Source organism: Burkholderia lata (assembly GCF_902499335.1).
In the GTDB taxonomy this organism is placed as follows: Bacteria; Pseudomonadota; Gammaproteobacteria; order Burkholderiales; family Burkholderiaceae; genus Burkholderia; species Burkholderia lata_B.
The window spans coordinates 286728-399622 of sequence record NZ_CABVQK010000003.1 but is presented as its reverse complement, the minus strand read 5'-3'; the positions used below and the strand labels follow the sequence as shown (position 1 = coordinate 399622).

Here is a 112895-nt window from a genome sequence, read left to right as displayed (position 1 = left end):
CGATCGAATGCAATGTGGCGCTCGATGTGACGTGCGTCGAACTGGACGCGGCGTTGCGCGCGCCCTGACGCGGTTGCCGAGTCTGGCGTCGCAGTAGCCGGGGGGCGGCGCGTATTTTGCATCGTCATTGCAGACGAGCACTGGAGGCCATCGTGCAGAATCAACAGGATGCACAGGTTCGCGACCCGTATCGTGGCCACGAGATCTGCGTGTGGGCGCGGCGCAATGATAGCGGCGCGTGGCGCGACGAGGTGCAGGTGTATGTCGGCGGCGAGCGCGTCGAGCTGGGCACGCCAGCCGCCGCCGGCCCGGACTGGCTGACCGAGAGCGAAGCGCTGCTCGCGGGCGTCGAGCGTGGCCGCTATCTGATCGACAAGCGTATCGACGACGATTGAGCCGCGCGGCGGCCGCGTATCGTTACCGCGGTGGCGGGCCGGTGATCGTTCACAGTCTGGCGAAGCCGACGGCGATCCGGCGAAGGTGCCGTCGGCGAAGCAGGCGTTTCAGGGCCGCGCCGCAATCTCGTCGAGATGCCACAGCAGGTCGGCCGGATCGTCGTACACGCGCAGCGCGCCCGCGCGTTCGAGTTCGTCGCTGCCGTATCCGCCCGACAGCAGCCCGACGCCGAGCGAGCGGCAGCGGGCAGCGGCCAGCATGTCCCAGATGCTGTCGCCGACCACGACCGTGTGTTCGATCGGCACGTTCAGTTGTGCGGCAGCCGTCAGGAACAGGTCCGGGTCCGGCTTCGCGTACTTGACCTGGTCGCGCGTGACCACGACGCTCTTCGCCGGATCGACGCCGAGCGCCTCGAGATTGATGGCGGCCGTTTCCATCCGCCCGCTGGTCGCGATCGCCCAGCGGATGCCGGCTGACGACAGCGCGGCCAGCAGTTCGCGCGCGCCCGGCAGCGGCCGGACCTGCGCGCGCAGCCGCTGGTACGCGGCCGCATGGAGGCGCGCAAGCCGCTCGACGCGCTCGGCGTCGAGGTCGCCCGACGTCTCGCGCAGCAGCTGATTCAGGAACAGGCCGCCGCTCATGCCGATCTTGCGGTGGATGCGCCACACCGACAGTTCGATGCCCTCGGCATCGAGCGCTTCCTTCCACGCGAGCACGTGCTGATAGACGCTGTCGACGAGCGTGCCGTCGAGATCGAACAGAAAAGACGTTTCAATGCGCATGTGAATCTCCTGGCTCGGTAAGGTTCGAGCGAACGGGTCGTGAAAAGCCGGTCCGCACATTATCGGCGCACGGCCATGTCATGGCGATGTCCCGCGACCAACCGACGCCCCCCGCGCCGCGCCGTGTCATGCGCCGCTGGTACAATCGCGGCGATCGCCGGGCCGGGTTCTCCGTGCCGCGCGCCCCCAACCCTCGTCTCGTCGATTCCAGGCATGGCCACACCGGACGCCGTCAGTTCCAAGCACTCGTGGTGGGGCGTACTGGCCCTGGCACTCACCGCCTTCATCTTCAATACCACCGAATTCGTGCCCGTCGCGCTGCTCAGCGCGATCGGCGACAGCCTGCACATGCAGCCGACCGACGTCGGCCTGATGCTGACGATCTACGCGTGGGCCGTGGCCGTCGTGTCGCTGCCGCTGACGCTGGCCACGCGCCATGTCGAGCGCCGCAAGCTGCTGACGGGGGCGTTGCTGGTGTTCATCGGCAGTCACGTGGTGACCGGCGTCGCGTGGAATTTCGCGGTGCTGATGGTCGGCCGGCTGGGCATCGCTTGCGCGCATGCGGTGTTCTGGTCGATTTCCGTGCCGCTGGCCGTGCGGCTCGCGCCGAGCGACCGGAAAAGCCGCGCGCTCAGCCTGCTGGCGATGGGCACGGCAATCGCGATGGTGGCCGGCATTCCGCTCGGGCGCGTGGTCGGCGAGACCTTCGGCTGGCGGGTCACGTTCCTGATCATCGCCGGCGCGGCGGGCGTCGCGTTGCTGCTGCTGCGCGCGACGTTGCCGGTATCGCCGAGCCAGGGCGCCGGGTCGCTCAGCAGCATCGGCGTGTTCCTGCGCAAGCCCGCGCTGGTGGCGCTGTACGCGATCACCGTGCTCGTCGTGTCCGCGCACTTCACGTCGTACACGTACATCGAGCCGTTCGTCCAGAGCGTCAATCATGCGAGCAGCAGCCGGATTACCTACGTGCTGATCTTGTTCGGCGTCGCCGGCATACCGGCCGCGATCTGCTTCAACCGCGTCTATCCGCACCGGCCGGACGACTTCCTGCTCGGGTCGATCGTCGCGCTGGCAGGATGCCTCCTGATCCTGTTCCCGTGCGCGCTGAACATCGTCACGCTGTCCGTGCATACGCTGGTCTGGGGCGGCGCGATCGTCTGCTTCGGCCTGGCCATGCAGGCATGGGTGCTGAAGCTGGCGCCGGAGGGAACCGACCTGGCGGTGTCGATCTTCTCCGGGCTGTACAACGTCGGTATCGGCGCCGGCGCGCTGATCGGCAACCATATCGCCAGCGACTTCGGGCTGCCGTGGGTCGGCACGTTCGGCGGCGTGGTCGGCGCGGTTGCGGTCGGGATCGCGTGGCTTGCGTTGCGGCTGCATGCGAGGCAGGCGGTGGCGTAGCCGGCGCCGGGTTGCGGCGCGCGGCGCAGGCGGCCACCGCCCGGCCTCGCTTTTCGCCTGTCATGCCACCGAGTACCCGCCGTCGGCCACGAGCGCATGCCCCGACACATAGCTGGAGTCGTCCGACGCGAGGAACGCGACGATCGTCGCCATCTCCTCGGCGGAGCCCCAGCGTCCTGCCGGTGTCGATGCGGCAAACGCCTGTTGCGCATCGTCCGACGGCCAGATGCCGCGATGATGGAACGGCGTTTCGATCAGCCCCGGGCACAGTGCGTTCACGCGCACGCCACGCTTGAACCATTCGATCGAAGCGGTCTTCGTCATCCCGATCACCGCGTGCTTGCTCGCGATATAGACCGACGCATTCTCGAAGCCGATCAGCCCGCCCATCGACGCGTTGTTGATGATGCTGCCCGAACCCTGCCGCAGCATGATTTCAGCGGCGTATTTCATCGAATTGAATACGCCGCGCACGTTCGGTTCGAACACCCTGTCGAACCGCTCGGCATCCTGCTCGAGCAGCGGCGCGAACACGCCTTCCGTACCGGCATTGTTGAACGCGATGTCGAGGCGTCCGTAGGTCTTTACCGTGAAATCGAACAGCTTGCGCAGATCATCTTCGTTCGCGACGTCCGCGACGAAGGCCTTCGCTTCGCCGCCGGCGGTCACGATCTCGTCGACCAGTCGATCGAGCTCGGCCTTGCGCCGGGCAGAGACGACGACCTTTGCGCCGCGACGCGCGAGTTCGATCGAGGATGCGCGGCCAATGCCGGAACTGGCGCCCGTCACCAGTGCGATGCGGCCGTCGAGTTGGGCGGGTTTCGTGCTTGCGTTCATGATGAAGTTCTCCAGAGTGGTGTTTGAAAGCGACGCATGTGGCTGAGTTGAATCGGTTGCGATGCACGCTTGATGTGCATTGTGGTCGCTCGCCCGGCGTAAAAAAATGGAACAATGGCGCATTCAGAATTCCTGTTTCGGGAATTAAAATCGTTACCTCAAGCGCGTCAGAAGGGTTCTCCATGCTCAACCGGCTCGACATCCTGAAGATCTTTGCCACGGCCGCCGCGGCGCCCACGTTCCGCGAGGCGGCAGCGCGTCTGGGCGTATCGCCGCAGGTCGTGACGCGCGCGGTGCGCGAACTGGAAGAGATGCTCGGCGAAACGCTGTTTCACCGGACGACCCGGAGCATCCGGATCACCGCGTTCGGGCAGGCATTTGCGCGTGACGCGCAGGTAGCGCTTTCCGCCGTCGACGGGCTGTTCGGGCCCGCGACCGGCCAGGCCGACGAGCCGGTGGGCGTCGTGCGGATCACGGCGCCGTCGGGCATGGGGCGTCGTTACGTCCAGCCGATCCTGAGCGATCTCATGCAGCGGTATCCGGGGCTCGTGCCCGACCTGAGGCTGTCGGACGTGCCGTCGCCGGTGGTCGACGAACAGATCGACATCGGCGTGCGCGTCGGGGCGATCGGCGACAACCGCTTCGTCGCGCGCATGGTCGGGCCGTTACCGATGTGGATCGTCGGCGCGCCGTCGCTGATCAGGCGGCTGGGTGAGCCCAAAAACCGCAAGGAACTCGAATCGATGCCGGTCACGTGCCTGATCGATCGCGCGAGCGGCCGTGCGTGGCCGTGGATGTTTCGGGGGGAACATCAGTTCGTCCCGTCGTCGCCGGCGTATCTGACGGACGATACCGAGGTGGAGATCGAGGCCATATGCGCGGGGGTGGGGCTGGGCCAGTGCTCCGAGTATCTCGTTCGGCCGTACATCGACAAGGGGCGCCTCGTGCGGCTGCTGCCCGGCCTCGAACCCGAACCGTGGAAGCTGCACGTCTATCGTCCGCGGCGCGGGCCGATGCCCAGGCGCATTCGGGTGGTGTATGACGAGCTGGTGGCGAAGCTTGCGGACGCGACGTGGCGGGGGTAGCCGGCGCGACCGGGGTGCGCGGCCGCTGATCGCATCGGCGCGAAGCGGCATCAATCACCGCTCGACGGCATCGGCGCACCGGCGAAGTAGTAATGTGCGCACGGCACGGCCACGGGCGGTCGCGTCATTCGTCGCAAGACACGCGGCAAGCCGACATATTGCGGCATCATCATGGTGCCGACGCACCCGCATTCGGTGCCCGATTTTCGACTGGAGACTCTGCATGCCGATACCCCGGATTGAAACCCGCGACGCGATGGGCGACCCCGATGTGGTCTATCTGAACCCGGATCACGTGCTGTGGATGTCGCAGCCGACCGCTGCGCAGCGGCGGCCGGGCGGCACGGCCATTCGTGTGGACGATCGCGTGAAGGGCGGCTCGTTGCTGATGGCTGACAATCCGCCGGTCGCTCAACTGCTGCAGGATCTCGGGCCGTTCGTGACGGTGACGCTGGCGAACCCGTCGTCCGACTATCCGGACGGTCTCGTGCATGTGCGTGCGCATGCAATCGTCAAGATCGCGACGGACGACCACGACAAGCCGCTCGCCGAGCGCACGCTCGGCTGGGTCCACGTTCAGGACGGCTCCGCCTTCAAGGTCAGGGATTACGCCGGCGTGGCCGCGCAATGGCAGGCGTCGGTGGCGGCCGCCGGCCGCTGAGCGGGTCTGCACGTTTGCGCAATGACGTGGCGGCCCGCCGTGCCGCGGTTGGCCGGTCGTGGTTGGGGCATGAACAAGGTAAGCGTAAATTCCTATCATAAGCCTTGAAGTTATAGAGATTGCGCTGATCAATACGATCCGGGGCAGTAGCGTCCGATTTTCTTGCATTAATCTGAGCGGCCCTCTGCGATCCGGACGATCCGCATGGCTACCCTCGAACGCACCGCGTACCCGCGCTTCCCCGAGGTTCTGGCACCCCGGGAACTGCAAACCGGCTCACGTCACTGCCCGATGAACTCGAATGGCCACGCCGGTCAACGCGCGGTGAGCGACCTCGCCTAGGCCTGCTGGTGCTACTGAAGGTCTTTCAGCAACTGCACTATTTCCCGCCGCTCGACACCATTCCGACCGCCATCGTTGGTCACGTTCGGGCAGCCGCCGATATCGGCGACATCGTGCAATTTGGCTACGACACCGCGTCGTCTCCAACGCTCTTTCGGCATTACACCGCGGTACGCACGTGGCTCGACGTGAAGCCGTATTACGGCACCGACGCGAACGCAATCGCGACACGAGCAGCACACACGGCGTCGCTGACGATGGACCAGCAGGTGGACATCATCAACGCAACGATCGACGAGTGGCTCGCGCGCGATATCGAGCTACCGGCGTTCTCGACGCTCGACCGGCTGACCGAACAAATCCACGCCCGGGCGCAGTCCCGACTCTTCAAGCGCGTCACGCGATGCCTGACCGATGAACAGAAACTCGCGCTCGACCGGCTGCTCGCGCGCGATCTGTCGAGCCGGCAGACTGCCTGCAACCGGATCAAGCGTCATGCGAAACGCCCATCGCGCCAGCACCTGAGCCTGCTGATCGACCAGATTGCCTGGCTCGACGATCTCGGCGATTTTTCACTGGCCAGCGCCGGGATTCCCGCCTCGAAGCTGCGCTCGCTGGCAAATCAGGCGATGGCGCTCGACGCGGCGGCGCTCAGGAACGACACTCTGCCCGAGAAGCGCTACACATTGATCGTCGCGCTGCTCAACCGCATGCGCGTGCGCGCTCGCGACGATCTCGCCGACATGTTTGTACGGCGCATGGGCGCCATCCACAAGCGCGCGAGCGGCGAGTTGGACGCAATTCAACGCAAGCAGCATGATCAAGTTAGCGGTGTTTATCCGGCCGCAGACGTCCGGATACGAGACGGTCACGCGCAGCGGCTCCGTTGCGCGTATTTTGAGCACGCCAGTCGCCGCGGCCCCATCCATCGAACCTTTATGGCGGTGCTGGTCGGGGCCGCTAAAGCAGGTCTTGCCGCTGGAAAAAACGATCGTGCCACCGGACGTCGTAGCGGTATGCAGACTTCATCTGTCGCCAACGCCGGGGCCGCTGGCGCTGCGGCGCGCTTAAGGCTCGAACCCGGGAAGTGCGCCACCGCTAATAATCCGCGAATCAGCACCAATCTCACAGTGCACTTTCCGCCGACGAAAGTCATGGCAGTCCGATTGGGTTCATGGGCGATCAAGCGGACACATTCTAGTTTCATCACGAGGCGTGGTCAGACTCGAAGGTTGGGCCCCGACTCCGATGCTTCCGAGACGCTTGCGTTCTCATGCGTCAAGCCTACGCCGGAAACAGCGCATATTAACGTCCATTTGCGCTGGGGAGAATCGCCGACGGCGTACATAATAAATGGCTATAGCCCGCCAACGAACCTCAACAAACGGGGAGAGCCATGATGTGCGTGGGTCGAATGCTCGGACGTATCATTCTGGCCAGCGCGATGCTGATTTGCGTGATTCGCGGCGCGGTAGCCGCGGACGGTGCAACGCTTGCCCAAGCGAGGGCGCGCGGCGTACTGCACTGCGGCGTCAGCGAAGGCATCATGGGATTTTCGTCACGCGACGCGTTTGGCACCTGGACGGGCATCGACGTCGACTTCTGCCGGGCGGTCGCGGCTGCCGCGCTGGGCAGTCCGGACAAGGTGACCTTCGTGCCGCTTCGCGCGTCGGAGCGCTTTCCCGCGTTGCGTGAAGGCGTGATCGACCTGCTGGCCCGCAACACGACCTGGACCCTGCTCCGCGAGGGTGCGCTCGGCGTGCAATTCGCGGGCGTCCTGTACTACGACGGCCAGGCATTCATGGTCAGGATGCAGGGCGCGCCGCGCACGCCCGCGGGCCTCGAAGGCGCAACCGTGTGCGTGAAGAAAGATACGACGAGCCTGGATCATCTGGCCGCGTATTCGGCAGCACACGGCCTCGATCTGCGGCCGGTCATCGTCGCCTCGGCAGGCGAAGCGAGTGCGGCATTGTTCTCCAGACGATGCCGCGCGTGGACGAGCGATGCGTCGCAGCTCGGCGCCGCGCGCCTGACCGCCCCCGGCGGTCCACAAGCCTGGCTCATCATGCCGGAACGCATTTCGCAGGAGCCGCTGGGGCCCGTCGTACGCGACGACGACCCGAAGTGGTTCGTCCTCGTGCGCTGGGTGCTGATCGCACTGGTGCGCGCCGAGCAGCTCGGCCTCACGCGGGCAAACGTGGCGCTGCGGTCGCACGAAGCTGTCGTGCAGGCCGCGATGGTCGCCGACGATGAGGTCGACCGTAGCCTCGGCGTCACATCCGGCTGGATGCTGCGCGCGGTACAGGCCGCCGGCAACTATGGCGAAATGTTCGATCGCAATCTCGGGCAGCACAGCCAGCTCGGTCTCGAGCGGGGGCTCAACAGGCTCTCGACCGAGGGTGGCCTGATGGTTGCGCAGCCGGTGCGATAGACGAGGAGAACCGGCCCATGAGTGAAGTGCAGATCGTTATCGTGCTGGCCGTCTTCTCGACGGTCATTCTCGCCATTGCCTTCAATCTGGTCGACATGGCGGTCGCCGCGCTGGTCGGTACGTGCCTGCTCGTCATGCTCGGCATCCTGACTGCGCGGGATATTGCCGACGCTTTCGGCAGTTCGACCGGCCCGCTGAGCCTGCTGTTCGGCGGCATGGTTGTCGCACGCATCCTCGGCACGACGGGCGTGTTCGATCTGCTCGGCGATTACTACCTGCACGCGACGGGCGGGAGCGGCCGCCGGTTCCTGCTGCTGCTGGTCGCAATCGTGGCACCGTTGTGTGCCGTCCTCCCGAATGCGACCACGGTCGTGCTGCTCGCGCCCGTCATCATCCGCGTCGCGACGGCGCTCGAACTGGACATCGCCGAGCCGATGATCCTGACTGCGATCGTCAGCAATTCCGCCGGCCTGCTGACGCTCGTCGGCGACCCGGCGACCTACCTCGTCGGCAGCTCGGTCGGCATGACGTTCGCGTCGTATCTGCGCTACGTGAGCCTCGGCGGCGTGATGGCGATCGCGATCGTCGTGCCGCTGCTGCCGCGCCTGATGACGCGCGTGTGGAACCTGCGGCGCGCGTTGCCGCCGCGTGAGACCTCGACGCGCATCGCGCGGCCGATCTACGCGGGCATCACGCTCGCCGTGCTGGCCGCGATGGTGATGCTGTTCATTTTTGGCGAGCATTTGCCCGCGCCGATCGTCCCCCCGGCCGCGGCGCTGATTGCCAGCGCGCTTGCGCTGCTCGTCGGGTTCGCGGCGCGTATCGAGCCGACCGACAACGTGTTGCGCGACGTCGACTGGAAGACGCTCGTCTTTCTGGCGAGCATCTTCTGTCTCGTGCAGGCGACGGTCAAGACCGGCATGCTCCAGTTGATGGCGCTCAGGCTGTATGACGTATTCGGTGCGCAACTCACGCTCGTCGCGCTGGCAGTCATCGCGGGAATCGGCTTCCTGTCGAGCCTGCTCGCCAACGTTCCAGTGGCCGCCGCGTCGATCGTGATGATCAAGGGCTATCTGGTGGCGGCCGCGGTCGTGCCCGAAACCGCGCTGTCCGCGCAGTTCACGCATTGGCCTTCCGCGGCGATCCCGGTGTTCATCGCGATGATGTTCGGCGCGACGCTCGGCGGCAACGCCACGCTGATCGGTGCGTCTGCAAACATCGTCGCGGCGGGCATCAGTGCGCGCAACGGCACGCCGGTCACGTTCGCGCGATTCTTGCGTTTCGGGCTGCCCGTCACGCTTTGCCAACTGGCGGCATCGGCGCTGTACGTGACGGTGCTGGCGTGGTTGATGCGATAGCCATCATCCTGACGAACCGATTACATCGATCAACCCTGCTCGCATGGCGCGCGCGCCGACGGCAAAAAATTCCGGTGCGTCTGGCATGCAATGCACGCGTATACCTAAAATTGATTCCGGGTGCGCGGTGAATCGCGGCCCGTGACGCCGACGTCCAGGCGGCATGTCGTGCGAGACCCAACCAGATGCATCGATCCGGAACCGGACGCGCCAGGACCTTCACGGCCGCCCGTTCGCAGGTCTGGTGACCCGCGCAACCATCGCCCTTGCGCACCGTGGAATGCTCGACTGGTGCTGGATTTCCCGCGCGTCGCCACGGAGCAAAATGGCCATGTCTCTCTCCATGCTGGGAATCGAGGTTGTCCTGGCGGCGACGCTCTCGCCATTCGTTTGGCAGTTACATAACTGGCGCCTGCCATGGCGATCGCGGCGTGGCTCGGCTGCCGGTCCGGCGGCGCGGTCTGCGCCGCCATGCAATGCATTCATCCACCCGTCCTCCGTCATCGGCACGATCGTCGTGCTGCCATGTGCCGCACCGCGCCGGGAATGGCGCGGCGACGGGATCCTGCCGGCTTCAGGACGGCACATCGTGCCGGCGCTGCGTCGCGCGACGCACGCGACGGGACGCATTCCATGGCTCGGCAAACGTTTCAAGCCCGCCGGAGGCGGCCGGGAGACGGCGGCCCCCATGCGCGATGCGCTCGAACTCGTGCCGGTGGCCATCGTCGGTTTCAGCATGCAGGCAGAAATCGTCTTCGCGAATGCGAAGGCGAGGACGCTGTTCGGTTACCGCGTCGACGAATTGATCGGCATGTCCGAGCGCGGCCTGTTTGCCGGATGCCTCGTCGACACTGCGCGCGATGCGCGGGAGCAGGCCGTGTCGTTAGCGCCGGCGCCACTCGGGCAGACGATGCAGACGGTCGTCGCGAAACGCCGCGACGGCGTCGAATTCCCGGCGGACGTGACGACGAGTGAGTGCAGCGTCGATGGCATGCCGACGCGGCTCGCGGTGATCGTCGATCGCAGCGAGCGGCTCGAATTACACCGCAATCGGCAGGAACTCGCCCATCTCACGCGCGTCTCGGCGCTTGGCGAACTGGCGGGATCGCTCGCCCACGAACTGAACCAGCCGCTGACCGCGATCCTGAGCAATGCGCAGGCCGCGCAGCGCTTCATCGACGCGGACCCGATCGACCTGTCCGAGGTGCGCGAGACCTTGAACGACATTGTGGCGGACAATTGCCGGGCCGGAGAAATCATCGGCAGGATCCGCGCGCTGGTCCGGAAGGGCGACGTGGACCTGCAGCTGCTCGATATCGGCGGCGTCGTTCGCGATGTCGTCGTGCTCGTCCACAGCGACGCCGTCCTGCGCGGGATCCGGACGGCGCTCGACATCGACGACGCGCTGCCCGTGGTACGCGGAGACAAGGTGCAGTTGCAACAGGTCGTGCTCAATCTCCTGCTCAACGCGTTCGACGCGGTGCACGACGGGTACGCGTCGGACCGCATCGTCGCGGTGCGCGTATGGGCGGAGCCGGATGCAACGGTGCGCATTGCCGTGCGGGATCGTGGGCACGGGCTGACGGTCGACCAGCTCGACAAGATCTTCAAGCCGTTCTTCACGTCGAAGCCGCACGGGCTCGGTCTTGGCCTGTCGATCAGCCGCACGATCGTCGCCGCGCACGGCGGCCGTCTCTGGGCGGAGAACAACGCGGACCGCGGCGCGTCGTTCCATGTCGCATTGCCTTCGGCGGGCGCGGCGGCCCCGAACCGCGCGTGCAGCCAGCCATGAACGATGCCGCGCCTGTCGTGTTCATCGTGGACGACGACGCGTCGGTGTGCCGCGCGCTGACGCGGCTCGCGCGTGCAGCCGGTCATCGTGCGGAATCCTTCGAATCGGCGCGCGCGTTTCTCGCCGGCGCCGACCTGACCTGCTGCCCGGCGTGCCTGCTGCTGGATCTCGAGCTGCCGGACGTGAACGGGCTCGAACTGCAGCGCGAGCTGAACGCGGCGCTGCCGATCGTCTTCATCACCGGGCATGGCGACATCGGCACGACCGTGAACGCGATGAAGGCCGGCGCGACCGATTTCCTGCCGAAGCCGGTCGGCGATGCGGTGCTGCTCGAGGCGATCGCGCACGCGCTCGAACGTTCGATGCAGATGTCCGCGTGTCGCCGTGAACTCGAGAGCATACGGGAGCGCCTGGACCGCCTGACGCCGCGCGAGCGGGAAGTGCTCGCGCTCGTGGTGACCGGCCGCCTCAACAAGCAGGTCGCGGACGATCTCGGCATTGCCGAGAAGACGGTCAGGATCCATCGCGCGCGCGTGATGGAAAAAATGGAGGCGGCCACGCTGGCCGACCTCGTGCGTCTTGCCGACAAGATCGGCGTCGGCGCGACGCACAGCGCCCGCACGCTTCGCTGAGCGCACGCGCTGCGCACGGTCCATCGCGGCGGTGGACCAAAGTCCTATACCGGTTTTGCTTCGCGGCTGATAGCCTCAATCTGCGGGATCGCTTTAACGCGGTCAATTGCCGAATCCGGAAAGATCACAATGGGTAACGTCAAGCCATTCGTTGCGGTGGTCGACGACGATGAATCGGTTGGCCGGGCGATCAAGCGCTTGTTGCGTTCCGTCGGCATCGGCTCGGACACGTTCTCGAGCGGCGACGATTTTCTCGACGCGCTGGCGGCCATGCCCGCGTACCGCCCGGCCTGCGTGATTCTCGATATCCAGATGCCCGGCCTCAACGGCCTCGAGGTGCAGCGGCGCCTTGCCGGGAGCGGCATGCCCGTCATCCTGATCACCGCCTACGACGACGTCGCCGTGCGCGAGGAGGGGCTTGCATCCGGTGCGGCCGGATATCTGCGCAAACCGTTCAACGACGCGCTGCTGATCAAGACCGTGCAGACGGCGCTGGGCATCCCGTCGACGCCCTGATTCCACTCCTGCGCGGTGACGCGATATGGGACCAAGGTCCGATTGTCTTCTCAAGATATGGCAACCACACTGAAATGCGACAACGCGCGGACCATCCGCGAATGTGTCGCACGCGCTCGCTCGACGGCCGGAAATCAACGGGAGTACGCATCATGTTCGATTGTGTTCGCAAGCTGGCAATGGTCTCCCTGTTCGCCCTGACGGCCGCCTGCTCGACCGGGCAATCGCCGTCAGGTTCGTCTTCGGAGGATGCCGTGCTCGACCAGGACGTGCAGGCCGCGCTGGCGAATCTCTATGCCGGTACGCCGCAGGCCAAGGACGTGGCGCAGAAGGCCAAGGGCATCCTGGTGTTTCCGAGCGTGGTGCGTGCCGGGTTCATCGCGGGCGCGTCGCATGGCACCGGGGAGCTGATCGAGAACGGCAAGGTCACGGGCTACTACGCAACGACCTCGGTGACCTATGGTCTCCAGGCCGGTGTGCAAACCTATGGCTACGTGATGATGTTCATGTCGGACAAGGCGCTCGACAACCTGAAGACGAGCTCCGGATTCGAGGTCGGCATGGCGCCGACGGTGGTGATCGGGGATGCGGGCGCCGCGAAGAACCTGACGACGGCGACGCTTCAATCCGACATTTATGCGTTCATCTTCGATCAGAAAGGGCTGATGGCCGGGATCGGCCTCAGGGGATCGAAGATTACCCGCCTCAATCGGCGATGACGGCATGTCATTCGTCGTGATGGCGCGATGCACGCGCGCGCGACGAAGGGCAGGTCGACGGAATGATCGGACGGAAGCGAGGCCGGAGATGGCATCCGCACGACAGCGAGCGAAAGGGACACCGCAGGGCGCGCATGCACGTGCCGTCCGCGCCTGGCGGTTCACGTGCGCGACAGCCGGCGTTGTCGCATTGACGATCGCCGGCACGGTATCCGCGCAGCCGCAGCCGATCTACTACCCAGCCAAGGGCCAGAGCCCGCAGAAGCAGCAGACCGACACGGCGGAATGCCAGGTGTGGGCGAAGCAGACCACGGGCGTCGACCCGGTCGCGCTCGCGCAGCGCAACGCGTACGCGCCGGCTCCGCCGCCGCAGGGCGGCATGCTCCGAGGGGCGGCGGGCGGCGCCGCGGCGGGTGCCGCGATTGGCGCGATCGCCGGCGACGCGGGCAAGGGCGCGGCGATCGGCGCGATCACCGGCACGGCGGGCGGCATGATGCGCCGGCATCGTCGGGAAGAGGCGGCGGCCTATCAGCAGCAGAGCATGCAGGGCAGCACCGCGAGCCAGCTCTCGACGTTCACGCGCGCGGTAACGGCCTGCATGACCGGGCGCGGCTACACGAGCCAATAGCATCGGAGCCGAGTGGAGGATGCAGCCATGAAGAAGCTTCGGTTTGCGGCGCTGGCGGCGCTCTCCATGCTGGTTTGCGCGGGCGCCTCGGCAAGCGATTTCGACGGCAGCAAACCGTTGCTGTGCGCGACGATCGACGCGCACGCATGCGACCCGGGCCTCCCGTGCGCGCGTGCGTTGCCGGCAGATCTCGGCGCGCCGCGATTTCTGACGATCGACTTCGCGAAGAAGACGATTGCAGGGCCCGCGCGGAGCTCGCCGATCCAGTTCATGGAGAAGGCGCCCACCCAGATCGCCATGCAGGGCACCGAACTCGGCTACGCGTGGACGCTGGTGCTCGACACGCGCGACGGGACGATGACCGCGACGCTCGTCAATCGCGACGATGCCGTCGTGGTGTTCGGCAACTGCATGGCGAAGTAGCGATCGGGGATCAGCTCATGAAGCCCGTATCCGTTCTCTGTTCGATGCCGCTGATCGTGGCCCTCGTGGTGTGCGCGGGATGCAAGAAGCCGGCGGGCGCCCCGGCGCTCGGCGCGCCTCAGGTGACGGTCGTCACGGTCGCGCAGCGCGACACGCCGGTCGATTTCGAATTCACCGCGCAGACGCAGAGCTCGCACGAAGTCGAGATACGCGCGCGCGTGGACGGCTTTCTCGACAAGCGCACCTATGTGGAAGGCCAGATGGTGAAGGCCGGCGAGACGCTGTTCCTGATGGACCACAAGCCGTTCGAGGCGACGCTCCAGACGGCGAAGGGCCAGTTGGCGCAGCAGCAGGCGCGGCTCAACGTCGCGAAGGAGAACCTGGCCAGGGTGAGGCCGCTCGCCGCGCAGAACGCATTGAGCAAGAAGGATCTCGACGACGCGGTGGGCAACGCGCAGCAGGCGGAAGCCGCGGTGATCGCCGCACAGGGGCAGGTGCAGACCGCGCAGCTCAATCTCGGCTACACGACGATCAAGTCGCCGATCACCGGGCTGTCGAGCTTCGCCCGGCAGCAGGACGGCAGCTACGTGACGGCCACGGCCAACGGGCTGCTCACCTATGTGTATCAGCTCGATCCAATGTGGGTGAACTTCAGCATTTCGGAAAACGAGCTGCTCAAGTACCGCGACGAAATCTCGCGCGGGAAGCTGCGCTTTCCGCAGAGCGACGAGTTCGTCGTGACCCTCGTGCTCGCGGACGGCTCCGAGTTCCCGGAGCGCGGGCGAATCAACTTCGCGAACCCGGCGTTCAGCACCGAAACCGGTACGTTCCTCGTGCGCGCGGTGTTCGAAAACCCGAAGGGTACGTTGCGGCCCGGGCAGTTCGTGCGCGCGCGCGTGTCGGGCGCGACGCGTCCCGCGGCGGTGCTCGTGCCGCAGCGCGCGGTGCTGCAGGGTGCGAGGAGCCATTTCGTGTGGGTGGTCGACAATGCATCGAAGGCGCATCAGCGCGTCGTCGAAGTCGGCGAGTGGCACGGCGACGACTGGTTCATCACCGACGGGCTCAAGGCCGGCGAGCGTGTCGTCGTTGACGGCGCGATCCGCGTCGCGCCCGACACGCCGCTTTCGATCGTGTCGGCGCCGGCGGCACAGTCGTCATCGGCAAACGGATCGGGCAGCGCGGCGACGCAATGACGGAGCGGCCAGATGAGCATCTCCCACTACTGCATCGACCGACCGATCTTCGCGTCCGTTATCTCGATCGTCATCACGCTCGGCGGTGCGCTGACGATGCTCGCGCTGCCGGTTGCGCAGTACCCGGACGTCACGCCGCCTCAGATCACGATTGCCGCGTCCTATCCGGGCGCCAGCGCCGACGTCGTGGCCAACAACGTGGCCGCACCGATCGAGCAGCAGGTCAATGGCGCGGACAACATGATCTACATGGAGTCGTCGAGTTCATCGACCGGCAGCCTGACGATCAACGCATACTTCGAGATCGGCACCAACCCGGAGCTCGCGCAGGTCGACGTGCAGAACCGCGTGAACCTGGCGCTGCCGCAATTGCCGCAGTCGGTCCAGGCGCAGGGCGTGCAGATCCAGAAGAAGTCGTCCGCGTTCATGATGGTGATTGCGATCTACTCGCCACAGGACCGCTACGACGCGACCTACATCGCGAACTACGCAAACATCTACGTGCTCGATGCGATCAAGCGCATCGGCGGCGCCAACCAGGCGAGCATCTTCGGCACGCCCGATTACGCGATGCGGATCTGGCTGAAGCCGGATCGCATGGCACAGCTCGGCATCACGGCGGCCGACGTCCAGCGGGCGGTCGCCAACCAGAACCAGCAGTTCGCTGTCGGGCGGCTCGGCCAGGCGCCGACGGGCGGCCCGGTCGAACAATCGTTCGCGGTGACGACCCCGGGCCGCCTCGCCGAGCCGTCCGACTTCGACAACATCATCATCCGCGCCGCGAGCCAGGGTACGGCGATCGTCCGGCTCAAGGACATCGGGCGCGCGGAGCTCGGGCAGAAGGATTACTCGATCCGCAGCCGCTTCCAGGGCAAGCCAGCCACGATCATCGCGGTGTACCAGCAGCCGGGCGCGAATGCGCTCAATGTGTCGAAGGATGTCCGCGCGACGCTCGCCGAGATGAAGAAATCGTTCCCGGAAGGGCTCGACTACCGGATCGCGATGGACACGACGGAGTTCACGCGCGCGTCGATCAACGACGTCGTGCACACGTTCTTCGAAGCGCTGGTGCTGGTGGTGATCGTCGTATTCGTGTTCCTGCAAAGCCTGCGCGCGACCATCATTCCGGTGCTGGCCGTGCCGGTGTCGATTCTCGGCACGGCGATGGGGATGGCGGTGCTCGGCTTCTCGGTCAACATGCTGACGCTGTTCGGCATGGTGCTCGCGATCGGCATCGTGGTCGACGACGCGATCGTGGTGATCGAGAACGTCGAGCGCAACATGGCCGTGCACAAGCTCGATCCGAAGGCAGCCGCGAAGCGGGCGATGGACGAGGTTGCCGGGCCGGTCGTGGCGATCGTGCTGGTGCTGTGCGCGGTGTTCGTCCCGGTCGCGTTCCTCGGCGGCATCACGGGGCAGCTGTACAAGCAGTTCGCGATCACGATCGCGATTTCCGTGGTGATCTCCGGCATCGTCGCGCTGACCTTGTCGCCGGCGCTTGCCGCGCTGTTGCTCAAGAGCGGGCACCACGAGAAGAAGGGCTTCTTCCGATGGTTCGAGAGCGTGTTCGCGCGGATGACCGCGCATTACACGCGCGCGGTCCGGTTCGTCATCAAGCGCTTCGTCATCGCGCTCGTGCTGTTCGGCGGCATGATCGCGCTGACGGTGGTGATGTTCCGGGTGGTGCCCGGCGCGTTCCTGCCGCCGGAAGACCAGGGCTACCTTCTCGGCGCGGTCATCATGCCGGATGCGGCGAGCCTCGATCGGACCGGCGACGTGTCGCAGCAGGTCGCCGACTACTTCATGAAACAGCCGGCGGTGGACAGCGTAACGACCGTTGACGGCTTCAGCCTGCTCGACAGCCAGAACAAGAACAACGCCGGCACCTTCTTCGTCGGCCTGAAGGGCTTCGACGAGCGCTACAAGTTCGCGAACATCAAGACACAGAATGCGCGTGCGGTGCTGATCAACGCGTACGAGGCACTGTCGCGGGTCAGGGAGGGGATCATCATTCCGGTCAACCCGCCGTCCATTCCGGGGCTGGGCACGACGGGCGGCACCGAGGTCTGGGTGCAGAGCAAGGGAGATACATCGATCTCGCAGCTCGCCGGCGTCGTGGACGAGTTCGTGCGCAACGCGAAGGCGCAGCCCGAGCTGGCGGGCGTGACGTCGACCTTCAATGCATCGTCGCAGCAGTTGCTGGTCGACGTGGATCGCGACAAGTCCGAGACGCTCGGCGTGCCGGTGCAGGACGTGTACAGCGCGATGCAGACGATGTTCGGCTCGCTCTATGTGTCGCAGTTCAACCGCTCGAGCCGGCTCTGGCAGGTCATCCTGCAGGCCGAGCCGTCCTACCGGCTCAAGCCGCGAGACCTCGACCAGATCTTCGTGCGCAGCACGAAAGGAAACATGGTGCCGCTCAAGTCGGTGGTGAACTACCGGTACGTGACCGGCCCCGACCTGATCACGCGCTTCAACAATTTCCCCGCGGTCAAGATCACTGCCAACGCGGCGCCGGGCTACAGCTCGGGACAGGTGATCGCCGCGCTGGAGCAGGTTGCCGCACGGATGCCGCCCGGCTACGACGTTGCGTGGAGCGGCGAGGCGTACGAAGCGCGCAAGTCGGGCGGCACGTCCGGCAACGTGTTCGTCTTCGGCCTGATCATGGTGTTCCTGATCCTCGCGGCGCAATACGAGAAATGGTCGCTGCCGTTCGGCGTGCTGATGGCCGTACCGTTCGCGATATTCGGTGCGCTCGTCGCGATCATGCTGCGCGGGCTCAACAACGACGTCTACTTCCAGATCGGCTTGACCATGCTGGTGGCGCTGGCGGCGAAGAACGCGATCCTGATCTTCGAATTCGCGGTGATCAACCGCGACGCGGGCGCGTCGCCGTTCGACGCGGCGCTCACGGCGTCGGAGGAGCGCCTGCGGCCGATCATCATGACCTCGCTGGCGTTCATCCTCGGCGTCGTGCCGCTCGCGATCGCGCTCGGCGCGTCGGCGAACAGCCGCCACTCGATCGGCACCGGCGTGATCGGCGGAATGCTCGGCGCGACAGCGATCGCGGTGTTCTTCATCCCGATGTTCTACTATCTGCTCGAAGCGATGTCGTCGCGCTCGCGCGGCCAGGCCCTGCCGCCTTCCTCCGAGTCGGGGCCCGGCTCGCCGCACGCTGCGCCGTCCGAGCGGCGCAAGGACGACTGACATGCGCCGCGCTGCACTGTGGCGCCTCGGTGCGCCGGTCCTGCTGGCGGGGTTGAGCGGGTGCCTGCTCGGCCCCGACTACGTGCGGCCGAAAGTGGACGCGCCGGCGACATACCGCTTCCAATCCGCGGAGACGGCGGATGTCGCCAATACCGCGTGGTGGGAGCAGTTCCAGGATCCGGCGCTGAACGCGCTGATCGCGACCGCGCTCGCGGAAAACCGCGACGTCAAGATGGCGTCGGCGCGCGTCGACGAGTTCCTCGGCCAGTTCGTGTCGACCCGCTCGGCGCTGTTCCCGCAGGTCGGCGCGGGCTTCGACGCGTCGCGCCAGCGCTCGTCGCAAAGCGGTCCGATCCCGCTGCCGGGCGCGGTGCCGCCGGTCTCCAACCAGTTCCAGGCGAGCCTGTCCGCGTCGTGGGACATCGACCTGTTCGGCAAGGTCCGGCGGCAGACCGAGGCCGCACGTGCGAACCTGCACGCGAGCGAGGAGGCGCGCCGCGCGACCATCCTCACGCTGGTGGCGTCGGTCGCATCGTCCTACGTCACGCTGCGCAGCCTCGATCGCCAGCTGGAGATCGCGAAAGCGACGACGGTGAGCCGCGCCGATTCGGTCAGGGTGTTCACCGCGCGCTTCAACGGCGGTGAGGTGTCGCAGATGGAGCTCTCGCAGAGCCAGTCGGAGTACGAGGCGACAGTGGCGACCATCCCGCAGTTCGAAGCGCAGATCGCGCAGCAGGAGCATGCGCTGTCCGTGCTGCTCGGCCGCAATCCCGGCCCGATAATGCGCGGCCGCGAGCTAGACGCGCTCGAGACGCCGGCGGTGCCCGCGGGGCTGCCGTCCGACCTGCTGGAACGCCGGCCGGACCTGCGGCAGGCCGAGCAGAATCTGATTGCGCAGAATGCGCTGATCGGCGCGGCGCGCGCGCTGTACTTCCCGTCGATCTCGATGACCGGGCTGTTCGGCTCGGTCAGTTCGCGGTTCTCGAATCTCTTCACCGGGCCCGCGCGCGTGTGGTCGTTCGCCGGCTCGGTGACGCAGCCGATCTTCACGGGCGGCAACATCGCCGGGCAGGTCCGTCAGGCCGAGGCGCGGCAGCAGGAAGCGCTCTATACGTACCAGAAGGCGATCGAGGTTGCATTCCAGCAGGTCGAGGATGCACTGATCGCACTGCAGAAATCGCGCGAACAGCTGGAGACGCAGAGCCGGCAGCTCGATGCGCTGCGCACGTACGAGCATCTTGCGCGGATGCGCTACGAGGGCGGCTATACGAGCTACATCGAAGTGCTCGACGCGGAGCGCACGCTGTTCAACGCGGAACTGTCGTACACGCAGACGCGGAGCACGACGCTGACCACGCTCGTCAGCCTGTATCTCGCGATGGGCGGGGGCTGGGTCGTCACGGCCGAACGGATGACCGTGCCGCCGCCCGCCGCCGGCCAACCTGTCGCCGCCGAGCCGGGCGCCGGGGTACCGCAATGAGGCGCACCTGTCTCGTCGCCTGCCACGAGTGCGACCTGCTCCAGCGCGACGTGCCGGTGCCGCCCGGCGGCACGCTGCGCTGCAGGCGCTGCCACGCGCAGCTCTACCGGAACCGCACGGACAGCCTCGAACGTGCGCTGGCGTTCACCGTTGCGTCCATCGTGCTGTTCATTGTCTCCAACCTGTATCCGATCGTTGGCCTGTCGGTCAGCGGCACGCTCGTCGAGACGACGCTGGCGGGCGCCGTGCGCGTGCTGTACGAGGACGGGATGTGGCCGCTCGCCGGACTCGTGTTCGCCACCACGATCCTGATGCCGGTCGTGCAGATCGCCGGCATGCTCTGGCTGCTGTTGCCGCTGCGGACAAAGCGCGTGCCCGCGCGCGCGGCGCTCGTGTTTCGCATGTGTCACCTTGCCGAGCCGTGGGGGATGACGGAGGTGCTGATCCTCGGCCTGCTGGTGGCGCTGGTGAAGCTTGCCCATATCGCGAGCGTCGTGACTGGGGTCGCGCTGTATTCGTTCGGCGCGTTGATGCTGGTGCTGGCGGCCGCCCGCGCGGCCTTCGATGCGCGCGAACTGTGGGCGCGCATCGAAGCGGCGCAAGGCGCGGCAGGCGGCGGTGATGGCGAGAGCGAAGGTGAGGCCGAGGTCGAAGTCGAAGGCGAGATGCACGCGCAGCACCCAACGGGCATCGTCACGGCGGCCGAATGCGGCCTCGTGCTGTGCCACGATTGCGGGCTGCTCGCGAAGGTGCCGGGCGATGCGCACGATCTGGCCTGCCCGCGCTGCGGAGCCGCGCTGCATGTCCGCAAGCCGGCGAGCGTGTCGCGCACGTGGGCGCTCTTGATCGCCGCCATCGTGCTGTACGTCCCGGCGAACGTGCTGCCGGTGATGTATACGAGTTCGCTGTTCGGTGCGCAGACGGACACGATCATGAGCGGCGTCGTCTATTTGTGGGTCTCCGGATCGTGGCCGCTCGCGCTCGTGGTGTTCATCGCGAGCATCGCCGTACCGATGCTCAAGATTCTCGCGCTCGCGTATCTCGCGTTCGCGGCGCAACGGCATTCGCGCTGGCTGCCGGAGCAGCGTGCGCGCATCTACCGGATGGTCGAATTCGTCGGGCGCTGGTCGATGCTCGACATCTACGTGATCACGATGCTCGTCGCGCTGGTGCAGTTCCAGGCGCTGGCGACGATCAAGGCCGGTCCGGCGGCAATTGCGTTCGGCGCGGTGGTCGTCCTGACGATGTTTGCGGCGATGACGTTCGACCCGCGCCTGATCTGGGACACTGCGGAGCAGGATCATGGGCGGCCCCGAACAGAAGCCTGACATCCCCGAAGCCCTCGTCAGCACGCGTTCGCGCTGGCGCGTGCAGCTCGTGTGGCTCGTGCCGATCGTCGCCGTGCTGATCGGCGGGTGGCTGGCCGTGAAGGCGGTCATCGAGCAGGGCCCGACGATCACGATCAGCTTCAAGACCGGCGAAGGGCTCGAAGCGGGCAAGACGAAGATCAAGTTCAAGAACGTCGATATCGGCGTGGTCAGGTCGGTAGTGCTGTCCGGCGACCACAAGCGCGTGCTGGCGACGGCAGACATCACCAAGGACGCCACGTCGCTGCTGGTCGACAACACGCGTTTCTGGGTCGTGCGCCCGCGCATTTCAGGCGGGACGGTATCCGGCCTCGGCACGCTGTTGTCCGGCTCGTTCATCGGCACGGATGTCGGCGACGCGAAGGCGGCGCGCCGCGACTTCGCCGGCCTCGAGACGCCGCCGGTGTTCACGAGCGACGAGCCGGGCCGGACGTTCGTCCTGAAAGGCGCGGACATGGGTTCGATCGACGTCGGCACGCCGGTCTTTTTCCGGCGGCTGCAGGTCGGGCAGATCGTCTCGTACGCGCTCGATCCGGACGGCAAGGGCGTGACGGTGCACGCATTCGTCAATGCGCCCTATGACCGGTTCGTGAATACGGATTCGCGGTTCTGGCACGCGAGCGGCATCGACGTTGCGCTGGATCCCGCCGGCGTGCGCGTCGAAACGCAGTCGCTGGTGTCGATCATGATCGGCGGCATCGCGTTCGAGACGCCCGGCGAGCCGCTCGCGCAGGCGGCGGCGCCGACCGACATGCAGTTCGCGCTGTACCGCGACCGCGCGGAGGCGATGAAGCGTCACGACACCATCGTCGAGAAGTACCTGGTGAACTTCACCGATTCTGTGCGCGGCCTGACGGTCGGCGCGCCGGTCGATTTCCGCGGCGTGGCGGTCGGCGAGGTGACCGGCATCTATACGCGCTTCGATCGCGAAACCCGCAAATTCAGCATTCCCGTCGAAATCAACCTGTATCCGGAGCGCTTCACGTCGCGATACCGGACGGGCGCGAAGGGCGGGCGCCTGTCCCAGCATCCGGAACAACTGGCGAACACGCTCGTGGAGCACGGGCTGCGCGCACAACTGAGGACCGGCAACCTGCTGACCGGGCAACTCTATGTCGCGCTCGATTTCTTTCCCGATGCGCAGAAGGCGACCATCGACTGGGCGGTTAACCCGCCCGAAATACCGGCGATTCCCGGGACGTTGCAATCGTTGCAGGATTCGGTGACGCGTCTCGTGGCGAAGCTCAATGGTGTTCCGCTCGACGCGATCGGCAAGAACGCGCAGCAGACGCTCTCCAGCGCGAACCTGTTGCTCAAGCAGCTTGATTCCCAGGTGATGCCGCAGGCGCGCGATACGCTGGCATCCGCCCATTCCGCGCTGGATTCCGCGAACAGCGCGCTGCAGCCGGGCTCGGAACTGCAGCAGAACACCGGTGACGCGATGCGGGAGATCGCGCGCACGGCCGCGGCCTTCCGGACGCTCGCGGATTACCTGGAGCGGCATCCGGAAGCGATCGTGCGGGGCAAACCGGAGGGTACTCAGTGAGACGCGCATACGTGTTCATCGCCGCCGTTGTGGCCGTCGGATGGCTGGGGGGCTGCGGCAGTTCGCCGAAGGCGAGCTTCTACGCGCTGGGCCCCGATGCGACGCTCGCGCGCACCGGCGACACCGCCCCGGTCCATGTCGTGATCGGCCCGGTCACGGTCCCGGATCTGGTCGACCGTCCGCAGATCGTCACGCGTGCCGCCGGCAGCCGCGTGGACATCGACGAATTCGCGCGCTGGGCCGAGCCGCTGAAAACGGATATCGCGCGGGTCATTGCGGCCGATCTCGGCGCGCTGCTCGGTTCGGCGCAGGTGACCGTGTTCGATAGCGGAGCCGGCGCGGCGCCGGCCTGGCGCGTGCGCGTGGACGTGATGCGCTTCGATTCGATGCCGGGTGATTCGGTCACGATCGAAGCCCAGTGGGCGGTCCGGCCGCCCGGGAAGCGGGATGTGGTGATGGGGCGCTCCGTTGCACGCGAGCCCGTGCAGGGGCAGGGTTACGACGCGCTCGTCACGGCGCACGATCGTGCGCTTGCGTCGGTGAGCCGCGATATTGCGTCGGCCATCCGCACGAACTTGCCTCGATGAAGTCGAATTGCGCTAGATGGGGGGTGCCATGGAATCGACCAACGAATGCTGCTGTGCAAACCATCCGAAGGACAGCACGCGGCGTGCGTGGCTGAGAGGCGGGGCAGGCGTCTGCACGATGGGCGTGTTGACCGCGATCGGACTGCGTCCCGAGGCCGCCGCCGCCGCGTCCCTGACTCGGACGCAGCGTGACGCCCTGACACCCGACCAGGTCATCGACATGATGAAGAAAGGTAACGCGCGCTTTCGCTCCGGGAAAATGAAGGCGCACGATTTTCTGGCGCAGAAGCGCGCCAGCGCGTCCGGCCAGTACCCAGCCGCTATCGTCCTAGGGTGTATCGACTCGCGCGCACCCGCCGAGATCATTCTGGACATGGGCATCGGGGACACGTTCAACGCTCGCGTAGCAGGAAACATCGCGAATCCGGACATGCTTGGCAGCATGGAGTTCGCCTGCGTGGTGGCCGGCGCAAAAGTGATCCTCGTGATGGGACACACTGCATGTGGCGCGATCAAAGGCGCGATCGACAACGTCCATCTGGGCAATCTCACCGACCTGCTCGACGCGATCAAGCCGGCTGTCGAAGCCACGCAATACGACGGTGAGCGTACGAGCAAGAACGCCGAATTTGTCGACGCGGTGGCGCAATCGAATGTCCGGCACACCATCGACGTGATCCGGACCAGCAGTGTGATCCTGTCGGATCTGGAGCGGAAGGGAAGCATCAAGATCGTCGGGTCGATGTACAACCTGCGCAACGGGATGGTGACGTTCCTGGGTTGAATGCCCGGATGCTCGGGCCGTATGCGAGGAGTTTGCAATGACGCCATTCCAGGGCGTGTTTGCGGCAATTTCCGCGGTGATTCTATTCCTGTACGGACTTCAGGGCTTCAGCCGCGAACTCCAGACAGTCGGCGGCGAAACGCTGAAGGCATGGCTCGCGCGCGTGACGGCCAACCGTTGGCGTGGCTTTCTGGTCGGCGCGCTGGCGACGGCCGTCGTTCAGTCGAGCAGCGCAATTACCGCGCTTGCCGTGACGCTGGTCGGTGCGACCGTCATCTCCTTTCCTGCCAGCTTGGGCATCCTGCTCGGCGCTAACGTGGGAACCACGGCGACCGCGTGGTTGGTCTCCTTCAAGCTCACCGGCATCGGCCCCGTGTTCATCGTCGTCGGCGCGCTCATCTCGGTGCTGCCAACCCGGGCGAACGTTATCGGGAAGGCCGTCTTCTACTTCGGATTGATCTTCTTCGCGCTGGATCTCATTTCGACGGAACTCAAGCCGCTGCAGAACCGCGCGCAATTCAGGGAATGGCTGGCTCTCGCGGAGACGCCGTGGATGGGTGTCCTGGCTGGCCTCGTGTTCACCGCGCTGGTCCAATCCAGCAGCGTGACCACCGGGCTCGCCATTCTGCTGGTTCAGCAAGGCGTGCTGCCGCCGCAGGCAGCCATTCCGATCGTGATCGGCTCGAACGTCGGGTCCACGTCGACGGCGCTTGTCGCAGGCGTCGGGATGAGCTCGGTGGCCCGAGCGACCGCGATCAGCAACTTTCTCTTCAACGCGGCGGGTGCCCTGTGCTATTTGCCGTTTCTGAGGCCATTCTCACGGGCAGCAGTAAACCTGACAGCCAACCCGGGTATTGCCGTTGCATGGGCGCATCTCATCTTCAATCTGTCGATCGCGCTGATTTTCCTTCTGACGCTGAAGTGGGTGGAACCCTCTCTGCGCGGTTGGCTGCGCGCAGATGCGAAATCCCCACGGGCAGAATCCATGCGCTGATCAGACTTCAAGCTTCCTTTTCTCGCCAGGGACCCGGCGAAGTGAGTGGCGAGGCGATCATTTGGAAGCGCCTCGGGCGACCGCCTTCACCGACCGGATCGGACGACTTCCGTGTCCGGCGCAGAATCCCCTTGTCGTCGAAGCAGGACATGTACATCGATTGCCGACCCGCGCGCTGAAATACATGGGTGAAAAAGGGCGTGTGGCGGCAGTCGCCACGAGGACTTTCGCACGCGAAATGCGGGTGACGCCACGGGTCGTCTGCCGCCACCTGGCGGATGCGCCCCAAGGGTCGACCGGAGGCAAGACCGGGGCCGCAACGAGCACGTCGTACGGTGCGATAAACGGGAAAGGCTGACAACGTCGACCTATCTGCACAGCGACGAAGTGCAGCGAGCGCGGCAGTTCGACCAGGCGTTTGCCGCACGGGACTTCAAGCGGTAGGCCGTTTATACCGATCTCCGCATAAGCACGCGAATTTTCATGACTTCGCGGCTTATGATAGGAATTTACGTTTACCTTGTTCGCCCCCCTGGTTCTCCTCGGGAAAACGTGTGCCTTGCCTCGTGCGCCGGGGCAAACGGTTCAGGTGTCGTATCCGATACGCAATGCGTCGACCAGCCGGGTAACATGGCGGATCGCGACGCACCCGCGGCCGTTCGGGCCTTTGTCGCGAAAGCCCTCGTCGAAGCGCTCGATGCAGATGATCTCCACCGGCTTGCCGAGGAACCGTCCGTCATGAACCTTTCCGCGTCCGATATCACGCCAGAGGAACTCCGGCTGTTCGGCGACATCGTCGCCCGCCTGGAAGAGCTGGGGCCGGTCGTCGACGTCAGGACGGTCGTGCTGCCCGCGATCACGCAGCTGCTGCGTGCCGATTTCGCCGCGTCGTTCGACTGCGACGAACGAACCGGCCTGTGGCGCAACGGGTTCTCGTACAACGTCGATCCGTTGCAGATCGCCCGGTACGAAGCGTGGTTCCAGCATGTCGATCCGGTCACGTCACAGCTGTGCGCGCGCCGCGTGGCGACCTGCGTCGACGAGGTGGTGAGCCGGCGCGAGCTGGAGCAGACCGAGTTCTACAACGATTTCCTGTGCCGCGACGGCATGCACCACGGCATCAACGTCTACGCGTTCGACGGCGCGACGCACGTCGGCGACCTGCGCATCTGGCGGGCGCAGGGGCGGCCCGATTTCACCGAACGCGACAAGCTGCTGTTGAACGGCATCGAGCCGTTTTTCCGGCGCGCGCTGCTGCGGCGGCGCCATGCGTGCGCGGGGCTGACCGAGCGCGAGAGCGACGTCGCGCGGCTCGTCGCCGCCGGCTATACCGACAAGAACGTTGCGCGCACGCTCGGCATCGGGGTGCCGACGGTCCGCACGCACCTGCGGCGCGTGATGGCGAAGAAGGGCGTCGCCAACCGCGCGAGCCTGGCGGCCGCGCTGGCTTGACCGGCCGCGCGGCCGACGGCCGGGGTCATCCATTGTGATGATGGGCGTCAAAATCGGCGCGTCCTACCTTGTGACGATCCCCTGTGACGAGGAACGACGACGATGCCCACCCTGGGAACCCTGACGCTCACCGAAGCCCGGAACGCGATCCTGCGCCGGGAGTTTTCCTGTGTCGACTACGCGTACGCATTGATCGAGCGGCACGCACGCTGGCGCTACCTGAACGGCTTTACATGTGTCGACGACGCGCGGCTGCTCGCCGAAGCGGCCCGCTGCGACCGCGACCTCGCGACGTCGGCTACCCCGCACGCGCTGCTGGGCCTGCCGATCGCGATCAAGGACAACATCGATACCGCCTGCCTGCCGACCGGCAACGGCACGCTGGCGCTGCACAACCGCGTGCCGCCGCAGCACGCGCCGGTCGTCGCGCGGCTGCTGGCGCACGGGGCGCTGATCGCGGGCAAGGCGAACCTGCACGAGCTGGCATTCGGCGTATCGGGCAACAACCGAGTGACGGGCGCGGTACGCAACCCGTACGACTTCAACCGGATCCCGGGCGGCAGCAGCAGCGGCTCGGGCGCACTGGTCGGCGCGGGCGTGGTGCCTGCCGCACTCGGGACGGACACCGGCGGCTCGGTCCGGATTCCGGCGGCGCTGTGCGGCGCCGTCGGCCTCCGTCCGACCGTGGGGCGCTACCCGTCGGCTGGCGTGGCGCCGATTTCGCGCACGCGCGACACCGTCGGGCCGATCGCGCGGTCGGTCGAGGACATCGCGCTGCTCGACGCGATTCTGTCGGGCACCGGCACCGGCACCGGCGCGCCGACGTCGATGCCGACGCGCAGCGCGACGCGCCCGGTGCGCCTGGCGGTCCCGCGCACGACGTTCTGGCGTGGCCTCGCGCCGGATGTCGACGCGGTGGCGAATGCCGCGGTGGCAAAGCTGGAGCAGGCGGGATTCGAGTGCGTCGACCTCGACCTGAACGACTATCCGGGGTTCTTCGACGACGAGCCGGCCGTCATCGCGATGTATGAATTCCGTTCGTCGATGCACGCGTACCTGGTCGAGAACGGCTACGAGCTGTCGGTCGATGACATCGTCGCGAACGTGGGAAGCCCGGACGTCGCGAAGATCGCCCGCCATATCACCGGCCCGGACGGTATCGCCGAAGCGGCGTACCGCACCGCGCTCGACCGGCGTGCGCGGTCGCGTGCCGCGTATCGGCAGTGCCTCGCCGACAGCGGTGCCGATGCGCTGGTGTTTCCGACCACGATCGCCGCCGCGTGCCCGATTCCGTCGGGCGACGCGATGATCCTCAACGGCGAGACCGCTTCGGTGTTCTCGACCTACATCCGGAATACCGAGCCGGGCAGCAACGCCGGCGTACCGGGCATGACCGTCCCGGCCGGCCTGACGGCGGCCGGGCTGCCGGTCGGTCTCGCACTGGATGGGGCAGCCGGCACCGATCGCGAGCTCATCGCGGTCGCGCTGGAGGTCGAGCGGGTCCTCGGGCGGTTGCCGGCGCCGGATGACGGGTATGGGGTAGAGGGGCGGCTGGCCGGATATCCGGCCAGCGACGGCGCGTCGTGACGCGTAATCTGCCAGGACGCCCGGCGAGCCGATCGCGACGGGATGCGATCGGCTCGGCTGTCGCGTTCCTGGCAGCGCGCCGGTGCGGCTACCGGGACATCGACGGAATGGAGCTGGTGGTTGCCTTCGCATAGAAGCCGACCAGCGTGTCGTGCATCTGTTGACGGCTGGCGTCGTCTGCGTATGCCATATGGCCTCCCGGGTACAGCACCCGCGTGTAGTTGGACTGCATTTGCGATTGCGGGATCTGGCCGCCGTTCGGATCCGATACGTATTGCATGTCCCAGTCGATTGCGGCGGCCGGGACCACGCCGTCGTAGTACCCGGCCGCGGTCAGCACCTGCATTTTCGGATTGATCGCCATTTCGTCGGCAATGAAAATGGTCGCGTCCGGAAACGGGAGCCGAGAACCATCCGGATAGCTCGTGAGCTTGTTCCAGGCAGAACTGATCGCCGAATTCAGCCCTTGATATCCGGAAACCGCTTGATACTTGAGCGTGTTGTACGCATACGACGTGAAGATCGGCGTATAGGCGGACAGGTCGTCAAGGGATGGATCGTAAGTCAGGTAATTGCTGATCGATGCGGGGATCGTGGTTCCCGTTAACGCCTTGCGTAAATCATAAAGCCCGAGCGTCTTTCCGTTGACCATCGCATCAACGGACGCGACAAAGCCGAAATTCGTCACATAAAACGACTGCGCACCGACTTGACTCACCATCGCATTGGCCATGCGCAGCGTGATGCTTTGGTCTGCGGAACTGGACGGCGAACCTGTCGCGGCCTGATTGAAGAGGTAGCTATTGTTTGCCGACGCGTACACGCCGTTTCCGAGCAGTGCATTGAGCGGCTGAACCGACGCTTGCGACTGGGTCATCGCGGCAGCCGAGCTTTGCCAGGACGTGTCGATCGATCCGTCGCTACCGATCGGATTGGCGAGTTTCTTCAGGTCGCTGAATACGAAATCTTCAGACTTTTGAAAAAGATCGGTGAGACTCAGGTTGACCAGTGACGGGTCGCTAATTGCCCCCCAGTATTTCGCGGCCATTGTAATGGTGGGAATCGTGAATGCAGGAAGCGGATAGCGCCGTGCGGGGTGAACCGACCCGTCCGGGTAGCGGTTGGAACTGGCATTTTCGTAGAAATTCAACGCGGGTGCCTGCATCAGGAGGCCGCTCAGCTTGATCCCGTACGTATCGTGCAGCGTGTACGACATGATCCCGACACGCGGGCCGCCGTACGACTCGCCGTAGATCATCAACGGCGACTGTCCGCGGTTGTTGATGTTCAGGTAGCGGTAGATCAGCCCCGCATTGACCAGTTCATCCGCATCGACGCCCCAGAAATCCTTGTTCTGCTTCGGCGCGATCGCTTCCGAATAACCCGTTCCCGGCGGATCGACGAACACGATATCGGTCTTGTCGAGCAGCGTCTGCGGATTTTCTCCCAGGGTGACGTCATTGGGACCGGAGACGGTCGAGCCTTGTGCGGAAAATACCCGCATCGGCGCGTAAGAACCCATATGGAGAAAGTTCGACGATGAACCGGGCCCGCCGTTGAAGAAGAAGGTGACAGGGCGCTTGGTGACGTCCGCGCCGTCCAGCGTGTACGCCGTATAGAAGAGCGACGCCGTCGGCGCGTTGGTGTTGGGATCGCGCACGGTCAAGTGGCCCGCCGTCGCCGTATAGGTCAGGGGCTTGCCGTTGAGCGTAATGCGATGGTGCGTCACGGCCGCTGCTTCCGTCGCGGACGGTAGCGATCCGGTTGCGGTCGTGTCGTAGGCCGTGTTGTCGACGTAGGGCTGGTCGGCGGCCAGTTGCGGCAGCGACGGCGATGCCGGTGTGGTGGCGGACGTGGTTTGAGGCGGTAGCGGCGCCGGCGCCGCAGCGGAAGACGTTGTAGCGGCCGGGCCGTCATCGCCACCGCAGGCGGATACGAGACATGCGGCGAGGATGGCCGCTCCGAGATAGGCGGCCTTGATCGACGGTAGCCGACGGCCGAAATGATTCGCATCAGGTAAACGCGACATTTTTACCCCTTCTGTTCGAATTTGAAAAAGCGAGCAAGTTTTTATACGTCTCCTCTATTTGGCAACCTCCTGTTTGCCGTCTTTTAATGAATTTAATGGGCGTGAAAAATCCTGCGCGATTACGCGCCGCAGGTATTGTTTGGTGAATTAACCCCGATCAGGGCCGCTGTTATTTTTAATGAAGCGAGGGCTTAAGTGATGTCTCCATTAGTATGGCGTGCTGAATGTATGTCACAAAATTTTACGGCGCAAGAGGTTTGTGGAAGTTAAAAAATGTTTCTCATGTTTTTATAAACATCGATTAACTCAAGGGATTTTCCAATCAATAAAGATGCTTTTTGATTGTTGGGTGCCAGCGGATATTCGACTTGCGCGCGAGCGGGAAGGGGCCGGCGCCGACGTTGGCCGGATCGTCCGCCATGCGCCACCGTAAGGGAAGCGGCCGCCTGCCGGATGAGCCTGCTGCGGCGCACGTCCCCCGCGCTCGGGCGGAATCCCGATGCCGGACAGCCGCGTTCCCGTCGAGCGTGCCGGTGTACCGTTCCGGCGATGCGTCTCGTTCGTTGGTTCGGCGCGCCCGGCGTTGTGCTGCCACCGTTGCCGACGATCGGGCGCGCCGCCAATCCCGCCGGTCAACGCCGGCGACCCATCAGGAAAACCCTGATGCGGCCCGGCGAAGCGGCCTTTTTCATGCCCCGGCCGCCGCTGCAGCCGTTTCACCGCCAGCCCTTGGCGGCCCCCATCCCGGGTGGCCGCTCCCCTCGATCCAGCATGGCTTCCAGGTCGTATTGCCTGTCATATGAGGTATGGTGAGTCGCAGAATTTCGACGATATTTTCGCGTTTCAATACCTGTCAGGTATTGAAATGGCCGCCTAAAAGTATTGGACGCTCGATTCGGCCGAGACGTATAAATCGCCTCAAGAACTTCACCCACACGGCGTGCCCCATGTCCTCCGTCACCATCGAACGCATCGAAACCCGCCTCGTCGACCTGCCGACGATCCGCCCGCACAAGCTGTCGGTGGCCACGATGTATGGCCAGACGCTGATGCTCGTGAAGGTGTTCTGCAGCGACGGCGTGTCGGGCCTCGGCGAAGGCACGACGATCGCCGGGATGGCGTACGGCCCGGAAAGCCCCGAAGCGATGAAGCTGGCGATCGACACGTATCTCGCGCCGGCAATCGTCGGCAAGGACGCGACGCGCATCCAGACGCTGATGGCGTTCCTCGGCAAGCTCGCGAAGGTCAACCACTTCGCGAAGAGCGCGCTCGAAACCGCGCTGCTCGACGCGCACGGCAAGCGGCTCGGCGTGCCGGTGAGCGAACTGCTCGGCGGCCGCCGCCGTGACCGCCTGCCGGTTGCGTGGACGCTCGCATCGGGCGACACGGCCACCGACATCGCCGAGGCCGAGCGGATGCTCGACCAGCGCCGCCACAATGTGTTCAAGCTGAAGATCGGCGCGAAGGCGCCCGAGGCCGATATCCGCCACGTGGCCGAGATCAAGAAGGCCGTCGGCGATCGTGCATCGGTGCGTGTCGACGTGAACATGGCGTGGAGCGAAACGCAGGCTGCTCGCGCGATTCCGGCGCTGGCCGATGCGGGCTGCGAACTGGTCGAGCAGCCGGTGGCGTCGGCCGCGGCGCTGGCGCGCCTGATGCGCCGCTTCCCGGTCGCGCTGATGGCCGATGAAATCCTGCAGGGCCCCGACAGCGCATTCGACATCGCGAAGCATCACGGTGCCGACGTGTTCGCGATCAAGATCGAACAGAGCGGTGGCCTGTTCGCCGCGCAGCGCGTCGCCGCGATCGCGGATGCGGCCGGTATCGAGCTGTACGGCGGCACGATGCTCGAAGGCGCGTTCAGCACGGTGGCGTCCGCGCACCTGTTCGCGAGTTTCGCGAACCTGCAGTGGGGCACCGAACTGTTCGGCCCGCTGCTGATCACCGAAGAGATCCTGACGCAGCCGCTCGATTACAGCGACTTCGAACTGACCGTGCCGGACGGCCCTGGCCTCGGCATCGAACTCGACGAGGACAAGGTCAGGCGTTTCACTCGCGACGGGCTGACGAAGGTCGCGCGATAACCCGAGCCAGGCAAAGGCCGTCATTCCCCCCAATACACGTGGAGACACCATCATGAGCGTCAAAGTTTTCGATACCCGGGAAGTGCAGGAACTGCTGAAGGCCGCGTCGAACGCGGGCGCGGACAGCACGAAGGGCGGTAACGCGCGCACGCAGCAGGTCGTGCTGCGGCTGCTGGGCGACCTGTTCAAGGCGATCGACGATCTCGACATCACGCCCGACGAAGTGTGGGCCGGCGTCAACTACCTGAACAAGCTCGGCCAGGACGGCGAAGCGGCGCTGCTCGCGGCCGGCCTCGGCCTCGAGAAGTATCTCGACATCCGGATGGATGCCGCGGACAAGGCAGTCGGCCTCGACGGCGGCACGCCGCGCACGATCGAAGGGCCGCTGTATGTCGCGGGCGCACCGGTGCGCGACGGCGTGTCGAAGATCGACCTCGACGCGGACGACGGCGCGGGCCCGCTCGTGATCCACGGCACGGTCACGGGCATCGACGGCAAGCCGATCGCGGGCGCGCTGGTCGAATGCTGGCACGCGAACTCGCACGGCTTCTATTCGCACTTCGACCCGACCGGCAAGCAGAGCGATTTCAACCTGCGCGGTGCCGTGAAGACGGGCGCCGACGGCAAGTACGAATTCCGCACGCTGATGCCGGTCGGGTACGGCTGCCCGCCGCAGGGCGCGACCCAGCAGCTGCTGAACGGCCTCGGCCGCCACGGCAACCGCCCGGCGCACGTGCACTTCTTCGTCGACAGCAACGACCACCGCAAGTTGACGACGCAGTTCAACATCGACGGCGATCCGCTAATCTGGGATGACTTCGCGTATGCGACGCGCGAGGAGCTGATCCCGCCCGTGGTCGACAAGACCGGCGGCACGGCGCTCGGCATGAAGGCCGATGCGTACCAGGACATCGAGTTCAACTTCGTGCTGACGCCGCTGGTACAGGGCAAGGACAACCAGATCGTACACCGCCTGCGCGCAGCCGCGACGGCCTGACCGCCCGCCGGCGCGGCGCGGATGCGCCGCCGCCGGCCGGGTTCCCGCGAGATTCAACCGATTACCGATGCGAGCGTGCTTGCAGGACGCGGCACGCGCATGGGAGGAGCCAACATGTCCGCCACGATCGACCAAGCCACCGACCTGGATCACCTGCTCGCCACCGCCGTGCAGGACGACAAGGAGGCAGGCGTATTCCGCTGCCGCCGCGACATCTTCACGAACGCCGAGCTGTACGAGCTCGAGATGAAGCACATCTTCGAGAGCAACTGGGTGTACCTGGCGCACGAAAGCCAGATCCCGGCCAACAACGATTACTACACGACGTGGATCGGCCGCCAGCCGATCGTGATCACGCGCGACAAGACCGGCGAGCTGCACGCGGTGATCAATGCCTGCGCGCACAAGGGCGCGATGCTGTGCCGCCGCAAGCACGGCAACAAGGGCAGCTTCACGTGCCCGTTCCACGGCTGGACGTTCTCGAACACCGGCAAGCTGCTGAAGGTGAAGGACGAGAAGACGACCGAGTATCCGGTGCAGTTCAACACGCACGGCACGCACGACCTGAAGAAGGTCGCGCGCTTCGCGAACTATCGCGGCTTCCTGTTCGGCAGCCTCAGCGCCGACGTGCTGCCGCTCGAAGAGTATCTCGGCGAAGCGCGCGTGATCATCGACCAGATCGTCGACCAGGCGCCGAACGGGCTCGAAGTGCTGCGCGGCAACTCGTCCTACATCTACGAAGGCAACTGGAAGATGCAGATGGAGAACGGCTGCGACGGCTACCACGTCAGCACCGTGCACTGGAACTACGCGGCGACGATGGGCCGCCGCAAGGAAGACGGCACCAAGGCCGTCGATGCGAACAGCTGGAGCAAGTCGGTCGCAGGCGTGTACGGGTTCGACAACGGCCACATCCTGCTGTGGACGCAGACGATGAACCCGGAAGTGCGGCCGGTGTACCAGCACCGTGACGAGATCAAGGCGCGCGTCGGCGACGTGCAGGCCGACTTCATCGTCAACCAGACGCGCAACCTGTGCGTGTACCCGAACGTGTTCCTGATGGACCAGTTCAGCACGCAGATCCGCGTGGTGCGGCCGCTCGGCGTCGACAAGACCGAAGTCACGATCTTCTGCTTCGCGCCGAAGGGCGAGAGCGAGACCGACCGCACGGTGCGGATCCGCCAGTACGAGGATTTCTTCAACGTGACCGGCATGGGTACGGCCGACGACCTCGAGGAGTTCCGCGCATGCCAGGCCGGCTATGCGGGCATCACGGCGATGTGGAACGACCTGTCACGCGGCGCGCCGCTGTGGGTCGACGGGCCCGACGAGAACGCGAAGAAGATGGGGCTGAACCCGCGCATTTCCGGCGAGCGCAGCGAGGATGAAGGGCTGTTCGTGTGCCAGCACGAACACTGGGTGCATGTGATGCGCGATGCGCTGAAGAAGGAACGCGGGGAGGTGGCAGCATGAGCTTCGATTACCGGACCATTTGCGCGGCGCTGTATCGCGAAGCGCGCCTGCTCGACGATCGCCAGTGGGACGAGTGGCTGACCTGCTACACGGAGGACGTCACGTACTGGATGCCCGCGTGGGACGACGACGATCGGCCGACCGACGATCACCAGAGCCAGATCTCGCTGATGTACTACCCGGACCGCGGCGGCCTCGAGGATCGCGTGTTCCGGATCAAGACCGAGCGCAGCGGCGCATCGACGCCCGAGCCGCGCACCAGCCACAACGTGACGAATGTCGAGGTGCTGGCCGAACGCGACGGCGAGGTGGACGTACGCTACAACTTTCATACGCTGAACCACCGCTACCGCGTGACCGATCACTTCTTCGGCACGATGTTCGTCACGTTGCGCCGTGCGGGCGATGAGCTGCTGATCTCGTACAAGAAGATCGTGCTGAAGAACGACTACATCCGGCAGGTGCTCGACGTCTATCACGTCTGACACCCGTTGTTTTGTCATGAAAGGAAGTGGAGGTGACGCCATGTCCAGCTACAAGATTGCACTGAATTTCGAGGACGGGGTAACCCGCTTCATCGATTGCAAGGCCGGCGAGAAGGTTCTCGACGCGGCCTTCCGCGCGAAGATCAACCTGCCGATGGATTGTTCCGACGGCGTGTGCGGCACCTGCAAGTGCCGCGCCGAAAGCGGCAGCTACGACCTCGGCGACGACTACATCGACGACGCGCTCACCGAAGACGAAAAGGACGGCGGCCTCGTGCTGACCTGCCAGATGGTGCCGCAAAGCGATTGCGTGATCGCGGTGCCGACGTCGTCGGTCGCATGCAAGACGGGCCAGAGCGGGTTCGCCGCCACGGTCACGAAGGTCGAGCAGCACAACGATGCGGCCGTCGTGCTCGAACTCGACGTCGGCGCGGCCGCGCCGGTCTTCCTGCCGGGCCAGTACGTGAACATCGACGTGCCCGCGAGCGGCCAGCATCGTTCGTACTCGTTCTCGTCGGCGCCGGCCGACGCGAAGGTCAGCTTCCTGATCAAGAAGATTCCCGGCGGCGTGATGAGCACATGGCTCGAATCGGCGCAGCCCGGCGACACGCTGGAACTGCACGGGCCGCTCGGCAGCTTCTACCTGCGCGACGTGCAGCGGCCGCTGCTGTTCCTCGCAGGCGGCACCGGGCTCGCGCCGTTCCTGTCGATGCTCGAGGTGCTCGTGCGCACCGGGTCGCAGCACAAGGTGCATCTGATCTACGGCGTGACGCGCGATCTCGATCTCGTGCTGGTCGAAGCGATCGAAGCCTACGCGGCGAAACTGCCGAACTTCAGCTTCGCGACGGTCATCGCGGATGCCGCGTCGAGCCATCCACGCAAGGGCTGGGTCACGCAGCACATCCCGGCCGATGCGCTGAACGACGGCGACGTCGACGTGTATCTGTGCGGGCCGCCGCCGATGGTCGACGCGGTGCGCAAGTACTTCGACGACGAAGGCGTGAAGCCGAACAGCTTCCACTACGAGAAGTTCACCCCCAACGTCACGGCAAAGGCGGCGTGATCATGCAACGATTCTCTGGCAAGGTCATCGTCGTCACGGGCGCCGCGCAGGGCATCGGCCGCGGCGTCGCGCTGCGCGCGGCGGCCGAAGGCGGCAGGGTGCTGTTCGTCGATCGCGCGGATTTCGTCGCCGAGGTCGCGGCCGAAGCGGCCGGTTGCGAGACGGCCGGATTCGTCGCCGATCTCGAAACGTACGAAGGTGCGCATGCGGCGGTCGCACACGCGGTGCAGACGTTCGGCGGCATCGACATCCTGATCAACGGCGTCGGCGGCGCGATTCGCATGCGCCCGTTCGCCGAATTCGAGCCGGCGCAGATCGATGCGGAAATCCGCCGCTCGCTGATGCCGACGCTCTATACGTGCCACGCGGTGTTGCCGCACCTGCTCGCGCGCGGCGGCGGCACGATCGTCAACATCTCGTCGAACGCGACGCGCGGCATCCGCCGTGTGCCGTACTCGACGGCGAAAGGCGGCGTCAATGCGCTGACGGCGGCGCTCGCGATGGAATACGCGGAGCACAACATCCGGGTCGTGGCCACCGCGCCGGGCGGCACCAGCGCGCCGCCGCGCCGCGTGCCGCGCAACGCGGCCGGCGACAGCGAACAGGAACAGGCGTGGATGGGCGAAGCCGTGCGCCAGGTCACGGAATCGACGTTCTTCAAGCGCTACGGCAGCCTCGACGAACAGATCGCGCCGATCCTGTTCCTCGCGTCCGACGACGCGAGCTACATCACCGGCACGGTGCTGCCGGTCGCGGGCGGCGATACGGGTTGAGCGGCGCATCACAACGCCGCTTGCAGGTGTTCAACGTATTTCATCGACAACCAACCGGCCGGCGCGATGAAGCCGGCCACGGAGCCTCCCATGCGTGATCGCAAAGCCATCGTTCCGGCGGGAATGGAAGCGGTGTACGAGAAGATCGGCTACGCGCCCGGCCTGAAGGTCGGCGATACGCTGTACGTATCCGGCCAGATTGGCCGCGATGCGGCGATGCAACTCGTCGAAGGCCGTGAAGCCCAGATCGTGCAGGCATTCGAGAACCTGAAGCACGTGCTGGAAGCCGCCGGCGCAACGTTCAGCGACGTGGTCGACCTGACGACCTTCCATACCGACATGCGCGACCTGCCGCTGTTCATGCAGGTGCGCGACCGCTACCTCGATGCGCACCCGAAGCCGGCGTGGACGGCGGTCGGTGCGCACATGCTGGGCGGCGCGCCCGGCTATATCGTCGAGATCAAGGCGGTCGCCGTGTCGGCGGCGTGAATCGCGGTAACGAGGTGCTGGCGCGCGAGACTTCGCGACGCACGACGGAATCCTGACGAATGGCTTTCTCGCGACCTTCGGCGTCAATCGTCGCGCCGCGGTCAGCGACAAGTCGCACGAGTTCGTTTATGGTGCGAGGGAACGCAGCGTCGTCTCTTTCCTTCCGTCGAGAATCCGCGATGAAATGCCTGCCACGCGCCATCTTCGCCGCCCTCGCTTTCACCGTCGCGCAAACCGCGCTCGCCCAGGTGCCGGGAACGGTGCAGCTCGAAGACATGACCTGGACCGAACTGCGCGACAGCATCCGGGCCGGCAAGACCACCATCCTGATTCCGGTCGGCGCGACCGAGCAAAGCGGGCCGTACGTGGCGCTCGGCAAGCACAACGCGCGGGTCAGGGTGCTGTCCGAGCGGATCGCGGAAGGTCTCGGCAACGCGATCGTCGCGCCGGTCATCGCCTATGTGCCCGAGGGAGGCTATGCGCCGACGACGTCGCACATGCGCTTCCCGGGCACGATCACCGTGCCCGACGACGTCTTCGAAAAGACCCTCGAGTCCGCAGCCAACAGCTTCCGGGTCCATGGTTTCACGAACATCGTGTTTCTCGGCGACCACGGCGGCTACCAGAACGACATCAGACAGTCGGTCGCCCGGCTCAACAAGTCGTGGGGCGGCACGGGCGCGCGCGCGTTCGTGCCGGCCGCGTATTACGGCACCAGTTCCGACGGATATGACCAGATCCTGCGCGAGCACGGCGTGCCGGCCGCGGATATCGGCACGCACGCGGGGCTGGCCGATACGTCGCTGCTGCTGGCCGTCGAGCCGCGCATGGTCAGGGTCGACAAGCTGCGCAATGCCGCGAAGCCCGGCGCCGTCGACGGCGTCTACGGCGGCGATCCGCGTCATGCGAGCGTCGAACTCGGCCGGCTGGGCACCGACGCAATCGTGTCGCGTACCGTCGACGCGATCAGAAAGGAAATCGCCGGCCGCTGACGCAGCCTTGCCATCGCGCCGCCTTTGCCGTCGTTCCATTCAATCGAACAGGGACATCGTCATGCAACCGCGCTTTCGCCGTCACATCCGCTTCTTCTGTCCCGCGATCGTCATCGCGGCAGCGCTGGCCGGCTTCGGCGCTCACGGCGCGCTCGCGGCGTCCGCCGTTGCGGCCGTGCCCGGCATGCCGCCCGTCATCAACCCCGACAACCTGTACAGCGAGGCGCAGGCCGGCCGCATGAGCGCGGCGGTAGCGGGCGTATTGCCGCGCATCTACGTGCCGAACCTGAGATCGAACGACGTCTATGTGATCGACCCGGCCACGTACAAGGTCGTCGACCGGTTCGCGGTCGGCCGCAGTCCGCAGCACGTCGTGCCGGCATGGGATCTGCAGACACTGTGGGTCGCGAACAATGCGGAAGGGCGGACCGACGGCAGCCTGACGCCGATCGACCCGAAGACGGGCAAGCCCGGCCAGGCAGTGAGCGTCGACGATCCGTACAACATGTATTTCACGCCCGACGGCAAGGAGGCGATCGTGGTGGCCGAGGCGCATGCACGGCTCGACTTCCGCGATCCGAACACGATGGCGCTGAAATCGAGCCTCGATGTGCCGCAATGCAAGGGCATCAACCATGCCGACTTTTCGATCGACGGCCGGTATGCGCTCTTCACGTGCGAGTTCGGCGGCAAGCTCGCGAAGATCGACCTGGTGAACCGCAAGGTGATCGGCTACCTCGAACTCGACCGCAAGGGGATGCCGCAGGACATCCGCGTGTCCCCGGACGGCAAGGTGTTCTATGTCGCCGACATGATGGCAGACGGCGTATACGTCATCGATGGCGACGGCTTCACGAAAGCCGGATTCATCCGCACCGGCGTCGGCACGCACGGGCTGTATCCAAGCCGCGACGGCACGAAGCTCTATATCGCGAATCGCGGCTCCAATCATGTCCACGGGCCGCGCCACGGCAAGGGCAGCGTATCGGTGCTCGATTTCGCGACGCGCAAGGTGGTCGCGACCTGGCCGATCCCCGGCGGCGGCAGCCCCGACATGGGCAACGTCAGCGCGGACGGCAAGACGCTGTGGTTGTCGGGCCGCTTCGATGACGTCGTCTACGCGATCGACACCACGAGCGGCGCGGTCCGGTCGATTCCCGTCGGCATGGAGCCGCACGGCCTGACCGTGTGGCCGCAGCCGGGGCGCTATTCGCTCGGCCATACGGGAAACATGCGATAGCGCGGCGGCCACGTGGCGTCCCAACCGGAGAAAGCCGATGACCGAACCTCAGTCCCCCGACACGACGCCGCCGCACGCGGAGCCTGGCGCACACGATGCGCTCGAACACTTGCTCGGCAGCCTGCACCGGCATGGATTCCTGCACTTGGCGAGCGAGGTCGTCAGCGCGAACGCGCGGCTGGCCGACACGTTCGTCGATGCGCTCGACAAGCCGGGCATGCAGAGCGGCATGCAGAATCTCGCGGTGCTGCTGATGGCGCTGTCGCGCATTCCGCCCGAGCAATTCGGCAAGGCCGTGTTCGCGGCCGCCGACGCGCTGCACCACGTCGCCGCGTGGCAACCGGCGCAGCACGAGCATGTCGCCCCCGGCGTGCGCGGCGCCTACCGGCTCCTGCACGACGAAGCGCTGTGGGACGCGTTGACGCCGTTGCTCGAAGGCTTGAAGGTGTTCGCGCAAGGGCTTGCGCGCGATCCGGAGACGCCCGTTACCGCGCCCGGCGAGCAGACGAAGGGCACGTGACGGTGTGCGGTTGCATGTCGCGTCATTCCCACGCGTGCTTGCTGAACTGATAGCCCTTGCAGCGAATCGTCTTGATTCGCTTCGGCTCCGTGACGTCATCACACAGCTTGCGGCGCAGCTTCGAGATGCGGCCGTCGATCGAGCGGTCGAAGCCGTCGAACTCGATCCCGCGTAACAGCACCGTCAGGTCTTCCCGGCTGACCACCTCGCCGGCGCGGCAGGCAAGGGCCCACAGCAGGTCGAATTCGGTTGAGGTCAGGCGAGGCGCGCTACCGTCAGGAAGGCGAACCTTGCGATCGGCCCGGTCGATCGAAAACTTGCCGAACTCGAATCGATGGGGCGATGCCGGTGCGACGTCGGCCGAGCGGATGCGTATCCGTCGCAGGTGGGCCTTGATCCGCGCGAGCAGGATGCGCGGCTCGACCGGTTTGTGGAGAAAGTCGTCCGCGCCGAATTCCAGGCCGAGCAACTCGTCGAACTGTTCGTCACGGGCCGTCATCATGATGACGATGCCGTCGTACTGCATGCGTGCCTCGCGGCAAATCTCGAAGCCGTCCTTGCCCGGCAGATTGATGTCGAGCAGCACCAGGTCGGGGCGACGCGCGACGATCGTGGACACGGCGTCGGTGCCGTCAAGCAGCGTGTCCACGTCGTACTGATGCTTGCGCAGATAGTCTGCGATCAGCGCGGACAGTTGGACGTCGTCTTCGACGAGCAGGATTCGGATGGGCATCGCTAAACGAGGGGGCAAAACGGGAAAATGGCGAGCGGTTAGGCCCAGTCCGAACGCGTGGTAGCCGAGGCGACGCGGATGATACTGCGAAACATTCCGGCAGAATGTGATGAAATCTGCATCGTCCGTCGAACCCGTCCGCGCGGAAATCTTTGCCGTTCTGCAACAAACGTCGACGAACGACCCGATGAGCGGGCGAAATCCTTCAGCGCGATATCTGGCACGTGGCCGGCGGCGAACCCCGACCAGGCGTAGTTCGGGCAAATCCGTTTGCGGAAATCGGCTGGTGTGGACGCCGCGACGCCATTCGATTCAGGCCAGGTAAAGATTACTCGACAGATCATTACGAAATATTACACGATCTGCCGTAGATGGCTCCCTACAATTCTCACCACTGGCCGGGAACATGACGTGCCGCGTTTCCGTCCTGTCGTCGAAGTCTCTGCAGAGACGAAGGCAGTGATCGATTCACGCCGTTGCCCGCACTCGGCGCGCGACTGCCGCCTTCGTATGCGTGCGGATCCGTGTTGACGCGGCACTGGCTTTCGATGCGAAAGCTTGTTGGCGGTACGGCAGACAAATAGGAATGCGAAATGGATCAGTTGCAAGTCGTCCACAGTATCGAGGTGCTCACCAACGCAATCGAAGTCGCGGTTACCCGCGCCGACTGGAGCGAGGCCGTCCGCGCCGCGGAAGCGCGTTCAAGGTTCCTGACGACGCTTGTGCCCGATCAACCCGACGAGGTCCACGCGGCGATCGGGAGAATGCAGGAAACCGATTTGCGGATCTCTACCGCCGCACGGGAAACGCTGGAGGCACTCGTCGCAGAGGGCCGGAAGGCGTTGCATGAAACCCGTCTGGCGGCGAACGCGTTGGCCGCGCAGCCGCTGTGGCCCGGGGCGGACGCCGTGGCCTCCCGATCCTCCTCGTGGCTCTCGTGAGTTTCACGTCCCGTCGCGACGCACATGCTCAATACGCGGACAGGTCTTCGGAAGGGCCGGTCAGGTCTCAACGTTTCGGTGGCGGTATGCGATTTCGAAAACGCATCAGTTATGTCGATGCAACACGGTGGTTCGTCGATGGCGACCACGATCGGGTGGAAACCCGCGACGGCGGACGGGCGGTCGCCACGCCGGAAGGCTGGCGTTCGGTGCAGGCGGGCGACTGGATATTGCTGGATGAGCGTGGCAACTGTTGGCCGATGGACAACGGGCTCTTTACCAGTCTCTATGAGCCGGTCACGGAGTGAGCGGGGATGACGCACCGGCGCCGCATGCCGATGCGGCGCGCCCGTGATAGCCGGTGCAGCATCGCAGCCTACCGGCTCGCGCGCGAAAACAGCAATGTGTCGGCGTCGTTGAACCGGATCCGGATCGGTTCGCCATAACCGGCTTTCTCCGCCACGCGGATCGACGCAACGTTGGTCGGCGCGATCACGCACACGCTGCGCTCGAACCGCTGCTGCCCGTCGAGCCACGCGAGCGCGGCCGCGAGCGCTTCGGTCGCGTAGCCCTTGCCGTGCGCCCACGTCGCAAGTGCCCAGCCGGCTTCCGGCACGCCGCGAATCGACGGCTCGATGAGCCGGTGGAAATCGGCGAAGCCGAGATCGCCGACATAGCGGCCCGATGCTTTTTCCCGAATCGCCCAGTAGCCATAGCCCAGCAGCGGCCACAGTCCGCGATACGCGAGCATGCGCATCCACGAGTCGCGCGGTGCGGACGGCTCGCCGTTGAAGATGTGCTCGACGACCTTCGGCTCGGTCCACATCGTGGCGAGCGCTTCGAAGTCGCCGAGCGGATGGCCTTCGAGGACGAGGCGCGGTGTATCGAGAACGGGCGGGGAGGAGACGGGCGGCATCGTGGTGGGTCGAATAGGGAGAGGGCCGGGCGGCTAGACCGTCAGCACGTCGATGCCGCGCTGACGCAGGTCGTCGACCACGGCAGCGTCGGCGCCCGTATCGGTGATCAGCATGTCGAGCTGCTCAACGCTTGCGATGACGGAGAGGTTGCGCTTCATCAGCTTCGATGAATCCGCAACCGCGATGACCTGGCGTGAAATCTTCAGCATCTGCGCGTTCAGCTGCGCTTCGAGCAGGTGCGGCGTCATCAGGCCGATCTCGGGATCGAGGCTGTCGACGCCGAGAAACAGCCGGTCCGCGTACAGCCCCTGAAGCGCGACGACGGCCTGCGGCCCCGACAGCGAATAGGAGTTCGGCCGAAGCTGCCCGCCGGGCATGATCAGGTTGATATGCGGTGCGGCCGCGAGCAGCACGGCCACGTTCAGCGCATTCGTGATCACGTTCAGCGACTGCAGCTTCATCGTGACGATTTGCTTCGCGATTTCCTCGGTCGTGCTGCCCGAGTCGAGCAGTATCGTTTCGCCGTCGCCGATCAGTGCGGCGGCGGCCGTCGCGATCCGCACCTTTTCCGCGTGCCGGAGCTTCTGCTTGACCGCGATCGGTACCTCGTCGCTTTCGCGCAGCACGAGCGCACCGCCGTGCGTGCGCAGCACCGCACCGGCGGCCGCGAGCGCGTTCAGGTCGCTGCGCACCGTGACGAGCGAGATGCCGAACCGCTCGGCCAGCTCCTCGACGGTGACTTTCTCCCGTTCGCGCACCAACTCGCAGATCAGGCGGCGGCGTTCCTCGACGAGCAACGGTGCGTGATCGACGGCGGGCGGCGGAGGCACTCTGTGAGCGGGCATGTCCATTTCGGCAAGACAGGGAGCCGAAATGATATCAAAACCCCTGCCCGGGCTGGAGCGCGCGCAACGCCGTCGGATCGAGGGGCCGGCCCGCCAGCCGGGCCGCGTGGACGGCCGCGCCGACATGCGGGCCGAGCTGCGGCGCGGTGAGTACCGCGTGCGGCATGCAGCGGGCGAGCGCATCGCGCAGCGGATCGAGCACGAGCGCGTCCGCATTGAACACACCGCCCGAATACGACACGGGCAACGGCTGACCGGGCGGCCAGCCGAGCGCGCGCGCGACGCCGGCCGCGAGCCGCGCGAGTTCGTCCGTTGCGCGCAGGATCAGCGTATGCGCTTCGGTGTCGCCCGCGCGCGCCGCGTCGATCACGAGCCGCGACAACTGCGCGAAGCGGCTGCGCACGGCGCCCGAATTCACGGCCGCACACAGGTCGAGATCGTGGTCGAGCGAGAAGTGCGCGCGCACGATGTCGAACAGCGGCCCGCGCACGGTGCGGCCGTCCGCCATCCGTGAGAACGCGGCGAGCCCTTCGCGCGCGAGCCAGTAGGCCGAACCCTCGTCGCCGAAGATCTCGCCCCAACCACCGCAGCGCGCGGCGCGGCCTTCGCGTTGCCCGTACGCGATCGACCCGGTGCCGGCGACGATGCTGATGCCATCGCCGCCGGCCAGCGTGCCGGCCCAACTGCACACCATGTCGTTGCCGATCCGGTAGCGCTCGCGCGCCAACAGCGGTGCGAGCAGGCCGTCGAGCTCGGGCAGCAGGCGGCTGTCCTCGCCGTATGCGGGCAAGCCGGCGAACGCATACGCGATCTCGTCGCGCGCGACGTTCGCTGCGGCCAGCACCGCGAGCACGCCGTCGGCGAGCAGCGTGCGCAGCGCGTCCATGCCGATCTCGAGGTAGTAGCTCGTGGTCGTTTCATGGCGTGCACGCACGCGGCCTTGCTGGTCGATCACCATGAATGCGGTTTTCGTGCCGCCGCCGTCGATGCCGAGAAAGAGTGGGGTCATGTGGGCTGCCCTGCATACGGATGAATGGTGACGCCGGCGACGACCCGGTTGACCGTGCCGGACGCGCTGGGGTTGTCGGGCGTGAGCCCGAGCCGCAGCGACGCAAGCAGCGCGAAGCACTGTGCGAGGATCAGCGCGACGGGCGCGAGCGCGAGATCGGGCAGGCCGGGCGGCAGCGGCACTACGAGGTCGTCGTCGGACGGCGGCAGCGTCCCGGTGATGCTCGCGCCGTCGGATGGTGCGACGCCGATCGATAGTATGCCGGCCGCACGGTTTTCGCGCCGCAGTTCGCGTAGCAGGTCGAGATCGTAGCGGCGCGTATGCGGATCGCCGGACAGCAGCACGACGACGAGCGTGCGCTCGTCGAGAAAGGTTTTCGGGCCGTGCCGGAAGCCGAGCGGCGATTCGGCCATCGCGACGATCAGCCCGTCGGTCAGTTCCAGCAGCTTCAGCGCGGCTTCGCGCGCGAGCCCGAGCAATGCGCCGCTGCCGAGATACACGACGCGCTCGGGCAACTGCCGCACGTGCGCGGCGATGCGCGAAGCCTGTTCGCGCAGCAGCGTGCGCGCAGCATCGGCCAGCGGCCCGACCGGCATGCCGGCCACGCCGAACGCCCAGGCCGCGGCGAGCAACATGCCGCTGAAACTGGACGTCATCGCGAACGCCTGGTCGTGCGTGGCCTCCGGCAGCAGCACGACGTGCGCGCGCGGATGCGTGCCGAGGCGGCGGTTCAGCAAGCCGTCGGCCGCGCATGTCAGCACGAGATGGCGGCAGCCGTCGACGAAACGGTCCGCCAGGTCGACGGCGGCGACGCTTTCGGGGCTGTTGCCCGATCGCGCGAACGAGACCAGCAGCGTCGGCACGCCGGGCTGCAGCGTGTCGCCGGGGTTCGAGACGATGTCGGTGGTGGCCACTGCTTCGACGCGGCCGCCGAAGCGATGCCGCAGCGCGGGCACGAGGCACTGTCCGATGAACGCCGAGCTGCCGGCGCCTGTCAGGACGATGCGCAGGCGCGGGTCGGCGAGCAGCGGCGCGAGAAACGCGTCGAGTGCCGTGCGTTGCGCGTCGACGACGGCATGCACGTCGGGCCAGACGTCGGGTTGCTGGGCGATTTCGCGGGCCGTGTGAGCGGCGTGGCGGCGGGTGAGGTCGGCGGGATCGAGGTCGAAAAATTCCATGGGCGGATCTGAGGAGAGTCGGTCACGCGGCACACGCGTGAAGATACGGACGGATGGCCGCGGCCGTGCCGTCTTGCAACAGTGCGCTCGCACGCAGGCCGAGCCGCCCTTCGCGGACGGCCTCGTACTGGCGCGGCAGATGCTGGCTGACCAGCGTGAGCGGGGGCGGCGATGCGTCGAGGCGCGCGAGCAGGTCGGCGCACGCGCGCTGCACGACCGGATGGGCCCAGTAGTAGCGGATGCGGTCGCTCAGGCTGTATGCGAGGTCGAGCTCGAGCTGCGCACCGGCCGCGTAGTAGTCCCGCCAGTGCTCGGGTTCGCTGCGCATCACGCCGAGCACGGTCGCGATGAAGCCGGCGTCGCCGCCGAGCCATTCGCGCTCGATCGCGGCGAGTGCCCACAGCGTTTCGCGCATCGCGAAGGTCACGCCGGGGCCCACCTTCAGGATCGCAAAGTGATCGCGCGCGAGTTGCGCGAGATTGTCGGGTGTCTGGTAGTCCGTCGAATGCGCTTCGAACACGAGCGCGGGTTCGCGTTCGATGAATGCGCTCAGCGCGCGCGCGTTGCCGGCGTCGTAGTCGATGACCTTGTGATGATCGAACTCGACACCGGGCTGCACGACCATGGCGATCACACGCGACCAGGCATCGTCGAGACCGGCGCGTGCGAACGCGTCGCGATGCAGCGCCAGCGTCGAGCCGGCTGCGTCGGGCGTCGTGACGGCCAGCGCGTCGAGTGTCTCGTGCGCACCGCCGGGCACCGGTACTTCGGTGCCGATCACGTAGACGGGCGCCTCGCCGCGCGGCGAGGTGGCTGCCCACGCCGCCTCGGCGGCGCGGCACAGGCGCACCGCACGTGCGGCGATCTCGGCTTCGGGCAACGGCGACGGATCGTCCACGCACGACATCGAGCAGTCGAGATGCAGCTTGCGGAAGCCGGCCGCCACGTATTGCGCGACCATCGTCTCGGCCTTGCCCATCGCATGCGCGGCCGGCAGCCGGCGCCAGGCGTTCGGGCCGAGATGGTCGCCGCCGAGCAGGATCGCATCGGGGCTGACGCCTTCGCGTGCGGCGATGTCGAAGACGTAGCGGCGGAAGTCGTGCGGCGTCATGCCCGTATAACCGCCGTCCTGGTTGACCTGGTTGCAGGTCGCTTCGATCAGCGCAGGGCGCTCGCGCGCTGCGCATTCGCGCAGCGCCGCGGCGATCGCGACCGGATGCGCGGAGCATACGGACGGGATGCCGACCGCGGGTACGCCGTGCGGCGCGTGACGGGGTGCCTGCTTGTGGCGGCGGACGAGATCGAGCAGGGTGTTCATGCCGATTCTCCCGCCGCGTTGGTTGCCGCCGCGCCTTCGGGCTGCAGCGCGAGCAGCAGCGCGGCGAGCAGCGCCAGCGCGATGCCCGTCAGTTTGCTGCCGGTCGGCGTCGTGCCGGTGACGGCCATCGAGATCACCGACGTCAGCAGCGGCGCGCCCGCGTTGACGAGCGGCGATACGACGATCGCCTTGCCGAAGCGGAACGCATACACGAGCGTCAGCGCGCCGATCGCGTTCAGCACCTGGATCGCGGCGGCGAGGCCCGGGCCGCCGATTCCGTAGTTGATCGTGCGGCCGAAATCGGTCATCCACAGCGCGAACGGCACGCAGAGCAGGCCCGTCAGCGCCATGTAGAAGAAGATCGATTCCGCGTCCATCGTCGTGTTCGCGATCTTGATGAGATACGCCTGCAGCCCCCATGCAACGAGCACCAGCAGCGCGAGCGCGAACCACATCCCGAACCGGGCGGGCCCCTGGCCCGACTGGAAATCGAACAGCGGCAGCGAGCACAGCGCGAGCGCGATGCCGGCCACGCCGAGCTTGCCTGTGCGCTCGCGCAAAAGCAGGAACGACAGCGCGATCGTCAGTGCCGGCGACAGCGACACGATCGGGAACACGAGATACGGCGGCCCCGATTCGACCGCGCGAAACAGCAGCATCTGCCCGCCCGCGCCGAGCAGCCCGATGGCGAGACCGAGCGCGAGCGACCGGCCGTCGTGCCGCACGCGCCAGCCGGCACGTCCGAGCGCGACGAGCGCTGGCGGAATCATCGTGAACGCCCAGACCACGTAGATCAGCGTATCGGGGAAGCCCTGCTCGGCGGGCAAGCCGGTGAATGCACCCCACACGCCCCACAGCAGGGTCGTGACGAGCGCGTGAACGAGCCAGTTGTTTTGCATCGGTCGCGTCTTTCGAAATGGGTTCAAATCCGTCGAATGCTTTCGTTTTATGGCATGAAAGATGAAATCGGCAGGCTTTCGACGGGCAGCCACGACAACGTATCGGGAAAAAATTTAAGGATCACGCATCGGGAGCCGCCAATCTATTGGCTTTCGATTTCTTTCGTTATTAGTGTAAACCACAAACGAAAGAAATCGAAAGATGATCTAGATTGCCGATCTGCGCGAGACAGATGTGTCGCGCACGGCCCTTCTTCACGAGGAATTCCGCATGAACGCTTGCTTTTCCTTTCGATATCCCCCGCCAGTCCGACGTGCCGGCAGGCCGGCACGGTGCGCGTCGCTTCGCCGCGAGGTGCACCCATGACCACCCGGCGGGCGTTCGTGCAGTGGCTGGCCGCCGGCGCGGCGAGCCCGATCCTGGTTGGTGTCGGGGTGCGCGATGCACGCGGCGCTGAACCGCGGCGCGTCGCGCTGCGTGACGACCGGTTCGTGATCGAGTTCGACCCGGCGATGCGTAGCCGGCTGGCCGTGCGTCGCGGCGGCGGCACGCGCACACTGACCCGGTTCGATGCGAGCGAGACGCTCGAACAACTGATCGGTCCGGCGCCGGCGCCGACGGCGGATGGCCCTGCGCCCGACACGCGGCCGGTGCGCACGATCGACCGCTTTGCGATCGTCGACGCCGCGCACGCTGAAGTCTCGACCCGGTTCGGCGCGGGGCGGCAACTGCGGCTGGTCGGGCGTTCGGCGAACGGCTTCGAGAAGACGGTACGCGTCACGCTGCTCGAAGCGCGGCCGGGCGTTGCGCTGATCGACACGCAGTTCCGCAACGTCGGCACGCAGGCGGCCGACATCCGCGCATGGAACGTCGGCGCGCACCGGCTGCTGCCGGCCGACGCCGGCGCGGGCGGTTACTGGATCTATTCCGGCGCGAGCCATGCGGACCGGCGCGACTGGGTGCAGCCCGTGAAGGCCGGTTTCGACCAGCGCAATTTCATGGGGATGAACGCGTCGGATTACGGCGGCGGCACGCCGGTCGTCGACGTGTGGCGGCGCGACCAGGGCATCGCGCTCGGCCATCTCGACACCGTGCCGCGTCTGGTGTCGCTGCCGGTGAAGGGCGTGCGCGACGAAGTGACGCTCGGCCTGCGCGGCGAGAAGACGGTCACGCTCGTGCCGGGCGCGACGCTCGAGGCACCGACCGCGTTCGTGATGCTGCACGACGGCGATTATTTTGTCGCGCTCGACACATACCGGCAGATGATGGGTGCGCAGGGCTTCCATTCGCCGCGGCCGCCGGCGAGTGCCTACGAGCCGATCTGGTGTGCGTGGGGCTACGAGCGCCAGTTCAGCCTCGACTACGTGCGCGCCACGTTGCCGAAGGTGCAGGAGCTCGGCTTCAAGTGGGCCGTGCTCGACGACGGCTGGCAACGGCGGACCGGCGACTGGGTGCCCGACCGCGCGAAATTCCCGGCCGGCGACGCGGACATGAAGGCACTCGTGGACGACATCCACGCGCGCGGGCAGAAGGCGCGGCTCTGGATCGCGCCGCTCGCGGTCGCGCCGGGCAGCGACGAACTGCACGACAACACCGACATGCTGCTGCTCGACGCGGACGGCGCACCGCAGGCGATCACGTGGTGGAACAGCTTCTACCTGTGCCCGGCCTACGAGAAGACGCAGGCGCACGTCGCCGCGCTCGTGAAGAAGGTGATCGGCGAGTGGGGCTTCGACGGGATGAAGATCGACGGCCAGCACCTGAACGGCGTCGCGCCGTGCTTCAACCCTGCGCACCGCCATGCGCGGCCGGAGGATTCGGTCGAGCATCTCGCGGATTTCTACCGCACGTTCTACGACGCCGCGCATGCGGTCAAGCCGGATGCGGTCGTCGAAGTGTGCCCGTGCGGCACCGCGTACGCGTTCCACAACATGCGCTACATCGACCAGGCGCCCGCATCCGATCCGTTGTCGAGCTGGCAGGTGCGCCACAAGGGCAAGACGCTGAAGGCGCTGATGGGGGCGTCGTCTGCGTATGCGGGCGACCACGTCGAACTGAGTGACGGCGGCCGCGACTTCGCGTCGGCGGTGGGCGTCGGCGCCGTCATCTCGACGAAGTTCACGTGGCCCGTCGATCCGAAACCGAAGGATTCGTTCCTGCTGACGCCCGAGCACGAGCGGGAATGGCGGCACTGGGTCGAGGTTTACAACGCGCATCGGCTCGCCGAGGGCCGCTATCGCGGCGAACTGTACGACATCGCGTTCGACAAGCCCGAGGCGCACGTCGTGGAAAAGGACGGCGTGCTGCATTACGCGTTCTACGCCGACCGCTGGAGCGGCAAGGTCGCACTGCGAGGCCTGCAGCCTGGACGGTCGTACCGGATCGTCGACTACGCGAACGGCAATCGCGAGGTCGGCCGCATCGCGCCCGGGCACGACGCGATCGCATTGCGCTTCGAGCATGCGGCGCTGCTGCGCGCCGAGCCGCTCGACGCATGAGCGTTACCCGGCATCACCGCGTATCACCGCTTGGCCGTGCCGTTGCCGAGCAACCTTGCAGTTCCTCAACACGCAGTGCCATTCGTCATCCCGATCCCTCCACTGGAGATGCTTCGATGAAAAAGACCTTACGCAACCTTTCCTGTGTCACGGCGCTCGCGCTGTGCGCATCGATCCTGCAGGCCTGCGGCGACGGGTCGTCCGACCCGCTGTCGGCAAGCGCCTTTGCCGCTTCCCCGCCGGTCGCGGCGGCGCCCGCGCGCGCCGCCGCGCACTGGACGCCCGTCGCGTCCGATACGTGGCAGTGGCAGCTCAGGGGCAAGCTCAATACGTCATACAACGTCACGATCTACGACATCGACCTGTTCGATACCGATCCGGCGACGATCGCGGCGCTCAAGCAGGCCGGGCGCAAGGTCGTCTGTTATTTCTCGGCGGGGAGCTCGGAGAACTGGCGGCCCGATTTCTCGAAGTTCAAGGAATCCGACCAGGGCAAGAAGCTCGACGACTGGGAGGGCGAGCGCTGGCTCGACATCCGTTCGAGCAACGTGCGCGACATCATGACTGCCCGCCTCGATCGCGCGGTGGCAAAGGGGTGCGACGGTGTCGAGCCCGACAACGTCGACGGTTACGCGAACGACACGGGTTTCCCGCTGCAGGACGCCGACCAGTATGCGTTCAACGTGTTCATCGCGAACGAGGCGCACAAGCGCAACCTGGCGGTCGGGCTGAAGAACGACGTCGATCAGCTCGTGGCGCTCGAACCGTCGTTCGATTTCGCGGTGAACGAGGAGTGCAACGAGCAGAAGGAGTGCGGCGGCTACAAAGTGTTCACGTCGAAGAACAAGCCGGTGCTGAACGCCGAGTATGCGGGCAAGTACCGTACGCCGAGCGGGCAGCGCGCGCTGTGCGATGCGGCGCGCATGCTCAACATGCGCACGCTCGTGCTGGCGAAGAAGCTCGACGACAGCTACCGGTTCAGCTGCGACGCATCCTGATCGAGCCGCGCCCGTCGTAGCGGGCGAACCTGTGTGACTGGTGCTCGCGCGCACGCCACGTGCCCAGGCGTGCGCGCCGAGAGCGTCGCGATGCCGCGATCCGGCACAGCGCACGGCCGATATCGCGCCGGCGTCCGTTCAAATCGATTCGCAGTACTTATCCATAATCACGATGAAAAATTGCATGCTGATTGCAGGTGCCGCCGTGGCGGCCGCACTTTCCGTCGCCGCGCGCGCGGAGGGCTCGGTCACGCTGTACGGCACGATCGATACGGGGCTGGCGTACCTGAACCACGCGGAAGGCGGGAAGTCGCGCGTGTCGATGTCGTCGGGCGCGCTGTCGGCGAACGAATGGGGGTTGACCGGCAGCGAGGATCTCGGCGGCGGGATCAGCGCGATCTTCACGCTCGAGAACAATTTCGACGTCGCGACCGGCCAGCTCGACGAAGGTCGGCTGTTCGGTTCGAAAGCGTTCGTCGGCATCGCATCCGACAGGTGGGGCAAGTTGACGCTCGGCAGGCAGAACGATCCCGTGACGGATCTCGTGCAGCCGATCACGGCCGATGCGTTCAGCGGGCTTTTCGCGCCGCCCGGCGACGTCGACAACTACGACAGCAGCGTAACGTTCAGCAACGCAGTCAAATGGACGAGCGCGACGTGGCGCGGCGCGACGGTCGCGGCGATGGTCTCGCCGGGCGGCGTGGCCGGCGCGTCGGGGTCGGGACTCTCATATGCCGGGGCGGTCGGTTATGCCGACGGCCCGCTAAGCGTCGCGGCCGGCTATCTGCACGTCGACAACGGCAATGCGATCCATTCGACGCGCGGCGCGTCGTCGGCCGATGCGTTTTTCAAGAGCGCCGTCAGTCGCGCGTATGCGTCGGCCCGTTCGATCGGGATCGCGCGCGCCGGTGCGCAATATGCGATCGGCAACGTGACGGTCGGCGCGGCGTTCAGCTTCAGCGAATACCGCCCCGACGCGTCGTCGTCGTTCGTGCAGGCGGAGCGCTACCGGAACGGCTCCGCGTTCGTGCAATGGCAGGCGCTGCCGTCGCTGCTGACGATCGTCGGCTACAACTTCACGTGGTCGGGCGGCGATTCGTCCGCGCGCTATCACCAGGTCAACGTCGGTGCCGACTATCTGCTGAGCAAGCGCACCGATCTCTATACGACCGTCGGCTACCAGCATGCGAACGGCTTCAATGGGGCGGGGCCGGCCCAGGCCGTGATCGGGTCGTACAACGTCGATGCCGGTACGAACTCGCAACTGCTTGCGATCGTCGGTATCCGGCACAGGTTCTGAGCCCGCCGGCCCGTTTGCGCGTTACTTCCGGCTTTTCAGGAAGGTCCGCCCCTCGGCCGTGATCGACGCGCCGGAGCGGCCGTGCGCGGAATGGCTGACGAAGCCCGCGCTGACGAGCTCTCGTGCGATCGACCAGCCGAGCGCCGGCGCATCGCGCCCGTAGCGGACGTCGGCGAGGCGTTCGAGCGCCCAGATGGCGGAGGCCGACAGGTTCGGGGTGTTGGACGTGAAGTTGTCGCTCATCGCTTCCTCGTGAAAAGGGGGATTCGGGGTGGGCGGGATGCCGTGACATCGGGTGGCGCGGGTCAGCGCGCTTGCAGCACGGGCAGCAGTGCCTGCAGTGCAGCCTCCTCGTCGGGGCCGGTGGCCAGCACCTGTGCGGACGTGCCGCCGTGCACCTGCAGCGCCGAGACGGCGGCGCTGTCCTTCGCATCGCTGCTGATCCCGTTCGCGATCAGCAGGATGTCGCTTTCGAAGCCGCGCGCCGCGTCGACGGCGGCTTCTCGTGCGGCGCCGCCGCGATTGCGGTTCCACGCGGGGCCGATTTCAACGTACACAACGGTTGCCACGATGTCGGAAAGCCTCTGGACGGGAACGTCGGAACGGTGTGCGGTGCCGGGCCGGTAGTGCGCCAGACACGCGTGAAACGCGCTTTCCCGTACGACTCAGGGAAGCCGGCGGCCCGGCCCGGGGGTGTCATCCTGCTTGGATGTGCCGGCATTCTCGGTGAAACGGGCCGCAAGTCCGGCGAACGACGCGAAAGCGGCAATTATAATACAGCGGTCAAGATATGTGTATTGCATTATAATGTCGTGTGTGCCGAAGGCGGCCCGCCGATCCGTCGGCGCGCGCCTCCAGGGCGCGCCGGGCGACGCTGCCAGCGCGTCCGGCATTTTTATCGACGACTCAACTTTCCCTGAATGGACGCTGCAATGAACGCCGCCCCCGCCTGCCCGCAATGCGCGATGGAAAACACTTACCCGGACGGCACGCTGACCGTATGCGCGGACTGCGGCCATGAATGGTCGGCAGGCGCCGGCACCGAAACGGGCGACGAACCGGCGGGCGACGTCGTCAAGGACGCCAACGGCAACGTGCTGTCGGATGGCGATTCGGTCGTGCTGATCAAGGACTTGCGCGTGAAGGGCTCGTCGATCACGCTGAAGATGGGCACCAAGGTCAAGAGCATCCGGCTCGTCGGCGGCGATCACGAGGTCGACTGCAAGACCGACATGGGCGGCTTCATGCTGAAGGCCTGCTACCTGAAGAAAGTCTGAGCACACACGCCCCGATCGACCGTTTGCAATCGACTGCCCGCCCATGGCCGAAGATCGAATTTCCTACGATGCGTTCGTCAGATTCCTGGCGACGCCGCTGAACGACGGCCGGCCTTTCGTGCTGGAGACGAAGCACGCGCTTTCGCTGCACTTCGACCATTTCGGCACGCAGAGCTTCATGTCGCTCCGCGATCCGGGCCGGCTCGAACTCGGCTATACGCGCGTGATGATGGGCTTTCTGCTGCTGCATCCCGAGCCTGCACACATCTGCATGCTCGGGCTCGGCGGCGGTTCGCTGGCGAAGTACTGTTACCGGCACCTGCCCGGCGCGGCGATCGAAGCGGTCGAGATCAACCCTGACGTGATCGCGCTGCGAGATGTATTCAGGATTCCCGTCGATGACGGCCGGTTCGCGGTGGTGTGCGCTGACGGCGCGGATCATCTGGAAAGGGGGGATGTCAGGACGGACGTGATCCTGCACGACGCGTTCGTCGCCGACGGCATGCGGGGCCGGTGTACGGGCGCTGCATTCCTCGCTGCATGCCGCGAGCGCCTCAGCGAAACCGGCGTGCTGGCAATCAACTTCATGGACGACGATCCGGCGCTGCCGGAGCACCTCGAGCAGCTGCGATCGGTGTTCGGTGCAGCATATACGCTGGTGCCGTGCGGCGACGACAACAACTTCATCGCGTTCGCATGGAAGGGCGGCAGCCGGCTGCCGTCGCTGCGTATCCTGCTCGAACGCGCACTTGCGTGCGCACGGGCCGGCGAGCTCAAGCTGGCGGCCACGGCGAGGCGCATGAAGGCAGGGGAGAATGTCGACCCGCAGCGGCTGGTGCTGCGTGCGCAGCCGCACGGGCGATGGGAAATCGGTACGTAAGCGGCGCCGCCGGCGTGGCCTGTGCGGCCGCGCTTACTTCACGCGCTTGCCGAGTGCGCTCTTGGTCTTGTACGTCACGCCGTGGCGGTCGAGATACTCGCGGATCAGTTGCCGCACGACTTGCGAAGGCGTGAGATCCTGCTCCGCGCAGAGCATCTCGAAGGCTTCCTTCTTCGCGGGGTCGATCAGGACGGTCAGGCGGGCGGTTTTCGTTTCCATTGCGGGGCGAGGGTGGTCGGTATGTTAATCAAATTATAATCGATCCGCCTGCGGCCCACGCGCCGGAAACGCTGCCCGGGTGCGCGCTCAGCGCCTGCTGCGGAGCAACGCGAGCAGGTCGTCGATCACCGGCACGATCGCGAGCGTGACGAGCACCGCGGCGAGCGGCACGGTCGACACGTAGCCGACATGCTTGAAGCCGATCGCGCCGGCCAGGCCGCCGATGAAGAACGACGTGAGCATCGTCGCGTGAATCCGCAGTTTCGAGCGGTTGGCGACGACCGCATGCGCGTCGACGTCGACCGCCGACCGGTTCCAGTAGAACAGCTTCCCGAGCTCGATGCCGAGGTCGGTCACGATGCCGGTCATGTGCGTCGTGCGGATCTCCGCGCCCGACAGCTTCGTGATCGTCGCGTTCTGCAGCCCCATGATGAAGCACAGCAGCGTCACGGTCACCGGCACGAAGAAGGTTTCCCACAGCGCGAGGTGGCTGCCGAGCAGCCCGAACAGAAGCAGCAGCGCGGCCTCGACCAGCAGCGGCAGCACGAACTGGCTGTGCAGGCCGCGGCGGCGGCCCCAGTTGACGAGGATCGCCGAGCAGCTGGCGCCGATCAGGAACGACCCGAGCGAGCTGATGCCGGCCAGCGCGAGCCGCACGTCGCCGAGCGCCGTCTGGTCGGCGATCGCCGACACGATGCCGCTCATGTGCGACGTGTATTGCTTGACCGCGAGGAAACCGCCGGCATTGGCCGCGCCGGCGACGAACGCCAGCGAAAACCCGAGCTGACGGTTCGCGGTCGCGCTGCGGTGTTTTCCCGTCAGGTTTCGAAAGTACTGCGCTGGCATAGGGGCTAGGGGCTTCGCTCAATCGCCGCGGATCGCGGGCACGGACGTTAAGACCGGCGCCGGACGGCAGGGCGGGCACGCCGCCTGCGCTCAGGCACCGGGTCTGTCGAATCATGTGACGAACATGATAATGCCATTATCATACTCTGTTAGCCGAATGGGGCTTTCAGTACAATGTCGTCCGGCGCGGCCTGACTGCGGCTTCGCTGCCGCACGGCCGCGCCGCCCGCATTCGCGATCACTTCTGCCCACCGTTTCATGACCCCGATCAAGTTCATTCTTCGCTACACGGCGATCCCGTTCACGGCCATCGTGGCCGTGGTGGTCTGGACTGTCATACCATCGTCGAAAGAGATCGATGCGAGACAATATGCGGCGCTGTCGCGCGCGTACGCGAGTTTCCCGCTGCCGTTCCGGCGCGAGATCTCGGAAACGATGGACCACGGCCGGATCAACGACCGTCGCTACCAGGCGCTCGTGCGCGATTCGCTGGGCAATGGCGTCGCGCTGGACTGGCCGGCGTCGGGCGTCGGCGGGCTTGCCGACGAGCGGCAAAAACTGGCCGAACTGATTCAGGCCGATTCCGATCTTCAAGGGCATCACCAATGAAAACTCTGCTGGTTTCCGTGGCATTCGCGATGATCATCGCGAGCCTGATCTTCGCGCTGTATTTCATGAATCACGATCGCGGCAAGTCCAAGCGGATGGCATGGTCGCTCGCGGCACGCGTCGGGCTGTCGGTCACGCTGTTCCTGTCGCTGCTGATCGCTTACAAGCTGGGCTGGATCGAGCCGACGGGGCTGCCGATCGGGCGCTGAACGACGGACGCCCCGTTGCATGCGGGGCGTTCGCGCAAATGCGAGTTTTATTCTCTAATCGAGCTATTGTGATAAGAAAACTTATCGTTATGGAATGATTGCGCGTTCAGAATCAGGTATCGCACAACGCGCGACAGGGCTTGCCAACGCTGCAACGGCACCGCACGGGAGTTGACGCTGGTCTTGGCAAGACCACGGCCGGTGACAACCTGAATTCGCGACGTGCAACCTCATGAATTCACGAGGATTTCACGCCTTCCAGCCAACGTTGACCGGCGAAGTGACAGCCTTGCTTTGCAAACAGTGACAAGTTCATTTTGGTCTAGGCTACCCAGCACCGGCACCGCGCGATCAACAATCGTGATGCGCGGCGGCCCCGTGGACGAACCCGTCGTGCTCGCTCGCCTGCCGCGGCGTGCTACTCTCGCAAACGGCACCGGCCGAGACAGTTCAGTGGTGCGCGACCAGTGAACATTGTGGATTCACGCATATGTACTCGATCTTGCCCGCGTTTGTATCTGCGCTGTTTCTCGGGTTTGGCCTCTACGTGCTGGCCACCAAGGGTTTCACGCGGGTATCCGTTCCGTTCGCCTTGATGTGCGCGACGACCTTCGTCTGGCAGGGAACGTGGGCCTTCCTGTTCCAGACGACCGATGCGGACGTTGCCAACTTGCTGGTCAAGGCAGGCTATCTGTTCATCCTTTTCCTGCCGACGACCTTCTATCATTTCGTGACGGAGATCGTGTCGCGTCGGGACGAGCGACCGATCATCTTCGCATCCTACGGACTCTGCGCCCTGCTGGCCGTGCTGCTGGTCACGAGCAATGCGGTCGTCGATGGATTCCGCCTGCATTTCTTTGGCCCGTATCCCAACGCAGGCCCGCTGCATCCGTTGCACGTCGTGCAGACGGTACTCCTGGTCGGCCGCAGCGGTTGGCTCCTGATCGAGGCAAGACGACAGGGGAGAGCGCGAGACGTCCGGCAGTTGCTCACTCAATGTCTCGTCAGCCTGGGCTTCTACTCGCTCGCGGCGACCGACTATGCGGTGAACTACGGCGTCGGGTTCTATCCGGTGGGGGTGCTGTTTATCGCGATCAGTCTCGGGATTCTCGCGACGTCGATCGTTCGCTATGGCCTGATGGGCCCGTATCTCCTGGCCGCGACGGTCGCGCACGAAGTGGCCACGCCGCTGGCGGCGATCGGCCTGCACGCGGACGAGCTGCGCAACGTCCTGCCGGTGCTACTGAGCGGGTATCGGCTAGCGGTGGAGCACCGGTTGTGCGCCGACGATTTGTATCCCGGGCAGCTGGAGCGGCTATCGACGCTCGCGTCGTCGATCCGGCGCCAGGTCGACACCACGAGTACCGTGGTCGAGATGTCCCTGGCGTCCTTTACGCTGGACCGCCTCGATCGCCAAAGCTTCGCGGCCTATCCGATACGGGCCTGTGTCGACGCCGCGGTGGATCGCTTTCCCTTCCGTCCGGGTGAGCGAGACCGCGTGTCGGTCGACGCGATCGATACGGACATCCAGTTTTTCGGATCCGACTCGCTCGTGATCTTCGTCATCTTCAATCTGCTGAAAAACGCCCTGTACGCGATCCACGCAAGCGGCCGTGGGCAGATCGAGATCGACGCTCATCGCAGCGACGGTTACTGCGTGGTGCGTTTCAGCGATACGGGCCCAGGCATCGCCCCCGATGTGCTCCCTCAAATCTTCGACGCCTTCTTCTCGACCAAGTCGCACGGTCGCGGCGCCGGCATGGGCTTGAGTTTTTGTCGCCGCGTATGTGAAGCGCTCGGCGGCACCATCACGTGTGAATCCGTCCCCGGCGTCCGGACCACATTCACGATTCGGCTGCCGGAGCCCGGTTCGCCGGCGGATGACACATTGCGCGATCCGCCGGCGCTTCCCCGGCGCTATCGCATCGGGTAAAGCGGTCTCACATTCAGTTCGCGGTGGACGGCAGGATCAGTTCATACGCCTTGACCCGCTCGATGATGCCCGGCGGAAACCGGCGGATCCGCTTGTCGGAACCGGCAAACACGATCTGCTGATACCCCAGCGACACCTGTCGTCCGTCAACGTAGAAGCGAAACAGCAGATAGGCCGAACATTGGCGAACCTCGAACGTATTGAGGAAGCAATCGACACGTTGGAACGGAAACGTCTCCTGGACGTATTCCTGATGCGCGCGCTTCGTCACGAACGCCCCGCCGGCCGCCAGCAGGTTGTTGTGGATGCATTCGTGAAACCAGCGTTCACGGCACACGCCCTGCCATTCGAAGTAACGTGCGAAATAGGTATTCATAAAGGCATTGGAATCCTTGAGGTAAATGTCGACCACGTGGTGGAAGGTTTTCTCGGCCAGATGTGCCGTTTCGTTGGAAAGGACTTGAAGAATTGCGTCTCGCGTCAACATGGATAACTCCTTGAGTCGCTACTGGCGGTAGCGGCGCATTCCTTCTACGAGAAGGAATGGCCCGATTCTCCCAGTGCAATTCCGATGAGCGGTTCGGTTGAAACATGCCGAATTCGCGAATGACGAGCAGTTGATGTGCGTCCCACTTTCGCTGGATAATTGGCGCGATCGTTATTCGCGGTAATGCGTCTCCGGTACCGCATCTTTTTCTGCTGATTTATCGAGATTTGTATGCAACCCTTCGTTAGGCAGCCGGTGCTCTATCCCGTGTCCGTGGTGTTTGTCGACGACAATCCGGATTTCCTGCACGCGCTGCGGGGCGCATTTCCGGACGAACGCCTGAATCGCTTTTTTACGCACCCCCAGGCGGCGCTCGACTTCGTGTCGTCGCGAGACGCGGAGCTGCCACCCATGGCTGCGGACTATTTCGGTGCGGAGAAAACAGGCGGGAATGCGATCGGCGAGGATGCGCTCGCCGATCCCGCCCGATTCGAGGCGGTGGGCGCGGTGGTCGTGGACTATTCGATGCCGGAGGTCGACGGCATCCAGTTTCTGACCTCCATCCGCAACGCGAACTGCATGAAAATCCTGCTCACCGGCGTCGCCGATGAGCGCGAGGCGGTGGCCGCGTTCAACGCGGGACTGATCGATTGCTATCTGAAGAAAACCGACGTCGAGATGGCGCGCAAGCTGGCAGCCGTGCTGGACAACGCGAAACGCAAGTGCTGCGCGGCCCGCGGGCACATCAGCCTGCATGAAGCGGGGGCGACCTACCGGGATCCACGGGTCGTCAAACTGATCGATGAGGTGGCCGCGCGGGAAGGCATCGTCGAATACTACTGGCGCCCCAATCAGGACGCGGTGCTGATGTTCGATGCCGTCGGCGCGCCAAGTGTATTTCTCGCCTGGAACGAAGAGGACTGGTCGTTCCACTGCGATATCGTGTCCGACGCGGGCGGGCCGGCCGAATTGCGCCAAGGAATGGAAGCACGCCGCATCATGCCGCTATTCTGGCCATTTCAGGCCTATCGGCCGGGCCTCGCGGACATCCGATGCGCCGCCCCGCTACCCGTTCCGGGATGGCACGGCACGTCTTATAGCTGGAGCCGTCTGGATGATACGGCCACCGAGCGCGAACTGACCACGCTGGCGAAATGGCGTCACGCGTGAGAGATCATTCGCCCATTTCCAAATGGGAAAGATGGGCGAGGCGGTGCTGTCATCGACTCGGTAGCAACTCAAATTGGAACAATACCTGTCAATGTTGACAGTTATCAGCGGCACGGACTTTTGTTCCAATAGCGCCATATTCCGAGGGCCGCCCCTTTTTCAATTAGACGGCACATCCGCTCAGTGCAGACCGTTGACCAACGGTCTGCACCGTCTCTCAATATCGATCGATTTTCGATCTGATGTTGTCATCAAGCTTCACGAAAGCCGCAGCGACAAACGATCCGTCAATTTCCGGCTGGCGCGTTGAAGCTCGTTTTCACGGCGCGTCGACGTCGATGTCATGTTGCGGGCTCCGCCGAGATAATTTCCTTTATTGGTTTGAGATCGTTGGCCGCATTGCGTCCGCCGGGTGCGAAATGCATTGAAATGGACGCCCTCAGACGCTCAACGCCATTGATACGTGCCGGAATGCGACAATCGAACCGAAATCGAGAGCCTCGCGGTGATCGTCGCGAAACGCGGGATCGGCATGCATCCGACCGAGAGGTATCTTAACGGCCTGCTAACCGCCCGACTCGCTCGCGATGTCATGGCGATAGGCGCGGGGAGAGCAACCCGCGATGCGCTTGAACGCATGCCCGAACGCGCTATCCGAGTCGTAGCCGAGCATCTGCGCGATCGCCGATATCGATGCGTTCGAGCGCCGCAGTTCCCGCATTGCAAGCTGGACGCGCCAGCGCAGTACGTACTCGAGCGGCCCGAATCCCAGCCGTCGCTTGAAATGCAGCGCGAACGTCGAACGTGATACGTGGCAACAGGTCGCGAGTTCGTCGACCGTCCAGCGTCGCGCGGGCTCCGCATGAATGGCGACCAGTGCGGTGCTCACCCGGGAGTCCGCGAACCCGGCAAGCCAGCCGACATCGCTGTTCGCGCCGTCGTCCACGTAGCGCCGCAGGATCTCGACCAGCATCATGTGGCCGAGATGCCGAACCATCAACGACGCCCCCGGCGACGGCTTGCCGAATTCATGCGCGAGCCGCTGCAGCGCCCAGCGCAACACCGCCGCCTGCTCGGAGTCGCCGCTCACGACGACCACGGGCGGCAGGCTGCCCAGCAGCAGCGGCATGCCTTCCTCGTACGAGAAGCGGCCACCGATCAGAAAGCAATTTACCGGCTCGCCATAGTGCGCGATACCGCGTTCGACGTTCCGGTACACGTCGGCGGCAGGCACCGGCGTGACCGATGGATCGCTCGCCAGCGAAAATGCCCGCGGCGATGCGAGCAGGAAGCAGTCTCCCGTGCGCAGCTGGATCGGCGGTCCGGCGCCGTCGACGGTCAGCCAGCAACTTCCTTCGACAACCGCATTGAACTTGATGCCCTCAGGCGGCGGAATGGCAACCGCCCACTCGCCGCCTGCTCTCACGCCGGTGAAATACGAGTTGCGCGTTTCCAGCAGCGACAGCACTTCCGATAGGGGATCCACGTGCAAGCTCCGGACGATCTCGACGAAAAGCCGGATTCTATTGCATTCACAGTCCGGGGGCATCGCCGGAGAATGACCTCGTGCAGTGACGCGGCCGACAGGCGGGCGCGTGCTTCACGCATCGTTCCAGGAGCCTTCAATGACGAGCAGGCAACACCCCCTTCATTCCGGATTCGGCGCCGCATCGACGGCAAGCGACGTACTGGCCGGTCTCGACCTGCGTGGCAAGACCGCCATCGTCACGGGCGGCCATTCGGGTCTCGGCCTGGAAACGACGCGCGCGCTGGCGCAGGCCGGTGCGACCGTCGTCGTCGGGGCACGGAGCGCCGATGCCGCGCGCGAAGCAACGCGCGGCATCGGCGGTGTGGAGATTGCGGCGCTCGACCTCGCCGATCTCGCGAGCGTGGCCGCATTCGCGGCGCGATTCGTCGATGCGCGCCGCGACGTGGATATCGTCATCAACAGCGCGGGCATCATGGCGTGCCCCGAGACGCGCGTCGGCGACGGCCGGGAAGCGCAGATGGCCGTCAATCATCTCGGTCATTACGCGCTCGTCAACGGGCTGTGGCCCGTGCTCGCGCATGGCGGCGGTGCCCGCGTGGTCTCGGTGTCGTCGCTCGGGCACCGGCTGTCACCGATTCGCTGGGATGACGTCCAGTTCGCGCATGGCTACGACAAATGGCTCGCGTACGGGCAGTCGAAGACCGCCAACGCGCTGTTCGCGGTGCAGCTCGATGCGCTCGGCGCCCCGTTCGGTGTCCGCGCCTGTTCGCTGCATCCGGGCAAGATCGCGACGCCGCTGCAGCGTCATCTGACACGTGAAGAGATGATGGCGCAGGGCTGGGTGGACGAGCACGGCGTGCCAATCGATCCAACTTTCAAGACACCTGCACAGGGCGCGGCAACCCAGGTGTGGGCGGCAACGTCGCCGCGCCTTGCCGGGATCGGCGGTGTTTACTGCGAGGATTGCGACGTCGCGGAGCTCACGCAGGGAAACGAGGAATCGGGCGTGAGGCCGCATGCGATCGATCCGGAGGAGGCTGCGCGTCTGTGGGCGTGGTCCGCGGAGCTGACCGGAATCGATGCTTTTGCGGCGCACCGCTGACGCCCGAGCGGTCACATCGGAATGTACGGGCACCGGCGGAGGCAGGGGCATGCGGCCGGAGCGGCAGCTTTCGGCCCGCAGGCCGCGCGATACGGCTCGACCGGAATCCGGATGCACCGAGGCGCCCAGGTTGTCGCCCGCAACCTGACAACGCCAATTCTGCAAGCCGGTACCGTCGACTCACGATTCGTCTCCGGTCCCGGGTGGGCTCGAAGCCGCGCATGACGGACATCGCCGGCTGGCCGGTGCGGCACGCGAATGTCCCGAAGGGGGCCGGGTCGGCGCAGGTCGACATGGTTAGAATGACCGCCGCACCTCCGTTCATTCCGTGGCCCGTCACCGGGCCGGCACGAGCCCATGACCTTACAAGAACTCGAGAAACTGATGCGACGCCTGTTCGAGGATGAGAGCCTCGACATCGTCGGCGACACCGGCTACAGCCTTTCCTTCCTCGTGCCCGGCAAGGTCCGGGACGTCAAGGCCGCGCTGCAGGCGCGCACCGACCCGGCCGGATGGGACGGCGAGGCGGTGCACTGGTTCTACCGGTGCGACGACGAGGACTGGGCGCTGTACCTGCGCTCGGTCCCGCATGCGGTGTACTGCATCGCGTCCGTGCAGTCGCTGCATGCGCGCCACATGCAACAGGTTGAGGAGGCGTCGAAGGTCACGCCGGAACAGCAGGCAATCTACGACGCGGAGGAGGCGCAGCGCCGCGAGGAGGCGGAAGCGCGGCGCCGGCGCGATACGCGCAACGAGCCGCTCGCGCCGCTCGGCGGGCCGTTTCATAGCGATGGCGAACGTGTCTGGGCGCGCACCGGCAGCGGGCATCAGTATCGCGCGCTCAACAATTTCGATCTCGGCAGCTTCCGGCACCTGGTCGACAACTTTGCCGTCGATGCATCGGGGCTGCGCTACTACGCGGCCGGCGCCGCGTTCAGCTACGACTACGCAGGCGAAGGGCTCATTGCCGACGGCGACGCCGCCACGCTGGAATCCGTGGGCGGCGACTGGTATCGCGATGCACGGCAGGCTTACCACTTCGAGCGCGACCTTTACGATCCCGATCGCGGCCAGTGCCATCTGACCGTCGTCAAGGCCGACGTGGCCAGCCTGACGCATATCGGCGGCGCGTACGCGCGGGATGCGAAGCACCTGTTCTGCGCGGGCGTGCGCAAGCGCGGCATCGACGATCCGGCCGGCGTGGTCAGCCTCGGGTACCGGTATGCGCGGCTCGGCGCGCAGATTCTTTACGATGGCAAGGTCGTGGACAAGCCCGGGCGTGTCGATGTCGAGACCGCGCGCGGCGTCTTTCACGACATGCTGATCGACGCTGATGGCCACGTGCTGTGGGGGAAGAACTACCGCAAGCCGTTGCCGGGAATCGATGCCCGAAGCCTGCGCTTCCTGAACTGGGCCTTCGCGGTCGACGATCAGCGCGTGTACTACCGGACCAACACGAACCTGGCCGTGTGCAAGGGCATCGACCGCGCGAGCGTGGAAGTCGTGCCGCCGCTACGCATCCGCGACAAGAACGGGCTGATCGACATCCGGTATCCGGAAGGCGCCGTGCACGTACCCGATCCGTCGACGGAGTCGTGACGGCCGCCGCGATCGGCCGTTTTCGCATGTGGCGCTGTCGCCCGCTGCCGCGCCGTATGCGGGAGCAGCGATCTTTATCAGCGCAGCAGATAAACGTATCGGAATCGCTTCGTTGACGCCGTCCGGCGCGCACTCGTAGATTCGCGTTTTGACCGAATCAGGGGCCGTACCGTGACGACTACCGCCATCCGCGACGCTGCATCGCTTACCGCCGGGCATCCGCCCGCATCGCGGCCGCGCGTCGCGGCGCAGCACTTCGACATCGTGCCGTTCGATGCGCCGCTCGGCGCCGAAGTGGTCGGCCTCGACCTGTCGCAACCGCTCGACGCCGGCGACTTCGCGCGCATTCATCGCGCGCATCTCGACCATCACGTGCTGGTGTTTCGCGACCAGCGCATCACGCCGGACGAGCACATCGCGTTCAGCCGCCGCTTCGGCCCGCTGCAGATCCACGTGCTGCACCAGTTCGCGCTTGCCGGCCATCCGGAGGTGCTGATCGTGTCGAACGTCGTCGAGAACGGCAAGCCGATCGGGCTCGGCGACGCAGGCCATTTCTGGCACTCCGACCTGTCGTACAAGGAGAAGCCGAGCCTCGGCTCGCTGCTGCATGCGCAGGAGCTGCCGGCCGAAGGCGGCGACACGCTGTTCGCGAACATGCATCTCGCATGGGACACGCTGCCGGCCCATCTGCGCCGTGCGGTAGAAGGGCGGCGCGCCGAGCATACGTATCTCGCACGCTATGCGGAGCTACAGGCGCGCAATCCGTGGCGGCCGAACCTGTCTCCCGAGCAGATCGCGCAGGTTGCCGCGGTCGTGCATCCGGTCGTGCGCACGCACCCGGAAACGGGCCGCAAGGCGCTGTTCGTCAGCGAGCATTTCACGACGCGCATCGTCGGCTTGCCCGACGACGAAAGCCGCGCGCTGCTCGATGAGCTGTTCGCGCACAGCGTGCGTGTCGAGCACCTGTACCGGCACCAGTGGCGCGAGCACGATCTCGTGTTCTGGGACAACCGTTCGCTGATGCATCTCGCCGCCGGCACGCCCGACCACCTGCGCCGCAAGCTGTACCGCACGACGATCGAAGGCGACGCGCCTTTCTGAGCCGCGTACCGCGTCAATCTTCCGCCCCATCCTGACCGGAGTTCCGATGTCGTTTTCATTTTTGCCGGCGCGTCGCGCGCTGGCGGCCACGCTTACCGCCGCGCTCGCCTTCGCCGGCGCACTCGCCCCGCAAGGCGCGCACGCGGAAGGCCGCATCCGCATCGCCGAGCAGTTCGGCGTCGTCTACCTGATGCTGAACGTTGCGCGCGACCAGCAGTTGATCGAAAAGGAAGGCCGCAAGGCCGGCGTCGACATCAAGGTCGACTGGGTGCGGCTGTCGGGCGGCGCGGCCGTGAACGACGCGCTGTTGTCCGGCGCGGTGGATATCGCGGGCGCGGGCGTCGGGCCGCTGCTGACCGTGTGGGATCGCACGCGCGGCCGGCAGAACGTGAAGGGCGTGGCGTCGCTCGGCAATTTCCCGTACTACCTCGTCAGCAGCAACCCGAACGTGAAGACGATCGCCGACCTGAGCGCGAAGGACCGCATCGCGGTGCCGGCGGTCGGTGTGTCGGTGCAGTCGCGCGTGCTTCAGTACGCGGCCGCGAAGCAGTGGGGCGACAAGCAGTTCGACAAGCTCGACGCGCTCACGCAGGCGATTCCGCATCCGGACGCAACGGCTGCCATTCTGGCGAACAGCAGCGTGATTACCGGCCACTTCGGCAATCCGCCGTTCCAGGAGCAGGAACTCGCCGGCAATCCGAATGCGCACATCGTGCTGAATTCCTATGACGTGCTCGGCGGCCCGAGCTCTGCGACGGTGTTGTATGCCACCGAGAAATTCCGCGACGACAACCCGAAGACCTATCGTGCATTCGTTGCCGCGCTGGCCGATGCCGCGCGGCAGATCGCGGCCGATCCCGAGCGCGCGGCCGATACCTATATCCGCGTGAACGCATCGAAGATCGATCGCGCGCTGCTGCTGAAGATCCTGCGCAATCCGCAGGTGCAATTCAAGACCACGCCGCAGAACACGCTCGCACTCGCGCAGTTCATGCATCGCACCGGCGCGATCCGCAACGAACCGAAGTCGTGGCGCGACTACTTCTTCGACGATCCCGCGACCGCCGGCGGCAGTTGAGCAGCGCCGCCGCTTCGACGCCGCGATCGACGCTTATGCGTCGGCGCGGTTTCGATATGTGGAATCGATGGTTGGTCGGCACGGAGTCCGGCCGCATGCTGATGCTTTACCCGCAAGAGATTCAATCGTGAACGCCACTTCTCCCCGAACCTGGCTGCAGCCGTATGCGGCACGCGGCGGCGCGTCGCCTGCCGCGCCCGACACACGTGCGGCCGGTCGGTCCGCTGCGGCTGCCGCGCAGGCCGGCGCGCACAGCGAACGCCTGCTGGCCATCGACCATGTCAGCCTCGAATACCGCAGCGGCGCGCGGATCGTGCGCGCCACCCACCGGGTGAGCTTCGACGTGTATGGCAGCGATCGCTTCGTGCTGCTCGGCCCGTCGGGGTGCGGGAAGTCGACGCTGCTGAAGGCGATTGCCGGTTTCATCGAGCCCGTATCGGGTTCGATCGCGCTCGACGGTCAGCCGGTACGCGGGCCGGGGCCCGACCGCGTCGTGGTGTTCCAGGAATTCGACCAGTTGCCGCCATGGAAGACGGTCGTCGAGAACGTCGCGTTTCCGTTGCGTGCCGCCGCGAAGCTGTCGCGTGCCGAAGCACGGGAGCGTGCGCTGCATTATCTCGACAAGGTCGGGCTGGGCGCGTTCGCCGACGCCTATCCGCACACGCTGTCGGGCGGCATGAAGCAGCGTGTCGCGATCGCACGCGCACTGGCGATGCAGCCGCGCGTGCTGCTGATGGACGAACCGTTCGCCGCGCTCGACGCGCTGACGCGCCGCAAGATGCAGGAGGAACTGCTGCGCCTGTGGGACGAGTTCCGCTTCACGCTGCTGTTCGTCACGCATTCGATCGAGGAAGCGCTCGTCGTCGGCAACCGCATCCTGCTGCTGTCGCCGCATCCGGGCCGCGTGCGTGCGGAACTCAACAGCCACGAGCATTCGCTCGACAACGTCGATACCGGCGACTTCCGCGACAACGTCGCGCGGATCCATCGCCTGCTGTTCGATACCGACATGACCAGCGCCCCGACGACGGAGGAAGTCGCATCATGAGCACGATCGATCCGGCATTGCCGCCGCTACCGCCCGTGCGCGCCGAATACGAACGCACGCTCGACACGCTGCCCGACGCCGAACGTGCGGTGCCGGACCCGCTGTGGCGTCGCGTCGTCGGCGCGGGATGGTTTCGGCGCAGCGTCATCGCGCTTGTGCTGATTGCCGCATGGGAGATCGTCGCACGCATCGTCGCGAACGATCTGCTCGTGCCGACCTTCGGCGCGACGCTGGCCGCGTTCGTGCAGGGCATCGAGTCGGGCGAACTGCTGGTGAAGACGGGCATCTCGCTGTCGGTGTTGCTGCGCGGCTACGCGCTGGGCGTGTTCTTCGCATTTGCGCTGACATCGCTCGCGGTATCGACGCGCATCGGCCGCGACCTGCTGGCGATGCTGACGTCGATGTTCAATCCGCTGCCGTCGATCGCGTTGCTGCCGATCGCGCTGCTGTGGTTCGGGCTCGGCACCGGCAGCTTGCTGTTCGTGCTCGTGCATGCGGTGCTGTGGCCGCTCGCGCTCAGCATGTATACGGGCTTCGCCGGCGTGCCGGCCACGCTGAAGATGGCGGGGCGCAACTACGGCCTCACGGGCCTGCGCCAGATCGCGCTGATTCTCGTGCCGGCCGCGCTGCCGTCGATCCTGTCGGGCCTGCGCGTCGGCTGGGCATTTGCATGGCGCACGCTGATCGCGGCCGAGCTGGTATTCGGCGCGAGCGCGGGCCAGGGCGGGCTCGGCTGGTACATCTTCCAGAACCGCAACGAGCTGTATACGGATCGCGTGTTCGCGGGCCTCGCGGCCGTCATCGTGATCGGCCTGCTCGTCGAGAACCTCGTGTTCGACACGCTCGAACGCGTGACCGTGCGGCGCTGGGGCATCCAGCACTGATGTAACCGCACGCGGCGATTCCCGGCGCATGCATAACGTAAGCTGAAATCGGCTTTTCGCGCGCGCCAAGTGCGTCCCTATACTTTGCGATGCTGCGCATGCGGCGGTTCGCGAATGCCGCGATCGCGAGACGCAGCGCCCGATCTTCTCGAACAAGGACCTGCCGAATGACTGCCCGTGATGCCGTCGATCCGCGCGACGCGTTGCGCGACGCGCTTGCCGCGCTGCCCGATCTCGCGAACGCGATCGGGCAGGATGCTGCGCAACGCGAAGCGCGTCGCGAACTGCCGTTCGAGGGCTTCGCAGTCTTCCGTCGCTCGGCGCTGGGCGTGCTGCGGATTCCGGTAGAACGTGGCGGCCTCGGCGGCACGCTGGTCGACCTGTTCGACACGATCGTGACGCTGGCCGCCGCCGATTCGAATCTCGCGCACGCGCTGCGGATCCACTACGACCAGATCGAAACGCTGCGGCTGTCGCCGCGCACGCCGTTCAACGACGTGCAGCTCGAGCGCGCGCTGGCCGGCGCGATCTTCGGCGGCGCGTCGACCGAGCGTGGCACGTCGCGGCCCGGCGAGAACACCACCGTGCTGCGCCGGGACGGCGACCACTATCGCGTGACGGGCCGCAAATATTATTCGACCGGCACCGCGTTTGCCGATTTCGCGCGCATCAACGTGGAGAACGAGGAGGGTGACGCAGTCGCCGTGATCATTCCCGTCGCGCGCGACGGCGTGCAGGTGCTCGACGACTGGGACGGCATGGGCCAGCGCATGACCGCGAGCGGCAGCCTGCTGCTCGACGACGTGCAGGTGTTCGCGGATGAAGTAGCGGCGCGCGACGGCTCGACGCTCGTCGGCCGCCATTGCGGCGCGCTGCGGCAGCTGCATCTCGTCGCGACGGGCGCGGGCATCGTGCGCAACGTGGTTGCCGATGCGCGCCACTACGTGCTCGCGCACGGCCGCCCGGTGCTGCACAGTCCGGCGCCGACCGCGCGCGACGATCATTTCATCCAGCAGATCGTCGGCGAGCTGTCCGCGCACAGTCATGCAATCGATGCGCTCGTCCGCGAAAACGCGCGGGCGCTCGACCGTTCCGCCGACGCGATCGAAGCCGGCGATGCCGATGCGCATGCACTGGTGCTCGACAGCGCGCTCGCAACCGCACGCACGCAGCTCATCGTCAGCAAGCTGGCGCTGCATGCGGCGGAGCGGCTGTTCGAAGTCGGCGGCGCGTCGGCGACGGCGCGCGAACACAACCTCGACCGGCACTGGCGCAACCTGCGCACGCTCTTCAGCCACAACCCGTTGCTACACAAGGCGCGCGTGATCGGCGACTACGAACTGAACGGCGTGACGACGCACCTGACCGAAGGCCGCGTGTTCTGACCCGGACGTGGCGAAACGGCGCGTGATGCAGCACACGCCGCATCCGCTGCCTGACGTCAGCGCCGCAAGCCGGCGTCGCGCAGCAGCGGCAGCACACGCTCGCCGAAGAAGTCGAGATCGGGCTTGAAGTCGTAGAAGCTCAGCTGGATGCCGTCGATGCCCGCGCGGTGCAACCGCACGATCGTATCGGCGACTTCTTCGGGCGAGCCCGTGATCGAGATATTGCCGCCTATCGCGCGCGCGGCCGCCTGCGAGCGCTGGTCGAAGCCGCCGCGCCACGCATGCGCATCGCTGTCGAAGCGATGAAAGCTGCCTTCATCCGCATGGGCGACGATGGCGTCGCGGTACGCACGCGCTTCGGCCGCCGTTTCGCGGCAGATCACGAGCGGGTTGAGCAGCGTGCGAATCGCCCGGCCGCGCGCCGCGGCAGCCGCCTTCACACGCGCGGTATGCGCGGGCAGTGCATCGATCGCGCGTTCGGCGTCGGGGCCGGCCGGGCTCGTGACGAAAACGATGTCCGAATAGCGTGCCGCGAAGTCGATGCCCGCATCGGAGCCCGTCGCGTTGATCAGCAGCGGGCGGCCGTAGCGCGGCTTCGGCGTCACGAATGCGCCGCCCAGCCGCCAGCTCGACAGCGCCGGCGTGTAGCTGAAATTGTCCGGTTGCACCCACAACTGCTGGACCGCATCGAGGAACTCGGCGGCCATTTCGTAGCGCCGGTCGTGTTCGATCCGGTTCCAGCCGAACATCTCGTGCTCGATCGCGCGGTGGCCGGTCACGACATTGATGCCCCAGCGTCCGCGCGAGATGTGATCGAGCGTCGCGGTGAACTTCGCGAAATGCAGCGGATGCCATGGCCCGTAGAGCACGTGGCTCGTCGCGACGAGGATGATCCGTTCGGTACGCGCGGTCAACGCGGCCAGCGTCATGAACGAGTCGAGCGCGTGGCCGTCGAACACGCCGCCGTAACCGCCTTTCGGCAGCCACTGCGACAGCGCGAACACGAGATCGAAGCCGAGCGCCTCCGCGCGCGCGACCAGGTCGGCGTTGTAGTCGAAGGTCCAGTCGGTCGTGCGCGGCAGCGTCGACGCACTCCAGCCGCCGGCCTGGATCGGCAGGAACAGCCCGAGCATCAGCGGCTGCGCGAGGGCGCGCGACACCGGGCTGTCGGGGAAATCCGCCGGCGAGCGAACGTCGACGAACGGCGACGGCGCGACCGGAGCGGCGAGGGAGGTGTCGCTCATGATGGCTTCCTTGCGGGTTGGGCACGTACCGGGCGACAACGGCGTGCACGTGCGGCGGCGAGTGGATCGAGCAGTGTCATAGCGTGCCGGGCCTCGGATCGGGCACGAAACCTTCGCGGTTCGGCATCCGCACGCGTGGCAGCGTGCTCGAGTCGAGCCGTGCATCGCCGGGCACGATGCCGTTCAGATGGAGGACATACGCGGTGACCGCATAGACTTCGTCCGTGCTCAGCGATTGCGGTGCGTTGTACGGCATCGCGCGGCGGATGTAGTCGAACAGCGTCGTCGCGTACGGCCAGTAGCTGCCGACCGTCTTTTTCGGCTTGGCGCTCGCGAGCGAGCCGATGCCGCCGACGAGCGGATCGCCGACGCCGCCTTCGCCGCCGGCGCCGTGGCACATCGCGCATTTGTCCGCGAACACGTGAGCGCCGCGCGCGACCGTGCCCGCGCCGGACGGCAGGCCGCTGCCGTCGGGCGCGACGTCGATGTCCCACGCAGCGAGCGCGGCACGGTCGACCGGCTGGCCGAGACCGTAGCCCGCGCCGAACGCGCTCGGGACGAGCACGGATGCGGCGAGCAGGCAGGCAAGCAGTTTACGCATTGCGCACCTCGCCGTTCGCCCCGACGCGCCAGTTCTGGATGCCGTTGTAGTGGTACTGCGAGTTGACGCCGCGCACGGCGACGAGCGCCTCGCGGGTTGGCTGCACATAGCCGGTGTCGTCGGTGGCGCGGCTTTGCAGGTCGGCCGGCTCGCCGTTCCAGATCCAGTCGGCTTCGAAGCGCGTCAGCGCGCGATCACGCACGTCGCCCGCGAGTCGCGCGGGCCGCCACGTGCGGCCGCCGTCGGTCGAGACGTCGACCGCGCGAATCCGGCCGCGTCCCGACCACGCGTAGCCGCTGATCGGGTGATAGCCGTGCGCGACGAGCCGATGGCCGGCCGACGGCCGCGTGATGACCGACTTCGCATCCATCTCGAACACGAACTGGCGTGCGCAGCCGCCAGGCAGCAGGTTCGTGTATTTCGACGTTTCCTCGCGCGTCATCTCCGGCGCGTGCACCAGCTTCAGCCGCCGCAGCCACTTGATGTTCGTGTTGCCTTCGAAACCCGGCACGATCAGTCGCACCGGATAGCCGTTCTCGGGGCGCAGCCGTTCGCCGTTCTGCGCATAGACGACGAGCGCGCGCTCCAGGATCCGGTCGAGCGGCAGGCTGCGCGTCATCGCCGCGCCGTCGGCGCCTTCGGCGAGCAGCCAGCGCGCATCCGGATCGACGCCGGTTTCGTCGAGCAGCGTCGACAGCCGGACGCCCGTCCATTCGCAGCACGACAGCAGCCCGTGCGTGAACTGGACGGGCTGGCCGCTCGGGCCGTTCCATTCGCTGCCGGTGTTGCCCGAGCATTCGAGGAAGTGGATCCGCGATTCGGACGGAAAGCGCAGCAGGTCGTCGATCGTGAACACGCGCGGCTCGCGCACGAGGCCGTGCACGACGACGCGATGACGCTGCGCATCGATCTCGGGCACGCCCGCGTGATGACGCTCATAGACGAGGCCGTTCGGCGTGATGTCGCCGAACAGGTCGGCGAGCGGCGTCATCGATGAGCCGGAGCCGGGCAATGCCGGCGTACGGGCGCTGCGGCGGATCACGTCGCGTTCGTGCGGCCCCGGCGTGCCGTAGGGTGGCGACAGTAGCGGTGAGCCTGGTTCGCGTGTCCATTGAGGCACGTCGAGCGGAGAGAGCGGGGTGAGCGGCTGGCTCGCCAGCGCGCCGCCGGCAGGCAGCATCGCTGCCGCCCATCCGCCGGCGAGCTGGCGCAGTGCGGCGCGCCGGCCGCTGCGCGGTGGACGGGGCGGGAAACGGGAGTCGGTCATGGTCGAACGCGAATCGCGCGCCGGGCAGCGCGCGGGGAAACGCACATTCTCGGCAACCGGGCACGGCGCGGCAAACAACGATTCCCGCTTTGCTTATCGCGCCGTGCTGGGCCGCGCCCGATGCGCGTGCCGTCAGAACTTCACGCGTAGCCCGGTGACGAACGCGACCTGGCGGTTCGTCGACGACGCGCTGCCGATGTTCGAGATCGCTGCGATCTTGCGATAGCCGCCCGACGTTGCCGTGCTCGCGTCGCCGGCTGCGAGCTGGTAGATGCCGGACAGGTAGATATCGGTGCGTTTCGACAGCGCGTAGTCGAACCCGAGCGTGAACTGGTGCCAGCGCGGCTTCAGCGTCTGGCCGCTGGTGCCCGGCAGGCCGCTCGCGCGCCCGTCGGTGAACGTGTAGACACCGATCAGCGTGGCCGCCGGCGTGATCTGGTAACGAGCGTTCACGTCGTAGTTGTTGAACTTGCGCGACGAGCCGTCGAGGTAGTCGAGCTGCGTGTGGCTCCACGCGAAGCCGAGCGTCGCACGGCCGAGTGCGTAGTTCGCGCCCACCGCGCCGATCTGCTGCTTGAGCACGCCGCCGTTCAGCCCGTAGAAGAACGCACCGCTGTAGTCGTTGCCGGTGGTCGAGGTCGCGCCGCCCACCGCGCCGCTCGTATTCGACGTCGCATTCGGATGATTGAACCGCACATAGCCGGCGCCCACCGACAACGGTCCGTTCACGTAGTTCGCCGACGCGCCCCATGCGTTGTTGTTCGAGAAACCCGTGCCCGCGCCGCCGTTGGCCTGGTTGCTGAATGCGTAGAGCAGGTCGGCCGTGAAGCCCGCGATCGTGTCGCTGCGGAACTTCACAGCGTTGTTCAGCCGGAAGCTCTGGTTCATGTTGTCGTTGTCGCCCACGTGCGTGGCCGGCGACCAGAAGCCGGACCCCGAGTACTGTGCGACGAGGTCGGTGATCGGTTCGTACTGGCGGCCGAAGGTCAGCGTGCCGAGTCCCTTGCTGGCGAGGCCCACGTACGCGGAGCGGCCGAACAGGCGGCCGCCCTGGCCGAGCCCGCCATCGCTCGGCCGGAACCCGCTTTCGAGCGTGAAGACCGCCTGCAGGCCGCCGCCGAGATCTTCCACGCCTTTCAGGCCCCAGCGGCTGCCGCTCAGCTTGCCGCTCGTCTGCTGGATGTTGCTCGCGCCCCCCTGATTGTTCGTATAGGCGAAACCGGCATCGACGACGCCGTACAACGTGACCGAACTCTGCGCATGCGCGCTGACCGAACCGATCGAAACCAAACCCAGGACTACCGATTTTTTGATCATGACTATCCTCTGTTTTTATGGGTACATCTGCGAGGATCACGATGCTATTGACGACGGTCGTGCCGGCGAACGGTCGATCCGTGGTTTGCAAATCGCGGCGCGGCCGATTTGCAATGTGCGTTGCCGCAAGCCCGGCATGTGCGTCACGATCGCGTCCGGTACCTATGCTGCGGCGAACACATCGTGCGAACCGCGAACGTCGAGGACCGGAAACGCGCGCGGGCCGTCATATCGATCGATGAAATCGTTCGATGTGCGCAACACATGCGGCCAGGCACGCGATGTTTTTACGCAACGCCCGCTGTGCGGCGGGCGGCCGATGCGCTACGTGCGCCCGCATATCGATTCCGCAAAACGTTGGTAGGGCCGTGCGACGCGTGACGGTAGAGTCGGGCATCCGGCCTCGGGCCGGCATCCTCCGGGAGCAACAGGGCGCGCAAGCGCGCGTTCATCCCGGCTGAACAACGAACGCGGGAGCCGTTTGACATGAGTCGCGATGTGCTGTTTCTGCTGGAACCGGGCTTTGCCGATCCGAAGCATCCGGGCCAGCGCTTCGTCTGTCCGCATGGACTGTCGATCGAGGGGCTGCTGGCGAGCGCGCCCGATCGTGCGGGTCGAATCGACGTGAAACGCGTCGGTTTCGAGCGGCCGCGGCACGCGGTGATCGACGCGCTCGATGATGCACACCAGGGGCTGCCGGTCCTCGTGCTCGGCCGCGACCAGCCGGCGCCGGACGACGCGCAGACGCTCGGCGGCGTGCGTTTCGTCACCGACGCGCGCCGCATCCTCGAACTGCTGGCCGAGCGCCACGGATTTCCGGTGCTGCATTGACGCGGCGGTTTTCCCTTTCCATTTGATCGACCGACAGGAGCAACCGATGTCGTCAATTTCGGCGGCACGCCGCCGTTTGCTGGTTGCCGGCGCCGCGGCCGTGGCGGCGCCATGGGCCGCGAAGGCCGCATTCGCGGCGCCCGCCGCCGTCAACGCCGATCTCGCCGGCACCACGTTGCGCGTCGCGACCTACAAGGGCGGCTGGCGCGCGCTGTTGCAGGCGGCCGGGCTTGCGGACACGCCATACCGGATCGACTGGCGCGAGCTGAACAACGGCGTGCTGCACATCGAGGCACTCAATGCGGATGCGCTGGACATCGGTTCGGGCAGCGAAATTCCGGCCGTGTTCGCCGCGCGCCAGAAGGCCAACGTGCGGCTCATCACGCGCGTGCGCGAAGACCTGAACAACCAGGTGACGCTCGCGCGCAAGGATACGTCGATCCGCAGCATTGCGGACCTGAAGGGCAAGCGGGTCGGGTACGTGCGTGCGACGACGTCGCACTACTTCCTGTATCGCCAGCTCACGGAGGCTGGCCTGGGTTTCGACGACATCCAGCCGATCAACCTGTCGCCGACCGATGGCCTGTCCGCGTACGACCGCGGCGACATCGACGCATGGGCAATCTACGGCTATAACGGCCAGCTGGCGCGTAATCGCTACGGTGCACGCGTGCTGAAGACGGGGAAGGGTTATCTGTCGGGCAATTTTCCGGTCTATGCGAACCCGCGCACGCTCGACGATGCGCACCGTCGTGCGGCGACGGGCGATCTGCTGCTGCGGTTTCGACGCGCGTATGCATGGGCGAATGGACATTTCAGCGACTATGCGCTGGTGCAGAACCGCGAAACGCGTGTGCCGGTTGCCGATCTCGTCGCGATGTTCGACCAGCGCAGCGAAGACTACGCGCTGCTGCCGGTGACGCCCGACGTGGTGGCGCAGCATCAGCAGGTTGCGGACGTGTTCGCGCGGATCGGTGTGCTGGACGGGCCGGCCAACGTTGCGCCGCTCTGGGATACGTCGTTCAACGCGCTGGTGGCGGCGACGTGATCGGGGGCAGCGAGAAGATCCCCACGTGAGCGGGGGATTCAGGGCACGCGTACTTGTTGAAAGCGCTGCTTTCCCCGCGTGAGCGAGGCTTCACGTCCATCGTGGGCCTCGTCGAAAGATCTTGCGTGACCGGGTCAGGCGAACGTCGTCGCGACCATGATGCCGAACACGACGCCGATCGCAATCCCGCAGAGCCGGCCGTAAATCGATGCGCGCACATTGTCATCGAGCACGAACGGCGAGCGTTTGTGCTTCCATACCGTGCTGAATGCCACCGGGCGGGTCAGCAGCGCGAGGCATGCGATCAGCACCGGCGTTGCGATGAGCATCGCGATGCGTTGGCCGTTCCAGTCGACGCCGTGCATCGCCAGCGAAACGATCGCGGCAAGCGGCACCTCGACGCACAGGCCCAGCAACGAACCGTTGACGAAGGAATCTCCGGGGGACTGAAACATGATCGTTCCTAGCGTTCGGATGAAATCGGCGCCCGGTTCGAGCTCCCGAAAATAAAAAGACATGGCCGTTGTCCAAGGTCGGTCGACCGCGTTCGACATCAGCCAGGATGACGGGCGGATAGTACGGCAAATCCTTGACCCGTTGGCGGTCATTCAAGCTATTTAACAAATGCTTCGGGTAACGGCGCATTTTTATGCTGCATCGGGATATCGAGCCGTGACCGGAAGGGGGGATGTGACGTCGACCAACAGGCTGGCCGGCATCCGATCGGCTCGTGTACGACTCGGCCCGGGTTCGCCTGCCGGAATTCGTTGGATTACAATCGGGCGTCGATTTCTCTGCGAACGGATGCGCTGACACGAAGGCAGTTGCATGGATTCTTCGTGTAATCGCATGGCGGAAATCGACCTCCGATTGCTTCCCGATCATCGGCTTCGCGCGTAAAAAGCTGCAGTTGAAACTAGGCGAAACGCGGACTACCCATTCATCCCACACGCATGAACACGCCCGATAACAACGAGACCAACCGCAGCCATCTCGTCGCCTTCGCGATCGACGACAACAGGCAAGCCTGGTACGAGATGGTCATTCCGTTCATCGTGTCGCTGCGCGCGACGGACTACCGCGGGCGCATCGGCGTCATCGGTTATGGCTTGTCTGAAGAAAAGCGCCAGCGGCTGCGTGACAACGGCATAGAGGTCTACGTAGGGGCAGGCGTCGGCGACCTTGCCTGGGATCGCTACATCTCCGCAGCCGCGGTCTTCGACACCGATCCGGAATTGCAGACGCTCGCCCTCTACGATGCCGATATCTGGTTCCCCGGGCCGCAGTTCGATATCTTCGACGTCGTGCCGGGCGACGATTGCCTTCACGTCGCCCCAGACGCCCATTTCTGCGCATTCGTGATGTCCCCGATCATCGGTGAACGGAGGGACGCGCTGATCCGCCAGTGCGTCCAGGACGTGCTCGATCAGGTCGGGCATCCGCTTCAGGCCGGGCTCGTCGTGGGCGGCCGCGCGCCTTGGGCGCGGTTTGGACAATATGTCCGCGAGCAGGCAGGGCGAGTCGGTCAGGACTTTGCCGCGATCCACGGGCTCGATACGACATTCCTGCATCTGTGGGGCGGCCTTGGGCAGGTACGACTTGTCGGCTGCGAACAGAATTTCGTCACGAAATGGGGGCTTCACGAGCGGCACGATTTCGATGCGGTCCGGATCCTGCTCGAGCATCGGGGTAAACCGATCCGTGGCCTGCACATGACGGGCGACGTGCGTTTCCTGAATCACTGGCGATATCTGGCTCGCGATGTCGAGCATGCGATTGCGCACGGGCAGGCGCTCGCGCTGGCATCCGAACCGGGCAGGCGGGAACAGCCGGCCGACCTCGACACGCTTCAGCTCGAACGCCTTGCCGCCAGCGGGTTGTCGTTCGTTGCCGCGCACGAGGACGTGCTGCCGAACGTCCCGCGTCTTGCCGCGGGAACGTCGTTCCGAAACCCGCAGGGCAGTGCGCTCAATGCCTGGGCGTCGCACCGGATCGAATTCGAGGTGACGCGCGAACGCATGGTGCTGGACGTGTCGTTGTCCTACCTGAGCGGCCAGCCGTCGGCACCCAGCGCCCGACTGGCGCGCAACGGCGAAAGCGTGTCGCTGCAGGCGCCTCACAAACTCAGCGTCGCGACGCAACAGGGCGACCGGATCGCACTGAGCGCGCTCACGTTACCGGGCCAGGTGTGCCATACCGCTTGGGATATCGTCGTCCGGCATGGGTGACGTCGTGGCAACCGGGCGTGCAGTGGGCCGGCGCGCGCCGGCCCGGGTTCGTCAGGCAGCGAAGGTCCGGCGCGGGTAGTCGGGGGCAGGCGATCGATGTCGTGGCCGGAACATCGCAGCGGGCTTTTCGGCGCGGGCCGGAGCCATCGCATCATCCGGTAACGCACGTCGGCCACACGCCCCAGTCCGTCCCGCGGCGCATCAACGGGATGTTGCGAATGTCCCGCAACCCGTCGCGAATCTCATGCACATGGAAATGCTTGCTGGCGCGTTGGTTCAATTCAGCGAGCGCTCGTGCGGCTTGCCCCGCATGACGGGGTTTGTCTCGAGGCGGTTATCAGGCGGCGGCTACGTTCTATAGTTGACGCAATGCCCGTGACCGTGGCGGGCTTCAAACCGGATATCGACGAGACGCCGTGGCTCGTGAAGCAGGTCATGCACACGATTTCCGGCGATGCTGGCTTCACGTCTGCGCTCGAACAGGAAGTGCGCGACGATCCGACGACGGATCGACATCGATCACATTTCCGGAAACGAAGCCAATCAGAAACCTGAAGACGATGCAGGGACACCGCGTTGTTCAGTTCGGCCGTCCTAAGGGCAGTCTTAGCCTCGCGGCTTTAGAGCCCAGCTCAAAGCCGATACTTGATGCCGGTATCGACGATACCGGCATCAAAGTGCGCTCAGGATAGGGCAAAGCCCTGCAGTCCACCTACTCACTATTTAACATTGATGCCATACTGTGGCTTGCAATCCGATGGCATTGATATGAAACACACGAACAACTTCGATTTTTTGAGATTATTTGCGGCATTCATGGTGCTGTACTCCCATCAGCACGCCTTGCTGGGCCTGTCAGAACCAGGGTTAGGAAATCAGTTTACGCTCGGGTCAATTGGTGTCGGGATTTTCTTCGCCATTAGCGGTTATCTCGTAATGCAGAGTTGGGAACGAGATCCGCACATCCTTCGCTTCGCGATAAAACGCTTCCTAAGAATTTGGCCGGGATTGTTCGTCGCCACAATTATCGCAGCTTTTGTTTTGGGGGCGCTTGTTTCGCGATTGTCAGTTGCGGATTATTTTCAGCACCCGTCAACATGGCGCTACTTGAACAATCTTCGCTTGAAGATGTCATTCGAATTGCCCGGAGTCTTTGAAAACAATCCGTATCCTAATGCCGTCAATGGATCGATATGGACGATCCCGCTCGAAGTCCGCTGGTACCTGTATCTTCTCATAGGAGGCGTGCTAACACTGATGCGCAGGCGCTGGATCGTACTCGCTTCCGCAATCCTACTTTCTGCCCATTACTTCGCCGTATATGATGCCGAAAATAATCCTGACGTGGCTTACAGCACGGAATTCGGTCTCTATTTTTGCGTTGGGGCACTGATGTGGCTCTACCGCGACAAATGGATAATGCGACGTCACACATGGGCCATACTGGCCATGCTTACTGGCGCACAGGCATGTTTTTTCGGTCAGACGCGCTTGGGCTTATTGCTGCTCATTGGCCCGCTCGTCGTGATTATTGGCGAAGCGTCTACGGCGTATCTTCGTCGCTTTGGCCGATTCGGTGATCTTTCTTACGGCGTCTACATCTATGCATTCATCGTGCAACAGACCCTTGCCTCGAGTTTTGGCTACAGCCTGTCATTCGTCGCTCATCTTGCATTGACAAGCGTGATTACGCTCGTATGTGCATGGCTGTCATGGCATCTGATCGAGAAACGTGCACTGTTGCTTAAGAACGGCATTCCAACGTTTCAGCGAGTAGCTGCGCTCTGAACAATTTGCTTCTATCACGGATTTTTTGTACTGACCTCTTCGAGTGCAATATTTTCCGTTTTCTGAGGATGCCCTCAATAGAAAAGCCCGCTTTTGCGGGCTTTTCTGTTTCGCGACGACGGATAACCCGTTTAAATCGGTGATGCGAAAAAATCGCGCCGACGGACTTGTCGCGGATGTGCGAAAGTTTCATGCCAGGGGTGACCTTGATTTCAGTGCAATTCCCCGGTTAGAGCGATCTAGGCTGCCCGCGGGGTTGCGGCATGACCCCAATAAATATTTGTTTAAGATCAAATGGTTGCTGTCTGGGTGCCAAGTGGGTTGCGCTCTTGTGCCTGGCGCGCGCAAAGCAGCGCTACAACCCGTTCAGCCATTGCGGCTGGGCGGCAATCGCCAGCCGGCCTCTCGGGACACGCCCGGGCTGGTCTATCTTGGCGGGCATTTCGTTGAAGACAAGCTGGACCTCTACCGCAGCGAGATGCGGGAGCGCATCGGCTGGTGTTTTGTGCCGCCGCAAATTCTCTACCAGCTGACGGCGATGATGACGCATCCAGCCGACAAACCGGCCGGCCGAACTCACTGGCCCCGGCTTGATGCCCGGTTCCTAGGTGTCACTGTCGGATGTAATTTCCCCGGAGGGGGCGGCATAAACCAGTCCAAGATTTTTGCCGTACCCATTGTGGGTCAGATTTCTGTCGGCGTTGACACATGGCCTCTGGAATGCTCATCCCGCCTCGACTAATCCATTCGTAGAGGGGCGTACACAGAGCATCCTGTTCTTCGCGGATGGTGCGTGTCGGAGGGGGACGCGATGGCACCTGGCACCACTCAACACCAGCGTCGTCGAAGGGTTCAACGATCCCATCGAGGTCATCAAGCGTCGGGCTTACGGGTATCGCGACGAGGATTACTTCTTCCTCAAAATCCGCGCCGCGTTCCACGGTATCCCGCGATGAACCGGATTAATGGACACCATTAGCTGAATTAGAGAACCTTAACATCTACAGGGCCGATTGCGACGCGATGGGTGGACTGATCGGCTTTTTTTCGAGATTTGCCGAGCTCGTGCATCGTACGGCCCGAGTGGATCGGTCCCTTGCTCCGCGGATCATTCAGATATCCGCGTTTCGGTCGTGGATCATTCCGTCAGAATTGCGCCGACCGACTTCCATGTCCGTTCATGCCACAACATGAAATCCTCCGTCGACATATACCGTCGACCCCGTTAACGCCATCCCGGCATCGCTTGCCAGCAACGCTGCGACACGTCCGACGTCATGGGTCGATACGAGTTGATGCGCCGGCGTGCGGGCGCGCACATCGTCGAGCAACCGATCGAAATCGTCGATGCCGGACGCGGCTCGCGTTTTCAGCGCGCCCGCGGAGATCGCGTGTACATGAATCCGCTGTTCGGCGAGATCGGCCGCGAGGTAACGAACGCTGGATTCCAGTGCAGCCTTCACGGGCCCCATGACGTTATAGTGGGCGACTGCGCGCTCGGCACCGTAGAAACTGACGGTTGTCAGGCTGCCGCCGTCTTTCATGAGCGCCAGCGCCAGCTTGCTCGCGCGCAAGAAGGAATGGCACGACACATCCATCGCCAGAGCGAATCCTTCCGCGGAACAATCGACGAGCGGCACGTGCAATGCGCCGCTCGACGCGAACGCAATCGAGTGAAGGACGAAATCGAGTTGTCCCCACTGCGTTTCGATTGCGCGGAATACCTGTTCGAGCTGTCCGGGGCGCGTGACATCGCACGGCAGGATCAACGGCGCGGCCAGGGATTCGGCGATCGGTCGGACGAACGGCTCGGCGCGTTCGTTCAGATAGGTCACGGCAATCCGCGCGCCGGCGGCGACGTAGTTTTTCGCGCATCCTGTCGCGATGCTGTTTTCATTCGCGATGCCGATCACCAGCCCGCGTTTGCCGGATAGATCGATGATCGGGCTCATGTCGCGGCTCCGGCATGCAGGATGGCGAGCGTCTCTTCGGCGATGACCTGTTCTTCGTCGGTTGGCAGGACCAGCAGCGCCGCGCGGCTGGCGCGGCCGTGAATCTCGGCGGCATTGGCGCGATTCGCGTCGATGTCGACCGCGACGCCGAGCCAGCCCAGCCATTGGCAGATGGCGGCGCGCACGCCGGGCTGGTGCTCGCCGATTCCTGCGGTGAACACGATCGCATCCAGTCCGCCGAGCGTGGTGGCCAACCGCGCGATCTCGCCAGCGATGCGGAATGCGAACAGATCCAGCGCCTCCCGCGCGGCAGGCGCGGGATTGTCCACCAGCACCCGGCTGTCCGCACTGATGCCCGATACGCCCAGCAGACCGGACTGGTGATATAGGATCGTCTCGACCTCATCGACCGTGTATTTCTCCTGCTTCTGCAGATGCAGCACGACACCGGCATCGAGCGCGCCGCAGCGCGTCGCCATCGGAATGCCGTCGAGGGTCGAAAATCCCATGCTGGTGTCCCGGCTCACGCCGGCATCGAGCGCGCACAGGCTCGCGCCGCTGCCCAGGTGCGCGGCGATCACCTTGCCTTGCGCCAGCCGTGGATAGGACGCGGCCAGCCGCGTTGCGATGAACCGGTACGACAGGCCGTGGAAGCCGTAACGCTTGACGCCCGCGTCATACAGCGCACGCGGAATCGCGAAGCGCCGCACCAGGGCGGCCTGGCTGCGATGGAAGGCCGTGTCGAACGACGCGCACTGGCGCAACTGCGGGCGCAGATGGCGAATCGCCCGGATCAGCCGCAAAGCCTGCGGCTGATGCAACGGGGCGAGCGGAACCAGCGCCTCGATCGCCTGCAGCGTGCGCGCATCGATCTCGGCCGGGCCGGAAAACGCATCGCCGCCATGCACGACGCGATGCCCGACCGACGCCAACCGATGCATCGACAGGTGACCGGAGATCCAGTCGAGCGCCTCGTCGAGCACGCCGTGCAGATCGTCCGTTGCCGCCACGCCGAGCGGAATCGCGAGCTGGCCGTCGGGGCCGGTGAATTCGAGCTGCAGCTGCGCGTGCCCGAAGTCGATCCGGCTGCGCCCGAGATGAACCGGCACATTACCGTCGATACCGAACAGGCCGATCTTGAGCGTCGATGAGCCGGCATTGAAGGTCATCAGCAAGGGCAGGCTCATTGAATGCTCCCGCGTTCGGCAGTACGTTCGGCCACCAGCTTGGCGAGCGCGGCCGACGCGATCCGCACTCGCAGGCTGTCCGAACGGCTCGTCAGGATGATCGGCAGGCGGGCGCCCAACACCAGTCCGGCGCCGTCCGCGCCGGCGAAGTACATCAGTTGCTTGGCCAGCATGTTGCCTGCTTCCAGATCGGGCACGAGCAGGATGTCGGCGCGGCCGGCGACCGGCGAACGGATGCCTTTCGATTGCGCGGCGGCGGCGCTGATCGCATTGTCGAATGCCAGCGGGCCGTCGACGATCGCGCCGCTGATCTGGCCGCGCGCGGCCATCATGGTGAGCGCGGCGGCGTCGAGCGTGGCGGGCATTCTGGCATTGACGGTTTCGACCGCCGCGAGCACGGCGACGTGCGGCTGCTCGACGCCCAGCAGACGCAGCAGATCGATCGCGTTCTGGCAGATATCGCGCTTCTGGTCGAGCGACGGTGCGATGTTGATCGCGGCGTCGGTGATGATGAGCGGTTTCGGATAGGCGGGGATGTCCATCGCATAGACATGGCTGATGCGCCGGTCGGTGCGCAGTCCCGAGGTCGGGGCCACGACGGCGGCCAGCAGTTCGTCCGTATGAAGGCTGCCTTTCATGAGCGCGGCGACCTTGCCCGCCGCACCCAGTTCGACCGCGCGCGCCGCCGCGGCGTGGCTATGCTCGACCGGCTCGATATCGATGCCCGCGAGACTGATCTGGGCCGTGTCGGCCGCCGCGCGGATCCTGGCCTCGGGGCCGATCAGCAGCGGATCGAGCAGGTTGGCGTCGCGCGCGTCGAGCGCGGCGCGCAACGCGTCGGGCGAGCACGGATGGGCGATCGCGGTGCGCAGCGGCGGCTGGGCGCGCGCGTCGCGGATAAAGGCTTCATAACGATCGTGATGGCGCACCGACACGTCAGGCCGGGGCGTGCGTTCGACCGTGAGCGGTTGGTCCGGTGCGATCACCGTCGCCGTGCCCATCAACACGATCTGCCCGGCCTGGTTGGCGCAGCGTGTGTCGAGCAGCACGATGCGCTTGTCGGGACGCTTTTCCTTCACGGTCACGGTCGCGGTGATCGTGTCGCCCGGCGCGACCGGGTGGCGAAATTCGAGTGTCTGGTCCAGATAGATCGTGCCCGGTCCGGGCAACTGCGTGCCGAGTACGGCGGATACCAGCGCGCCGGTCCACATGCCATGCACCACGATGTGGCCGAACAGGTCGTGCGCGGCGAAGGCCGCATCGACATGCGCCGGATTCACGTCGCCGGACAGCGCGGCGAACAGATCGATGTCGTCCCGGGACGCGGTGCGCGTGAGCGACGCGCTATCGCCGATCGCGAGCGTGCCGAACGGGCGGTTCGTCAGGAGTTCCTGGTTCATGTCGGTCGCCTATTTCTGGAAGACGTAGGTGCCCGGCGCGTCGCCGAGCGCCTCGGCGTCCGGATCGCCCGCTCCGAGGGCCGGCGGCTGCACGCGCTGGCCGTCCGAGTGTTCGGCGAGCCACAGGTGCCAGGCGGACCACCATGATCCCTCCTGCTCCGTCGCACGGTCCGCCCATTCGTCGGGCGACAGGTTCGGGTCCATCGCGCGCGTGGACTTGATCCGGTAGTGTCGGCCCCGATGCCCGGATTCGCTGACGATACCGGCGTTGTGCCCCCCCGTCGTCAGCACGAAGGTGACATCGGTGTCCGTCAGGTAATGGATCTTGTAGACGGAATGCCAGGGCGCGACGTGATCCTGCTCGGTGCCCACCGCGAACACCGGCATCCGGAGGTTGAGCAGCGACACCGTATGCCCGTCGACGACCAGGCGGTTGCACGCCAGATCGTTGTCGAGAAACAGCTTGCGCAGATATTCGGCATGCATCCGGTACGGCATCCGGGTCGCGTCGGCATTCCATGCCATCAGGTCGAATACCGGCGTGCGCTCGCCGAGCAGGTAGTCGTGCACGCCGCGCGACCAGATCAGGTCGTTCGATTGCAGCATCTGGAATGCCCCGCTCATCTGGCCGGCTTCCAGGCAGCCACGTTCCCACATCATGCTTTCGAGAAAATGGATCTCGCTGTCGTCGATGAAGAGCTGCAGCTCGCCGGGCTCGGTGAAATCCGTCTGCGCGGCAAGCATCGTCATCGTTGCCAGCCGGTCGTCGTGTGCGTTCGCCATCGCGGCCGCCGCGATCGACAGCAGCGTGCCGCCGAGGCAGTAGCCGGCCGCATGAACCCGGCGGCCCGGAACGATCGCCGATACCGCGTCCAGCGCGGCCATCACGCCGAGCCGGCGATAGTCGTCCATGCCCAGATCCCGGTCGTCCGCGTCGACGTTGCGCCACGAGATGCAGAACACCGTACGTCCCTGGCTGACCAGGTAGCGGATCAGCGAATTGTGCGGCGACAGGTCGAGGATGTAGTACTTCATGATCCAGGCCGGCACGATCAACACGGGTTCGGCGTCCACCTCGGCGGTCGCCGGCCGATACTGAATCAGTTCGATCAGGTGATTGCGGAACACGACGCGCCCGGGGGTTGCCGCGATGTCGATGCCGACCTTGAACGCGTCGACGCCGGCCGGCGGCTGCCGGGTCGCGATACGGGTCAGGTCGTCGAGCAGGTTGAACGCGCCTTGTGTGAGATTGGCGCCGAACGACGTGACGGTACGTTGCATGACCGCCGGGTTCGACCAGAGGTAATTCGCGGGAGCGAACGCGTCGAGCCATTGCCGCATGCAGAACGCGACGACCTCTTCATGGTGGCGCGAGGTGCCGGGTACGTCGCGGGTCGCGGCGCGCCACCAGTGCTCGGTCATCAGGAACGATTGCTGCCAGAAACGATAGGGTTCGATGTGCCACAGGGCATCGCTGAACCGCGTATCGCCTGCGCAGGGCTGGGCGAACGGTTCGGCGGCGGTCCCGGTTGCCGCCTGACCGGCATAGGCGAGGGCGAGGGCCCGGGCCGCTTCGCGCGCCGCGAGCGACGCCAGTTCGAGGCGTTTGCCGGGCGCGGCGGCCAGATGAATCAGCCAGTCCGAGAACGCGAGCTGAAGCGCGGCGGGGGACAGGCCGGCGGTCAGCCGCGCCAACGCGGCTTCCTTGGCGAAATCCAGCGCGCGGAACGGGTTGTCCGCCGGACGATCGGTTGGCGGCCATGCCCGGTGCGCGGGCGCGTCTTGCGGAGGTTGCCGCGGCGTATCCATCGGTTTTCCGTCGAAAGGGCTTGCTTGTGGGCCGCCACGAGAAGCGGGTGGCGGGCATGGAGCCGGCTCGCGGTTCCATGGAGGACTGCGCTGCGAACCACTCTAGCGTCGGCCGGGCCGCCGACGCTGATTTGCATCAAATGAAGTCGCTCCTTAATTTCCGGGCGCGTCATCAAGGTGCCATGGGGAGCCGCCGCGCCGGTCGTCGTCCCGGGAAATGCGAAGCGCGCGCCGGTCAGGTTGTCCGGCAACCGGCCGGCGAGCGTCGTACTCGCGGGTTGCGTGAATCGTCTGGCCATTTCTTGACGAGGATCAGCCCCGGAACGCGAGCAGCCGTTACCGTGGAAAAGGACCCAACGATAGCGGGCAGGCACACGGTGACGATCGATCAAGGGCTGACCTCCGAACCGGCGGAACACGCCGCGCAAGCGCACCGCGACGGCCGCGTGCTGGCCGTGCGTGGCGCCGTGCTGGACGTCGGGTTCGACGCGCACGCGCTGCCCGCGCTGAACGACGCGCTCGACATCGTCGTCGACGGCGCGGCGCCGGTGACGGCCGAGGTGCACGCGCACCTGAGTGAAACCGCCGTGCGCGCACTCGCGCTCGCGCCGACGGGCGGCTTGCGGCGCGGCATGACGGTCCGGCCGCACGGCGGGCCGCTGCGGGTGCCCGTGGGCGAGCGCGTGCTGGGCCGGCTGCTGACGATGACGGGCGCGCCCGGCGACGATGGCCCGGCGCTGCCGGCCGACGTGCCGCGGCGGCCGATTCACCGCGATGCCCCGCCGCTGGCCGAGCAGAAGGGCACGAGCACGCTGTTCGCGACGGGCATCAAGGTGATCGACCTGCTCGCGCCGCTCGCGCAAGGCGGCAAGGCCGCGATGTTCGGCGGCGCCGGAGTCGGCAAGACGGTGCTCGTGATGGAGCTGATCCATGCGATGGTCGAGCGTTATCAGGGCATTTCGGTGTTCGCGGGCGTGGGCGAGCGGTCGCGCGAGGGGCACGAGATGCTGCTCGACATGCGCGGTTCCGGCGTGCTGGGCCGCACGGTGCTGGTGTACGGCCAGATGAACGAGCCGCCGGGCGCCCGCTGGCGCGTGCCGCTGACGGCGCTGACCATCGCCGAATATTTCCGCGACGAACGCGCGCAAAACGTGCTGCTGCTGATGGACAACGTGTTCCGTTTCGTTCAGGCGGGCGCGGAGGTGTCGGGTCTGCTGGGCCGCCTGCCGTCCCGGGTCGGCTACCAGCCGACGCTGGCGAGCGAGGTCGCCGCGCTGCAGGAGCGGATCGCGTCGGTGGAGGGCGCTGCCGTCACGGCGATCGAGGCCGTCTATGTGCCGGCGGACGATTTCACGGATCCGGCGGTCACCGCCATCGCCGCGCACATCGACAGCATGGTGGTGCTGTCGCGTTCGATGGCGGCGGAAGGCATGTATCCGGCGATCGATCCGGTCGCGTCGTCGTCGATCCTGCTCGATCCGCTCGTGGTCGGGGACGAGCACGTCGCGGTCGCGACCGAGGTGCGCCGCGCGATCGAGCATTACCGCGAACTGCAGGACGTGATCGCGCTGCTCGGCATCGAGGAACTGGGCGCGGACGATCGCCGCACCGTCGAGCGCGCGCGCCGCCTGCAGCGCTTCCTCACGCAGCCGTTCGCGGTGACCGAGGCGTTTACCGGCCAGCCGGGCCGCTCGGTGACGACCGCCGAGACGATCGCCGGCTGCGCCGCGATTCTGCGCGGCGAGTGCGATACATGGCGGGAAAGCTCGCTGTACATGGTCGGCACGCTGGACGACGCGCGCCGCAAGGAAGCCGCCGCCGCGGGCGGGGATGGAGGCGCGCATGGCTAGGCTCGACCTGACGATCGCGACGCCCGCGCAGCTGCTGGTCGATGCGCTGGAGATCGCCTCGCTGCGCGCCGAGGATGCGACCGGCAGCTTCGGCGTGCGACCCGGCCACGTCGATTTCGTGACGCTGCTGCGCGCGTCGGTGGTGCGCTGGCGAACACCCGACGACCAATGGCATTACTGCGCGCTGGACGAAGGCGTGTTGAGCGTGTCAGGCGGCGTTCGCGTCGCGATCGCGTGCCGCGACGCGGTGCCCGGCGATTCGCTCGAACAACTCGACGCGCTCGTGCGCGCGAACCGCGCCGCCCGGCTGGACGCCGAACGGCGCGCGCGCGTCGACGAGACACGGCTGCATGCCGAAACGGTCAGGCGTTTGCTGACCTATCTGCGACCCGGGGGAAGCGCGGGCGACGCCCGCGATCCCTTCGTCGCGGAGCCACGGCGATGAGCGGGCGGCCGCCGCCGGATCCGCGCGACCGGCCCGATCGGGTCGAGCAGGCCGCGCGGCATGCCGCCGAACGCGCGGCGCGCGGCGCGCGCGATCCCGAACCGTCGCTGGGCACGCGGCTGGCGCAGATCGGCGTGCTCGGCTGGGCGATCCTCGCGCCGACGCTCGCCGGGCTGGCGCTGGGGCGCTGGCTGGACCGGCTGGCTGCGACGCGCGTGTTCTTCTCCGCGCCGCTCGTCATGATCGGCGCGGCCGCCGGATTCTGGTTCGCGTGGAAATGGATGCATGGCCAACAAGGACACAACCATGACGATTGATGCGTGGCTGGCGCCGCCAGCTGTCGCCAACCTGGCCGCCGCGACGCTCGGCGTGGTCGTCGGCCTTGCGCTCGGCGCATGGCACTTCGGTTCGCTCGCATGGAACGGCCGCCTGTTCGCGGCCGGCCGCGTGGCGTGCGCGCTCGGCCTGCAAGGCGCGCGCATCGCCATCGCGGTCGCCGTGCTGGTGGCGCTGGCCCGGCTCGGCGCCGCCGCCGTCGTGGCGGGCGCGCTCGGGCTGCTGTTCGCGCGCGCCGTCGCGCTCCGATACGCCGGCGCATTGACGGCGCCCCGGGGGCCGCGATGAGCGCCTCGCCGCTCGCGACCGTCCCGCTGTGGACGCTGGGTCCACTGTCGATATCGTCGCCCGTGCTGGTCACCTGGGGAATCATGCTGGCGCTGGCGGCACTCTCGGCGTTCGCGCGCCGCCGCTTGTCGCTCGAGCCGTCGCGCCTGCAAAGCGTGCTGGAGTTGCTGGTCGTCGCCGTCGACGCACAGATCGTCGGCACGATGCGAGCCGGGGCCGCCCGCTATCGCGCATTGATCGGCACGATCTTCCTGTTCGTGTTCACCGCGAACGCGTCGTCGCTGATCCCGGGCGTCGAGCCGCCCACCGCGCACCTGGAAACCGACGCGGCGCTCGCGCTGGTCGTACTGGGCGCGACGTGCTACTACGGCGTGCGCACGCGCGGCTGGAAGAACTATCTCGCCACTTTCGCCGAACCGACCTGGGTGATGATCCCGCTCAATCTCGTCGAGCAATTGACGCGCACGTTCTCGCTGATCGTGCGGCTGTTCGGCAACGTGATGAGCGGCGTGTTCGTGATCGGCATCGTGCTGTCGCTCGCGGGATTGATCGTGCCGATTCCGCTGATGGCCCTCGACCTGCTGACCGGCACGGTCCAGGCCTACATCTTCATGGTGTTGTCGATGGTGTTCATTGGCGCGGCGGCGGCCGATGACGAACCTTCCGTTCACCGCCGCAAGCAGGAGCAGTCATGAGCAATCTCATCGAAATCGTCAGCATCGCGGCAGCGGCGCTCGCCGTGTCGTTCGGTGCGATCGGGCCCGCGCTGGCCGAAGGCCGCGCGGTCGGCGCGGCCATGGACGCGATTGCCCGCCAGCCCGATGCGGCGGGCACGGTTTCGCGCACGCTGTTCGTCGGGCTGGCGATGATCGAGACGATGGCGATCTACTGCCTGGTGATCGCGTTGCTGCTGTTGTTCGCCAACCCGTTCATCAAGTAGCGCGAGGCGACGATGCGAATCGACTGGTCCACGCTGATCCTGCAGACCATCAACGTGCTGGTGCTGGTGTGGCTGCTGTCGCGCTTTCTGTTCAAGCCGGTCAGCGCGATCATCGCGGCGCGCCAGGAAGCGGCGCGCAAGCTGATCGACGCCGCGCGCGACGATGCCCGCGCGGCGAGCGCTGCGCGCCAGGCGGCGCAAGCCGAGCTCGCCACGGTGGTGGCCGCGCGCGCCGATGCGTTGAAGGCGGTGGCGGGGCAGGCCGCCGCCGAGAAGGCATCGCTGCTCGCGCAGGCGCAGGCGGAAGCCGGACAGTTGCGCGACGCGGCGGCGGCGCGGCTGGAGTCGGAGCGGCTCGAGCGCACGCGCGACGACGCCCGCCGCTCGACCCGCCTCGCGCTCGACATCGCGGCGCGGCTGTTCACGCGCCTGCCGGAGCCGGCGCGCGTGACCGGCTTCATCGATGGTCTCGCCGGGCAAGTCGCGCTGCTGCCCGAATCGGTCCGCTCGGAACTGGGCGCGGGCAACACGCCGCTGCAACTCAGCACGCCGCGTGCGCTCGACGCGCAGGAAATCGCGTCATGTCGCGCCGCGCTGTCCGCCAGCCTGGGCCGGCCGGTCGAACTGGCGGTGCGGATCGACGCGTCGCTGATCGCGGGACTCGAGCTCGACGCGGCGCACGCGCGAGTGCGCAACAGCCTGAAGCAGGATCTGGAACATATCGAGGCGGTACTGCTGAATGACGATGAAGCCAGCCGACCTTCCTGAACACGCCGACTGGCTCGCGCGCCAGCGCGCCGCGCTCGACGGCGCCGCACTCGCGCCGTCGGCGGAGGCCATCGGGCGAGTCGAACGGCTTGCCGACGGGATCGCATTCGTGTCCGGACTGCCCGACGCGATGCTCAACGAGCGGCTGCTCTTCGACAACGGCTCGACCGGTTTCGTGCATACGCTCGACGCCGACCTGATCAGCGTGGTGCTGCTCGACGCCGATGCGGGGCTGGAGGCGGGCGCGGCGGTGCGCTGCTCGGGCGCCGTGCTGGAGGTGCCGGTCGGCCCGGCCCTGCTCGGCCGGGTGGTCGATCCGCTCGGCCGGCCGCTCGATCATCCGGGCCCCGTCGGCGCGACGATGCGCTCGCCGATCGAACGGCCGGCCCCCGCGATCATCGATCGGGACCTGGTGGTCGAACCGCTCGAGACGGGCTTGCTGATCGTCGACGCGCTGTTCACGATCGGCCGCGGGCAGCGCGAACTCATCATCGGCGACCGGGCGGTCGGCAAGACCGCGCTGGCGATCGATGCGATCGTCAACCAGCGGCATTCGGACGTGATCTGCGTCTACGTGGCGATCGGCCAGCGGGCGAGCGCCGTGCAGCGCGTGATCGACGCGGTGGCCCGGTACGGCGCGCCGGAGCGTTGCATTTTCGTCGTGGCGCCGGCCGCCGCGGCAGCCGGCCTGCAGTGGATCGCGCCGTTCGCCGGGTTCACGATGGCCGAATATTTTCGCGACCGCGGCCAGCACGCGCTCATCGTGATCGACGACCTGACCAAGCACGCGGCCACGCACCGCGAGCTGGCGCTGCTGACGCGCGAGCCGCCCGGCCGCGAAGCGTATCCGGGCGACATCTTCTATCTGCACGCCAGGCTGCTCGAACGCGCCGCGAAGCTGTCCGCGACGCTCGGCGGCGGTTCGCTCAGCGCGCTGCCGATCGCGGAAACGGATGCCGGCAACCTGGCCGCGTATATCCCCACCAACCTGATCTCGATCACGGACGGCCAGATCGTGCTGGACGCCGCGCTGTTCGCGTCCAACCAGCGGCCCGCCGTGGACGTCGGCCTCAGCGTCAGCCGGGTGGGCGGCAAGGCGCAGCACCCGGCGCTGCGCGAGGCGTCCGGGCGCTTGCGGCTCGACTATGCGCAGTTCCTCGAACTCGAGGCGTTCACGCGCTTCGGCGGGTTGACCGATGCGCGCCTGAAAGGGCAGATCACGCGCGGCGAGCGGATTCGCGCGCTGATCACGCAGCCGCGTTTTCATCCGTTGCGAACGATCGATGAAGTCGTGCTGCTGAAAGCGCTGGCCGACGGCGTGTTCGACTCCGCGCCGCCACGCCTGCTGACGACGATTCGCGAACAACTGCCGGCCTGGCTCGATGCGCAACAGGCGCCGCCGGGTGCCCTGCTCGACGATCCGGCCGCGCTCGCCGGGCTGGTGCGGACAGTTCGGGAGCAGGTCGAGCGGCTGGCGGCCCAGGCCGGCGCGGCGGAATCCGGGGCCGTGCCGTCATGAGCGACAAGCTGAGCGCCGCGGAAGCGCGCGCCGACACCGCCCGCCAGCTGCAGTCCGTGATCGGCGCGATGCGCGGCGTCGCGGCCGCGCGTGCGCATGACGCGCAGGCCCGTTTGCCGGGCGTGCGCGCCTGCGCCGCGATCATCGGCGCGGCGATCTGCGCCGTTCTGTCGGCGGATGCGACGCGTCCGGGGAGCGGCACGGCCGCAGCGCCCGCGAAACCGCAGGTGGTCATCGTGCTGTGCAGCGAGCAGGGCTTCGTCGGGGCGTACAACGCGCAGATTCTCGATCGGGCCCGCCGCCGCGGGGAGGCGGCCCACTATCTGCTGATCGGGTCGCGCGGCGCCGCGCTTGCCGAGGCGCGCGGGCTGCCGGTCGCCTGGACCGCGCCGATGACGTCGCGCGCGGACGATGTGGTCGCCCTCGCGGGCCGCTTGACCGACGCGCTGTTCGCCCATCTCGCCGCCAGCGGCGCCGAAACCGTGTCGATCGTGCACGCGATGCCCGGGTCCGCACGGCTCGACGTGGTCGAGCATCGGCTGCTGCCGTTCGACTACAGCCGCTTCGACGCCGCGCCGCGCTCGCAGCCGCCGTTGCTGAGCTTGCCGCCCGGCCGGGTGCTGGCGGAGCTGGCGCAGGCGTATGTCTTCGTCGAACTGTGCGAGGCGACGATGCTGGCGTTCGCGGCGGAAAACGAAGCGCGCACGCGGGCCATGATCGCCGCGCGCGCCAATATCGAACACAAGCTCGCCGAATTGCTGCAAATCTGCCGGCTCGCGCGCCAGGATGAAATCACGGCCGACATCCTCGAACTGGCGGCGGGTATCGATCCGTGACCGGGATGGCCGATCGCGCCCCGCGCCAGCACGCCACCGGCTGCGTGGCGGAACGCCGCCGGGGTGTGCCCGAGCGTGCTTGACGCAGGTCAAGCGCCGATGGCGGGCGACTCCCTAGAGTGGCACTGCAAGGGACCTCGTCCCGTCAACGGAGGCAAGACCATGAAAGCCCTGGTGTATCACGGCCCCGGCCGCAAATCGCTCGACGAGCGGCCGATGCCGGAACTGGCCGCGGCCACGGATGCGATCGTCAAGGTGACGCGCACGACCATCTGCGGCACCGACCTGCATATCCTGAAAGGCGACGTGCCGTCGTGCGAACCGGGTCGCGTGCTCGGTCACGAGGGCGTCGGCATCGTCGAGCAGGTCGGCAGCGCGGTGACGTCGCTGACGGTCGGCGACCGGGTGCTGATCTCGTGCATCTCGTCATGCGGCCAGTGCGAATATTGCCGGCGCGGGCTCTACTCGCATTGCGCGACAGGCGGCTGGATTCTCGGAAATCGGATCGACGGCACGCAGGCGCAATACGTGCGCATTCCGCACGCGCAGACCAGTCTCTACCGGATTCCCCCGGGGGCGGACGAGGAGGCGCTCGTGATGCTGTCCGACATCCTGCCGACCGGATTCGAATGCGGCGTGCTGAACGGCAAGGTGCAGCCGGGCAGCACGGTCGCGATCGTCGGCGCGGGGCCGATCGGGCTCGCGGCGTTGCTGACCGCGCAGTTCTACACGCCCGCGCGGATCATCATGGTCGATCCCGACCGGAACCGGCTGGAGGTTGCGCGCCGGTTCGGCGCAACCGACTGCATCGACGGGCGCGCGGGCGACCCGGCCGGCGACATCCTGAAACTGACCGACGGGATCGGCGTCGACTGCGCGATCGAGGCGGTCGGCATCCCGGCGACGTTCGAGCTGTGCACGGCGATCGTCGCGCCGGGCGGCGTCGTCGCGAACGTCGGCGTGCATGGCGTCAAGGCGGATCTGCACCTCGAGAAGCTATGGGATCGCAACATCGCGATCACGACCCGGCTGGTCGACACGTCGAGCACGCCGATGCTGATGAGGACGGTGGGGGCCGGACGCCTGGACCCGAAGCAACTGATCACGCATCGCTTCACGCTCGACGACGTGACGAGCGCCTATGACACGTTCTCGCGCGCGGCCGATACCCATGCATTGAAAGTCATCATCGAAGTCGCCTAGCGCGAACGGGGGACGCTGCGCGTCGTCGACGGCGCCGCCGGGCAATCCGGGCGGCGCCGTGGTTTTTTGAGGGACGGTCGGAACCGTGCCCGCGCTTGATAAAAGTCAACGCTGCGGATTCCGAAGCTTCGAAGATGAAGGCATGGCTGCGTTCGCCGCGTTCGATGGTTTCGTGCGGCAGGCAGCGCGGGCAGGTGCAGGGTCCGACCTGCCGTCCCGCAGGCCGGCACGGCATCCGGCATCCGGCGCGCGGTGCCGGGCAGCGTGGCCATGCGGTTGCCGCGCGTGGCCGACTGTCCGGTGTCGACGATTTTCGTCACCCGGGCTATCGATGCCGATGCCTGAAACGTCGCAGTCGTCATCCCTTTCCAGGAGAGCGGCATGTTTCCCAACGTGTTTCGCCAGTGTTTTGCCAACGTCGCGATCTTCGCGTCGCAAGCCGGGCTCATCGCAACGGTGCACGCCATGCTGGTCCACGACGGCTGGGCGCTTTATGTGGGCACGCTGTCCTGTTGTGCGGGCGTCGCGGGATGGATCGCGATGCGGCAGCCGACGATCGCGCGCACCGTGCGGGTCCGGCGCGATCGCCTGTAACGGGAGGATGCCTGATGGCACCCCGGCCGAAGCCGCCCCGACGTTCGTGCGGGTCGAGCCCAACGTGTGTCGGACGATCCGGTTGTCCGACCCGCGCACCGATCGGGCCTGCGGCGGTTGCCGGCGCAGATCGCCGATGCCGGCACCGTCTCCAACTGAACGAGCCGGCGGCGGGTTGCCGCCGCGCCGCCGGCCGGCTGGATGCTCGCCGCCGATTTCACGAGTCCGGCGCCGGTTGGCGGACAGCGTGTGGCGATGTCCGTCGCTTGACTCACATCAACGACGCAGAGCCGTCGCCACGGAAGATGGAGGCACGGAATCGGGTAGGGCGAACGCACCACACGGATGAACCGGTTCTCGCCGTCAATCGGCGCGATCAACAGGAGCGGAACATGGGAATCGGGATGCAGATCGCTTACTTCGGCTTCGCCGGGTCGGCTCGGCTGGAGGCGGAAGCGAGCATCCAGCTGATGCGCCTCGAGCCGTTCTGTACGCAACTGGCCGGCTGCCATCTCGCGATCGAGGCCATGGGCGCGTCGACCCGCGAGCCGAGGTATGACGTACGACTCGATCTGATCACCCGCAAGGGGGAATTTCGTCCCGTTCAGCATATGACGGGCACGGATCCCATGGACGCGCTGAAGCGGGCATTCGACATCGCCGAGCGGCAACTCGCCGGGACCGCGGCCGCTGAAACTCACGAGAACCCGAGCTGACACGTCCCGCGCATCGGACGCGATTCGCCATGCGCGAGTCGATCCGCCGCGGCGACCGGGGCGGCGCAGCCGGCGCCGCCGGTCCGGCTACGCTTCTTCGTCGCCCGTGAATATCTCGTGCTCCGGCGTTTCCGCCGTTTCGTCGACACACTGCACCCGCCATGCGCCCGGTACGGGCGCCTGCCGGGCATCGCGCAGCCAGCGTGCGATGCCGGCCTGGCCTTCGAACGGCCCGGACGGCGCGTCGAGATCGAAATCGTCGAGCCAGCACAGGGCGCCGGCGTCGTCGGGGCCCGTCATCAGGGTGGCGCCGCCTTCGCGGACGAGCGTGCCCCACACCGGCAGGTCCATCCCCGCATGACCTTCGCGCGACCAGCGACGCATGGCCGTGTCGATCCAGAGAATGGCATAGGCCGAAGGGTTGTCGCAGGCGAAAGTATCGAGATGCAGGGTGATTCGCACGATGGGCTCCGAATCGACGAAGGAGGGCGGCCGCCGTCACCGGCGGCCGACGCTTTTACTGGCTCATGACCCAGCGAATCAGCGTATGCGCGTCCTCGGAGGACAGCGCGCCGCCGCGCTCGGCGGGCAGCGGCATCGCGGTGTCGCTCCAGTGCGCGCGGCCGCCCAGTCTCAGCTTGTTCGCGAGGATGTCTTCGGCATGCGGCGTGTCCCGATACCGATCCGCGATCTCGTGAAACGACGGTGCGAGGAACGGCATGTCCGAGGTGTGGCAGAACATGCAATGCTGCTGATCGATGAGCGCGGCGGGCTCCCGCACCTGGGCGGACGCCGTCCCGCCCGCGAGCCATGCGAGGGCGAGCAGGTATCCCGGCAGGCGTGTCATTGGAGCGGTTGTCATCGCGCGGTGTCCGGCAAGTAGTTCGACCCAGTCTATGCGCGGCTCCGCGCCGGCGATTGATGCAAGTCAAACGCCGCCACGCGCTCGCCGGCCGGCTGGATCCGCGGCCCGGGCCGCGCATCGATCCGCGGCGCGTTGACGCATGTCAAGCGCGGTGGCGCTGCCGCGCGTTTCAATGGATTCAGCCAGGACGACCTCGGATGAAGGCGGTGTCCTTGCAGGAGGGCGGTGATGAACCAGGATCGGTTGTTCGCCTCGTTGGCGGCCTTGGCGCGCGACCTGTCGATTCCGGACGACGCGTTGCGGCGGATGCTCGACGACGAAATCGCGGCGCTGACGAAAGATGCCCGCGTGCATGATTACCTGCGGATATTCGCGATTCGTCGCCTGAGCCGGCGCATGCGGTCGCTGGATGCTGCAGGCGGGCATCCGGGGCGGCCGGAACCGGGAGGATAGGCGATGCGCGCGAGGGTATTCGACGGAACCGGTTCGAGCCTGCGGGATACCTGGCCGCCGGACCCGGCGCGGGCGGCCCGCGCTCAGACGCGGGCGAGCCTGGCCAGATCGATGATATGAATCTGCTTGCCGTGCGGGTCGATCAGGCCGTCGCGCTGGAATTTCGACAGCATCCGGCTGACCGTTTCGAGCTTGATCCCGAGATAGCAGCCGATTTCCTCGCGCGTCATGCGCAGGTTGAAATCGGCCGACGAATAACCGCGCGCCCTGAAGCGTTCGGACAGGTTCAGCAGGAACTCCGCGACGCGCTGTTCCGCGGACATCGTGCCCAGCAGCATCATCAGGCTCGATTCGCGCACGATCTCGCCGCTCATCATCTTGTGGAGGTGGTGCTGCATCGACCTCACCTTGGCGCAAACCTTCTCCAGCTGGCCGAACGGGATGATGCAGACCGTGCTGTCCTCCAGCGCGATCGCGTCGCAGTTGTGACGCCCGCCGCACACGCCGTCGAGACCGAGCGTTTCCCCGGCGATCTGGAATCCGGTCACTTGCTCCTGGCCGTCGCGATGCATGACGATCGTCTTGAACGAGCCGGTGTGGACCGCATAGAGACTCTGGAACGTATCGTGCGCGCGGAACAGCGACTCGCCCCGCTTGACCGAGCGGGTCGTGCAGACCACCTCGTCGAGGACGGCCAGGTCGGCCGCGTCGAGTTCCGCCGGCATGCACGCCGAACGGACCGGGCACGTCGAACAGCGCGCGCCGGGGCGCTTCACCCGCTCGTCCCGATCGACGGGATGAAGCGCGATCGTCATCGCATGCGCGACGGCGGGGTAGGCAGTTTCGTGGGGTTGGGCAGTCAGCATGATCTGCTCCTGGTGACTCGATTTCGTCAGCGCGACGGCGCCGCCGCGGGATGCGGAACCGTGCGGCGCAATCGACGGGCAAGACTGGCGGCGGCACGAGCGGCGCTCGGGCATCCATGTAAAGCAGTATGGTTCGCGCGCGGCCGGACCGAAATCGGCAGGGATGGAAAGTCACGTAGGGTTTGGAGAACGGCTGTAGGAGGATGCTGACACCGGCCGCGGCCGGCGAAAACCTTCGTTGGCGGTGCGTGGAGGCGCGGCGCGATGCCTGCGATGCGCTCGGGCAGCCCCCCGCGATGCGTTGACATGTGTCAAGCGCGCCGGTCGGCACGGCAATACAGTCGAACCCGGGGCGCTTGCGGGTGGCGCGTGAAACCCGCGACCGGATGGGGTGTCGGCGATGAAACAGGGATGGTTGGCGATGGGCATGCTGTTGATGCTGGGCGCATGCGCCAGCGACGAGCGCATGGCCAGGTTCAGGCAAAGCGAAACGCAGCTGCTCACGTTGCGGCAGACGGCGTCGTTGCCGTGTGCGACGCAAGCGGCATGCGACCGCGCGTGGCAGCTCACCCGGCGCTACGTCGAAAACCGTTCGTCCACCCGCATCACGCGGTCCGACGCTGAGGTGATCGAAACGGCCCCGTCGCACCTGGCCGGCAACGTGTACCTCTGGGCGTCGCGCGTGGCGTTGAGCGAAGGAGGCTGGCTGATCCGGATCAAGGGGATGTGCAAGGGCATGTACAGCAGCGACGGCGGCCCCGGCTGGCGATACGACGTGTGCGCGGCGCAGATCCTCGAGATCGAGGGCGGCTTCCGGTCGTTCGCCGACCCGTTGTCCGGCCCGCAACCGGCGGGCGTCTCGCCCGGGTAGCGCGGCCGGGGGGCGCGAGCGGCGCCAGGCCGTGGCCGTCCGTCCCCCGGCGAATACGAGCGGCTCACGGCATCGGGTTCCGGCTACCCGGCGTCGCGTGCCAGCGCCAGTCGCGGATTTCCGGCAGGTCGTCGCCGTACCGGTCCACATGGCGTCGATGCTCGACCAGCCTGTCGCGCAGGTATTGCCTGAAATGCGCGCCCGGCTGCACGTGTTCGCCCACGTGATCGAGCACGGCCTCGCACAGATGGAACCGGTCGACCCGGTTGAGGACCGTCATGTCGAACGGCGTCGTGGTCGTCCCTTCCTCGATGAAACCGTGCACATGGAAATTCGCGTGATTCGTGCGGCGATAGGTCAGCCGGTGAATCAGGGCCGGGTAGCTGTGATGCGCGAAGATCACCGGCCGGTTCGTCGTGAACATCGCGTCGAAATCCGCGTCGCTCAACCCGTGCGGATGGACGTCGGCAGGCTCCAGCGTCATCAGGTCGACGACGTTGACGACCCGGACGCGCAACGCCGGCAGATGGGTGCGCAGCAGGTCGACGGCCGCGAGCGTCTCGAGCGTCGGCACGTCGCCCGCGCAGGCCATCACGACATCCGGCTCGCCGTCGCCGTCGTTCCCCGCCCACTCCCAGATGCCCGCGCCGGCGCTGCAATGCCGGATCGCGGCATCCAGGTCGAGCCATTGCGGCGCCGGCTGCTTGCCGGCGACGATCACGTTGATCCGGTTCCAGGTGCGCAGCGCGTGATCCGTGACGACCAGCAGCGTGTTCGCGTCGGGCGGCAGGTAGACGCGCACCGTGTCGGCTTTCTTGTTGACCGCGAAATCGATGAACCCCGGATCCTGGTGGCTGAAGCCGTTGTGGTCCTGCCGCCAGACGTGCGAGGTCAGCAGGTAGTTGAGCGACGGCAGCGGCCGCCGCCAGCGGATGTCCCGGCACGCCTTCAACCATTTCGCATGCTGGTTGAACATCGAATCCACGATATGGATGAACGCCTCGTAGCACGACATCAGCCCGTGCCGCCCGGTCAGCAGATAACCTTCGAGCCAGCCCTGGCACGTATGTTCGCTGAGTATCTCCATGACGCGGCCGTCGGGCGCGAGCTGGACGTCGTCGGGATCGGTCTCCGCCATCCAGGTGCGCGCGGTGACGTCGAACAGCGCCGACAAGCGGTTGGATTCCGTTTCGTCCGGGCCGAACACGCGAAACGTCCGGTCGGCCAGATTCGCGGACATCACGTCGCGCAGGAAGCCGCCCATCACGCGCGTGGCCTGCGCGTCGACCTGCCCGGGCGCGGGCACCGCCACCGCGTGGCGGGTGAAATCCGGCATCCGCAACTCGCGCGCCTCGCCGCCGCCGTTCGCCACCGGATTCGCGCTCATCCTGCGCGATCCGGCCGGCGCCAGCGACCGGATCGCCTCGCACGGACGCCCGTCCGCGTCGAACAGTTCGTCGGGGCGATAGCTGTTCAGCCAGTCTTCCAGCAAGTGCAGGTGCGCCGGTTGTTTCAGGTCGGCGATCGGCACCTGATGCGAGCGGAAGCTGCCCTCCGTTTTCAGGCCGTCGACGCGCTTCGGGCCGGTCCAGCCCTTCGGCGTGCGCAGCACGATCATCGGCCAGCGCGGGCGGACGAGGTTGCCTGCGCTGCGCGCCCGCGCCTGGATGCCGCGAATGTCGTCCAGCGCGTCGTCGAGCGCGGCCGCCATGCGCTGGTGCGTGGCCATCGGCTCGTCGCCCGACACGAACAGCGGCCGATAGCCATAGCCGGTGAGCAGGCTCTCCAGTTCGTCCTGTCCGATGCGGCTGAGGATCGACGGACTGGCGATCTTGTAGCCGTTCAAGTGCAGGATGGGCAGCACCGCGCCGTCCGAGGCCGGATCGAGGAACTTGTTCGAATGCCAGGCGGTGGCGAGCGGCCCGGTTTCCGCCTCGCCGTCGCCCACGACGCAGGCGACGATCAGCCCGGGATGATCGAAGGCCGCGCCGAACGCATGCGACAGCGAGTAGCCGAGTTCGCCGCCTTCATGAATGGAGCCCGGCGTCTGCGGCGCGACGTGGCTCGGCACGCCGCCGGGGAAGCTGAACTGGCGGAACAGCGCGGCCATGCCCTCGGCGTTTTGCGGCACGTTCGGATAGATGTCGCTGTACACGCCTTCGAGCCAGGCGTTGGCGAGCACGCCGGGGCCGCCGTGGCCCGGGCCGGCGATGAACAGCACGTCGAGATCGCGCGCGTTGATCACCCGGTTCAGATGGGCGTAGATGAAGTTCAGCCCCGGCGTCGTGCCCCAGTGGCCGAGCAGGCGCGGCTTGACGTGCGCGATCTGCAAAGGCTCGCGAAGGAGCGGATTGTCGAGCAGATAGATCTGCCCGACCGACAGATAGTTGGCGGCCCGCCACCACGCGTTCATGCGATGCAGCAGCGCGTCGGAAAGCGGGGCGGGGGAGGTCTGGTCGGCTTGGTTCATGCAACGCTCCTGAAAGTGGCCGTGCGGCATGGCAGACAGCGCGATTCGCGGCGAATCGCCCAGCATCCACCGTACGGCGAGCGGCCCCGCGGCGCTTGATCGTCATCAAGCCGGCGCAACGCCCGGCCGGCGCATCCGCCGGCGACATCGCCGATTGAGCCATGTCAATGGCGCGTGCCGGCCGCGTCGTTACCTTGATGCCATCGGGGGCGCGTGCGCCTTGCATCCCGACCGCAAGCCTTGCGTACGCGTTGCCCCGATCCGGAGCCGTCATGTCCGAACCCGTTATCCAGACCCTGGCGCTTTCACGGCGCTTCGGCGACATGGTCGCCGTGGACGGATTGACGCTCTCGATCGCGGCGGGCGAGGTTTTCGGGCTCCTGGGCCGCAACGGCGCCGGCAAATCGACCGTCGTCAAGATGCTCACGACCTTGCTGCCGCCCAGCGCGGGCACCGCAAAGGTCGGGGGATTCGACATCGTCCGCGACGCCGCGGCGGTCCGCGGGATCATCGGCTACGTGCCGCAGGCGCTGTCGGCCGACGGCGACCTGACCGGCTACGAGAACCTGCTGGTGTTCGCGAAGCTGTACGACATTCCGCGCGCCGAGCGCGGTGAGCGCATCCGCACCGCATTGGCGCTGATGGAGCTTACCGATGCGCGCGACCGGCTGGTGAAGACGTATTCGGGCGGCATGATCCGCCGGCTCGAAATCGCGCAATCCACGCTGCACCGCCCCCGCGTGCTGTTTCTCGACGAGCCGACGGTCGGGCTCGATCCCGTCGCGCGGCTGTCGGTGTGGGGGCAGGTCGAGCGGCTGCAGTCGACGCAGGGCAGCGCGATTCTCCTGACGACGCACTATCTCGAGGAAGCGGAACGTCTGTGCGATCGCGTCGCGATCATGAATCGAGGCCGGATCGCCGCGCTCGGCGCGCCGGACGACCTGACGCGCGCGCTGGGTTCCGGCGCGACTTTCGAGGATGTATTCGAGCGCTACACGAATGGCGACATGGCATCGCAAGGGGCCTACGATGAAACCTCCCAAACCCGCGTCACCACTCGCCGGCTCGGTTGAGCCCGGGCCGGCCGCGCGCCCGGCCGTCATCCGCTTCGCAGCCAAGACGCTCGCGATTGCTGACATGGAGGTCCGCAAGCTCCGGCACGATCCGACCGAACTCGCGACGCGCGCCGTCCAGCCCGCGCTGTGGTTGCTGATCTTCGGCCAGGTGATGAGCCGCGCCCGGCTGATCGAGACGGGCGGCTTGCCTTACCTCGACTTCATCACGCCGGGCATCCTCGCGCAAAGCGTGCTGTTCATCGCGATCTTCAACGGCATCTCGGTGATCTGGGAAAAGGATCTCGGCATCGTCCACAAATTCCTCGCGAGCCCGACGCCGCGCGCGGCGCTCGTGCTGGGCAAGGCGCTCGGCGGCGGCGTGCGCGCGCTGGTGCAGGCCGCCGTGGTGATCGCGCTCGCCGCGCTGCTGGGTGTCCGGCTCAATACCGGCCCGCAAGCGTGGGCGGGGCTCGTGCTGTTCGTCGTGCTCGGCGCCGCGGTGTTTTCCAGTTTTTCGCTGATCATCGCGTGCCTGGTCAAGACGCGCGAGCGCTTCATGGGGGTCGGGCAGTTGCTGACCATGCCGCTGTTCTTCGCGAGCAACGCGATCTATCCGACCGCCATGATGCCCCGCGCGTTGCAAGTGATTTCCCACCTGAATCCGCTGACCTACCAGGTCGACGCGCTGCGCACCCTGCTGTTGCCGGGTTTTTCCAGCGCCGTGCCTTACGGCCTCGGCGCCGACTTCGTCATCCTGACCGCGACGCTGGCCGCGCTGGTCGCGATCAGCGCGAGGATGTACCCGCACATCGCGCAATAGCCGCGCGGCCGGCAGGCCCGGATGGCCCGCCGTCATGGAACGGGTGGGCGCCGCTGCCGGGCGTAATGGTCGACCGCATCGGTCACCGTGGGGAAAAACGAGGCGGCGCCAAAGATCTCGTACAGCCCGTAGGCCCGCAGCCGGTCCTTGACCGGCCCTTTCATTTCGGCGATCTGGAGCGCGATGCGACGCCCCGACAATTCATGGCGCAGCGCGACCAGCGTGTCGGCCGCCGTCACGTCGATGTCGGTGATGGGTTCGGCGGCGAGCGTGACGCACTCGACCGGCGCTTCGGCCCGCGCGATCGCCGTGCGCACGTGGTCGCAGAAAATCCCGGCGTTCGCGTAGAACAGCGGCGCATCCCACCTGAACACCACGACGCCGGAAGACTGCCGCGCGCCCGGATGCCGCGAAATGTCGTGATAGCCGCGCATGCCGGCAATCCGGCCGAGCACCGCGTCGTACGGATGCCAGGCGCGCCACACGAACGACAGCAGCGACAGCCCCACGGCCAGCAGGATGCCCGGCACCACGCCAAGCAGCACGACGCCGGCAAAGCAAAACAGGGAGATCGCGAACTCTCCGCGGCGCATCCGGAACAGCCGAGCCACGCTGCGTACGTCGATGATCCCCGCCGCGGAGAAGATCACCACGGCGGCCAGCGCGGCGTTGGGCACATGGCTGAGCATCGCGGGCAGCACGAGGAGCAGCGCAATGCAGGCCGCGGCCGCGAGATTGGTCAGCTGCGTGCGGGCGCCCGCGGCGAGCGCCACCGGCGTGCGCGACGAACTGCTGCTGACCGCGCAGCCGCGCAGCAGTCCCGCCAGCAGGTTCGCGATGCCGAGCGCGACCAGTTCCTGGTTGCGATCGGTGTCGTCCCCGTTGCTGGCGGAAAAGGCGCGCGACAACACGCTGATGTCGGCGACCGACACCAATGCGATCGCGATCGCGCCGGGCGCGAGGCGGCCGATGTCGGCGAGCGGTACCCGCGGAATCCGCGGCCACGGTGCGCCGCCGGGCAACATGCCGACCACCGCGACGTGCGCGCCCGGCGCATGTTGCAGCCACCTGCCCGCCAGGGTCGCGCCGATCACGGCCACGAGCACGCCGGGCCAGCGCGGCGCGTACCGCCGCATCAGCATCAGGCAAGCGATGCAGCCGGCACCGAGCGTGAACGATGCGTTGTCGACCCGGCCCGCGAGCACGCCGCGCACGATACTCGACGCCGCGTCGGCAAAGGTGGCGCCGGAAGCGGAAAATCCCAGCAGCCCCGGTACCTGGCCGACGGCGAGCGTGACCGCGATGCCGTTCAGATAGCCGTACTGGATCGGCCGCGACAGCAGATCGGTCACGAAGCCCAGTTTCAACACGCCGGCCAGCGTGCACAAGGTGCCGGACATGATCGCGAGCAGGGCGGCGAGCGCCAGCGCGCGTCCGGCATCCCCGTGAGCGAGCGGCACGATTGCGCCTGCGATCAGCGCGGCCAGCGCGGAATCGGGACCGAGGACGAGAATGCGGCTCGGCCCGAATATCGCGTAGCCGACGAGGGCCGCGATCGTCGCATAGAGCCCCGCGATCACGGGGAGCCCGGACGCTTGCGCATAGCTCATGCCGATCGGCACGAGCACCGCGGTCAGCACCACGCCGGCAAGCAGGTCTCGCGGGAGCCAGCCGCGCTGGTAGGTGCGCAGCATCGCGACGCCCGGCACCCAGCGCAGCCATGCGGTCGCGGGCCGCAAGCGGGCGGGCGACACGGCTAGGCCGCGCGCCCCGCGAGCGGGCGCCGGCCGTCGCGTGCGGCGGCCGGATCGAACGGGCGCTCCGGGCTGGACGAATGCATCGTGCAAGCTCCTGACTGCGGCCGCGATGCCGCGTGACGAGTAGATTCATCGTGTCAGCGGAACGCCGGCCGTCATTGACTCAGATCAACCGGGGCAGGCCGGTGCCGTCCCCGGAAACGAACCGATGCGCGGACGCCGCGCCGCATCCGCGGCGGCGCGCCTCCGCTCCGCGTGCAACGCGGCCAGCAGCGGCCGCCAATACCCGGCCGACCGGAACCGATCGATCGGCACCTCCGTATCGAAGGGAAGCGAGATCGCTGTTTCGTCCGGCGTCAACGGCTCGGCGTCGCGCCACTGCGCGTCCAGCACCGCGGGCCCGGCATCGGACGCGTCGTTTCCCGCCAGCCAGCGGCGGTTGACGCGTTCGGCCATGCAGGTCCGGCTGGCGCGGAAATCGAGGATGAACACGGGGACGCCAAGCGCCTCGGCCAACGCGACGAAGCGCGCACGGCGGGCGCGGGCCAGGAAGGTGGCGTCGACGATCGTCGGGTAGCCGGCCCGCAGCGTGGTTTCCGCGATCGCGCGCAGCCGATCGTATTGGGCGTCGATCGCGCGCGCCGTATAGGCGCTGTCGGGCAGTGCGCCGCGCTCGACGGGGGCGAGCGGCTGCGTGCGTTTGCGCTCGCTGTCGCTCGACACTCGGACCGCGCCGATCAGATCGGCCAGCGCGCGGCTTGCGACGGATTTGCCGGTGCCGGACGCGCCGTGGCACAGCAGCAGATACGGCGGCGGCCGGTGTGCGACGCGCGCGGCGAGCGCGATGTAACGTCTGGCCGCGCGCAGATCGTCGTTTTGCGCCGGCGTGCGTCGCGGGCCGCCCGAGCCGGCGCGCAACACGGCCACCTGCGCGCGCACCAGCGCGCGATAGCCGACGTACAGCGGCAGCGCCGCGAGGCCGGCGAAATCGCCCGTCGCCTCCAGCCAGCGATTGAGCAGGCGATGGGCGAGATCGGCGCGGCCGTGCGCGCACAGATCCATCGCCAGGAACGCAAGGTCGTTGACGACGTCGATCCAGCGGAGGGCGTCGCTGAATTCGATGCAGTCGAACATCAACACGTCGGTGCCCCGGCGGACCAGATTGCCGAGGTGCAGGTCGCCGTGGCAGGCGCGCACGAAGCCGTCCGCCCGGCGCGTGTCGAGATGAGGAGACAGCGCCATGCAGCTGTGCCGGTAGCTGTCCTGCAGCGCGGCCGGCAGGGCCATGGGCTCGACCGCGAGCGACGCGAGCACGGTGTCGAGTTGCGCGCGCAGCAAGGCGGCGCTGCCGAACGCGGCGGACGGCACGTCCTTGCCGGCGCGCGCATGAAAGCGCGCAAGCCGGGCCGCGACGCGGTCGATATCCGCGTTCGTGAGCGCGCCCGCCGCCAGCAGGTGGGAAAACAGCGCGGCCTGGTCGAAACGGCGCATCTTCACGAGATAGTCGATGGCCGCCGCCGCGCGCGTAGCGCAGCCGGCAAGCCGGCAACCGCGCCGCGTGCGTTCGAGCGGCATGACGGCCAGATAGAGTTCGCGCGCCAGCGGCCGGTTCAGGATCAGCTCGGCGTCGCAACTGCGGCGCCGGGCGGCGAGGGGTCTGAGGTCGGCAAAGCCCAGGTCGAGCGGCTTGAGCCGCTTGTAGGCGAAACGTCCGGCCAGGTAGACCACGGAGAGGTGTGTCTCGATTCGTTCGATCCGGCCGGCGGGGTGCGGGTAGGCGGACGCGCGCCGCAGCGCCGCGTCGAGCCGCCGCGCGTGGCGGCGGGCGGCCCGCGACTGGTTCTGTTTTCGCAGCGGGCCGGGACGGCGGCGGAGCACGGCAAGCGACATGATTTCCCCTGGGATCCGTCAATGAATCGCGCATGGCGGGCGTCCGGCTGCCGGACGCGGCTGCGGCTGCGGCCCCGGTTTGGGCTCGCGGCCGGTTCCGCGCGTGTCCGTGAGCAAGGCACGCATGCGCCGGGCCCGCGCCCGGACTCGGCTTCATTCAACGCAATCACGGACCGATCGGCCATGACCTGCGTCAATCGCCGCCCATCGCGTGACCGGGAGACAGTGTTCCGACGTCGCGCGTCCCGGAAACCACCGCGGCATTGATCCGCGTCAAGGCGTACGCGTCGGATGCGGCGATGCTCGACGACAGAAGGGCGCGATGTTCGTGCGCCACGATGGGGGCCGGCGCTCGCGCCGCGCCCGAAGAGCACGCCGCCGGAGAACCGGCACGGGCGGAACGGAGGCAGGCGAATCGATCGCGCTTCCGTTCGCCGCGTCGCGCCCTCCGCGCGATGTGCACCGAACACCAGCCGGATACCACCATGAACAGATCGAACGAGCGGAACGCGAAGCCCGGAATGCGCCGCGACAAGCAGCCGGGGCCTCATACGCGGGACAGCTATCGGTCGCCGGCGCGCATCAAGGGCTCGACGCGCTGCGGCGAATGCGGCGCGCTCTACGAAGACGGGCGGTGGATCTGGCGCGCGTCGTCGGATGCATTGCGGCAGCTCACGTGCCCGGCCTGCCGCCGGATCCACGACCATGCGCCGGCCGGCGAGTTCGTGCTGACGGGCGAGTATCTCGCGGGCCATCGCGACGATCTGGTCGCGCTGCTGCGCCGCCAGGCGGCCGGCGAAGAAAACGAGCATCCGCTCGAACGCATCATGGAAATCGACGAACAGCCGGCCCGGATGACCGTGCGGACCACGGGGCCGCATTTGCTGCGCCGGCTTGGCGAGGCCGTGCTGCGCGCGCACCAGGGCCACTTGACGCTCCACTATCGGGACGGCGACGGCCTGTTGCGCGCCGACTGGCAGCGCGCTGGCGGCTGAGTGCCGCAGCGGCCTCGCGCGCATCCCGGCCGCCGACGGACGGCAAGGCCGCCAATCGCCCTTCGGCTAGCAGTTGACGCAAGGCGACGACGCGCAGGCTCCCGCCTCGACGGCCACGAGCACCGCGTCGAGTGACGCGTCGGGCCTGAACACGGTCACGCCTTTCAGTTTCGACCGCCAGGCGGTGAAGAACAGCGCATCGATCTGCGACAGCGTGCAGGCGCTGCCGACCGTCACCGTCTTCGAGATCGCCGCATCCACGTAGGGTTGAAGCGCGGCGAGCATGGCCACGTGATCCGGCGGCGCAACGTCGACGGCTCGGGTGAAGTAGTCGGGCAGCGGCGTCCGGTCGCCGCATAGTTCGCGAAACCGGCGATGCGCGCGGTTTTCCGCACGCAGGCTGTGGGTTTCGCCGTCACCGAGTCGGACCTTGCGCTGGCAGATCCAGTCGTAGGCCGGTTCGACGCCGTTCGAACAATTTCCGCCGAACGCAATGCTGACGCTGCCGGTCGGCGCGAACGACAGCAGATGGCTGTTGCGCAATCCGGCGCGCTCGATGGCTGCGCGGACCGCGCCAGGCAAGGGCGGCGCGCCGGTGCGCCCGTCGAGATGGACGGCCGGATCGCAGCAGGGATACGCGCCGCGCTCGCCCGCCAGCCGGGCCGACGCGGCATACGCGTGATCCCGCATGTGGCGGGCGATCCGTCCTGCCAGTTCGCGCGCGGCGGGTGCGTCATAGCGCAATTTCATCATGGTCAGCGCGTCGCCGAGCGCCGTCACGCCCACGCCGATGCGGCGCGTTGCACGGGCTTCGCGCGCGTGGGCGGCGAGCGGCCAGTGCGTCAGGTCCAGCACGTTATCCAGCAGCCGGACCTGGATCTCCACGGCGGCTGCCAGCGCGCTGAAATCGAAGCGCGGTTCGCCGTCCACACCGAACGGATGCCGAACCAGCCGCGACAGGTCGATCGGGCCGAGCACGCAGCTGCCATACGGCGGCAGCGGTTGCTCGCCGCAGGGATTGGTGGCCGCGAGGGTTTCCCGGAAGCGCAACGGATTCGCCGCATTGATCGTGTCGATGAACAGCAGGCCCGGCTCCGCGCTGTCGCGCGCCTGGGTGACGATTTCATGCCAGATCCGGCGCGCGGGCAGCGTCGCATAGTCCTGGCGGCCATCGGGCGCAGCGGGCGGACTGCCGCTCGCGCCGGGCGGCGGCGCCCGGTGTCGCAGCGTCCACGGCTGATCGTCCGCAACCGCGTTCATGAATGCGTCGGTCACCGCGACCGACAGGTTGAACGTAGGCCAGCGCGAGCGTCCGCGTTTCGCGCCGACGAACGCCAGCAGGTCAGGGTGGTCGCAGCGCAGCACGGCCATCTGCGCACCACGCCGCGTTCCGGTCGCACCGACTTCCGAGCACATGCGATCGAACCGGTCGATGGCTGCGCACACGCCGCGCTCGCTCGTCGCGCCGCTGTCGCGCAGCGCAGTCGCCGGCGGGATGTCGGAAAAATCGTAGCCGACGCCGCCGCCCATCGACAGCGTCAGGCGAGCCTCGTCCAGCGCCCGGTCGAGGTCGGGGGCCTCGTGCGGCGCCGAGGCAGGCGCGGCAACGGGATGCACGAAGCAGTTCACCATCGTCTGGTTCGGCGGCCCGCCCGCATTGGCCATGATGCGGCCCGCGCCGAACGCCCCATGCCGCAGATTGCGAACGAACTGCCGCGCGACCGGCTCCCGGGTGGCGGCCGGCTCGGCGAGCGCCAGGGCCTGCGCCACGCGGTCGAACAGTTGCTGGCGCGACGTTTCGGCAGGCATCGCGTAGCGATCGGCGAAGACCACATCGCATAGGGGTTGCTCAGCCATGGAAGCCGTCCTTCGAGGTGACGGCACCACTGTACGGACCGTGGCCGCGGGTTCCTTGATCGACCTCAAGCCGCGTGCCGTTCTCTGCGCGGGGCCGCATCGGATGGCGCAATCGTGCGGATTTCGGTTGCCGCCGCTAGAGAACCGCGCCGAGCAGCCGGCCGACGAACGTCATGCCGAGCATCGTCAACGCGCCCCATGCAAGCACCCGGAACACGCTCCGCGCGACCTGCGCGCCGCCCAGCCGGGCGGCCGCGGCGCCGAGCGCGGCGAGGACCGCGAGCGCAACCGCGACGACGACGGCGACCGCCCGCGAGGGCGATGCGAGAACGGCGGCGAGCAGCGGCCCGACGCCGCCTGCGGCGAAGCTGACGAGCGAGGTGGCCGCCGCGGCGATCGGCCGGGCGGCCATGGCGCTCGAGATGCCGATATCGTCGCGCGCGTGCGCGGCGAGCGCATCGCGCGCCATCAGTTGCTCGGCGACCTGGCGTGCCAGCACCGCATCGAGACCGCGCTGGACGTAGATATCGGCCAGCTCGTCCTGCTCGTACGCATAATCGGCTTGCAGCGCCCGCCGCTCGATTTCCGTATCGGCGGATTCGACATCCGCCTGCGAGCTGACCGACACGTATTCCCCGGCGCTCATCGACAGCATCCCGGCCGCAAGCCCCGCGATGCCGGCGGTGAGCATCGTGCGAGGCGCCATCCCCGCCGACGCCATGCCGACCATCAGGCTCGCCATCGACAGCACGCCGTCGTTGGCGCCCAGCACGGCCGCGCGCAACCAGCCCGACCGATGGGTCCGATGGACATGACGAGGGCTGCCTGCGCTATTCATCGCCGGCACCGAACATGCGGGTCGCGTCGTCGTAGGTGTAGAGCCCCGACGCGCGACCCCAGTCGATGACGGTTCGCAGCGTATCCGCGGCGTCCTGCCGGTTGAGGCGATCTTCCAGTTCGAGCTCGAAACGTTCGCGCGGCGCCCGATGCCCGTCCCGTTCGTCGAGGACGGCCCGGATGTGACTGGCAAGCGGAACGAAATGTTCGAGATGCTCGCGCAACAGCCGCTTGCGGTCGGCCGCACGTCCCTGCGCATAGACCCGGCCGGCGGCAGTGAGCCGTATCGCGCCGTCGCGCAGTTCCGCGAACGCCAGGATATGCAGCGCGGCGGCGGCGGGCAGCAGTTCGTCCACCTTGAGCAGCGGCCCGGCGATCTTCGACAGCTCGGCGTAGCCGTTGCTCGAGCCGGCGGCGAGGGTCTCGATGAAGCCGTCGATGCGGTGGCTCGACACCACCGGCAGCCGTTGCGTGAAATCGGCCAGTCCCTTGCGCTGCGCATCGAGCGATTCGACCAGCCGCGCGGTCAGGATCGCGTAGATTTCGTTGGCGAGCGCCTGGAACTGGCTGTCGAGACGCTGGCGCGGATGCGGCAGCGGAATCCGGAGTTCGGCGACGATATGGCCGGGATGCGCGCCCAGCACGAGCACGCGGTCGCACATCTGGACCGCTTCCTCGATGTTGTGCGTGACGAGCAATACCGCCTTGGTCGGCAACTGCCGCGCGGCCCACAGATCCAGGAAATCCATGCGCAGCGTGTCGGCGGTCAGCACGTCGAGCGCCGAGAACGGCTCGTCCATCAACAGCAGCGCCGGTTCGCCGACGAGCGCACGCGCAAACCCGACGCGTTGCCGCATGCCGCCCGACAGTTCGCGTGGAAACGCGGACTCGAAGCCGTCGAGACCGATCAGTTCGATGACCGACGACGCGCGCCGGCGAATGACCTCGCGCGGCAAGTCGCTCGCATCGAGTCCCAGCTCGACGTTGTCCAGCACGGTCAGCCACGGGTAGAGCGCGAACGTCTGGAACACGACCCCGATTCCTTCCGCGGGCCCCGCGAGCGGCGCGCCGCGATAACGGACCTGGCCGGACGAGGGCTGGACGAGACCGCCCGCGATGCGCAGCAGCGTGGATTTACCGGACCCCGACCGCCCCAGCAAGCCGAGAATCTCGCCTTCGCGCAGCGTCAGGTCGACGCCGGCCAGTACCGGCAGCGGCGCGCCCGAGGGTTTGGCGAACGACATGCAGATATCGCTCAGTTCGATCACGGGCGGCGCCTCGCGAATGGCCGGCGCGGCGTCGGGCTGAATGGCAGGAGGCGGAAGCTCGGACATGGCGGGAGTCAATCCAGTCGGGCGCGGCGTTCCGCATACACATAGAGCGGACGCCACAGCAGGCGGTTCGTGGCGATCACCAGTATCGACATCATCGCGATGCCGAGTGCGATGCGCAGGTAGTCGCCCGCAACGGTCATGCGCGCGATATAGGCGCCGAGCCCGCCGCCGTCGAGCGTGGTCGGCCCCCAGCTGACCACTTCGGACACGATGCTGGCATTCCACGCGCCGCCCGATGCCGTGATCGCACCCGTGACGTAATAGGGAAAAATGCCGGGGAGCATCACCTTGCGCCACCACGCCAGCGGTCGCAGGCGCAAGCTCGCGGCGGCTTCCCGCAGATCGTCCGGCAGCGCGGTCGCG

At 66.5% G+C, this 112895-nt stretch carries 108 protein-coding genes and 4 pseudogenes (2 of these 112 cut by a window edge); 77 read left to right on the top strand and 35 right to left on the bottom strand.

Translation table 11 applies throughout. From position 1 onward, the window contains the following. Both BCO18175_RS09560 and BCO18175_RS09555 read left to right on the top strand, forming a co-directional pair. On the top strand, window positions 1-68 hold the final stretch of the coding sequence (locus BCO18175_RS09560; RefSeq protein ID WP_174980375.1) for a DUF3022 domain-containing protein. It extends 319 nt beyond the left edge of the window; 68 of the gene's 387 nt are visible here — the last part of the coding sequence; the start codon falls outside the window, past its left edge; it ends in the stop codon at window positions 66-68. An 84-nt stretch (window positions 69-152) separates the two neighbouring features. Continuing rightward, window positions 153-395, top strand: a complete 243-nt coding sequence (locus tag BCO18175_RS09555) for a DUF6566 family protein (protein WP_174980374.1) — start codon at window positions 153-155, stop codon at window positions 393-395. Window positions 396-503: 108 nt separating this feature from the next. On the opposite strand, the gene BCO18175_RS09550 is transcribed toward BCO18175_RS09555, so the two are convergent. Then, window positions 504-1178 (bottom strand): HAD family hydrolase, encoded by a 675-nt coding sequence (locus BCO18175_RS09550; RefSeq protein WP_174966775.1) that lies wholly within the window; start codon window positions 1176-1178, stop codon window positions 504-506. Window positions 1179-1391: 213 nt separating this feature from the next. On the opposite strand from BCO18175_RS09550, the gene BCO18175_RS09545 reads away from it, so the two are divergent. Continuing rightward, window positions 1392-2576, top strand: coding sequence for a sugar transporter (locus BCO18175_RS09545; protein ID WP_174966776.1), 1185 nt, complete (start codon window positions 1392-1394; stop codon window positions 2574-2576). Window positions 2577-2636: 60 nt separating this feature from the next. Here the strand turns inward: BCO18175_RS09545 and BCO18175_RS09540 are convergent, their stop codons facing one another. Beyond that, complete coding sequence (locus BCO18175_RS09540; protein ID WP_174980373.1) at window positions 2637-3413, bottom strand: SDR family NAD(P)-dependent oxidoreductase; 777 nt, start codon at window positions 3411-3413, stop codon at window positions 2637-2639. Window positions 3414-3595: 182 nt separating this feature from the next. Between BCO18175_RS09540 and BCO18175_RS09535 the strand changes: the two genes are divergently transcribed. From BCO18175_RS09535 to iaaH, 21 genes and pseudogenes are all read left to right on the top strand, one after another. After that, on the top strand, window positions 3596-4498 hold the full coding sequence (locus BCO18175_RS09535; RefSeq protein ID WP_174980571.1) for a LysR family transcriptional regulator: 903 nt from the start codon (window positions 3596-3598) through the stop codon (window positions 4496-4498). Between the two features lie 223 nt (window positions 4499-4721). Further along, on the top strand, window positions 4722-5159 hold the full coding sequence (locus tag BCO18175_RS09530) for a hypothetical protein (protein WP_174980372.1): 438 nt from the start codon (window positions 4722-4724) through the stop codon (window positions 5157-5159). A 204-nt stretch (window positions 5160-5363) separates the two neighbouring features. After that, window positions 5364-6352, top strand: a pseudogene (locus BCO18175_RS40965) (DUF4158 domain-containing protein); the annotation flags it as partial. 545 nt (window positions 6353-6897) lie between these two features. Then, on the top strand, window positions 6898-7932 hold the full coding sequence (locus BCO18175_RS09520) for an amino acid ABC transporter substrate-binding protein (RefSeq protein ID WP_174980371.1): 1035 nt from the start codon (window positions 6898-6900) through the stop codon (window positions 7930-7932). A 17-nt stretch (window positions 7933-7949) separates the two neighbouring features. After that, window positions 7950-9290 (top strand): SLC13 family permease, encoded by a 1341-nt coding sequence (locus BCO18175_RS09515; protein WP_174980370.1) that lies wholly within the window; start codon window positions 7950-7952, stop codon window positions 9288-9290. Window positions 9291-9534: 244 nt separating this feature from the next. Further along, window positions 9535-11082: a sensor histidine kinase gene (locus BCO18175_RS09510; RefSeq protein ID WP_254608013.1), complete on the top strand. Its 1548-nt coding sequence runs from the start codon at window positions 9535-9537 to the stop codon at window positions 11080-11082. Continuing rightward, window positions 11079-11714, top strand: a complete 636-nt coding sequence (locus BCO18175_RS09505; protein ID WP_174980369.1) for a response regulator transcription factor — start codon at window positions 11079-11081, stop codon at window positions 11712-11714. Before BCO18175_RS09510 ends, BCO18175_RS09505 begins: the two co-directional genes overlap by 4 nt. Window positions 11715-11843: 129 nt before the next feature. Further along, on the top strand, window positions 11844-12230 hold the full coding sequence (locus BCO18175_RS09500) for a response regulator transcription factor (protein ID WP_174980368.1): 387 nt from the start codon (window positions 11844-11846) through the stop codon (window positions 12228-12230). Window positions 12231-12382: 152 nt separating this feature from the next. Then, on the top strand, window positions 12383-12949 hold the full coding sequence (locus tag BCO18175_RS09495) for a YSC84-related protein (protein ID WP_174980367.1): 567 nt from the start codon (window positions 12383-12385) through the stop codon (window positions 12947-12949). Window positions 12950-13139: 190 nt separating this feature from the next. Continuing rightward, on the top strand, window positions 13140-13577 hold the full coding sequence (locus BCO18175_RS09490) for a glycine zipper family protein (protein ID WP_254608012.1): 438 nt from the start codon (window positions 13140-13142) through the stop codon (window positions 13575-13577). A 27-nt stretch (window positions 13578-13604) separates the two neighbouring features. Beyond that, window positions 13605-14000 carry a hypothetical protein gene (locus tag BCO18175_RS09485; protein WP_254608011.1) on the top strand — a complete coding sequence of 132 codons (396 nt, stop codon included), beginning with the start codon at window positions 13605-13607 and terminating at the stop codon, window positions 13998-14000. Window positions 14001-14017: 17 nt separating this feature from the next. Continuing rightward, window positions 14018-15193, top strand: coding sequence for an efflux RND transporter periplasmic adaptor subunit (locus BCO18175_RS09480; protein WP_174980365.1), 1176 nt, complete (start codon window positions 14018-14020; stop codon window positions 15191-15193). 12 nt (window positions 15194-15205) lie between these two features. Then, window positions 15206-18400, top strand: a complete 3195-nt coding sequence (locus BCO18175_RS09475; RefSeq protein WP_174980364.1) for an efflux RND transporter permease subunit — start codon at window positions 15206-15208, stop codon at window positions 18398-18400. Window position 18401: 1 nt separating this feature from the next. Beyond that, on the top strand, window positions 18402-19880 hold the full coding sequence (locus BCO18175_RS09470) for an efflux transporter outer membrane subunit (RefSeq protein ID WP_174980363.1): 1479 nt from the start codon (window positions 18402-18404) through the stop codon (window positions 19878-19880). Further along, window positions 19877-21208, top strand: coding sequence for a paraquat-inducible protein A (locus tag BCO18175_RS09465; protein WP_174980362.1), 1332 nt, complete (start codon window positions 19877-19879; stop codon window positions 21206-21208). Before BCO18175_RS09470 ends, BCO18175_RS09465 begins: the two co-directional genes overlap by 4 nt. Next, the gene (locus BCO18175_RS09460; RefSeq protein ID WP_174980361.1) at window positions 21183-22793 is read left to right on the top strand and encodes an intermembrane transport protein PqiB; all 1611 of its coding nucleotides are present in this window, start codon (window positions 21183-21185) and stop codon (window positions 22791-22793) included. The genes BCO18175_RS09465 and BCO18175_RS09460 overlap by 26 nt, the downstream gene beginning before the upstream one ends. Further along, window positions 22790-23380, top strand: coding sequence for a PqiC family protein (locus BCO18175_RS09455; RefSeq protein WP_254608010.1), 591 nt, complete (start codon window positions 22790-22792; stop codon window positions 23378-23380). The genes BCO18175_RS09460 and BCO18175_RS09455 overlap by 4 nt, the downstream gene beginning before the upstream one ends. A 28-nt stretch (window positions 23381-23408) precedes the next feature. Continuing rightward, the gene (locus tag BCO18175_RS09450; protein ID WP_174980360.1) at window positions 23409-24164 is read left to right on the top strand and encodes a carbonic anhydrase family protein; all 756 of its coding nucleotides are present in this window, start codon (window positions 23409-23411) and stop codon (window positions 24162-24164) included. Between the two features lie 37 nt (window positions 24165-24201). After that, window positions 24202-25158: a Na/Pi cotransporter family protein gene (locus tag BCO18175_RS09445; RefSeq protein ID WP_174980359.1), complete on the top strand. Its 957-nt coding sequence runs from the start codon at window positions 24202-24204 to the stop codon at window positions 25156-25158. A gap of 738 nt (window positions 25159-25896) precedes the next feature. Then, a complete protein-coding gene (locus tag BCO18175_RS09440; RefSeq protein ID WP_174980358.1) occupies window positions 25897-26610 on the top strand; it encodes a helix-turn-helix transcriptional regulator in 714 nt (237 codons plus the stop codon). A gap of 102 nt (window positions 26611-26712) precedes the next feature. Further along, window positions 26713-28197: an indoleacetamide hydrolase gene (gene iaaH / locus BCO18175_RS09435; RefSeq protein WP_174980357.1), complete on the top strand. Its 1485-nt coding sequence runs from the start codon at window positions 26713-26715 to the stop codon at window positions 28195-28197. Window positions 28198-28285: 88 nt separating this feature from the next. Here the strand turns inward: iaaH and BCO18175_RS09430 are convergent, their stop codons facing one another. Then, window positions 28286-30226, bottom strand: coding sequence for a S10 family serine carboxypeptidase-like protein (locus tag BCO18175_RS09430; protein WP_174980356.1), 1941 nt, complete (start codon window positions 30224-30226; stop codon window positions 28286-28288). 947 nt (window positions 30227-31173) lie between these two features. Between BCO18175_RS09430 and BCO18175_RS09425 the strand changes: the two genes are divergently transcribed. The 10 genes from BCO18175_RS09425 to BCO18175_RS09380 all read left to right on the top strand — a co-directional run bounded on the left by BCO18175_RS09425 (window position 31174) and on the right by BCO18175_RS09380 (window position 40342). Next, complete coding sequence (locus tag BCO18175_RS09425) at window positions 31174-32310, top strand: muconate/chloromuconate family cycloisomerase (RefSeq protein WP_174980355.1); 1137 nt, start codon at window positions 31174-31176, stop codon at window positions 32308-32310. A 52-nt stretch (window positions 32311-32362) separates the two neighbouring features. Next, window positions 32363-33307 (top strand): catechol 1,2-dioxygenase, encoded by a 945-nt coding sequence (gene catA / locus BCO18175_RS09420; protein ID WP_174980354.1) that lies wholly within the window; start codon window positions 32363-32365, stop codon window positions 33305-33307. 114 nt (window positions 33308-33421) lie between these two features. Further along, window positions 33422-34780, top strand: a complete 1359-nt coding sequence (locus tag BCO18175_RS09415; RefSeq protein ID WP_174980353.1) for a Rieske 2Fe-2S domain-containing protein — start codon at window positions 33422-33424, stop codon at window positions 34778-34780. Further along, window positions 34777-35265 (top strand): benzoate 1,2-dioxygenase small subunit, encoded by a 489-nt coding sequence (benB, locus tag BCO18175_RS09410; protein WP_174980352.1) that lies wholly within the window; start codon window positions 34777-34779, stop codon window positions 35263-35265. The genes BCO18175_RS09415 and benB overlap by 4 nt, the downstream gene beginning before the upstream one ends. 40 nt (window positions 35266-35305) lie before the next feature. Then, a complete protein-coding gene (benC, locus tag BCO18175_RS09405; RefSeq protein WP_174980351.1) occupies window positions 35306-36328 on the top strand; it encodes a benzoate 1,2-dioxygenase electron transfer component BenC in 1023 nt (340 codons plus the stop codon). A gap of 2 nt (window positions 36329-36330) precedes the next feature. Beyond that, a complete protein-coding gene (gene benD / locus BCO18175_RS09400) occupies window positions 36331-37101 on the top strand; it encodes a benzoate diol dehydrogenase BenD (protein ID WP_174980350.1) in 771 nt (256 codons plus the stop codon). A 90-nt stretch (window positions 37102-37191) separates the two neighbouring features. Next, window positions 37192-37590 carry a RidA family protein gene (locus BCO18175_RS09395; protein WP_174980349.1) on the top strand — a complete coding sequence of 133 codons (399 nt, stop codon included), beginning with the start codon at window positions 37192-37194 and terminating at the stop codon, window positions 37588-37590. A gap of 179 nt (window positions 37591-37769) precedes the next feature. Continuing rightward, on the top strand, window positions 37770-38582 hold the full coding sequence (locus BCO18175_RS09390; protein ID WP_174980348.1) for a creatininase family protein: 813 nt from the start codon (window positions 37770-37772) through the stop codon (window positions 38580-38582). A gap of 61 nt (window positions 38583-38643) precedes the next feature. Then, window positions 38644-39822, top strand: coding sequence for a YncE family protein (locus tag BCO18175_RS09385; protein ID WP_174980347.1), 1179 nt, complete (start codon window positions 38644-38646; stop codon window positions 39820-39822). 37 nt (window positions 39823-39859) lie between these two features. Then, entirely contained in the window at window positions 39860-40342 is a 483-nt protein-coding gene (locus BCO18175_RS09380; protein WP_174980346.1) for a DUF1641 domain-containing protein, read from the top strand. A gap of 22 nt (window positions 40343-40364) precedes the next feature. Here BCO18175_RS09380 and BCO18175_RS09375 read toward each other — a convergent pair whose 3' ends face one another. Then, entirely contained in the window at window positions 40365-41075 is a 711-nt protein-coding gene (locus tag BCO18175_RS09375) for a response regulator (protein WP_174980567.1), read from the bottom strand. Between the two features lie 593 nt (window positions 41076-41668). Here BCO18175_RS09375 and BCO18175_RS09370 point away from each other — a divergent pair. Then, window positions 41669-42016, top strand: coding sequence for a hypothetical protein (locus BCO18175_RS09370; protein WP_254608009.1), 348 nt, complete (start codon window positions 41669-41671; stop codon window positions 42014-42016). Window positions 42017-42102: 86 nt separating this feature from the next. Beyond that, window positions 42103-42324, top strand: coding sequence for a hypothetical protein (locus BCO18175_RS09365; RefSeq protein ID WP_174980345.1), 222 nt, complete (start codon window positions 42103-42105; stop codon window positions 42322-42324). 68 nt (window positions 42325-42392) lie between these two features. Here the strand turns inward: BCO18175_RS09365 and BCO18175_RS09360 are convergent, their stop codons facing one another. The 6 genes from BCO18175_RS09360 to BCO18175_RS09335 are packed head-to-tail and all read right to left on the bottom strand — an operon-like array spanning window position 42393 to window position 48182. Further along, complete coding sequence (locus BCO18175_RS09360; protein ID WP_174980344.1) at window positions 42393-42932, bottom strand: GNAT family N-acetyltransferase; 540 nt, start codon at window positions 42930-42932, stop codon at window positions 42393-42395. Window positions 42933-42965: 33 nt separating this feature from the next. Next, entirely contained in the window at window positions 42966-43778 is an 813-nt protein-coding gene (locus tag BCO18175_RS09355) for a DeoR/GlpR family DNA-binding transcription regulator (protein ID WP_063805315.1), read from the bottom strand. Window positions 43779-43812: 34 nt separating this feature from the next. Continuing rightward, complete coding sequence (locus BCO18175_RS09350) at window positions 43813-44787, bottom strand: N-acetylglucosamine kinase (protein ID WP_174980343.1); 975 nt, start codon at window positions 44785-44787, stop codon at window positions 43813-43815. Then, window positions 44784-45965: an SIS domain-containing protein gene (locus BCO18175_RS09345; protein ID WP_174980342.1), complete on the bottom strand. Its 1182-nt coding sequence runs from the start codon at window positions 45963-45965 to the stop codon at window positions 44784-44786. Before BCO18175_RS09345 ends, BCO18175_RS09350 begins: the two co-directional genes overlap by 4 nt. Before the next feature lie 22 nt (window positions 45966-45987). Continuing rightward, window positions 45988-47283 carry a D-tagatose-bisphosphate aldolase, class II, non-catalytic subunit gene (locus BCO18175_RS09340; protein WP_174980341.1) on the bottom strand — a complete coding sequence of 432 codons (1296 nt, stop codon included), beginning with the start codon at window positions 47281-47283 and terminating at the stop codon, window positions 45988-45990. Continuing rightward, entirely contained in the window at window positions 47280-48182 is a 903-nt protein-coding gene (locus BCO18175_RS09335; RefSeq protein WP_174980340.1) for a DMT family transporter, read from the bottom strand. The genes BCO18175_RS09340 and BCO18175_RS09335 overlap by 4 nt, the downstream gene beginning before the upstream one ends. 363 nt (window positions 48183-48545) lie before the next feature. On the opposite strand from BCO18175_RS09335, the gene BCO18175_RS09330 reads away from it, so the two are divergent. The 3 genes from BCO18175_RS09330 (at window position 48546) to BCO18175_RS09320 (ending at window position 52979) form a co-directional block, all read left to right on the top strand. Beyond that, entirely contained in the window at window positions 48546-50681 is a 2136-nt protein-coding gene (locus BCO18175_RS09330) for a glycoside hydrolase family 36 protein (protein ID WP_174980339.1), read from the top strand. Window positions 50682-50797: 116 nt separating this feature from the next. Further along, window positions 50798-51679 (top strand): endo alpha-1,4 polygalactosaminidase, encoded by an 882-nt coding sequence (locus BCO18175_RS09325; RefSeq protein ID WP_174980338.1) that lies wholly within the window; start codon window positions 50798-50800, stop codon window positions 51677-51679. A gap of 172 nt (window positions 51680-51851) precedes the next feature. Next, complete coding sequence (locus BCO18175_RS09320) at window positions 51852-52979, top strand: porin (protein ID WP_174980337.1); 1128 nt, start codon at window positions 51852-51854, stop codon at window positions 52977-52979. 21 nt (window positions 52980-53000) lie between these two features. Here BCO18175_RS09320 and BCO18175_RS09315 read toward each other — a convergent pair whose 3' ends face one another. Both BCO18175_RS09315 and BCO18175_RS09310 read right to left on the bottom strand, forming a co-directional pair. Then, window positions 53001-53222, bottom strand: a complete 222-nt coding sequence (locus tag BCO18175_RS09315) for a hypothetical protein (RefSeq protein WP_021158205.1) — start codon at window positions 53220-53222, stop codon at window positions 53001-53003. A gap of 62 nt (window positions 53223-53284) precedes the next feature. Beyond that, window positions 53285-53548 carry an HPr family phosphocarrier protein gene (locus BCO18175_RS09310; RefSeq protein ID WP_174980336.1) on the bottom strand — a complete coding sequence of 88 codons (264 nt, stop codon included), beginning with the start codon at window positions 53546-53548 and terminating at the stop codon, window positions 53285-53287. 363 nt (window positions 53549-53911) lie between these two features. Here BCO18175_RS09310 and BCO18175_RS09305 point away from each other — a divergent pair, with 363 nt between their 5' ends. Together BCO18175_RS09305 and BCO18175_RS09300 are read left to right on the top strand one after the other, a co-directional pair. Then, complete coding sequence (locus BCO18175_RS09305) at window positions 53912-54256, top strand: zinc ribbon domain-containing protein YjdM (protein ID WP_041492596.1); 345 nt, start codon at window positions 53912-53914, stop codon at window positions 54254-54256. A gap of 43 nt (window positions 54257-54299) precedes the next feature. Continuing rightward, entirely contained in the window at window positions 54300-55136 is an 837-nt protein-coding gene (locus BCO18175_RS09300) for a spermidine synthase (protein ID WP_174980335.1), read from the top strand. Window positions 55137-55169: 33 nt separating this feature from the next. Here the strand turns inward: BCO18175_RS09300 and BCO18175_RS09295 are convergent, their stop codons facing one another. Together BCO18175_RS09295 and BCO18175_RS09290 are read right to left on the bottom strand one after the other, a co-directional pair. After that, window positions 55170-55355: a ribbon-helix-helix protein, CopG family gene (locus BCO18175_RS09295; RefSeq protein ID WP_021158209.1), complete on the bottom strand. Its 186-nt coding sequence runs from the start codon at window positions 55353-55355 to the stop codon at window positions 55170-55172. An 87-nt stretch (window positions 55356-55442) separates the two neighbouring features. Then, window positions 55443-56201, bottom strand: a complete 759-nt coding sequence (locus tag BCO18175_RS09290) for a YoaK family protein (RefSeq protein ID WP_174980334.1) — start codon at window positions 56199-56201, stop codon at window positions 55443-55445. 258 nt (window positions 56202-56459) lie between these two features. On the opposite strand from BCO18175_RS09290, the gene BCO18175_RS09285 reads away from it, so the two are divergent. The 3 genes from BCO18175_RS09285 to BCO18175_RS09275 all read left to right on the top strand — a co-directional run bounded on the left by BCO18175_RS09285 (window position 56460) and on the right by BCO18175_RS09275 (window position 58952). Next, a complete protein-coding gene (locus BCO18175_RS09285; protein ID WP_174967216.1) occupies window positions 56460-56810 on the top strand; it encodes a hypothetical protein in 351 nt (116 codons plus the stop codon). Further along, complete coding sequence (locus tag BCO18175_RS09280; RefSeq protein WP_006489184.1) at window positions 56807-57019, top strand: twin transmembrane helix small protein; 213 nt, start codon at window positions 56807-56809, stop codon at window positions 57017-57019. Before BCO18175_RS09285 ends, BCO18175_RS09280 begins: the two co-directional genes overlap by 4 nt. 490 nt (window positions 57020-57509) lie before the next feature. After that, window positions 57510-58952 carry a sensor histidine kinase gene (locus BCO18175_RS09275; RefSeq protein ID WP_174980333.1) on the top strand — a complete coding sequence of 481 codons (1443 nt, stop codon included), beginning with the start codon at window positions 57510-57512 and terminating at the stop codon, window positions 58950-58952. Window positions 58953-58965: 13 nt separating this feature from the next. Here the strand turns inward: BCO18175_RS09275 and BCO18175_RS09270 are convergent, their stop codons facing one another. Beyond that, window positions 58966-59439, bottom strand: a complete 474-nt coding sequence (locus BCO18175_RS09270) for an acyl-CoA thioesterase (protein WP_174980332.1) — start codon at window positions 59437-59439, stop codon at window positions 58966-58968. A gap of 231 nt (window positions 59440-59670) precedes the next feature. On the opposite strand from BCO18175_RS09270, the gene BCO18175_RS09265 reads away from it, so the two are divergent. After that, window positions 59671-60609, top strand: a complete 939-nt coding sequence (locus tag BCO18175_RS09265) for a response regulator (RefSeq protein ID WP_174980331.1) — start codon at window positions 59671-59673, stop codon at window positions 60607-60609. Between the two features lie 565 nt (window positions 60610-61174). Here the strand turns inward: BCO18175_RS09265 and BCO18175_RS09260 are convergent. After that, a complete protein-coding gene (locus BCO18175_RS09260) occupies window positions 61175-62095 on the bottom strand; it encodes an AraC family transcriptional regulator (RefSeq protein WP_174980330.1) in 921 nt (306 codons plus the stop codon). Between the two features lie 139 nt (window positions 62096-62234). On the opposite strand from BCO18175_RS09260, the gene BCO18175_RS09255 reads away from it, so the two are divergent. The 7 genes from BCO18175_RS09255 to BCO18175_RS09225 all read left to right on the top strand — a co-directional run bounded on the left by BCO18175_RS09255 (window position 62235) and on the right by BCO18175_RS09225 (window position 70295). After that, a complete protein-coding gene (locus BCO18175_RS09255; RefSeq protein WP_174980329.1) occupies window positions 62235-63200 on the top strand; it encodes an SDR family NAD(P)-dependent oxidoreductase in 966 nt (321 codons plus the stop codon). A 357-nt stretch (window positions 63201-63557) separates the two neighbouring features. Then, on the top strand, window positions 63558-64799 hold the full coding sequence (locus BCO18175_RS09250) for a DKNYY domain-containing protein (RefSeq protein WP_174980328.1): 1242 nt from the start codon (window positions 63558-63560) through the stop codon (window positions 64797-64799). Window positions 64800-64970: 171 nt separating this feature from the next. Beyond that, window positions 64971-65900: a TauD/TfdA dioxygenase family protein gene (locus BCO18175_RS09245; protein WP_174980327.1), complete on the top strand. Its 930-nt coding sequence runs from the start codon at window positions 64971-64973 to the stop codon at window positions 65898-65900. Window positions 65901-65946: 46 nt separating this feature from the next. Then, window positions 65947-66978 (top strand): ABC transporter substrate-binding protein, encoded by a 1032-nt coding sequence (locus BCO18175_RS09240; RefSeq protein ID WP_174980326.1) that lies wholly within the window; start codon window positions 65947-65949, stop codon window positions 66976-66978. A 67-nt stretch (window positions 66979-67045) separates the two neighbouring features. After that, window positions 67046-68026, top strand: coding sequence for an ABC transporter ATP-binding protein (locus BCO18175_RS09235; RefSeq protein ID WP_174980325.1), 981 nt, complete (start codon window positions 67046-67048; stop codon window positions 68024-68026). Continuing rightward, entirely contained in the window at window positions 68023-68910 is an 888-nt protein-coding gene (locus BCO18175_RS09230) for an ABC transporter permease (protein WP_174980324.1), read from the top strand. Before BCO18175_RS09235 ends, BCO18175_RS09230 begins: the two co-directional genes overlap by 4 nt. Window positions 68911-69077: 167 nt before the next feature. Further along, window positions 69078-70295: an acyl-CoA dehydrogenase family protein gene (locus tag BCO18175_RS09225; protein WP_174980323.1), complete on the top strand. Its 1218-nt coding sequence runs from the start codon at window positions 69078-69080 to the stop codon at window positions 70293-70295. Between the two features lie 56 nt (window positions 70296-70351). Here the strand turns inward: BCO18175_RS09225 and BCO18175_RS09220 are convergent, their stop codons facing one another. The 4 genes from BCO18175_RS09220 to BCO18175_RS09205 form a co-directional block, all read right to left on the bottom strand. Then, entirely contained in the window at window positions 70352-71539 is a 1188-nt protein-coding gene (locus BCO18175_RS09220; protein WP_174980322.1) for an LLM class flavin-dependent oxidoreductase, read from the bottom strand. Between the two features lie 76 nt (window positions 71540-71615). Beyond that, window positions 71616-72140, bottom strand: a complete 525-nt coding sequence (locus BCO18175_RS09215; RefSeq protein ID WP_174980321.1) for a c-type cytochrome — start codon at window positions 72138-72140, stop codon at window positions 71616-71618. Continuing rightward, window positions 72133-73407, bottom strand: a complete 1275-nt coding sequence (soxC, locus tag BCO18175_RS09210) for a sulfite dehydrogenase (RefSeq protein WP_174980320.1) — start codon at window positions 73405-73407, stop codon at window positions 72133-72135. The genes BCO18175_RS09215 and soxC overlap by 8 nt, the downstream gene beginning before the upstream one ends. 132 nt (window positions 73408-73539) lie before the next feature. Beyond that, entirely contained in the window at window positions 73540-74724 is a 1185-nt protein-coding gene (locus BCO18175_RS09205) for a porin (protein ID WP_174966820.1), read from the bottom strand. Here BCO18175_RS09205 and BCO18175_RS09200 point away from each other — a divergent pair. The 3 genes from BCO18175_RS09200 to BCO18175_RS09190 all read left to right on the top strand — a co-directional run bounded on the left by BCO18175_RS09200 (window position 74723) and on the right by BCO18175_RS09190 (window position 76603). Then, the gene (locus BCO18175_RS09200) at window positions 74723-75088 is read left to right on the top strand and encodes a hypothetical protein (protein ID WP_174980319.1); all 366 of its coding nucleotides are present in this window, start codon (window positions 74723-74725) and stop codon (window positions 75086-75088) included. The genes BCO18175_RS09205 and BCO18175_RS09200 overlap by 2 nt on opposite strands. 122 nt (window positions 75089-75210) lie before the next feature. Further along, on the top strand, window positions 75211-75555 hold the full coding sequence (locus BCO18175_RS09195) for a DUF3088 domain-containing protein (RefSeq protein ID WP_174980318.1): 345 nt from the start codon (window positions 75211-75213) through the stop codon (window positions 75553-75555). A 46-nt stretch (window positions 75556-75601) separates the two neighbouring features. Beyond that, window positions 75602-76603 carry an ABC transporter substrate-binding protein gene (locus BCO18175_RS09190; RefSeq protein ID WP_174980317.1) on the top strand — a complete coding sequence of 334 codons (1002 nt, stop codon included), beginning with the start codon at window positions 75602-75604 and terminating at the stop codon, window positions 76601-76603. A gap of 134 nt (window positions 76604-76737) precedes the next feature. Here the strand turns inward: BCO18175_RS09190 and BCO18175_RS09185 are convergent, their stop codons facing one another. Beyond that, window positions 76738-77211 carry a hypothetical protein gene (locus tag BCO18175_RS09185; protein WP_254608008.1) on the bottom strand — a complete coding sequence of 158 codons (474 nt, stop codon included), beginning with the start codon at window positions 77209-77211 and terminating at the stop codon, window positions 76738-76740. A gap of 345 nt (window positions 77212-77556) precedes the next feature. Between BCO18175_RS09185 and BCO18175_RS09180 the strand changes: the two genes are divergently transcribed. The 5 genes and pseudogenes from BCO18175_RS09180 to BCO18175_RS09160 form a co-directional block, all read left to right on the top strand. After that, entirely contained in the window at window positions 77557-78831 is a 1275-nt protein-coding gene (locus BCO18175_RS09180; protein WP_174980316.1) for a hypothetical protein, read from the top strand. A gap of 369 nt (window positions 78832-79200) precedes the next feature. Further along, a pseudogene (locus tag BCO18175_RS09175) lies at window positions 79201-79386 on the top strand (phage late control D family protein); the annotation flags it as partial. 213 nt (window positions 79387-79599) lie between these two features. Continuing rightward, window positions 79600-80619 (top strand): acyltransferase family protein, encoded by a 1020-nt coding sequence (locus BCO18175_RS09170; protein ID WP_174980315.1) that lies wholly within the window; start codon window positions 79600-79602, stop codon window positions 80617-80619. A 43-nt stretch (window positions 80620-80662) separates the two neighbouring features. Then, window positions 80663-81361, top strand: coding sequence for a hypothetical protein (locus BCO18175_RS09165; RefSeq protein ID WP_174980314.1), 699 nt, complete (start codon window positions 80663-80665; stop codon window positions 81359-81361). An 82-nt stretch (window positions 81362-81443) separates the two neighbouring features. Beyond that, window positions 81444-81575: pseudogene (locus BCO18175_RS09160) on the top strand (transposase); the annotation flags it as partial. A gap of 222 nt (window positions 81576-81797) precedes the next feature. On the opposite strand, the gene fabI reads toward BCO18175_RS09160, so the two are convergent. Genes fabI through BCO18175_RS09140 form a run of 4 tightly spaced genes read right to left on the bottom strand, consistent with a single transcriptional unit; the run spans window position 81798 to window position 86967 of the window. After that, window positions 81798-82559, bottom strand: coding sequence for an enoyl-ACP reductase FabI (gene fabI / locus BCO18175_RS09155; protein WP_217481832.1), 762 nt, complete (start codon window positions 82557-82559; stop codon window positions 81798-81800). 8 nt (window positions 82560-82567) lie between these two features. After that, window positions 82568-83758, bottom strand: a complete 1191-nt coding sequence (locus BCO18175_RS09150; protein ID WP_174980312.1) for an acetate/propionate family kinase — start codon at window positions 83756-83758, stop codon at window positions 82568-82570. Then, the gene (locus tag BCO18175_RS09145) at window positions 83755-85158 is read right to left on the bottom strand and encodes a bifunctional enoyl-CoA hydratase/phosphate acetyltransferase (RefSeq protein ID WP_174980311.1); all 1404 of its coding nucleotides are present in this window, start codon (window positions 85156-85158) and stop codon (window positions 83755-83757) included. The genes BCO18175_RS09150 and BCO18175_RS09145 overlap by 4 nt, the downstream gene beginning before the upstream one ends. 9 nt (window positions 85159-85167) lie before the next feature. Then, window positions 85168-86967 (bottom strand): PHA/PHB synthase family protein, encoded by a 1800-nt coding sequence (locus tag BCO18175_RS09140; RefSeq protein ID WP_174980310.1) that lies wholly within the window; start codon window positions 86965-86967, stop codon window positions 85168-85170. 383 nt (window positions 86968-87350) lie between these two features. Between BCO18175_RS09140 and atpD the strand changes: the two genes are divergently transcribed. The 12 genes and pseudogenes from atpD to BCO18175_RS09080 all read left to right on the top strand — a co-directional run bounded on the left by atpD (window position 87351) and on the right by BCO18175_RS09080 (window position 96462). Then, complete coding sequence (gene atpD, locus BCO18175_RS09135) at window positions 87351-88817, top strand: F0F1 ATP synthase subunit beta (RefSeq protein ID WP_254608034.1); 1467 nt, start codon at window positions 87351-87353, stop codon at window positions 88815-88817. Then, window positions 88798-89262: a F0F1 ATP synthase subunit epsilon gene (locus tag BCO18175_RS09130; protein WP_254608007.1), complete on the top strand. Its 465-nt coding sequence runs from the start codon at window positions 88798-88800 to the stop codon at window positions 89260-89262. Before atpD ends, BCO18175_RS09130 begins: the two co-directional genes overlap by 20 nt. Beyond that, entirely contained in the window at window positions 89259-89579 is a 321-nt protein-coding gene (locus tag BCO18175_RS09125) for an AtpZ/AtpI family protein (protein ID WP_098553564.1), read from the top strand. Before BCO18175_RS09130 ends, BCO18175_RS09125 begins: the two co-directional genes overlap by 4 nt. Beyond that, window positions 89548-89886: an N-ATPase subunit AtpR gene (locus BCO18175_RS09120; RefSeq protein WP_438820029.1), complete on the top strand. Its 339-nt coding sequence runs from the start codon at window positions 89548-89550 to the stop codon at window positions 89884-89886. The genes BCO18175_RS09125 and BCO18175_RS09120 overlap by 32 nt, the downstream gene beginning before the upstream one ends. Continuing rightward, complete coding sequence (locus BCO18175_RS09115; protein ID WP_098553566.1) at window positions 89883-90581, top strand: F0F1 ATP synthase subunit A; 699 nt, start codon at window positions 89883-89885, stop codon at window positions 90579-90581. Before BCO18175_RS09120 ends, BCO18175_RS09115 begins: the two co-directional genes overlap by 4 nt. Then, complete coding sequence (locus tag BCO18175_RS09110; RefSeq protein ID WP_098553567.1) at window positions 90578-90826, top strand: F0F1 ATP synthase subunit C; 249 nt, start codon at window positions 90578-90580, stop codon at window positions 90824-90826. The genes BCO18175_RS09115 and BCO18175_RS09110 overlap by 4 nt, the downstream gene beginning before the upstream one ends. A gap of 12 nt (window positions 90827-90838) precedes the next feature. Next, window positions 90839-91594, top strand: coding sequence for a F0F1 ATP synthase subunit delta (locus BCO18175_RS09105; RefSeq protein ID WP_174980309.1), 756 nt, complete (start codon window positions 90839-90841; stop codon window positions 91592-91594). Continuing rightward, window positions 91566-93110, top strand: a pseudogene (locus BCO18175_RS09100) (F0F1 ATP synthase subunit alpha); the annotation flags it as partial. The gene BCO18175_RS09105 and the pseudogene BCO18175_RS09100, both read left to right, overlap by 29 nt. Beyond that, a complete protein-coding gene (locus BCO18175_RS09095; protein ID WP_174980308.1) occupies window positions 93110-93949 on the top strand; it encodes a F0F1 ATP synthase subunit gamma in 840 nt (279 codons plus the stop codon). The pseudogene BCO18175_RS09100 and the gene BCO18175_RS09095, both read left to right, overlap by 1 nt. Window positions 93950-94111: 162 nt before the next feature. Next, on the top strand, window positions 94112-95152 hold the full coding sequence (locus BCO18175_RS09090; RefSeq protein WP_174980307.1) for a zinc-dependent alcohol dehydrogenase family protein: 1041 nt from the start codon (window positions 94112-94114) through the stop codon (window positions 95150-95152). Window positions 95153-95533: 381 nt separating this feature from the next. Then, a complete protein-coding gene (locus BCO18175_RS09085) occupies window positions 95534-95746 on the top strand; it encodes a DUF2964 family protein (protein ID WP_098553572.1) in 213 nt (70 codons plus the stop codon). Window positions 95747-96150: 404 nt separating this feature from the next. Next, window positions 96151-96462 carry a hypothetical protein gene (locus tag BCO18175_RS09080; protein WP_174980565.1) on the top strand — a complete coding sequence of 104 codons (312 nt, stop codon included), beginning with the start codon at window positions 96151-96153 and terminating at the stop codon, window positions 96460-96462. A gap of 87 nt (window positions 96463-96549) precedes the next feature. Here BCO18175_RS09080 and BCO18175_RS09075 read toward each other — a convergent pair whose 3' ends face one another. Together BCO18175_RS09075 and BCO18175_RS09070 are read right to left on the bottom strand one after the other, a co-directional pair. Continuing rightward, complete coding sequence (locus tag BCO18175_RS09075; protein WP_174980306.1) at window positions 96550-96924, bottom strand: DUF3564 domain-containing protein; 375 nt, start codon at window positions 96922-96924, stop codon at window positions 96550-96552. Between the two features lie 55 nt (window positions 96925-96979). Next, the gene (locus BCO18175_RS09070; protein ID WP_438820028.1) at window positions 96980-97324 is read right to left on the bottom strand and encodes a c-type cytochrome; all 345 of its coding nucleotides are present in this window, start codon (window positions 97322-97324) and stop codon (window positions 96980-96982) included. A gap of 231 nt (window positions 97325-97555) precedes the next feature. Between BCO18175_RS09070 and BCO18175_RS09065 the strand changes: the two genes are divergently transcribed. After that, window positions 97556-97780 carry a DUF3562 domain-containing protein gene (locus BCO18175_RS09065; protein ID WP_098553576.1) on the top strand — a complete coding sequence of 75 codons (225 nt, stop codon included), beginning with the start codon at window positions 97556-97558 and terminating at the stop codon, window positions 97778-97780. A gap of 83 nt (window positions 97781-97863) precedes the next feature. Here the strand turns inward: BCO18175_RS09065 and BCO18175_RS09060 are convergent, their stop codons facing one another. Further along, a complete protein-coding gene (locus BCO18175_RS09060; protein WP_174980305.1) occupies window positions 97864-98646 on the bottom strand; it encodes a helix-turn-helix domain-containing protein in 783 nt (260 codons plus the stop codon). A 427-nt stretch (window positions 98647-99073) separates the two neighbouring features. Here BCO18175_RS09060 and BCO18175_RS09055 point away from each other — a divergent pair, with 427 nt between their 5' ends. Continuing rightward, the gene (locus BCO18175_RS09055; protein WP_306668240.1) at window positions 99074-99517 is read left to right on the top strand and encodes a hypothetical protein; all 444 of its coding nucleotides are present in this window, start codon (window positions 99074-99076) and stop codon (window positions 99515-99517) included. A gap of 64 nt (window positions 99518-99581) precedes the next feature. On the opposite strand, the gene BCO18175_RS09050 is transcribed toward BCO18175_RS09055, so the two are convergent. Beyond that, window positions 99582-101987: a phosphoketolase family protein gene (locus BCO18175_RS09050; protein ID WP_174980304.1), complete on the bottom strand. Its 2406-nt coding sequence runs from the start codon at window positions 101985-101987 to the stop codon at window positions 99582-99584. A gap of 167 nt (window positions 101988-102154) precedes the next feature. On the opposite strand from BCO18175_RS09050, the gene BCO18175_RS09045 reads away from it, so the two are divergent. Further along, window positions 102155-103060 (top strand): ATP-binding cassette domain-containing protein, encoded by a 906-nt coding sequence (locus BCO18175_RS09045; protein ID WP_254608006.1) that lies wholly within the window; start codon window positions 102155-102157, stop codon window positions 103058-103060. Then, window positions 103017-103862, top strand: a complete 846-nt coding sequence (locus BCO18175_RS09040) for an ABC transporter permease (protein ID WP_174949909.1) — start codon at window positions 103017-103019, stop codon at window positions 103860-103862. Before BCO18175_RS09045 ends, BCO18175_RS09040 begins: the two co-directional genes overlap by 44 nt. Window positions 103863-103894: 32 nt before the next feature. Here BCO18175_RS09040 and BCO18175_RS09035 read toward each other — a convergent pair whose 3' ends face one another. Further along, window positions 103895-105616, bottom strand: coding sequence for a SulP family inorganic anion transporter (locus BCO18175_RS09035; protein ID WP_368040714.1), 1722 nt, complete (start codon window positions 105614-105616; stop codon window positions 103895-103897). 171 nt (window positions 105617-105787) lie between these two features. Then, on the bottom strand, window positions 105788-107509 hold the full coding sequence (locus BCO18175_RS09030; RefSeq protein ID WP_174980303.1) for an AAA family ATPase: 1722 nt from the start codon (window positions 107507-107509) through the stop codon (window positions 105788-105790). Window positions 107510-107994: 485 nt separating this feature from the next. Here BCO18175_RS09030 and BCO18175_RS09025 point away from each other — a divergent pair, with 485 nt between their 5' ends. Continuing rightward, window positions 107995-108504 (top strand): BCAM0308 family protein, encoded by a 510-nt coding sequence (locus BCO18175_RS09025; RefSeq protein WP_174980302.1) that lies wholly within the window; start codon window positions 107995-107997, stop codon window positions 108502-108504. 66 nt (window positions 108505-108570) lie between these two features. Here the strand turns inward: BCO18175_RS09025 and BCO18175_RS09020 are convergent, their stop codons facing one another. From BCO18175_RS09020 to BCO18175_RS09005, 4 genes are all read right to left on the bottom strand, one after another. Then, on the bottom strand, window positions 108571-110361 hold the full coding sequence (locus BCO18175_RS09020; RefSeq protein WP_174980301.1) for an adenosylcobalamin-dependent ribonucleoside-diphosphate reductase: 1791 nt from the start codon (window positions 110359-110361) through the stop codon (window positions 108571-108573). A gap of 136 nt (window positions 110362-110497) precedes the next feature. Beyond that, entirely contained in the window at window positions 110498-111199 is a 702-nt protein-coding gene (locus BCO18175_RS09015) for a VIT1/CCC1 transporter family protein (protein ID WP_174980300.1), read from the bottom strand. Beyond that, window positions 111192-112532 (bottom strand): ABC transporter ATP-binding protein, encoded by a 1341-nt coding sequence (locus BCO18175_RS09010; RefSeq protein ID WP_174980299.1) that lies wholly within the window; start codon window positions 112530-112532, stop codon window positions 111192-111194. Before BCO18175_RS09010 ends, BCO18175_RS09015 begins: the two co-directional genes overlap by 8 nt. An 8-nt stretch (window positions 112533-112540) precedes the next feature. After that, a protein-coding gene (locus BCO18175_RS09005) for an ABC transporter permease (protein ID WP_174980298.1) crosses the window boundary here: on the bottom strand, window positions 112541-112895 show its 3' end. 1379 nt of this gene lie beyond the right edge of the window; the window shows 355 of its 1734 coding nt (coding positions 1380-1734); its start codon lies beyond the right edge, outside the window; its stop codon occupies window positions 112541-112543.

Excerpts from the sequence above, each read along its gene's own strand:
- BCO18175_RS09220 (WP_174980322.1), bottom strand. The coding sequence starts at position 71,539 with ATGAGCGACACCTCCCTCGCCGCTCCGGTCGCGCCGTCGCCGTTCGTC.
- BCO18175_RS09190 (WP_174980317.1), top strand. The coding sequence starts at position 75,602 with ATGTCGTCAATTTCGGCGGCACGCCGCCGTTTGCTGGTTGCCGGCGCC.
- BCO18175_RS09330 (WP_174980339.1), top strand. The coding sequence starts at position 48,546 with ATGACCACCCGGCGGGCGTTCGTGCAGTGGCTGGCCGCCGGCGCGGCG.
- BCO18175_RS09340 (WP_174980341.1), bottom strand. The coding sequence starts at position 47,283 with ATGAACACCCTGCTCGATCTCGTCCGCCGCCACAAGCAGGCACCCCGT.
- BCO18175_RS09290 (WP_174980334.1), bottom strand. The coding sequence starts at position 56,201 with ATGCCAGCGCAGTACTTTCGAAACCTGACGGGAAAACACCGCAGCGCG.
- BCO18175_RS09025 (WP_174980302.1), top strand. The coding sequence starts at position 107,995 with ATGAACAGATCGAACGAGCGGAACGCGAAGCCCGGAATGCGCCGCGAC.
- BCO18175_RS09370 (WP_254608009.1), top strand. The coding sequence starts at position 41,669 with ATGGATCAGTTGCAAGTCGTCCACAGTATCGAGGTGCTCACCAACGCA.
- BCO18175_RS09430 (WP_174980356.1), bottom strand. The coding sequence starts at position 30,226 with ATGTCGCGTTTACCTGATGCGAATCATTTCGGCCGTCGGCTACCGTCG.
- BCO18175_RS09275 (WP_174980333.1), top strand. The coding sequence starts at position 57,510 with ATGTACTCGATCTTGCCCGCGTTTGTATCTGCGCTGTTTCTCGGGTTT.
- BCO18175_RS09465 (WP_174980362.1), top strand. The coding sequence starts at position 19,877 with ATGAGGCGCACCTGTCTCGTCGCCTGCCACGAGTGCGACCTGCTCCAG.
- BCO18175_RS09170 (WP_174980315.1), top strand. The coding sequence starts at position 79,600 with ATGAAACACACGAACAACTTCGATTTTTTGAGATTATTTGCGGCATTC.
- benC (WP_174980351.1), top strand. The coding sequence starts at position 35,306 with ATGTCCAGCTACAAGATTGCACTGAATTTCGAGGACGGGGTAACCCGC.
- BCO18175_RS09205 (WP_174966820.1), bottom strand. The coding sequence starts at position 74,724 with ATGATCAAAAAATCGGTAGTCCTGGGTTTGGTTTCGATCGGTTCGGTC.
- BCO18175_RS09335 (WP_174980340.1), bottom strand. The coding sequence starts at position 48,182 with ATGCAAAACAACTGGCTCGTTCACGCGCTCGTCACGACCCTGCTGTGG.
- BCO18175_RS09305 (WP_041492596.1), top strand. The coding sequence starts at position 53,912 with ATGAACGCCGCCCCCGCCTGCCCGCAATGCGCGATGGAAAACACTTAC.
- BCO18175_RS09080 (WP_174980565.1), top strand. The coding sequence starts at position 96,151 with ATGCAGATCGCTTACTTCGGCTTCGCCGGGTCGGCTCGGCTGGAGGCG.
- BCO18175_RS09185 (WP_254608008.1), bottom strand. The coding sequence starts at position 77,211 with ATGACCGCCAACGGGTCAAGGATTTGCCGTACTATCCGCCCGTCATCC.
- BCO18175_RS09395 (WP_174980349.1), top strand. The coding sequence starts at position 37,192 with ATGCGTGATCGCAAAGCCATCGTTCCGGCGGGAATGGAAGCGGTGTAC.
- BCO18175_RS09390 (WP_174980348.1), top strand. The coding sequence starts at position 37,770 with ATGAAATGCCTGCCACGCGCCATCTTCGCCGCCCTCGCTTTCACCGTC.
- BCO18175_RS09285 (WP_174967216.1), top strand. The coding sequence starts at position 56,460 with ATGACCCCGATCAAGTTCATTCTTCGCTACACGGCGATCCCGTTCACG.
- BCO18175_RS09105 (WP_174980309.1), top strand. The coding sequence starts at position 90,839 with ATGCGAATCGACTGGTCCACGCTGATCCTGCAGACCATCAACGTGCTG.
- BCO18175_RS09295 (WP_021158209.1), bottom strand. The coding sequence starts at position 55,355 with ATGGAAACGAAAACCGCCCGCCTGACCGTCCTGATCGACCCCGCGAAG.
- BCO18175_RS09375 (WP_174980567.1), bottom strand. The coding sequence starts at position 41,075 with ATGCCCATCCGAATCCTGCTCGTCGAAGACGACGTCCAACTGTCCGCG.
- BCO18175_RS09045 (WP_254608006.1), top strand. The coding sequence starts at position 102,155 with ATGGCGCGTGCCGGCCGCGTCGTTACCTTGATGCCATCGGGGGCGCGT.
- BCO18175_RS09010 (WP_174980299.1), bottom strand. The coding sequence starts at position 112,532 with ATGTCCGAGCTTCCGCCTCCTGCCATTCAGCCCGACGCCGCGCCGGCC.
- BCO18175_RS09495 (WP_174980367.1), top strand. The coding sequence starts at position 12,383 with ATGTTCGATTGTGTTCGCAAGCTGGCAATGGTCTCCCTGTTCGCCCTG.
- BCO18175_RS09440 (WP_174980358.1), top strand. The coding sequence starts at position 25,897 with ATGAACCTTTCCGCGTCCGATATCACGCCAGAGGAACTCCGGCTGTTC.
- BCO18175_RS09015 (WP_174980300.1), bottom strand. The coding sequence starts at position 111,199 with ATGAATAGCGCAGGCAGCCCTCGTCATGTCCATCGGACCCATCGGTCG.
- BCO18175_RS09480 (WP_174980365.1), top strand. The coding sequence starts at position 14,018 with ATGAAGCCCGTATCCGTTCTCTGTTCGATGCCGCTGATCGTGGCCCTC.
- BCO18175_RS09040 (WP_174949909.1), top strand. The coding sequence starts at position 103,017 with ATGAAACCTCCCAAACCCGCGTCACCACTCGCCGGCTCGGTTGAGCCC.
- BCO18175_RS09325 (WP_174980338.1), top strand. The coding sequence starts at position 50,798 with ATGAAAAAGACCTTACGCAACCTTTCCTGTGTCACGGCGCTCGCGCTG.
- BCO18175_RS09320 (WP_174980337.1), top strand. The coding sequence starts at position 51,852 with ATGAAAAATTGCATGCTGATTGCAGGTGCCGCCGTGGCGGCCGCACTT.
- BCO18175_RS09085 (WP_098553572.1), top strand. The coding sequence starts at position 95,534 with ATGTTTCCCAACGTGTTTCGCCAGTGTTTTGCCAACGTCGCGATCTTC.
- BCO18175_RS09315 (WP_021158205.1), bottom strand. The coding sequence starts at position 53,222 with ATGAGCGACAACTTCACGTCCAACACCCCGAACCTGTCGGCCTCCGCC.
- BCO18175_RS09530 (WP_174980372.1), top strand. The coding sequence starts at position 4,722 with ATGCCGATACCCCGGATTGAAACCCGCGACGCGATGGGCGACCCCGAT.
- BCO18175_RS09195 (WP_174980318.1), top strand. The coding sequence starts at position 75,211 with ATGAGTCGCGATGTGCTGTTTCTGCTGGAACCGGGCTTTGCCGATCCG.
- BCO18175_RS09540 (WP_174980373.1), bottom strand. The coding sequence starts at position 3,413 with ATGAACGCAAGCACGAAACCCGCCCAACTCGACGGCCGCATCGCACTG.
- BCO18175_RS09060 (WP_174980305.1), bottom strand. The coding sequence starts at position 98,646 with ATGCTGACTGCCCAACCCCACGAAACTGCCTACCCCGCCGTCGCGCAT.
- BCO18175_RS09265 (WP_174980331.1), top strand. The coding sequence starts at position 59,671 with ATGCAACCCTTCGTTAGGCAGCCGGTGCTCTATCCCGTGTCCGTGGTG.
- BCO18175_RS09300 (WP_174980335.1), top strand. The coding sequence starts at position 54,300 with ATGGCCGAAGATCGAATTTCCTACGATGCGTTCGTCAGATTCCTGGCG.
- BCO18175_RS09145 (WP_174980311.1), bottom strand. The coding sequence starts at position 85,158 with ATGAACCAGGAACTCCTGACGAACCGCCCGTTCGGCACGCTCGCGATC.
- BCO18175_RS09130 (WP_254608007.1), top strand. The coding sequence starts at position 88,798 with ATGGAGGCGCGCATGGCTAGGCTCGACCTGACGATCGCGACGCCCGCG.
- BCO18175_RS09055 (WP_306668240.1), top strand. The coding sequence starts at position 99,074 with ATGCTGTTGATGCTGGGCGCATGCGCCAGCGACGAGCGCATGGCCAGG.
- benB (WP_174980352.1), top strand. The coding sequence starts at position 34,777 with ATGAGCTTCGATTACCGGACCATTTGCGCGGCGCTGTATCGCGAAGCG.
- BCO18175_RS09520 (WP_174980371.1), top strand. The coding sequence starts at position 6,898 with ATGATGTGCGTGGGTCGAATGCTCGGACGTATCATTCTGGCCAGCGCG.
- catA (WP_174980354.1), top strand. The coding sequence starts at position 32,363 with ATGAGCGTCAAAGTTTTCGATACCCGGGAAGTGCAGGAACTGCTGAAG.
- BCO18175_RS09460 (WP_174980361.1), top strand. The coding sequence starts at position 21,183 with ATGGGCGGCCCCGAACAGAAGCCTGACATCCCCGAAGCCCTCGTCAGC.
- BCO18175_RS09515 (WP_174980370.1), top strand. The coding sequence starts at position 7,950 with ATGAGTGAAGTGCAGATCGTTATCGTGCTGGCCGTCTTCTCGACGGTC.
- BCO18175_RS09445 (WP_174980359.1), top strand. The coding sequence starts at position 24,202 with ATGACGCCATTCCAGGGCGTGTTTGCGGCAATTTCCGCGGTGATTCTA.
- BCO18175_RS09065 (WP_098553576.1), top strand. The coding sequence starts at position 97,556 with ATGAACCAGGATCGGTTGTTCGCCTCGTTGGCGGCCTTGGCGCGCGAC.
- BCO18175_RS09070 (WP_438820028.1), bottom strand. The coding sequence starts at position 97,324 with ATGACAACCGCTCCAATGACACGCCTGCCGGGATACCTGCTCGCCCTC.
- BCO18175_RS09030 (WP_174980303.1), bottom strand. The coding sequence starts at position 107,509 with ATGTCGCTTGCCGTGCTCCGCCGCCGTCCCGGCCCGCTGCGAAAACAG.
- benD (WP_174980350.1), top strand. The coding sequence starts at position 36,331 with ATGCAACGATTCTCTGGCAAGGTCATCGTCGTCACGGGCGCCGCGCAG.
- BCO18175_RS09380 (WP_174980346.1), top strand. The coding sequence starts at position 39,860 with ATGACCGAACCTCAGTCCCCCGACACGACGCCGCCGCACGCGGAGCCT.
- BCO18175_RS09485 (WP_254608011.1), top strand. The coding sequence starts at position 13,605 with ATGAAGAAGCTTCGGTTTGCGGCGCTGGCGGCGCTCTCCATGCTGGTT.
- BCO18175_RS09090 (WP_174980307.1), top strand. The coding sequence starts at position 94,112 with ATGAAAGCCCTGGTGTATCACGGCCCCGGCCGCAAATCGCTCGACGAG.
- BCO18175_RS09250 (WP_174980328.1), top strand. The coding sequence starts at position 63,558 with ATGACCTTACAAGAACTCGAGAAACTGATGCGACGCCTGTTCGAGGAT.
- BCO18175_RS09360 (WP_174980344.1), bottom strand. The coding sequence starts at position 42,932 with ATGCCGCCCGTCTCCTCCCCGCCCGTTCTCGATACACCGCGCCTCGTC.
- BCO18175_RS09270 (WP_174980332.1), bottom strand. The coding sequence starts at position 59,439 with ATGTTGACGCGAGACGCAATTCTTCAAGTCCTTTCCAACGAAACGGCA.
- BCO18175_RS09255 (WP_174980329.1), top strand. The coding sequence starts at position 62,235 with ATGACGAGCAGGCAACACCCCCTTCATTCCGGATTCGGCGCCGCATCG.
- iaaH (WP_174980357.1), top strand. The coding sequence starts at position 26,713 with ATGCCCACCCTGGGAACCCTGACGCTCACCGAAGCCCGGAACGCGATC.
- BCO18175_RS09475 (WP_174980364.1), top strand. The coding sequence starts at position 15,206 with ATGAGCATCTCCCACTACTGCATCGACCGACCGATCTTCGCGTCCGTT.
- BCO18175_RS09095 (WP_174980308.1), top strand. The coding sequence starts at position 93,110 with ATGAGCGACAAGCTGAGCGCCGCGGAAGCGCGCGCCGACACCGCCCGC.
- BCO18175_RS09505 (WP_174980369.1), top strand. The coding sequence starts at position 11,079 with ATGAACGATGCCGCGCCTGTCGTGTTCATCGTGGACGACGACGCGTCG.
- BCO18175_RS09215 (WP_174980321.1), bottom strand. The coding sequence starts at position 72,140 with ATGCGTAAACTGCTTGCCTGCCTGCTCGCCGCATCCGTGCTCGTCCCG.
- BCO18175_RS09120 (WP_438820029.1), top strand. The coding sequence starts at position 89,548 with ATGGCCAACAAGGACACAACCATGACGATTGATGCGTGGCTGGCGCCG.
- BCO18175_RS09355 (WP_063805315.1), bottom strand. The coding sequence starts at position 43,778 with ATGCCCGCTCACAGAGTGCCTCCGCCGCCCGCCGTCGATCACGCACCG.
- BCO18175_RS09020 (WP_174980301.1), bottom strand. The coding sequence starts at position 110,361 with ATGGCTGAGCAACCCCTATGCGATGTGGTCTTCGCCGATCGCTACGCG.
- BCO18175_RS09450 (WP_174980360.1), top strand. The coding sequence starts at position 23,409 with ATGGAATCGACCAACGAATGCTGCTGTGCAAACCATCCGAAGGACAGC.
- BCO18175_RS09180 (WP_174980316.1), top strand. The coding sequence starts at position 77,557 with ATGAACACGCCCGATAACAACGAGACCAACCGCAGCCATCTCGTCGCC.
- BCO18175_RS09345 (WP_174980342.1), bottom strand. The coding sequence starts at position 45,965 with ATGGAATTTTTCGACCTCGATCCCGCCGACCTCACCCGCCGCCACGCC.
- BCO18175_RS09115 (WP_098553566.1), top strand. The coding sequence starts at position 89,883 with ATGAGCGCCTCGCCGCTCGCGACCGTCCCGCTGTGGACGCTGGGTCCA.
- BCO18175_RS09230 (WP_174980324.1), top strand. The coding sequence starts at position 68,023 with ATGAGCACGATCGATCCGGCATTGCCGCCGCTACCGCCCGTGCGCGCC.
- BCO18175_RS09110 (WP_098553567.1), top strand. The coding sequence starts at position 90,578 with ATGAGCAATCTCATCGAAATCGTCAGCATCGCGGCAGCGGCGCTCGCC.
- BCO18175_RS09500 (WP_174980368.1), top strand. The coding sequence starts at position 11,844 with ATGGGTAACGTCAAGCCATTCGTTGCGGTGGTCGACGACGATGAATCG.
- BCO18175_RS09470 (WP_174980363.1), top strand. The coding sequence starts at position 18,402 with ATGCGCCGCGCTGCACTGTGGCGCCTCGGTGCGCCGGTCCTGCTGGCG.
- BCO18175_RS09535 (WP_174980571.1), top strand. The coding sequence starts at position 3,596 with ATGCTCAACCGGCTCGACATCCTGAAGATCTTTGCCACGGCCGCCGCG.
- BCO18175_RS09050 (WP_174980304.1), bottom strand. The coding sequence starts at position 101,987 with ATGAACCAAGCCGACCAGACCTCCCCCGCCCCGCTTTCCGACGCGCTG.
- BCO18175_RS09385 (WP_174980347.1), top strand. The coding sequence starts at position 38,644 with ATGCAACCGCGCTTTCGCCGTCACATCCGCTTCTTCTGTCCCGCGATC.
- BCO18175_RS09240 (WP_174980326.1), top strand. The coding sequence starts at position 65,947 with ATGTCGTTTTCATTTTTGCCGGCGCGTCGCGCGCTGGCGGCCACGCTT.
- BCO18175_RS09350 (WP_174980343.1), bottom strand. The coding sequence starts at position 44,787 with ATGACCCCACTCTTTCTCGGCATCGACGGCGGCGGCACGAAAACCGCA.
- BCO18175_RS09140 (WP_174980310.1), bottom strand. The coding sequence starts at position 86,967 with ATGGATACGCCGCGGCAACCTCCGCAAGACGCGCCCGCGCACCGGGCA.
- BCO18175_RS09235 (WP_174980325.1), top strand. The coding sequence starts at position 67,046 with ATGGTTGGTCGGCACGGAGTCCGGCCGCATGCTGATGCTTTACCCGCA.
- BCO18175_RS09200 (WP_174980319.1), top strand. The coding sequence starts at position 74,723 with ATGACTATCCTCTGTTTTTATGGGTACATCTGCGAGGATCACGATGCT.
- BCO18175_RS09280 (WP_006489184.1), top strand. The coding sequence starts at position 56,807 with ATGAAAACTCTGCTGGTTTCCGTGGCATTCGCGATGATCATCGCGAGC.
- BCO18175_RS09225 (WP_174980323.1), top strand. The coding sequence starts at position 69,078 with ATGACTGCCCGTGATGCCGTCGATCCGCGCGACGCGTTGCGCGACGCG.
- soxC (WP_174980320.1), bottom strand. The coding sequence starts at position 73,407 with ATGACCGACTCCCGTTTCCCGCCCCGTCCACCGCGCAGCGGCCGGCGC.
- BCO18175_RS09425 (WP_174980355.1), top strand. The coding sequence starts at position 31,174 with ATGTCCTCCGTCACCATCGAACGCATCGAAACCCGCCTCGTCGACCTG.
- BCO18175_RS09415 (WP_174980353.1), top strand. The coding sequence starts at position 33,422 with ATGTCCGCCACGATCGACCAAGCCACCGACCTGGATCACCTGCTCGCC.
- BCO18175_RS09365 (WP_174980345.1), top strand. The coding sequence starts at position 42,103 with ATGCGATTTCGAAAACGCATCAGTTATGTCGATGCAACACGGTGGTTC.
- BCO18175_RS09125 (WP_098553564.1), top strand. The coding sequence starts at position 89,259 with ATGAGCGGGCGGCCGCCGCCGGATCCGCGCGACCGGCCCGATCGGGTC.
- BCO18175_RS09150 (WP_174980312.1), bottom strand. The coding sequence starts at position 83,758 with ATGAGCCTGCCCTTGCTGATGACCTTCAATGCCGGCTCATCGACGCTC.
- BCO18175_RS09545 (WP_174966776.1), top strand. The coding sequence starts at position 1,392 with ATGGCCACACCGGACGCCGTCAGTTCCAAGCACTCGTGGTGGGGCGTA.
- BCO18175_RS09550 (WP_174966775.1), bottom strand. The coding sequence starts at position 1,178 with ATGCGCATTGAAACGTCTTTTCTGTTCGATCTCGACGGCACGCTCGTC.